At 62.9% G+C, this 111,654-nt stretch carries 109 protein-coding genes (2 of these 109 cut by a window edge); 55 read left to right on the top strand and 54 right to left on the bottom strand.

Annotated features, from left to right (window positions below; translation table 11 throughout):
• Positions 1–297 carry the start of a TonB-dependent receptor domain-containing protein gene (locus ASE26_RS01090; RefSeq protein WP_057245458.1) on the bottom strand. 1,938 nt of this gene lie to the left of the window's left edge, so only the first 297 of its 2,235 coding nucleotides appear in the window; its start codon is at positions 295–297; its stop codon lies off the left edge, out of view.
• Positions 298–449: 152 nt separating this feature from the next.
• On the opposite strand from ASE26_RS01090, the gene ASE26_RS01085 reads away from it, so the two are divergent.
• Complete coding sequence (locus ASE26_RS01085) at positions 450–2,276, top strand: DUF885 family protein (protein WP_057245457.1); 1,827 nt, start codon at positions 450–452, stop codon at positions 2,274–2,276.
• A 46-nt stretch (positions 2,277–2,322) separates the two neighbouring features.
• The gene (locus ASE26_RS01080; RefSeq protein ID WP_156409847.1) at positions 2,323–2,838 is read left to right on the top strand and encodes an energy transducer TonB; all 516 of its coding nucleotides are present in this window, start codon (positions 2,323–2,325) and stop codon (positions 2,836–2,838) included.
• On the opposite strand, the gene ftsB is transcribed toward ASE26_RS01080, so the two are convergent.
• The 4 genes from ftsB to ASE26_RS01060 form a co-directional block, all read right to left on the bottom strand.
• The gene (gene ftsB, locus ASE26_RS01075) at positions 2,835–3,143 is read right to left on the bottom strand and encodes a cell division protein FtsB (RefSeq protein WP_055930980.1); all 309 of its coding nucleotides are present in this window, start codon (positions 3,141–3,143) and stop codon (positions 2,835–2,837) included. The genes ASE26_RS01080 and ftsB overlap by 4 nt on opposite strands.
• A gap of 48 nt (positions 3,144–3,191) precedes the next feature.
• Positions 3,192–4,475, bottom strand: coding sequence for a phosphopyruvate hydratase (gene eno / locus ASE26_RS01070; RefSeq protein ID WP_055930976.1), 1,284 nt, complete (start codon positions 4,473–4,475; stop codon positions 3,192–3,194).
• Between the two features lie 105 nt (positions 4,476–4,580).
• Positions 4,581–5,435: a 3-deoxy-8-phosphooctulonate synthase gene (gene kdsA, locus ASE26_RS01065; protein ID WP_057245455.1), complete on the bottom strand. Its 855-nt coding sequence runs from the start codon at positions 5,433–5,435 to the stop codon at positions 4,581–4,583.
• Positions 5,432–7,093 carry a CTP synthase gene (locus ASE26_RS01060; RefSeq protein WP_055930970.1) on the bottom strand — a complete coding sequence of 554 codons (1,662 nt, stop codon included), beginning with the start codon at positions 7,091–7,093 and terminating at the stop codon, positions 5,432–5,434. The genes kdsA and ASE26_RS01060 overlap by 4 nt, the downstream gene beginning before the upstream one ends.
• Positions 7,094–7,229: 136 nt before the next feature.
• On the opposite strand from ASE26_RS01060, the gene ASE26_RS01055 reads away from it, so the two are divergent.
• Entirely contained in the window at positions 7,230–7,664 is a 435-nt protein-coding gene (locus ASE26_RS01055) for a PRC-barrel domain-containing protein (RefSeq protein ID WP_057245454.1), read from the top strand.
• Here the strand turns inward: ASE26_RS01055 and ASE26_RS29610 are convergent.
• From ASE26_RS29610 to ASE26_RS01035, 4 genes are all read right to left on the bottom strand, one after another.
• Positions 7,661–8,137 carry a GNAT family N-acetyltransferase gene (locus ASE26_RS29610; protein WP_229208100.1) on the bottom strand — a complete coding sequence of 159 codons (477 nt, stop codon included), beginning with the start codon at positions 8,135–8,137 and terminating at the stop codon, positions 7,661–7,663. The two genes, ASE26_RS01055 and ASE26_RS29610, sit on opposite strands and share 4 nt — an antisense overlap.
• Entirely contained in the window at positions 8,121–8,999 is an 879-nt protein-coding gene (locus ASE26_RS01045) for a hypothetical protein (protein WP_057245453.1), read from the bottom strand. Before ASE26_RS01045 ends, ASE26_RS29610 begins: the two co-directional genes overlap by 17 nt.
• Positions 8,989–9,858 carry a hypothetical protein gene (locus ASE26_RS01040; protein ID WP_156409845.1) on the bottom strand — a complete coding sequence of 290 codons (870 nt, stop codon included), beginning with the start codon at positions 9,856–9,858 and terminating at the stop codon, positions 8,989–8,991. Before ASE26_RS01040 ends, ASE26_RS01045 begins: the two co-directional genes overlap by 11 nt.
• A 68-nt stretch (positions 9,859–9,926) precedes the next feature.
• Entirely contained in the window at positions 9,927–13,079 is a 3,153-nt protein-coding gene (locus ASE26_RS01035; RefSeq protein ID WP_057245451.1) for an error-prone DNA polymerase, read from the bottom strand.
• A 215-nt stretch (positions 13,080–13,294) separates the two neighbouring features.
• Between ASE26_RS01035 and ASE26_RS01030 the strand changes: the two genes are divergently transcribed.
• Both ASE26_RS01030 and ASE26_RS01025 read left to right on the top strand, forming a co-directional pair.
• Positions 13,295–15,670: a TonB-dependent siderophore receptor gene (locus ASE26_RS01030; protein ID WP_057245450.1), complete on the top strand. Its 2,376-nt coding sequence runs from the start codon at positions 13,295–13,297 to the stop codon at positions 15,668–15,670.
• Between the two features lie 207 nt (positions 15,671–15,877).
• A complete protein-coding gene (locus ASE26_RS01025; RefSeq protein WP_055930951.1) occupies positions 15,878–16,069 on the top strand; it encodes a hypothetical protein in 192 nt (63 codons plus the stop codon).
• Here ASE26_RS01025 and coaD read toward each other — a convergent pair.
• From coaD to ASE26_RS01000, 5 genes are all read right to left on the bottom strand, one after another.
• Complete coding sequence (coaD, locus tag ASE26_RS01020; RefSeq protein WP_055930948.1) at positions 16,052–17,182, bottom strand: pantetheine-phosphate adenylyltransferase; 1,131 nt, start codon at positions 17,180–17,182, stop codon at positions 16,052–16,054. The two genes, ASE26_RS01025 and coaD, sit on opposite strands and share 18 nt — an antisense overlap.
• Positions 17,183–17,211: 29 nt before the next feature.
• Positions 17,212–18,552, bottom strand: a complete 1,341-nt coding sequence (locus ASE26_RS01015; RefSeq protein WP_082507342.1) for an ATP-binding protein — start codon at positions 18,550–18,552, stop codon at positions 17,212–17,214.
• Positions 18,552–19,211: a response regulator transcription factor gene (locus ASE26_RS01010; RefSeq protein WP_055930945.1), complete on the bottom strand. Its 660-nt coding sequence runs from the start codon at positions 19,209–19,211 to the stop codon at positions 18,552–18,554. Before ASE26_RS01010 ends, ASE26_RS01015 begins: the two co-directional genes overlap by 1 nt.
• Before the next feature lie 23 nt (positions 19,212–19,234).
• Positions 19,235–20,719: a DegQ family serine endoprotease gene (locus ASE26_RS01005; protein ID WP_055930942.1), complete on the bottom strand. Its 1,485-nt coding sequence runs from the start codon at positions 20,717–20,719 to the stop codon at positions 19,235–19,237.
• Positions 20,720–20,836: 117 nt separating this feature from the next.
• Positions 20,837–21,292 carry an Hsp20 family protein gene (locus ASE26_RS01000; protein WP_057245556.1) on the bottom strand — a complete coding sequence of 152 codons (456 nt, stop codon included), beginning with the start codon at positions 21,290–21,292 and terminating at the stop codon, positions 20,837–20,839.
• Between the two features lie 179 nt (positions 21,293–21,471).
• Between ASE26_RS01000 and ASE26_RS00995 the strand changes: the two genes are divergently transcribed.
• Together ASE26_RS00995 and ASE26_RS00990 are read left to right on the top strand one after the other, a co-directional pair.
• Positions 21,472–23,364 (top strand): M61 family metallopeptidase, encoded by a 1,893-nt coding sequence (locus tag ASE26_RS00995; protein ID WP_057245449.1) that lies wholly within the window; start codon positions 21,472–21,474, stop codon positions 23,362–23,364.
• 67 nt (positions 23,365–23,431) lie between these two features.
• Positions 23,432–24,031, top strand: coding sequence for a glutathione S-transferase family protein (locus ASE26_RS00990; protein ID WP_057245555.1), 600 nt, complete (start codon positions 23,432–23,434; stop codon positions 24,029–24,031).
• Here the strand turns inward: ASE26_RS00990 and ASE26_RS00985 are convergent.
• From ASE26_RS00985 to ASE26_RS00970, 4 genes are read right to left on the bottom strand one after another with little or no spacing between them, the layout of a single operon-like run.
• Positions 24,028–24,789 carry a S9 family peptidase gene (locus ASE26_RS00985; protein WP_055930938.1) on the bottom strand — a complete coding sequence of 254 codons (762 nt, stop codon included), beginning with the start codon at positions 24,787–24,789 and terminating at the stop codon, positions 24,028–24,030. The two genes, ASE26_RS00990 and ASE26_RS00985, sit on opposite strands and share 4 nt — an antisense overlap.
• A 29-nt stretch (positions 24,790–24,818) precedes the next feature.
• The gene (locus tag ASE26_RS00980; RefSeq protein ID WP_057245448.1) at positions 24,819–26,285 is read right to left on the bottom strand and encodes a DNA polymerase Y family protein; all 1,467 of its coding nucleotides are present in this window, start codon (positions 26,283–26,285) and stop codon (positions 24,819–24,821) included.
• Positions 26,215–26,901: a translesion DNA synthesis-associated protein ImuA gene (gene imuA, locus ASE26_RS00975; protein WP_055930934.1), complete on the bottom strand. Its 687-nt coding sequence runs from the start codon at positions 26,899–26,901 to the stop codon at positions 26,215–26,217. The genes ASE26_RS00980 and imuA overlap by 71 nt, the downstream gene beginning before the upstream one ends.
• Positions 26,902–26,935: 34 nt before the next feature.
• Positions 26,936–27,925, bottom strand: coding sequence for a DUF4351 domain-containing protein (locus ASE26_RS00970; RefSeq protein ID WP_055930931.1), 990 nt, complete (start codon positions 27,923–27,925; stop codon positions 26,936–26,938).
• Positions 27,926–28,037: 112 nt separating this feature from the next.
• Here ASE26_RS00970 and ASE26_RS00965 point away from each other — a divergent pair, with 112 nt between their 5' ends.
• From ASE26_RS00965 to ASE26_RS00950, 4 genes are all read left to right on the top strand, one after another.
• Positions 28,038–29,273, top strand: coding sequence for a putative Na+/H+ antiporter (locus tag ASE26_RS00965; protein WP_055930928.1), 1,236 nt, complete (start codon positions 28,038–28,040; stop codon positions 29,271–29,273).
• 89 nt (positions 29,274–29,362) lie between these two features.
• Positions 29,363–29,893, top strand: coding sequence for a PRC-barrel domain-containing protein (locus tag ASE26_RS00960; RefSeq protein ID WP_055930925.1), 531 nt, complete (start codon positions 29,363–29,365; stop codon positions 29,891–29,893).
• Positions 29,894–29,979: 86 nt separating this feature from the next.
• The gene (locus tag ASE26_RS00955) at positions 29,980–31,041 is read left to right on the top strand and encodes a DJ-1/PfpI family protein (RefSeq protein ID WP_055930923.1); all 1,062 of its coding nucleotides are present in this window, start codon (positions 29,980–29,982) and stop codon (positions 31,039–31,041) included.
• Between the two features lie 9 nt (positions 31,042–31,050).
• Positions 31,051–32,031, top strand: a complete 981-nt coding sequence (locus tag ASE26_RS00950) for a GlxA family transcriptional regulator (protein WP_055930920.1) — start codon at positions 31,051–31,053, stop codon at positions 32,029–32,031.
• Positions 32,032–32,036: 5 nt separating this feature from the next.
• On the opposite strand, the gene ASE26_RS00945 is transcribed toward ASE26_RS00950, so the two are convergent.
• Together ASE26_RS00945 and hrpA are read right to left on the bottom strand one after the other, a co-directional pair.
• Positions 32,037–32,894, bottom strand: coding sequence for a hypothetical protein (locus ASE26_RS00945; RefSeq protein ID WP_055930918.1), 858 nt, complete (start codon positions 32,892–32,894; stop codon positions 32,037–32,039).
• A gap of 17 nt (positions 32,895–32,911) precedes the next feature.
• The gene (gene hrpA / locus ASE26_RS00940) at positions 32,912–36,976 is read right to left on the bottom strand and encodes an ATP-dependent RNA helicase HrpA (protein WP_057245447.1); all 4,065 of its coding nucleotides are present in this window, start codon (positions 36,974–36,976) and stop codon (positions 32,912–32,914) included.
• Positions 36,977–37,032: 56 nt separating this feature from the next.
• On the opposite strand from hrpA, the gene argA reads away from it, so the two are divergent.
• Positions 37,033–38,343: an amino-acid N-acetyltransferase gene (gene argA / locus ASE26_RS00935; RefSeq protein ID WP_055930912.1), complete on the top strand. Its 1,311-nt coding sequence runs from the start codon at positions 37,033–37,035 to the stop codon at positions 38,341–38,343.
• Between the two features lie 24 nt (positions 38,344–38,367).
• A complete protein-coding gene (locus ASE26_RS00930) occupies positions 38,368–38,640 on the top strand; it encodes an oxidative damage protection protein (RefSeq protein WP_055930909.1) in 273 nt (90 codons plus the stop codon).
• A gap of 29 nt (positions 38,641–38,669) precedes the next feature.
• Here the strand turns inward: ASE26_RS00930 and ASE26_RS00925 are convergent, their stop codons facing one another.
• Both ASE26_RS00925 and rpiA read right to left on the bottom strand, forming a co-directional pair.
• The gene (locus tag ASE26_RS00925) at positions 38,670–39,032 is read right to left on the bottom strand and encodes a hypothetical protein (RefSeq protein WP_055930907.1); all 363 of its coding nucleotides are present in this window, start codon (positions 39,030–39,032) and stop codon (positions 38,670–38,672) included.
• A gap of 21 nt (positions 39,033–39,053) precedes the next feature.
• On the bottom strand, positions 39,054–39,731 hold the full coding sequence (gene rpiA, locus ASE26_RS00920; RefSeq protein WP_057245446.1) for a ribose-5-phosphate isomerase RpiA: 678 nt from the start codon (positions 39,729–39,731) through the stop codon (positions 39,054–39,056).
• A gap of 68 nt (positions 39,732–39,799) precedes the next feature.
• On the opposite strand from rpiA, the gene ASE26_RS00915 reads away from it, so the two are divergent.
• From ASE26_RS00915 to ASE26_RS00905, 3 genes are read left to right on the top strand one after another with little or no spacing between them, the layout of a single operon-like run.
• Positions 39,800–40,165: a response regulator gene (locus ASE26_RS00915; RefSeq protein ID WP_055930902.1), complete on the top strand. Its 366-nt coding sequence runs from the start codon at positions 39,800–39,802 to the stop codon at positions 40,163–40,165.
• Between the two features lie 2 nt (positions 40,166–40,167).
• Positions 40,168–40,797 carry a chemotaxis protein CheC gene (locus tag ASE26_RS00910; protein WP_057245445.1) on the top strand — a complete coding sequence of 210 codons (630 nt, stop codon included), beginning with the start codon at positions 40,168–40,170 and terminating at the stop codon, positions 40,795–40,797.
• Complete coding sequence (locus tag ASE26_RS00905) at positions 40,794–41,750, top strand: GGDEF domain-containing protein (protein ID WP_057245444.1); 957 nt, start codon at positions 40,794–40,796, stop codon at positions 41,748–41,750. The genes ASE26_RS00910 and ASE26_RS00905 overlap by 4 nt, the downstream gene beginning before the upstream one ends.
• Before the next feature lie 14 nt (positions 41,751–41,764).
• Here ASE26_RS00905 and ASE26_RS00900 read toward each other — a convergent pair whose 3' ends face one another.
• The 9 genes from ASE26_RS00900 to edd form a co-directional block, all read right to left on the bottom strand.
• The gene (locus tag ASE26_RS00900; RefSeq protein WP_055930894.1) at positions 41,765–42,115 is read right to left on the bottom strand and encodes a DUF3147 family protein; all 351 of its coding nucleotides are present in this window, start codon (positions 42,113–42,115) and stop codon (positions 41,765–41,767) included.
• A gap of 10 nt (positions 42,116–42,125) precedes the next feature.
• On the bottom strand, positions 42,126–42,506 hold the full coding sequence (locus ASE26_RS00895; RefSeq protein WP_055930891.1) for a hypothetical protein: 381 nt from the start codon (positions 42,504–42,506) through the stop codon (positions 42,126–42,128).
• The gene (locus ASE26_RS00890) at positions 42,503–43,558 is read right to left on the bottom strand and encodes an acyl-CoA dehydrogenase (RefSeq protein WP_055930888.1); all 1,056 of its coding nucleotides are present in this window, start codon (positions 43,556–43,558) and stop codon (positions 42,503–42,505) included. Before ASE26_RS00890 ends, ASE26_RS00895 begins: the two co-directional genes overlap by 4 nt.
• Before the next feature lie 81 nt (positions 43,559–43,639).
• Positions 43,640–44,896: a DUF3667 domain-containing protein gene (locus ASE26_RS00885; protein ID WP_055930885.1), complete on the bottom strand. Its 1,257-nt coding sequence runs from the start codon at positions 44,894–44,896 to the stop codon at positions 43,640–43,642.
• A 47-nt stretch (positions 44,897–44,943) separates the two neighbouring features.
• Positions 44,944–45,234: a hypothetical protein gene (locus tag ASE26_RS00880; RefSeq protein WP_055930882.1), complete on the bottom strand. Its 291-nt coding sequence runs from the start codon at positions 45,232–45,234 to the stop codon at positions 44,944–44,946.
• A 46-nt stretch (positions 45,235–45,280) separates the two neighbouring features.
• Positions 45,281–45,889 (bottom strand): RDD family protein, encoded by a 609-nt coding sequence (locus ASE26_RS00875; RefSeq protein WP_055930879.1) that lies wholly within the window; start codon positions 45,887–45,889, stop codon positions 45,281–45,283.
• Positions 45,890–45,920: 31 nt separating this feature from the next.
• Positions 45,921–46,433, bottom strand: coding sequence for a Rhs element Vgr protein (locus ASE26_RS00870; RefSeq protein ID WP_200953795.1), 513 nt, complete (start codon positions 46,431–46,433; stop codon positions 45,921–45,923).
• Positions 46,433–47,053, bottom strand: coding sequence for a bifunctional 4-hydroxy-2-oxoglutarate aldolase/2-dehydro-3-deoxy-phosphogluconate aldolase (eda, locus tag ASE26_RS00865; protein WP_082507298.1), 621 nt, complete (start codon positions 47,051–47,053; stop codon positions 46,433–46,435). Before eda ends, ASE26_RS00870 begins: the two co-directional genes overlap by 1 nt.
• 1 nt (position 47,054) lies before the next feature.
• Positions 47,055–48,977 (bottom strand): phosphogluconate dehydratase, encoded by a 1,923-nt coding sequence (edd, locus tag ASE26_RS00860; RefSeq protein ID WP_055930873.1) that lies wholly within the window; start codon positions 48,975–48,977, stop codon positions 47,055–47,057.
• Between the two features lie 187 nt (positions 48,978–49,164).
• Between edd and pgi the strand changes: the two genes are divergently transcribed.
• Genes pgi through ASE26_RS00840 form a run of 4 tightly spaced genes read left to right on the top strand, consistent with a single transcriptional unit; the run spans position 49,165 to position 54,076 of the window.
• Positions 49,165–50,814, top strand: coding sequence for a glucose-6-phosphate isomerase (pgi, locus tag ASE26_RS00855; protein ID WP_055930870.1), 1,650 nt, complete (start codon positions 49,165–49,167; stop codon positions 50,812–50,814).
• The gene (locus ASE26_RS00850; protein WP_055930867.1) at positions 50,811–51,704 is read left to right on the top strand and encodes an SMP-30/gluconolactonase/LRE family protein; all 894 of its coding nucleotides are present in this window, start codon (positions 50,811–50,813) and stop codon (positions 51,702–51,704) included. Before pgi ends, ASE26_RS00850 begins: the two co-directional genes overlap by 4 nt.
• 45 nt (positions 51,705–51,749) lie before the next feature.
• The gene (zwf, locus tag ASE26_RS00845; RefSeq protein WP_055930864.1) at positions 51,750–53,222 is read left to right on the top strand and encodes a glucose-6-phosphate dehydrogenase; all 1,473 of its coding nucleotides are present in this window, start codon (positions 51,750–51,752) and stop codon (positions 53,220–53,222) included.
• Positions 53,222–54,076, top strand: a complete 855-nt coding sequence (locus ASE26_RS00840; protein ID WP_055930861.1) for an SIS domain-containing protein — start codon at positions 53,222–53,224, stop codon at positions 54,074–54,076. Before zwf ends, ASE26_RS00840 begins: the two co-directional genes overlap by 1 nt.
• Positions 54,077–54,079: 3 nt before the next feature.
• On the opposite strand, the gene ASE26_RS00835 is transcribed toward ASE26_RS00840, so the two are convergent.
• The 3 genes from ASE26_RS00835 to ASE26_RS00825 form a co-directional block, all read right to left on the bottom strand.
• Positions 54,080–55,000, bottom strand: a complete 921-nt coding sequence (locus tag ASE26_RS00835) for a PA2778 family cysteine peptidase (protein ID WP_055930858.1) — start codon at positions 54,998–55,000, stop codon at positions 54,080–54,082.
• Complete coding sequence (locus ASE26_RS00830; protein ID WP_055930854.1) at positions 55,000–55,383, bottom strand: PA2779 family protein; 384 nt, start codon at positions 55,381–55,383, stop codon at positions 55,000–55,002. The genes ASE26_RS00835 and ASE26_RS00830 overlap by 1 nt, the downstream gene beginning before the upstream one ends.
• Before the next feature lie 73 nt (positions 55,384–55,456).
• On the bottom strand, positions 55,457–55,861 hold the full coding sequence (locus tag ASE26_RS00825; RefSeq protein ID WP_055930852.1) for a hypothetical protein: 405 nt from the start codon (positions 55,859–55,861) through the stop codon (positions 55,457–55,459).
• 81 nt (positions 55,862–55,942) lie between these two features.
• On the opposite strand from ASE26_RS00825, the gene ASE26_RS00820 reads away from it, so the two are divergent.
• Positions 55,943–56,884, top strand: coding sequence for a GGDEF domain-containing protein (locus ASE26_RS00820; RefSeq protein WP_229208099.1), 942 nt, complete (start codon positions 55,943–55,945; stop codon positions 56,882–56,884).
• On the opposite strand, the gene ASE26_RS00815 is transcribed toward ASE26_RS00820, so the two are convergent.
• The 3 genes from ASE26_RS00815 to ASE26_RS00805 form a co-directional block, all read right to left on the bottom strand.
• Positions 56,881–57,156 carry a DUF4242 domain-containing protein gene (locus ASE26_RS00815; RefSeq protein WP_055930847.1) on the bottom strand — a complete coding sequence of 92 codons (276 nt, stop codon included), beginning with the start codon at positions 57,154–57,156 and terminating at the stop codon, positions 56,881–56,883. The genes ASE26_RS00820 and ASE26_RS00815 overlap by 4 nt on opposite strands.
• A gap of 76 nt (positions 57,157–57,232) precedes the next feature.
• Positions 57,233–58,489 (bottom strand): D-amino acid dehydrogenase, encoded by a 1,257-nt coding sequence (locus tag ASE26_RS00810; RefSeq protein ID WP_055930844.1) that lies wholly within the window; start codon positions 58,487–58,489, stop codon positions 57,233–57,235.
• A 15-nt stretch (positions 58,490–58,504) separates the two neighbouring features.
• Positions 58,505–58,879 carry a hypothetical protein gene (locus ASE26_RS00805; RefSeq protein ID WP_055930841.1) on the bottom strand — a complete coding sequence of 125 codons (375 nt, stop codon included), beginning with the start codon at positions 58,877–58,879 and terminating at the stop codon, positions 58,505–58,507.
• A 118-nt stretch (positions 58,880–58,997) separates the two neighbouring features.
• Between ASE26_RS00805 and tal the strand changes: the two genes are divergently transcribed.
• The 6 genes from tal to ASE26_RS00775 all read left to right on the top strand — a co-directional run bounded on the left by tal (position 58,998) and on the right by ASE26_RS00775 (position 68,842).
• Complete coding sequence (gene tal, locus ASE26_RS00800) at positions 58,998–59,927, top strand: transaldolase (RefSeq protein WP_057245442.1); 930 nt, start codon at positions 58,998–59,000, stop codon at positions 59,925–59,927.
• Between the two features lie 132 nt (positions 59,928–60,059).
• Positions 60,060–61,253, top strand: coding sequence for an efflux RND transporter periplasmic adaptor subunit (locus ASE26_RS00795; RefSeq protein WP_055930835.1), 1,194 nt, complete (start codon positions 60,060–60,062; stop codon positions 61,251–61,253).
• A gap of 12 nt (positions 61,254–61,265) precedes the next feature.
• Positions 61,266–64,412: an efflux RND transporter permease subunit gene (locus ASE26_RS00790; protein ID WP_055930832.1), complete on the top strand. Its 3,147-nt coding sequence runs from the start codon at positions 61,266–61,268 to the stop codon at positions 64,410–64,412.
• Positions 64,409–65,884, top strand: a complete 1,476-nt coding sequence (locus tag ASE26_RS00785) for an efflux transporter outer membrane subunit (RefSeq protein ID WP_082507297.1) — start codon at positions 64,409–64,411, stop codon at positions 65,882–65,884. Before ASE26_RS00790 ends, ASE26_RS00785 begins: the two co-directional genes overlap by 4 nt.
• Entirely contained in the window at positions 65,884–66,957 is a 1,074-nt protein-coding gene (locus ASE26_RS00780) for a hypothetical protein (RefSeq protein WP_055930829.1), read from the top strand. Before ASE26_RS00785 ends, ASE26_RS00780 begins: the two co-directional genes overlap by 1 nt.
• Before the next feature lie 94 nt (positions 66,958–67,051).
• Positions 67,052–68,842, top strand: a complete 1,791-nt coding sequence (locus tag ASE26_RS00775) for a methyl-accepting chemotaxis protein (protein ID WP_082591266.1) — start codon at positions 67,052–67,054, stop codon at positions 68,840–68,842.
• Between the two features lie 427 nt (positions 68,843–69,269).
• Here ASE26_RS00775 and hemW read toward each other — a convergent pair whose 3' ends face one another.
• Genes hemW through ASE26_RS00760 form a run of 3 tightly spaced genes read right to left on the bottom strand, consistent with a single transcriptional unit; the run spans position 69,270 to position 72,125 of the window.
• Positions 69,270–70,505, bottom strand: coding sequence for a radical SAM family heme chaperone HemW (gene hemW / locus ASE26_RS00770; protein ID WP_057245441.1), 1,236 nt, complete (start codon positions 70,503–70,505; stop codon positions 69,270–69,272).
• Positions 70,502–71,089, bottom strand: coding sequence for an RdgB/HAM1 family non-canonical purine NTP pyrophosphatase (gene rdgB / locus ASE26_RS00765; RefSeq protein WP_057245440.1), 588 nt, complete (start codon positions 71,087–71,089; stop codon positions 70,502–70,504). Before rdgB ends, hemW begins: the two co-directional genes overlap by 4 nt.
• Positions 71,090–71,120: 31 nt before the next feature.
• Entirely contained in the window at positions 71,121–72,125 is a 1,005-nt protein-coding gene (locus tag ASE26_RS00760) for an NADP-dependent oxidoreductase (RefSeq protein ID WP_057245439.1), read from the bottom strand.
• A 102-nt stretch (positions 72,126–72,227) separates the two neighbouring features.
• On the opposite strand from ASE26_RS00760, the gene ASE26_RS00755 reads away from it, so the two are divergent.
• Positions 72,228–73,133: a LysR family transcriptional regulator gene (locus ASE26_RS00755; RefSeq protein ID WP_055930818.1), complete on the top strand. Its 906-nt coding sequence runs from the start codon at positions 72,228–72,230 to the stop codon at positions 73,131–73,133.
• Here ASE26_RS00755 and rph read toward each other — a convergent pair.
• Genes rph through ASE26_RS00740 form a run of 3 tightly spaced genes read right to left on the bottom strand, consistent with a single transcriptional unit; the run spans position 73,102 to position 75,772 of the window.
• A complete protein-coding gene (gene rph, locus ASE26_RS00750; RefSeq protein WP_055930814.1) occupies positions 73,102–73,830 on the bottom strand; it encodes a ribonuclease PH in 729 nt (242 codons plus the stop codon). The two genes, ASE26_RS00755 and rph, sit on opposite strands and share 32 nt — an antisense overlap.
• Before the next feature lie 7 nt (positions 73,831–73,837).
• On the bottom strand, positions 73,838–74,770 hold the full coding sequence (locus tag ASE26_RS00745; RefSeq protein ID WP_055930811.1) for a PP2C family serine/threonine-protein phosphatase: 933 nt from the start codon (positions 74,768–74,770) through the stop codon (positions 73,838–73,840).
• A gap of 12 nt (positions 74,771–74,782) precedes the next feature.
• Positions 74,783–75,772 carry a serine/threonine-protein kinase gene (locus ASE26_RS00740; RefSeq protein ID WP_055930808.1) on the bottom strand — a complete coding sequence of 330 codons (990 nt, stop codon included), beginning with the start codon at positions 75,770–75,772 and terminating at the stop codon, positions 74,783–74,785.
• A gap of 97 nt (positions 75,773–75,869) precedes the next feature.
• Here ASE26_RS00740 and ASE26_RS00735 point away from each other — a divergent pair, with 97 nt between their 5' ends.
• A complete protein-coding gene (locus ASE26_RS00735) occupies positions 75,870–76,760 on the top strand; it encodes a YicC/YloC family endoribonuclease (protein WP_055930805.1) in 891 nt (296 codons plus the stop codon).
• Positions 76,761–76,791: 31 nt separating this feature from the next.
• Here ASE26_RS00735 and ASE26_RS00730 read toward each other — a convergent pair whose 3' ends face one another.
• The gene (locus tag ASE26_RS00730; RefSeq protein WP_057245438.1) at positions 76,792–78,093 is read right to left on the bottom strand and encodes a M20/M25/M40 family metallo-hydrolase; all 1,302 of its coding nucleotides are present in this window, start codon (positions 78,091–78,093) and stop codon (positions 76,792–76,794) included.
• A gap of 54 nt (positions 78,094–78,147) precedes the next feature.
• Between ASE26_RS00730 and ASE26_RS00725 the strand changes: the two genes are divergently transcribed.
• Positions 78,148–78,897 (top strand): DUF72 domain-containing protein, encoded by a 750-nt coding sequence (locus ASE26_RS00725; protein WP_055930799.1) that lies wholly within the window; start codon positions 78,148–78,150, stop codon positions 78,895–78,897.
• Here the strand turns inward: ASE26_RS00725 and ASE26_RS00720 are convergent.
• A complete protein-coding gene (locus ASE26_RS00720) occupies positions 78,894–79,778 on the bottom strand; it encodes an alpha/beta fold hydrolase (RefSeq protein ID WP_229207141.1) in 885 nt (294 codons plus the stop codon). The genes ASE26_RS00725 and ASE26_RS00720 overlap by 4 nt on opposite strands.
• Positions 79,775–80,359, bottom strand: a complete 585-nt coding sequence (locus tag ASE26_RS00715; protein WP_055930797.1) for a TetR/AcrR family transcriptional regulator — start codon at positions 80,357–80,359, stop codon at positions 79,775–79,777. Before ASE26_RS00715 ends, ASE26_RS00720 begins: the two co-directional genes overlap by 4 nt.
• Before the next feature lie 122 nt (positions 80,360–80,481).
• On the opposite strand from ASE26_RS00715, the gene gmk reads away from it, so the two are divergent.
• Genes gmk through ASE26_RS00700 form a run of 3 tightly spaced genes read left to right on the top strand, consistent with a single transcriptional unit; the run spans position 80,482 to position 83,672 of the window.
• Positions 80,482–81,123: a guanylate kinase gene (gene gmk, locus ASE26_RS00710; RefSeq protein WP_156397989.1), complete on the top strand. Its 642-nt coding sequence runs from the start codon at positions 80,482–80,484 to the stop codon at positions 81,121–81,123.
• A gap of 41 nt (positions 81,124–81,164) precedes the next feature.
• Positions 81,165–81,368 carry a DNA-directed RNA polymerase subunit omega gene (gene rpoZ / locus ASE26_RS00705; protein ID WP_005665923.1) on the top strand — a complete coding sequence of 68 codons (204 nt, stop codon included), beginning with the start codon at positions 81,165–81,167 and terminating at the stop codon, positions 81,366–81,368.
• Positions 81,369–81,392: 24 nt separating this feature from the next.
• Positions 81,393–83,672 (top strand): bifunctional (p)ppGpp synthetase/guanosine-3',5'-bis(diphosphate) 3'-pyrophosphohydrolase, encoded by a 2,280-nt coding sequence (locus tag ASE26_RS00700; protein WP_057245437.1) that lies wholly within the window; start codon positions 81,393–81,395, stop codon positions 83,670–83,672.
• Here ASE26_RS00700 and ASE26_RS00695 read toward each other — a convergent pair.
• The 6 genes from ASE26_RS00695 to greB form a co-directional block, all read right to left on the bottom strand.
• Positions 83,669–84,316, bottom strand: a complete 648-nt coding sequence (locus ASE26_RS00695; RefSeq protein ID WP_082591265.1) for a transposase — start codon at positions 84,314–84,316, stop codon at positions 83,669–83,671. The two genes, ASE26_RS00700 and ASE26_RS00695, sit on opposite strands and share 4 nt — an antisense overlap.
• A 111-nt stretch (positions 84,317–84,427) precedes the next feature.
• Entirely contained in the window at positions 84,428–85,651 is a 1,224-nt protein-coding gene (locus ASE26_RS00690; protein WP_057245436.1) for an ABC transporter permease, read from the bottom strand.
• 3 nt (positions 85,652–85,654) lie between these two features.
• Positions 85,655–86,338 (bottom strand): ABC transporter ATP-binding protein, encoded by a 684-nt coding sequence (locus tag ASE26_RS00685; RefSeq protein WP_200953794.1) that lies wholly within the window; start codon positions 86,336–86,338, stop codon positions 85,655–85,657.
• The gene (locus ASE26_RS00680) at positions 86,335–87,552 is read right to left on the bottom strand and encodes an efflux RND transporter periplasmic adaptor subunit (protein ID WP_057245435.1); all 1,218 of its coding nucleotides are present in this window, start codon (positions 87,550–87,552) and stop codon (positions 86,335–86,337) included. The genes ASE26_RS00685 and ASE26_RS00680 overlap by 4 nt, the downstream gene beginning before the upstream one ends.
• 7 nt (positions 87,553–87,559) lie before the next feature.
• Positions 87,560–88,240, bottom strand: a complete 681-nt coding sequence (locus ASE26_RS00675) for a YIP1 family protein (RefSeq protein WP_055930782.1) — start codon at positions 88,238–88,240, stop codon at positions 87,560–87,562.
• A gap of 117 nt (positions 88,241–88,357) precedes the next feature.
• Entirely contained in the window at positions 88,358–88,921 is a 564-nt protein-coding gene (gene greB / locus ASE26_RS00670) for a transcription elongation factor GreB (RefSeq protein WP_055930779.1), read from the bottom strand.
• A gap of 39 nt (positions 88,922–88,960) precedes the next feature.
• Between greB and ASE26_RS00665 the strand changes: the two genes are divergently transcribed.
• From ASE26_RS00665 to ASE26_RS00650, 4 genes are all read left to right on the top strand, one after another.
• Positions 88,961–89,542: a hypothetical protein gene (locus ASE26_RS00665; RefSeq protein ID WP_057245434.1), complete on the top strand. Its 582-nt coding sequence runs from the start codon at positions 88,961–88,963 to the stop codon at positions 89,540–89,542.
• A gap of 27 nt (positions 89,543–89,569) precedes the next feature.
• Positions 89,570–90,649 carry a sensor histidine kinase gene (locus ASE26_RS00660; RefSeq protein ID WP_229208098.1) on the top strand — a complete coding sequence of 360 codons (1,080 nt, stop codon included), beginning with the start codon at positions 89,570–89,572 and terminating at the stop codon, positions 90,647–90,649.
• Positions 90,642–91,289, top strand: a complete 648-nt coding sequence (locus ASE26_RS00655; protein WP_055930770.1) for a response regulator transcription factor — start codon at positions 90,642–90,644, stop codon at positions 91,287–91,289. Before ASE26_RS00660 ends, ASE26_RS00655 begins: the two co-directional genes overlap by 8 nt.
• Positions 91,290–91,402: 113 nt before the next feature.
• Positions 91,403–92,980, top strand: a complete 1,578-nt coding sequence (locus ASE26_RS00650) for a GGDEF domain-containing protein (protein WP_057245432.1) — start codon at positions 91,403–91,405, stop codon at positions 92,978–92,980.
• Positions 92,981–93,029: 49 nt separating this feature from the next.
• Here the strand turns inward: ASE26_RS00650 and ASE26_RS00645 are convergent, their stop codons facing one another.
• Positions 93,030–93,653 carry a hypothetical protein gene (locus ASE26_RS00645; protein WP_156409844.1) on the bottom strand — a complete coding sequence of 208 codons (624 nt, stop codon included), beginning with the start codon at positions 93,651–93,653 and terminating at the stop codon, positions 93,030–93,032.
• Between the two features lie 344 nt (positions 93,654–93,997).
• Between ASE26_RS00645 and ASE26_RS00640 the strand changes: the two genes are divergently transcribed.
• The 8 genes from ASE26_RS00640 (at position 93,998) to ASE26_RS00605 (ending at position 101,938) form a co-directional block, all read left to right on the top strand.
• A complete protein-coding gene (locus ASE26_RS00640; RefSeq protein WP_055930762.1) occupies positions 93,998–95,458 on the top strand; it encodes a flagellin in 1,461 nt (486 codons plus the stop codon).
• Positions 95,459–95,534: 76 nt separating this feature from the next.
• Positions 95,535–95,909: a flagellar protein FlaG gene (locus ASE26_RS00635; RefSeq protein ID WP_055930759.1), complete on the top strand. Its 375-nt coding sequence runs from the start codon at positions 95,535–95,537 to the stop codon at positions 95,907–95,909.
• 177 nt (positions 95,910–96,086) lie between these two features.
• Positions 96,087–98,741, top strand: a complete 2,655-nt coding sequence (gene fliD, locus ASE26_RS00630; RefSeq protein ID WP_229207139.1) for a flagellar filament capping protein FliD — start codon at positions 96,087–96,089, stop codon at positions 98,739–98,741.
• A 21-nt stretch (positions 98,742–98,762) separates the two neighbouring features.
• On the top strand, positions 98,763–99,200 hold the full coding sequence (gene fliS / locus ASE26_RS00625; protein WP_055930756.1) for a flagellar export chaperone FliS: 438 nt from the start codon (positions 98,763–98,765) through the stop codon (positions 99,198–99,200).
• A gap of 12 nt (positions 99,201–99,212) precedes the next feature.
• Complete coding sequence (locus tag ASE26_RS00620; RefSeq protein ID WP_229207138.1) at positions 99,213–99,539, top strand: flagellar protein FliT; 327 nt, start codon at positions 99,213–99,215, stop codon at positions 99,537–99,539.
• A 14-nt stretch (positions 99,540–99,553) separates the two neighbouring features.
• Positions 99,554–100,834, top strand: a complete 1,281-nt coding sequence (locus tag ASE26_RS00615) for a flagellar hook-length control protein FliK (protein ID WP_055930753.1) — start codon at positions 99,554–99,556, stop codon at positions 100,832–100,834.
• Complete coding sequence (locus ASE26_RS00610; protein WP_055930750.1) at positions 100,821–101,177, top strand: EscU/YscU/HrcU family type III secretion system export apparatus switch protein; 357 nt, start codon at positions 100,821–100,823, stop codon at positions 101,175–101,177. Before ASE26_RS00615 ends, ASE26_RS00610 begins: the two co-directional genes overlap by 14 nt.
• 26 nt (positions 101,178–101,203) lie before the next feature.
• Positions 101,204–101,938 (top strand): flagellar brake protein, encoded by a 735-nt coding sequence (locus tag ASE26_RS00605; protein ID WP_082507339.1) that lies wholly within the window; start codon positions 101,204–101,206, stop codon positions 101,936–101,938.
• Between the two features lie 72 nt (positions 101,939–102,010).
• Here the strand turns inward: ASE26_RS00605 and fliE are convergent, their stop codons facing one another.
• Positions 102,011–102,352, bottom strand: a complete 342-nt coding sequence (fliE, locus tag ASE26_RS00600) for a flagellar hook-basal body complex protein FliE (RefSeq protein WP_055930745.1) — start codon at positions 102,350–102,352, stop codon at positions 102,011–102,013.
• Between the two features lie 169 nt (positions 102,353–102,521).
• Here fliE and fliF point away from each other — a divergent pair, with 169 nt between their 5' ends.
• The 10 genes from fliF to fliO all read left to right on the top strand — a co-directional run.
• Positions 102,522–104,258: a flagellar basal-body MS-ring/collar protein FliF gene (gene fliF, locus ASE26_RS00595; protein WP_055930743.1), complete on the top strand. Its 1,737-nt coding sequence runs from the start codon at positions 102,522–102,524 to the stop codon at positions 104,256–104,258.
• Complete coding sequence (gene fliG, locus ASE26_RS00590) at positions 104,251–105,249, top strand: flagellar motor switch protein FliG (RefSeq protein WP_055930739.1); 999 nt, start codon at positions 104,251–104,253, stop codon at positions 105,247–105,249. The genes fliF and fliG overlap by 8 nt, the downstream gene beginning before the upstream one ends.
• Positions 105,249–105,995, top strand: coding sequence for a flagellar assembly protein FliH (locus tag ASE26_RS00585; protein WP_057245430.1), 747 nt, complete (start codon positions 105,249–105,251; stop codon positions 105,993–105,995). The genes fliG and ASE26_RS00585 overlap by 1 nt, the downstream gene beginning before the upstream one ends.
• A 1-nt stretch (position 105,996) precedes the next feature.
• Positions 105,997–107,400, top strand: a complete 1,404-nt coding sequence (fliI, locus tag ASE26_RS00580) for a flagellar protein export ATPase FliI (RefSeq protein ID WP_055930733.1) — start codon at positions 105,997–105,999, stop codon at positions 107,398–107,400.
• A gap of 34 nt (positions 107,401–107,434) precedes the next feature.
• Positions 107,435–107,875 (top strand): flagellar export protein FliJ, encoded by a 441-nt coding sequence (gene fliJ / locus ASE26_RS00575; RefSeq protein WP_055931840.1) that lies wholly within the window; start codon positions 107,435–107,437, stop codon positions 107,873–107,875.
• A gap of 12 nt (positions 107,876–107,887) precedes the next feature.
• Entirely contained in the window at positions 107,888–109,393 is a 1,506-nt protein-coding gene (locus tag ASE26_RS00570; RefSeq protein ID WP_057245429.1) for a flagellar hook-length control protein FliK, read from the top strand.
• Between the two features lie 129 nt (positions 109,394–109,522).
• Positions 109,523–110,041, top strand: coding sequence for a flagellar basal body-associated protein FliL (gene fliL, locus ASE26_RS00565; RefSeq protein WP_055930727.1), 519 nt, complete (start codon positions 109,523–109,525; stop codon positions 110,039–110,041).
• 14 nt (positions 110,042–110,055) lie between these two features.
• On the top strand, positions 110,056–111,036 hold the full coding sequence (gene fliM, locus ASE26_RS00560; RefSeq protein ID WP_055930724.1) for a flagellar motor switch protein FliM: 981 nt from the start codon (positions 110,056–110,058) through the stop codon (positions 111,034–111,036).
• Between the two features lie 15 nt (positions 111,037–111,051).
• On the top strand, positions 111,052–111,471 hold the full coding sequence (fliN, locus tag ASE26_RS00555; protein ID WP_055930721.1) for a flagellar motor switch protein FliN: 420 nt from the start codon (positions 111,052–111,054) through the stop codon (positions 111,469–111,471).
• Positions 111,468–111,654, top strand: the 5' end (the start) of a protein-coding gene (fliO, locus tag ASE26_RS00550) for a flagellar biosynthetic protein FliO (protein WP_055930718.1). 431 nt of this gene lie beyond the right edge of the window; the window shows 187 of its 618 coding nt (coding positions 1–187); it begins with the start codon at positions 111,468–111,470; the stop codon falls past the right edge of the window. Before fliN ends, fliO begins: the two co-directional genes overlap by 4 nt.

The following is a 111,654-nucleotide window of genomic DNA, read 5'->3' as shown; positions in this document are numbered from 1 at the left end:
GCGGTTGCCTTCCACGCCGCGGATATTGAAACCGGTATTGCCCGCACCGTCCCAGATATTGGCGCCGCCGCTCAGCGCCGAGGGAACGGCAACCAGCGTTTCGTAGCGGGCGATCTGCGACATATCGGTCACGCCGCGCTTATCCAGCGCGCGCGCGTCGATGGTTTTGGTTTCTTCAGGCTTGGCGGTGACGAGGATTTCGCCGAGGCGAGTCGCCTCCTCGGCGTGGGCGTGCGCGCCCAAGGCGGCAGCCAGCAACAGCGCCAGGCGCTGCGGCCGCAATACGGTTGCAGTCATGATGGTCCAGTCGAGAGTCAGTCAATTGCTGGCTCAAGGCTGGCACGGAAATACCATTTTAATGCGAATAATTCTCATTCGCAAGAGCTACTCTCCTGGCGCACGAGATTTGGAGTATGCTGGGCGCCTTCTGTTTTTGCCCAGGATACCCGATGCTGCCTTCCCGTTTTTCGACCGCAGTCCTTGCCGCCAGCCTGCTGGCCTCCCCACTCGCTTTCACCCAGGCCCTGGCAGCACCGGCCGCAAAACAGCAAGCCAGCCAGGCCAGCCGCCAATTGGCGCAATTGGCCAATGATTTCCACGTTGCGCGCGCCCGTTTCGATCCGCTCCTGTTTGCAACCGCTAACGGCGACCCGCGCTACAACGACCAGATCGGCATGGCGATTTCGCCGGCAGTGCGCGCCAGGCAGTTCGCTACGTACCGCCAGATGCAAAAGCGCCTCGCCAGGATCCCGCGCGTCCAACTGGCGGACCAGGAGCAGATGACGCTGGACCTTCTGGCCTATGAGCTCGACGCAGCGCTGGCATTGGCCCCCTTCCCCGAACACCTGCTGCCGCTGAACCACTTCGATAACATTCCAAGCACCTTGGCCAATTACGCCGGCGGCACCGGCTCGCAGCCACTGGGCACGGTCAAGCAATACCAGGACTACCTGAGCCGCGTGCGCCAGCTGGCGCCGTGGATCGACCAGGCCAACGCCAATATGCGCGAAGGCATCCAGCAAGGCATCGTGCAGCCTAAGCCGATCACGCAAGCGATGCTGCCGCAGATGACTGCCCTGCGCAGCGCGACCGCTGAAGCCAGCGTCTACTACTCGCCGATCAAACGCATGCCGGCCAGCTTCAGCGACGACGACAAGCAGCGCCTGGCGCGCGACTACCGCGCCGCCGTGGAGAAACTCAATCCAGCGCTGGAGCGCCTGGTGAAATTCCTGGAAGCGGAATACCTGCCGGCCAGCCGCGACAGCACCGGCTGGAGCGCCCTGCCAAACGGCGACGCATGGTACAAGGCCCGCATCAACGACAGCACCACCCTGCCGCTCACGCCGCAGGACGTGCACGAGCTTGGCCTGAAGGAAGTGGCCCGCATCAGCGCGCAAATGCAAACCCTGATGGGCAAGCTGGGTTACGACGGCCCGGCGCAAGCCTTCCCGCAATGGGTGCGCGACCAGAAGCAGTTCAAGCCTTTCACCAGCGAAGCGGAAGTGCTGGCCGAGTACCGCAAGATCTATGACACGGTGCAGGCCAAGCTGCCGGCCTATTTCACCCTGGTTCCAAAATCCAGACTGGTGGTCGACCTGGAGCCCGAGCTGACCCGCGCCACCGCCTCCGACCATTACACCCCGCCCGCGGCCGACGGTTCGCACCCTGGCGTGTTCTGGGCCGTCGTCAACGATCCAAAAGATTACAGCCGCACCGGCATGGCCAGCCTGCTGCTGCACGAAGGCGTGCCGGGCCACCACTTCCATGCCGCGCTGCTGAAGGAAATGCCGTTGCCCGACTTCCGCATGTTCAGCACGGAGAACCAGAACAATGCCGCCTACACCGAAGGCTGGGCGCTGTATTCGGAAACCCTGGGCAAGGACTTCGGCCTGTATGAGGATCCGGTATGGTACTACGGCCACCTGAACGCGGAAATGCTGCGCGCAGTGCGCCTGGTGGTCGACACCGGCATGCATGCGCTGGGCTGGAGCCGCGAAAAGGCCATCGCCTACATGGTCGAAAAACAGGGTGTATCCGAAGCGCGCGCCAAGAACCAGATCGAGCGCTACATGGTCTGGCCGGCGCAAGCCTTGAGCTACAAGGTCGGCTCCTTGAAAATCCTGGAACTACGCGACAAGGCGCAGCGTGAGTTGGGCGACAAATTCAACTACCCGGACTTCCATGCCGTGGTGCTGGGCGACGGCACCTTGCCATTGCCGCTGCTGGAAGCTCGCGTCAACGCCTGGATCGCACGCACCAAGGGCCCGGCCATGTGAGAATTTGCGTATCTCTTGGCCAGGGGGGAATGTTATGCTCGGCGCTATGAAAACCATCATTCTTTCTCTCGCCGTTGTCCTTGGCAACGGCATCGCCGCAAGCTGCATGGCGCAAAGCGCCCAGCCGGAATACGCCATCAAGGAGGATACGCCGCGCACCGGCTCGCACATCACGCGCAATGCCATCAACACGCAAACGATCGCGCTCAACAAGCGCTACCAGGAACTGAGCGCCGAAGACAAGGCCAAGCTGCACAGCTGGTGGGAGTCCATGCCGGAGGGAGACGAGCCGCCTTTTCCGGAACGCGGGCTCAAGCCGATTCATGCGGCTATTCTGAAGGGACAGGCCAAGCTTTTGGCTCAAGGGGAGTTGTACTTGATTGTGACTGTCGACGGCAATGGGGATGTATCGCAGGTCAAGGCAATTGGCTCGCCCAGCCCGGAAATGACAAAGTTTGCCGCCTCAGTGGTCGGGCTGACGAAGTTCAAACCGGCTGTTTGCGCCGGCAAGCCATGCCAGATGGACTTCCCATTCATCTACAACTTCCAAATCACGCATTAAGGCCGGGCATCGGCGGGGGCTGGCCTGGCCTGGTCCTTGCCGAGGATCTGAACGTAGATTTCATTCTGCTTGATCATGCTTAACTCGAAGCGCGCCCGCTCTTCGACAGCACCGGTGCCGTCTTTCAGGTCGTTCACTTCAGAAGCCAGCTTGGCATTACGCTGGCGCAGGCCTTCATTCTTTTCCTGCGCAGCAGCGACTTCTTTCTCCAGCTCGGCCACGCGCAGCCAGCCGCCCTTCCCCAGCCAAAGCGGGTATTGGATCAGCAACAGCAACAGGGCAAGGGCAACGGAAATCAGGCGCATTGGGTCAAAACTGAACCGGCCGGGGAGTCCCGGCCGGTGGGATTGCAATTACTTCAGATTATAGAACGCATCGCGGCCTGGGTAGGAAGCGATATCGCCCAGGTCTTCTTCAATGCGCAGCAGCTGGTTGTACTTGGCCATGCGGTCCGAACGGGACATGGAGCCGGTCTTGATCTGCAGCGCGTTGGTGCCGACAGCGATATCGGCGATGGTCGAATCTTCGGTTTCGCCGGAACGGTGCGAAATCACGGCGGTGTAGCCGGCGCGCTTTGCCATTTCGATGGCGGCGAAGGTTTCGGTCAGGGTGCCGATCTGGTTGATCTTGATCAGGATCGAGTTGGCGATGTCCTTCTGGATGCCTTCTTTCAGGATCTTGGTGTTGGTGACGAACAGGTCGTCGCCTACCAGCTGCACTTTCTTGCCCAGCGCGCCGGTCAGGTGCGCCCAGCCGGCCCAGTCGCCCTCGTGCATCGCGTCTTCGATCGAGATGATCGGGTACTTGTCGCACCAGGTAGCCAGCAGGTTGGTGAATTCTTCGGCCGACAGCACCATGCCTTCGCCTTCCAGGTGGTACTTGCCGTCCTTGTAGAATTCAGACGCAGCGCAATCCAGGCCGATGGCGATCTGGGTGCCCGCTTCGTAGCCGGCTTCTTCGATTGCCTGCATGATCAGCTTGATCGCATCTTCGTGCGAAGCCAGCGAAGGAGCGAAGCCGCCTTCGTCGCCCACGGCGGTGTTCATGCCGTTCTTGTGCAGGATCTTCTTCAGGGTGTGGAACACTTCGGCGCCGTAGCGGATCGCTTCCTTGAAGGATGGGGCGCCCACCGGGATGATCATGAATTCCTGGATGTCCAGGTTGTTGTCGGCGTGCGCGCCGCCATTGATCACGTTCATCATCGGCACTGGCATCTGCATCGCCCCGGAGCCGCCGAGGTAGCGGTACAGCGGCAGGCCGGCTTCTTCAGCAGCGGCTTTGGCAACAGCCATCGAGACTGCCAGCATGGCGTTGGCGCCCAGGCGGGACTTGTTCTCGGTGCCGTCCAGCTCGATCAGGGTACGGTCCAGGAAAGCCTGTTCATTGGCGTCCAGGCCCATGATGGCTTCCGAAATTTCGGTATTGATGTTTTCGCAGGCTTTCAGCACGCCCTTGCCGAAGTAGCGCTTGGCATCGCCGTCGCGCAGTTCGATCGCTTCGCGCGAACCGGTGGAAGCGCCGGACGGCACTGCGGCACGGCCCATGACGCCGGACTCCAGCAGGACGTCGCATTCCACGGTCGGATTGCCGCGCGAATCAATTACTTCGCGGCCGATGATGTCAACGATTGCACTCATGTGTTTTCTCCAAAGTTAAAGCAAATATCTGGGGCAAAATTGCTGCAAGAATAACAGACGTGACCAAAAAAAGGCCGCAGATAAAGCGGCCCTTTTGGATATGACTTAGTTGAAGTTGGACTCGAGGAAGCCAGCCTTCTTGGTGACGCGATCCAGTTCGATCAGAACGGACAGCAGTTCTTTCATGCGGCCGAGCGGCACGGCATTTGGGCCGTCCGACAGCGCTTGTGCGGGAACCGGGTGGGTTTCCATGAACAGGCCGGCCACGCCTACTGCCACGGCAGCGCGCGACAGCACAGGCACCATGTCGCGCATACCGCCCGACGAGCCGCCCTGGCCGCCCGGCAGCTGCACCGAGTGGGTTGCGTCGAACACCACCGGTGCGCCGGTTTCACGCATGATGGCCAGCGAACGCATGTCCGACACCAGGTTGTTGTAGCCGAAGGAAGCGCCACGCTCGCATGCCATGAAGTTGTCTTCGTTCAGGCCCTTGGCCTTGGCGGCGGCGCGCGCCTTGTCGATCACGTTTTTCATTTCGTGCGGCGACAGGAACTGGCCCTTCTTGATATTGACCGGCAGGCCGGATTCGGCGCAGGCGGTAATGAAGTCGGTCTGGCGGCACAGGAAGGCCGGGGTCTGGATCACGTCGACCACGGACGACACGGCGGCGATTTCTTCCACGGTGTGCACGTCGGTCAGCACCGGCACTTCCAGTTCACGCTTCACGTCGCCCAGGATTTCCAGGCCTTTTTCCATGCCCGGACCGCGGTACGAGGTACCGGAGGTGCGGTTGGCCTTGTCGAAGGAGGACTTGTAGATGAACGGGATGCCCAGTTCAGCGGTCATTTCCTTCAGCGCGCCGGCGGTGTCGAACGCCATCTGGCGCGATTCGATCACGCAGGTGCCTGCGATCAGGAAGAACGGTTTGTCCAGGCCTGCTTCAAAACCAGCGAGCTTCATGCTGCATTCTCCAAACGAGTGCCGGCTGCTTTATGCGCCAGGGCTGCCTTGATGAAGGACGTGAACAGCGGGTGGCCGTCACGCGGGGTCGATTTGAACTCTGGGTGGTACTGCACGCCCATATACCATGGGTGCGAATTGGCGCCGGTGCGCGGCAGTTCCATGATTTCGCACAGGTTCTCGTTCGGGGTGCGCGCCGCCACCACCAGGCCGGCTTCTTCCACGCGGGCCAGGTAATGGTTGTTCGCTTCATAGCGGTGACGGTGACGCTCGGTCACCACGCTGCCGTAGATCTCGGAAGCCAGGGTGCCCGGCTTCACTTCGCAGGTCTGCGCGCCCAGGCGCATGGTGCCGCCCAGGTCGGAGTTGGCGTCGCGCTTCTCGACCTTGCCGTCTTCGTTCTGCCATTCGTCGATCAGCGCCACCAGCGGCTGCTCGGTGTCCGGCTCGAACTCGGTGGAGTTGGCCTTGCTGAAGCCGGCCATGTGGCGTGCGTATTCGATCAGCGCTACCTGCATGCCCAGGCAGATGCCCAGGTAAGGAACCTTGGATTCACGGGCGAATTGCGCCGCCTTGATCTTGCCTTCCACGCCGCGCTTGCCGAAGCCGCCCGGTACCAGGATGGCGTCGAACTTTTCCAGTTCGGCGGTGCCCTTGCTCTCGATCTCTTCCGAGTCGATGTATTCGATGTTCACGCGCGACTCGGTGTGCAGGCCGGCGTGGCGCAGCGCTTCGGTCAGCGACTTGTAGGATTCGGTCAGTTCAACATACTTGCCCACCATGCCGATCGACACTTCCGCTTTCGGGTTTTCCAGGTTGTGGATCAGCTTTGCCCACATGGACAGGTCGGCCGGTGCCGGGTTCAGGTCCAGCGCCTCGCAGATGATCGCGTCCAGGCCCTGGTCGTGCAGCATCTGCGGCACTTTGTAGATGGTGTCCACGTCCCATACCGAAATCACGGCGCGTTCTTCGATGTTCGAGAACAGCGAGATCTTCGCCACTTCGTCCTCCGGGATCTTGCGGTCGGCGCGGCACAGCAGCGCGTTCGGGGAAATACCGATCTCGCGCAGCTTCTGTACCGAGTGCTGGGTAGGCTTGGTTTTCAGTTCGCCGGCCGATGCGATGTACGGCACCAGGGTCAGGTGGACGAAAGCGCAGTTCTTGCGGCCTGCGCGCAGCGACAGCTGGCGCGCGGCTTCCAGGAATGGCAGCGATTCGATATCGCCGACGGTGCCGCCGATTTCGCACAGGGCGACGTCGTAGCCTTCCGCGCCGCGGCGGATGTAATCCTGGATTTCATTGGTGATGTGCGGGATCACCTGCACGGTCTTGCCCAGGTACTCGCCGCGGCGTTCCTTGCGGATCACGGATTCGTAGATCTGGCCGGTGGTGAAATTGTTCACCTTGCGCATGCGGGTGGAAATGAAACGCTCGTAGTGACCGAGGTCCAGGTCAGTCTCAGCACCATCATCGGTAACGAAAACTTCACCGTGTTGCATTGGGCTCATGGTGCCTGGGTCCACGTTGATGTACGGGTCCAGTTTGAGCATGGTGACTTTGAGGCCTCGCGATTCGAGGATCGCGGCGAGGGAGGCGGCGGCAATCCCTTTACCGAGGGACGACACAACGCCACCAGTGACGAAGACAAATTTGGTCATTGCGAGATCGGCGCCGTGAAGGCGCGCAGCGGGAAATTGAAATTATAGCTCATTTTGGAAGCAAATGCGTGCGGCACCGAACAGACCCCTGCCCCGCCAAGCAGCAACAATGACTTTATTTCAACAGGAGGCCACCATGAGTCTTGATCGCGACGAATATGGCAACTATGTCGACACCGGCCACCAGGGCCCAGGTCCCCGCCTGATGGGCGCGGACACCCTGATCGGCGACCATGTCCATAACCTGCAGAATGAACACCTGGGCACGGTCAAGGAGATCATGCTCGACATGCAGACCGGTCACATCGCCTATGTGGTGATGGCATCCGGCGGCGTGCTGGGCATCGGCGAGAAACTGTTTGCGGTGCCGTTCGAAGCGCTATCGCTCGACACATCCAACCACCGCATGACGCTGAATATCGACAAGGAGCGCATCGAACAGGCGCCCGGCTTCGATAAAAACCATTGGCCGGATATGGCCAACCAGACCTGGGCCACTGAGCTGCACAATTTCTACGGCACCAGCAGCTCGACCAGCGGCCCAAGCCACCTTGACCAGAGCGCTCGTTAAAGCTCCAGGCGCATCGGGATAAAGCGTATCCCATGCATTTCCGCCACCGGGCCGGTAGCCGTGAAGCCGAGGTGGCGGTACATTCCTTCGGCGAAGGTGGATGAATTGACGGTAAAGTTGCCCGCATTGCCGCGCGCCAGCGCGCCAGCGCGGGCGCTCTCCCACAAGCGCTTGCCGACGCCCTGCCCGTGCCACGGCGAGCCGACGTAAAGGCTGAACAGGTGCGCGTTGTCGCGCACTGCAACGACACCGGCCAGCACGTCACCGTCGAAGGCGAGCTGGTAGCGGTAGGCTTCGTCTTGCAGGTTGCGGCGGATGATATCGGGCGACAGCGATACCAGGAATTCTTCCGCTCCACTTCCATCCGGTTCAATGGTCAGGTACGGCTGCAGCGACAGGATCAGCGCGCTGATCGCCGCAGCATCATCAGCTTCTGCCGGCCGAATCTCAAATCCTTCAAACTCCCGGAACAATGTTCTCTCCTTCAACCAGCACATAGCGGCCGCCATCGAATTTGTAGCGCGCCATGCCGCTTACGTACTTGCGCTTGCGCGATTCTGTTTCCGGCGCGCTCTCGGCACGCTCCTCGTCGTAACCAGTAAAGTGCAGCACCAAGTCGTCATATGGCGCGCCTTCGCGCTTTTCGAATTTCCATTTGCCGTCGACCGACCAGCAATGCGAGGTTTCCTCCCCGCAAGCGCCCTCGTTTTCCGAAGACAGCGACAGGTCGCCAGCCAGGTCGTGCAAGGTGCCATCTGCAAGGTCAAATACGGAGATCAGGTTGATCGAATAACCCTGCCAGATGCCGCCATGCTGCACGATGAATCCCGGCTTGCCTTCCCCCAGAGTGACCCACTCCACCTCACCAAAAGTACCGCTGGAGCCAAGTGATGCAACGTTCTCGTGACGCGCATCGGTCTTCCATTGGCCTCCCTCCTTGTGGAGGATGTAGGCGCTCAGTAGACCGGTCGTGACGTGGTAAGCCATTGCCTCTCCATTCGTATCCACCATCTGCGCATTGGCGACGACGACGACCCGGCCATCCGGCAGTTCGCGCATTGCGACCGGTTCCAGGCGATAGAGGCTCAGTTCGTCGCGCTTTTCCACATCCGGCAGCTCAACGTCCAGGTAGTTTTCGTGCGCAGCCCTGTCGCCATACACGGCCCGCAGAAGCTCCATCATGCGGGCGGTCTTTGGGTCGACCACCTGCTTCGCTTCCACCGCCACCGCTGTAGCTGATGCCGACGCTGGCTCGCCAAGCGCCGGCGGCTGCGCTTTTTTGCTGCAGGCAGCGAGCATCAGCGCGGCGCCAAACATTACCCATTTATTCGCCATCTGATGTCTCCGCAGGATTTTCGCCGCTGGCGAGGCGAATTCCCTTCTCGCTCAAAGCGTAGCGCGCTGTTGATTTGACTTTGCGCTGGTCGCGCGGGCCAAGGGCGGCTAGGTATTCGTCATAGGACGGCTCGGCACCGGCGGCATCTGTCAGCGCGTCGGCTTTTTGCTTAGCGTCCTCCGACCTTTGTTCAACGACGCCGCTGAAGGCGATCTCCAGGTCCGCATAGGCCTGCCCCTGGTTCTGCACAAGGCGCCATTCGCCGCTGATATTCCAGCAATGCGGGCGTTCGCCTTCGCAGTCGCCGTCATTGTCCGAATGGACGAGGATCGGTTTGCCTGCCAGGGCGCGCATGTCTTTCGCTGTCAGGTCGAACAGCGCCAGCGACTTCACCGACTGGCCACGGTTGCCGCTCTCGTCGACGATCGCAAAGCCAGGCTTGCCGGCACCCAGCGTCACCCAGGTCAATTCTCCGGCATTGCCATTGCTGCCCATGTCGGCGATCGATTCGTGCCGCCGGGTGACAGTCCATTTCCCATCAACCTTATCCAGCAGGAAGGCGCTGATGGTCGCCTGCAGCGCCATATCGCGCATACCGGGCTCTGGACTGCCTTGAGGAATTTCGCTGATAACCAGCGCCGCCTTGCCGTGCCCCAGATCTTTAAAGCCAAGCACCTCGCGGCCGTTGACAAGCGCGGCGTTGCCGAACACGGCACGCGTCAAGGCTTTCTCAAGATCCTGTTCTTCTTCGGGAGCGGCAACTGCCACGTCTTTCTGGGCAGCCGGTCTGGTTTCGGGGGTTCGTTGGCAAGCAGCGAGCAGGCATACAGCAAGAAGTGCTATTAATTTTCCATTCATGCAAAAAATTTTATCACCACCGACCCGCACACATTGTCATCAAAACTCACGGGCGCGCCATCTTGTCCTTATTGGAAGTCGCGGCTGGCCGTTGGCAGGCGGCCGAGCAAGTGCGACAAGTCGACCAGGCGGCGCGCGACGAGGTGGCGCACGATGCCTTCCTGCTGCCACACGCCGTACACCCCGAGCAATGAAGAGCCCAGCACTTCGCGCCGGTATTTTTCCACCAGGTCGGGCCAGACGATCACGTTGACGTAGCCTGTCTCGTCTTCGATGGTGACAAACAGCACGCCCTTTGCGGTGCCGGGCCGCTGGCGGCCGGTGACGATGCCGGCGCCCCGCGCCAGCTGGTTGTTGCTGAAGGTGTTCAGCACATCGGCCGGCAGGAAGCGCTTGGCCAGGAGCGCGGGGCGCAGCAACGCCAGCGGGTGGCGTCCCAGCGTTAAGCCTTGCGAGCGGTAGTCGCCGAGGATTTCTTCGCCCTCGGTTGGCGGCACCAGTTGCGGAGTCTCCTCCTCCACTTCGGTCGGCCGCAGCAAATCCTTGTCCGGCACCGCGCCCGCTGCATCCCACAGCGCCTGCCGGCGGTTGCCCGCCAACGAGCGCAAGGCATTGCCGCCGGCCAGCACTTGCAGGTCGTGACGATCCAGGTCGGCGCGCCGCGCCAGTTCAGTCACGCTGGCAAAGGGCCTGATCGCGCGCGTCTCTTCAATGCGCAGTGCGGCTTCAGCCCGCATGCCGCGCAGCAGCGCCATGCCAAGCCGCACCGCAGGCTGCCCTTCGCCCCCACGTTCTTCCAGCGATGATTCCCAGCCGCTGGAAGTGATATCCACCGGCCGCACCTCGACGCCATGCCGCTTCGCATCCTGCACCAGTTGCGACGGCGAATAGAAGCCCATCGGCTGGCTATTCAGCAGTGCGCACAGAAAGGCGGCCGGTTCGTGGCACTTGATCCATGAGCTCACATACGTCAGCCATGCAAAACTGGCCGCGTGCGATTCGGGGAAGCCGTACTCGCCGAAGCCTTGGATTTGCTGGCATATCTGCAGCGCAAAAGCTTCGTCATAGCCGCGATCCACCATACCCGACACAATGCGCGGCTGGTATTTTTCCAGGCCGCCCTTGCGCTTCCAGGCAGCCATCGAACGCCGCAACTGGTCGGCTTCGCCCGGCGTGAAGCCGGCAGCGTCGATCACTACCTGCATCACCTGCTCCTGGAAGATCGGTACGCCCAGCGTGCGGCCAAGCGCTTTTTTAAGTCCCGGCGGGTAGTCGACCTTCGCATTGCCCATGCGCCGCTGCAGGTAGGGGTGCACCATGCCGCCCTGGATCGGTCCGGGCCGCACGATCGCGACTTCGATCACCAGGTCGTAAAACACTTGCGGCTTCAGGCGCGGCAGCATGCTCATTTGTGCCCGCGATTCGATCTGGAACACGCCGATGGTGTCGGCCTGGCAGATCATTTCGTAGGTGGCGGGATCTTCGCGCGGCACGTCCTGCATGGTGAAGATTTCACCGCGGCGCACGCTGACCAGGTCAAAGGCGCGACGCAGCGCAGACAGCATGCCCAGCGCCAGCACGTCCACCTTCAGCAAGCCCAGTTCTTCCAGGTCGTCCTTGTCCCACTGGATCACGCTGCGATCTTCCATGGCCGCGTTTTCGATTGGAACCAGGCGCGATAGCTTGTCCTGCGAAATAACGAAGCCGCCCACGTGCTGCGACAAATGGCGCGGGAAACTGAGGAATTGCAGCACCAGATGGGCCCACTGGTGCGCCACCGGCGATTCCGGGTCCAGCCCGCATTCTGCGAAGCGCTCCATCAGCTCGTGCTTGCGGTCGAACCAGCGGTGCGATTTGGCGACCTTCTCGACGATTTCCAGGTCCACGCCCAGCGCCTTGCCGCTATCGCGCAGCGCGCTCTTGGTGCGATAGCAAATGACTGTCGCCGCCAACGCCGTGCGATGGCGGCCGTATTTGCGGTAGATGTACTGGATCACCTCCTCGCGGCGCTGGTGCTCGAAATCGACGTCGATGTCGGGCGGCTCATCGCGCTCGATCGACATGAAGCGCCCTACTACGCTGTTGCCGAGCGCGGGATCGACTTCGGTAATTCCAAGGCAGTAGCAGACGGCCGAATTGGCGGCCGAGCCTCGCCCCTGGCACAGGATTTCCTGCGAGCGCGCATAGCGCACGATGTCGTACACCGTCAGGAAAAAATACTCGTACTTCAGTTGCGCCGCCAGCGCCAGCTCTTCCTCGATCTGTTTCTGCACATTGGCCGGCACACCGGCCGGATAGCGGCGGTGGGCGCCGATATAGGTTTCCTGGCGCAGGAAGCTGGACGGCGTATGCCCCGGCGGGATCAACTCGTTCGGATATTCGTAGCGCAGCTCTTCCAGCGAGAACTGGCACAGACCGGCAATACGCACCGTCTCTTCCAGCACTTGCGGCGCATAGACGTTGGCCAGGCGCAGGCGCGAACGCAAATGCTGCTCGGCGTTCTGCCCCAGTTCATAACCGCATTCGCTGACCGGCTTGCCAACCCGCACCGCCGTCAGCGTGTCATGCAGCGGCTTACGGGAACGCACGTGCATGCACACGTGGCCGGCGGCGACCATCGGCAAGGCATGCTGCAGCGAGACTTCCTCGATCGCCGTGCCGTGCGCTTCGTCGAAGGCGCGGCCCAGCATGGTTGTGGCGAGCCAGGTGCGTTCGCCAAAGGTGGCGGCCACCCAGGATGCCTGCCGGTGCAGGCGCTCCACCTCGGCCGGATACTCCGGCAGCAGGAGCAGCAGGCAATCCGGCAGGCCGCGCAAATGTTCGCGCTCAGGCGGCGGGTTGGCGAAATCGTCCGGATGCAGCTCATAACTGCCCTTGCCGGCGCGCATGCGGCCGAGGGTGATCATCTCGGACAGGTTGCCATAGCCATTGCGGTTGGTCGCCAGCGCCAGCAGCGAAAGCGCGGGACTGCCGTCGGCATGGGTCAGGTGGAAGTGGGCGCCGATCAGCAGCTTCAGGCCAGCCTGCTTGGCCTCGCCATGCGCCCGCACCACGCCGGCCAGCGAACACTCATCCGTGATGGCCAGCGCGCTATAGCCGAGTTTTACCGCGCGCTCCACCAGCTCTTCAGCATGGGAGGCGCCGAGTAAAAATGAAAAGTTTGTCAGGCAAAACAGCTCCGCATAGGCGGGCAGCCCGGCGCGCGATAACTGTATATCCATACAGTATTCTACACCGCTTCCAGCCCACCGCGCCACCCCGTTGTCATGCCCTGCTGCGCACCAGGCTCGACGGCCAGGTCCTGATCGGCGGCGCCGAATATGTATGATCCGCAACACCGGGCGTGGCGTGGTTGCAACGTAAACCTGTCATTTGTGAACGCTGCATAAATGTAGTTCGGCTAGAATCAAAGACAATTTTTCCTAGGAGCAAAAAATTGTCAAGTCATTCGATTCTGCGTAAAGCCGTCCTGACCGCGCTGTATGGCGCCGGTGCCCTGTCCGCCCTGCCTGTAGCAGCACAAACCCAATCCTCTTCCAGCGACATGACCGTGGTGAACGTGGTTGGCTCGCGCCGCGCCACCAGTTCCCTTACCGATACCGTAGCACCGGTCGATGTCATTTCCCTGAGCAAGGCCTCCGAACAAGGCGCTCAGTTCGACCTGGCCCAAACCCTGACCTTCATTTCGCCTTCGTTCAATTCGACGCGCCAGAGCGGCGCCGACGGCGCCGACCTGGTGGACTCCGCCGCACTGCGCGGCCTGAGCTCGGACCAGACCCTGGTGCTGGTGAACGGCAAGCGCCGCCACACCTCCTCGCTGGTCAACATCTTCGGCGCGCGCAACCGCGGCGCAACCGGTACCGACATGAACGCCATCCCGGTGATGGCGATCAAGGACGTGCAAGTGCTGCGCGACGGCGCCGCCGCGCAATATGGTTCCGACGCGATTGCCGGCGTGATGGACATCGGCCTGAAAAAGAACGTGGGCTGCGAATCGGCAGTCGGCTACGGCCAGTATGGCGCGGGCGACGGCAAGAACTGGCTGGCCTCGGCCTACTGCGGCTTCGCGGTCGCCGGCGGCACTGTCGGCATCACCGGCGAATTCCTGGACCGCGGCCGCTCCAACCGCGCCGAAGAAGGCAACCCGCGCATCATCGGCGACTCCAAGACCAGGAACAAGACGCTGTACGTCAACGGCGAAATCCCGGCCGGTCCGGGCCGCGTCTACTTCACCGGCGGCGTGCAGCAGCGCGACGCATCGAGCGGCGCCTTTGCCCGCAATGCCGACACCGACGTCCCGGCCAAGAACTCGCTCGCCATGTACCCGAACGGCTTCGTCCCGTTCATCAATGGCGACATGGACGACCGTTACGCGATCTTCGGCTACCGCCAGAAGGTCGGCGAATGGAATGCCGACCTGTCGCAGACCTACGGCTACAACCGCCTGAAATACGACATCAGCAACACGCTGAATGCGTCGATCGCCAACCTTGACCTGCTGAACGGCGGCAAGGGCGTGAGCGCCGACCACTTCGACGCGGGCGGTTTCTCGTTCCAGCAGTCGACCACCAACTTCGACATGAACCGCTACTTCGAAGGCGTGGCGGGCGATGGCCTGAACGTGGCGTTCGGTGCCGAGTACCGCGCCGAGAAATACAAGATCTTCGCCGGCGAGCCGGGCTCCTACATCGACGCCGACGGCGCCGGCGGCGGCAATGCCGGCAGCCAGGGCTTCCCCGGCTTCCAGCCGGCCGACGCCACCAGCGCCAAGCGCCACAGCAGCGCCGCCTACCTCGACCTGGAAGCGGACCTCAACAAGAACACCAAGCTGCAGGGCGCGCTGCGCTGGGAGAGATACAGCGACTTCGGCTCCACCGTAACCGGCAAGATCGCCGGCAGCTACCGCGTGGCCGATCCGGTGCTGCTGCGCGCCTCCGCCTCGACCGGCTTCCGCGCGCCGTCGCTGCAGCAGGCCTACTTCTCCTCGACCTACACCGACTTCGTAGCCGGTGTCGCCACCAATATCTCGATCAGCCCCGCCGTGGGCCCGGTCGGCAAGATCGCCGGCCTCGATCCGCTGAAGGAAGAGAAGTCGCGCAGCTACACGCTGGGCGCAACCTGGACCCCGAACGACGCGCTGTCGGTGACCGCCGACCTGTACCACATCAAGATCAAGGACCGCATCGTGCTGTCCGGCCAGTTCAACGAGGACAACTACCCGGCCCTGGCCGCCAAGCTGGCAACGCTGGGGGTGGGCGCCGCCCAGTTCTTCGTCAACTCGGTCGACACCAAGACCCAGGGCCTGGACCTGACCGCCTCGCACAAGGCGACCCTGTTCGGCAACAAGCTGACCACCTTCCTGGCCATGAACTTCAGCAAGACCGAGGTGACCGACATCCACACCCCGGCCGCCCTGCAAGGCTTCGAAGACGTGCTGCTGTCCGAGCGTGAACGCCTGTTCCTGGAACAGGGCGGCCCGCGCCGCAAAGCCACGCTGGGCTTCGACTACGCGACCGGCGCGCTGGAGACCAACTTCAAGATCATCCACTTCGGCCCGCAAACCCTGGGCACCTGGAGCGGCACCGCAGCAGGCGTGCCGAACCAGAAATATGAAGCGAAGACCTCGGCCGACCTGGGCTTCACCTACGCCTTCAACAAGACCACCAAGCTGAGTTTCGGCGCCGCCAACATCTTCGACGTGCACCCGACGCCGCAAGACCCGCTGGAAACCGACAACGGCTTCAAGTACGAGAGCGTGCAATTCGGCCTCAACGGCGTAGCCTACTTCGCACGCCTGCACATGAAGTTCTAAGCGCCGCCACGGCCCAGCCCGTGTCCCACCATGGGGTCACACCCGAAATGAGACACGGGCTCTGCTGCAAGACGGCCGAGCCCGTGTCTCAAAACCGGTGTGACCCCATGGCGGGACACGGGCTCTTGCGTATGGCTTGATATAGCGCAAAGTCTCGTCCGGTCAATTGATGCAATGTGGAATCACAACCCACTCGGAGGAGGTCATATGGCTGCAATGACGATTCACCTGGCTGGCGACGTTATTTCCGCAATCGCCAAATGGGCGCCGGTAGAGCAAATGTCGGCGGAAGAATTCATCCTCAGCGCCGTTTCCGAAAAGTGCGCCAAAGCCAACGCACTGGAGGAAGTGGAATGCTTCTGGCGCGACCTCGCGCTTCCTTTACCCCTTCGAAATTAGCGCCAGCTCGGCGCCCATGTTCGCAATCGCCGCGGCAGTGTAGTTTTCGGTGAAGAACGGGTCAGCGAACAGCGTGCCCGCTTCAGCCTTGCCGCGCAAATGCGCCAGGACCTGGGCGCGCTGGCTGTTGTAGCGCCCTTCCGGCACATGGGCGTATTCGGCACGGATGCCGCGCGCATAGGCCTGGTACACCTCGGCCTCCTGGCCAAGGATGGCCAGGTCCACCGACAGCATGCTGTCCTTCAGCGGGTGCACGATGGCCCCGCCCTGGAAGTGGTCGGTGGCGCGGATCAGGGTCGCCACCTCGTCGGCGCGCACTGCATCCGGCTCCAGCCCGCTGCCCAGCCACATCCGGGCGCTGGCTTCCTCATTCGATACCTCGCCGGCGCCATGGGCATACACGGCATCGTGGAACCAGAAGGCGGCTTTGACCAGGGCCACGTCGGCCGGCGCAGCGCCGGTATTGGCGGCCCAGGCGCGGATCTCGGCCAACCCGTGCACCAGGTGGTCGAGGTTGTGGTAATGGCGCCCGGCGCCGCCGTATGCCACCTCGCCGGTCACGCGCTCGAACCAGTCGGCCGCATGCGGGCGTTCGCGCCAAAGGCTGTCCCACTCCTTGCGCAGCCAGGCCAGGATCCACGCCTTGTACGCCGGCGCGGGAACAAATTTCTTCATGGTCCAGTTCCAGCCTACCGGGCCTTCCAGCGCCTTGACGAAGCTGGAGCTCACCGAACCCAGGTCGCGCGGCGGCATCACGAACAGCGTCTTGGCGCCGCCGATCACTTCCACATTGGTTTGCTGGATCAGGTTTTCGTAATCGAAATCGGCGGTGCTGCGGATGCCGCGGATCAGGTAATCGACGCCGTTGCGCTTGGCCACGCGCGCCGTGTATTCGCTCTTGACGATCTGCACGCTGACATTGCCCCAACCGCGCTCGGCGCAACTGGCCAGCACGATGGCCTTGCGCTCCTCGGCCGAGAATTTAGGCGCCTTGGTGGAGTTCTCGGACAGGAAGACCACCACTTCCTCCGCGAGGGAACGCGCTTCGCCTATCACCCACATATGGCCGTTGGTGATGGGATCCAGCGTCCCCGAGAAACCGATCTTCCGCATGCCCTGCTCCGATTGTCAAAAACGACATTCTAGCGCGGGGCAAACTCCACCGTCACTTTCAGGCCTCCCAGGCGTTCCGAGGCGTCCAGCGCCAGCCTGGCGCCGTGCCGTTCGGCGATGGCCCGGATAATGGCCAGGCCAAGGCCGCTGCCCTGGGCTTCACTGCCCGGCACGCGGTAGAAGCGGTTGAACACGCGCTGGCGTTCTTCCGGCTCGATGCCCGGGCCGCTGTCTTCCACCACCAGCCGCGGCCCGGCGCCGCCCGCCGCGCCGGCGCCAAGCACCGACACGTCGACCGTGCCGCCGGCCGGCGTGTACTTGACCGCGTTGTCCACCAGGTTGCGCAGCAGGATTACCAGGGCGTCGCCCTGGCCCTGCACTGTCGCCTCGTCGGCCTGTTCCAATCCCAGGTCGATACTGCGCCCCTGCGCGGCGCCGGCCATGTCGCCCACCGCGCGCTTGGCGAGATCGGTCAGGCTGACCGGTTCCATCTTGGTATCGGCCGCTTCGGTACGCGCCAGCACCAGCAACTGTTCGACCAGGCGCGAAGCCCGTTCCACGCCTGCCGACAGGCGGCCAATCGCCACGTCGCGCGCTTCGCTGCAATCGGCGCGGGCCAGGCTGAGGATTTGCAGCTTGAGCGCCGCCAGCGGCGTGCGCAGCTCGTGCGCCGCATCGGCCACGAAGTTCTGCTGCGCTTCGAACGCCGTCTGCACGCGCGAGAACAGCAGGTTCAATTCCTGCACCAGCGGCCGCACCTCGTCCGGCAGGTCGGCATCCGACACCTCGGACAGATCGTCGGCCTTGCGCGAAGCCAGCTGCCGCTGCACGCGCGCCACCGGTGCCAGCGAGCCGGAAACAACCCACCACACCACGATCATCAGCACCGGCGCCATCAGCGCGATCGGGCCGACCGTACGCAGCGCCAGCGTGCCCGCCATTCGCTTGCGCACGGCCAGGTCCTGGGCGATCTGGATGGTCTGGGTCGCAGTCTGCGCCGAAAATACGCGGTAAGTCGTGCCATTGGCGCGCACGTTGGAGAAGCCCAGCACCGCACGCTGCGGCAGCTCCGCGCGCGACAGCGAGCGGAAGACCTGGATGCCGTCCGGCGTCCACACCTGCACCACCATCTCGTCGTTGCCGGGGTCATTCGGGTCGCGGTTGCCGGTGGCCGCCATCGGCGCATTCGAGCGCAGCGACATGGCCATCTGCTGCATGTGGTAGTCGAAGATCTGGTCGGCGTCGCTCAGCGCCGAACTGTAGGCGATCATGGCCTGCGCCACGGCGGCCATGGTGATCGCCGCCAGCAGGAACCATAGCAGGCGCCCACGCAGCGAGTGCGTGACGTTGACCTTCGGGACCGCCATCATCATGCCTTCGGCACCATGTAGCCGAGGCCGCGCACGTTCTGGATAAGCTCGGAGCCGAGCTTCTTGCGCAAGCCGTGGATATACACTTCAACCGCATTGGAATTGACTTCATCCTTCCAGCTGTACAGCTTTTCTTCCAGCTGGGCGCGCGACAGCACGATGCCCGGGCGCGCGATCAGCGCTTCCAGCACCGCCCATTCGCGGGCCGACAGGCTGACCGGCTGGCCGTTGGCGATCACTTCGCGCGTCTGCGGGTTGATCGACACGCCCTTGTGCTCGAACACCGGTTCGGCGCGGCCGGCGGCGCGGCGCAGCAAGGCGCGGATGCGGGCCAGCAGCTCGTCCAGGTCGTAGGGCTTGAGCACATAGTCGTCGGCGCCGGCATCCAGGCCGGCGATGCGCTGCTCCACCGCGTCGCGCGCGGTGGCCACCAGCACCGGCGTCAGCTCCTTGCGCGTGCGCATCGAGCGCAAGACTTCCAGGCCGTCCTTCTTCGGCAGGCCCAGGTCCAGCAGCACCAGGTCGTAGGTCTGGGTTTGCAGGGCCGTGTCGGCCATCGCGCCATCCTTGACCCAGTCGACGGCGTAGTGCTCTGCCCTCAGCAGGTCGAGCACTACCTCGCCGATCATCGTGTCATCTTCTACCAGCAGGAGGCGCATTTCTTACTACCTTTCTTGTTATGTTAGCCGAGGCGCACCGGGATAAAGATGCGGTCCTCGCCGCGCTGGATCAACAGCGCTACGGATTTGGTCGATTTTGCCACGAGGTCGCGCACATCGTTCACGGAAGTGACAGCCCGGCCGTTCACCGACAGCAGCACGTCGCCCGGCTGCACGCCGGCGCTGGCGGCGGCGCCGCCGGCATCCTCGATCAGCAGGCCCGATGCCAGGCCGGATTCACGGCGCTCCAGCGGGTCGAGCTGGCGCAGCGACAAGCCAAGGCGCAGCTTGGCGGCAGCTTCATCGTTCTGCACCGCCGCCACATTGCGCTCGGAGGCGTTACCCAGCTTGCCTTCCAGCGTCAGGGTCTTACCCTGGCGCCAGACCTCAAGCGCTACTTTATCACCCGGCATGGCCAGTCCCACCATTGCCGGCAAATCGCCCGAGGCAACGATCTTCTGGCCGTTCATCTTGCGGATCACATCGCCCGCCTTCAGGCCAAGCTTGTCGGCCGGGCCGCCGCGTTCCACGTTCGACACCAGCGCGCCTTCCGGCGACTCCAGGTCGAAGGAGTCGGCGAAGCCCTGGTTCACTTCCTGCACCATCACGCCCAGGCGCGCATGCACCACCTTGCCGGTCTTGACCACCTGGTCGCGCACGCGGGTCGCCACGTCGATCGGGATCGAAAACGACAGGCCCTGGTAGCCGCCGCTCTGGCTGTAGATCTGCGAGTTGATGCCGATCACTTCACCCTTGGTGTTGAACAGCGGGCCGCCCGAGTTGCCGGGGTTGATCGCCACGTCGGTCTGGATGAAGGGCACGTTGGAATCGTCTGGCAGGGAACGGCCCTTGGCGCTCACCACCCCAGCGGTCACCGTGTTTTCCAAGCCGAACGGCGAGCCGATGGCCAGCACCCACTCGCCCACCTTCACGTCGCTGGAACGGCCCAGCGGCACCACGGGCAGGTTCTTGGCCTCGATCTTCAGCACGGCCACGTCGGTTTTCGGGTCGGAGCCCAGCACCTTGGCGCGGAATTCGCGGCGGTCGGTCAGCTTGACCGTCACCTCGCTGGCGTCGCGTACCACGTGGGCATTGGTCAGGATGATGCCGTCGGCGCTGACGATGAAGCCGGAGCCAACGCCGTGGGTCGGGCTGGGCGCGCCGCCGCGGCCGCGCTGGCCAGGGGCCTGGAAGCGGCGGAAGAATTCGTAGAACGGGTCGTTCTCGGCATCATCGTCCGCGCGGAATTGCGCCTTGGTGGTACCGGTGGTGCTGATGTTCACCACAGCCGGGCCGTTGCTCGTTGCGATCACGCTGAAGTCAGGCAGGGAGATCATCGGCGCGGGCACCGGCGCCGGCGCGCCCTGGGCGGCATTGGCCGGGGCGCTGGCGGTAAGCACGGGATGCGGCGATGCGAAGGCCTGGCTCTGCTGGACAGCGATGGCTGCACCGGCACCGATAACACCGGCGGTGGCCAGGGCGAGGAACATGGTGGTGGCGTTGCGCATGATTAAACTCCTGAAGAAGATTGCTTTCTCAACGGCTCTAATATGCGGCATCAAACTTAGACGCGTCTTAATGCAAAAAAGGCCGGAAATCCGGCCTTTTCATGGGGCTGCGCGCAATCAGGCGGCAGCTTGCTGCTCCAGGGCAGTGTGGTTGACCACGCCGTCAATGGCAATCTTGCGGGCCTTCAGCGCCTCCGGCACTTCGCGCACCAGTTCGATGCTGAGGATGCCGTTGTCGAAGGAAGCGCCGGTCACCTTGACGTGGTTGGCAAGCTGGAAACGCTGCTCGAAGTCGCGGAAGGCGATGCCACGGTGCAGGAAGGTCTTTTCCTGGCTGTCTTTCTGCTTGCGCCCAATCACCACCAGGGAGTCGCGCTCGGAAGTAATGTCGATTTCGCTGCGGTCAAAACCGGCCAGCGCCATCACGATACGGTACTGGTCTTCGGAAACCAGTTCAATGTTGTACGGAGGGTAGCTAGGCTGGTCGCTGCGATTCGAATCATTCAGCATCTGGGCCAGGCGATCAAAACCGATGGCGGAACGATACAGTGGGGTCAGGTCAAAAGTACGCATTTTCATATCCTTTCAATTTAAGCGATATAAGGTCAGGCGGTCCCCGGCTGGGCAACCGCTGAATCCGATATAGGTGCCGCAAAAAGGATTTCAAGGGTTTTTTTTCACGTTACGTTCCGAAACATTTTGCCTCCCCCTGCGTGCTAAACTCGCCCGTCGCACTTTCCACGTTGAAATAAATGAAACTGTTCACCAACACTGCCCTCGCCCTGCTGCTGGGCACCGCCTTCAGCGCCCACGCCGGCCAGGCCATCCCTGCCCCGGCCGACCAGCCTTACCCAGGCACCATCGTGATGAAGGTCGATGCCTCGAATACCGCGCAGAATATCTACCGCATCCAGCAGACCATCCCTGCCAGGCCGGGCAAGATGACGCTACTGTTCCCGCAGTGGGTGACGGCCCAGCACGGCCCGACCGGCGCGCTGAACCAGTTCGCCGGCTTCAAGGTATCGGTCAATGGCAAAAGCCTGCCATGGCGCCGCGACAACGTGAACGTGTACGCCTTCCACGTTGAGGTACCGGCCGGCGCCAAGTCGATCGAGGTGGAGTATCAGCACCTGGCCCCGACCGAAGCAGCGCAAGGCCGTACTTCGATCACGCCTGACATGCTGGGCATCCAGTGGCAATCGCTGACCATGTATCCGGCGGGCTACGCGACCCGCCGCATCCCGATCCAGGCCACGCTGACGCTGCCGGCCGGCTGGCAGTACGGCTCCGCGCTGGAAGAAGCGGAACGCAAAGGCGACGTGGTGACCTTCAAGGCCACCGACGTGGAAACCTTTGTCGACTCGCCGCTGTTCGCCGGCCGCCACTTCAAACGCTTCGACCTCGACCCGGGCGCCAAGGTGCCGGTGCACCTGAACGTGGTGGCCGACACCGCGGAAGCACTGGAAGCCAAGCCGGAGCACATCGAACTGCACCGCAACCTGGTCAAGCAAACCTACAAAGTGTTCGGCTCCCAGCACTACAAGCACTACGACTTCCTGTTCGCGCTGAGCGATGAATTCGGCCGCGTCGGCCGCGAGCACCACCAGTCCAGCGAGAACGCGCTGAAGACCGACTACTTCACCGAGTGGAACAAGACCGAGTCCGAACGCGGCCTGCTGCCGCACGAATTCACCCACTCCTGGAACGGCAAGTTCCGCCGCCCGAAAGGCCAGGACGTGCTGAACTTCAACCAGCCGCTGCAAAACGACCTGCTGTGGGTGTATGAAGGCCAGACCACCTACTACGGCGAAGTACTGGCTGCGCGCTCCGGCCTGATGAAGGCCGCCAGCATCAAGGACATCATGGCGTCCACCGCCGCGCGCTACAGCATCCAGAAGGGCCGTGAATGGCGCTCGGTGCAGGACACCACCTACGACCCGATCATCAACGCCCGCCGCGCCATCCCGTGGTCGAACTACCAGCGCAGCGAGGACTACTACACCGAAGGCATGCTGATCTGGCTGGACGTGGACACCAAGATCCGCGAACTGTCAGGCGACAAGCGCTCGCTGGACGATTTCTCGGCCAAATTCTTCGGCGTGGAAGACGGCCGCGTGCAGGCACTGCACTACACCTTCGAAGACGTGGTCAAGGTACTCAACAGCGTGCAGCCGCACGACTGGTCCGGCTTCCTGCGCACCCGCATTGAAGACCTGGGCCCGGTGCCGATGGACGGCATCAGCCGCGCCGGCTACAAACTGGTCTTCGCCGAAAAGCAGACCGACTTCCTGAAGGCAGCCGAAGAGCGCAGCAAGTCCGCCGACTTCACCTACTCGCTCGGCTTCAACGTTGGCAGCGAAGGCAAGATCGAAAGCATCCAGTGGGACGGCGTCGGCTTCAAGGCTGGCCTGTCCGGCAACACCACCCTGCTGGCAGTGAATGGCCGTGGCTACAAGGCCGAACTGCTGCGCAAGGCGATCACCGAAGCGAAGACCAGCAGGAAGCCGATCGAACTGCTGTTGAAGCACGGCCAGCAGTTCCGCACCGTCGCGCTGGAGTACTACGAAGGCTTGAAGTATCCGCGCCTGGAACGCATCGAAGGCACGCCTGACCGACTGGAAGCCATCCTGTCGCCGCGACAGTAGATCACTTCCGAACGGGCGCACTGCGGTGCGCCCGTTTTCTTTTGGCCGCGCTAGAGTGGTGGCCATCATGTTCACCGTCTACACCTGGACCACACCCAATGGGCGCAAGCCGCTGATCCTGCTGGAAGAACTTGATCTTCCGTATGAAGTGGCGCCGGTCAACCTGCGCGAGCATGAGCAGTTCGCCCCCGAATTCCTCGCCATCGCGCCCAACAACAAGATTCCCGCGCTAAAGGACGACTCGCTGACGCTGTTCGAAAGCGGCGCAATCCTGACTTACCTCGCTGAAAAATACGAACGTTTTCTCCCACGGCAAGGGCCGGAACGCTACCGCACCTTGCAATGGCTGTACTGGCAGGTCGGCGGCCTGGGCCCGATGCTGGGCCAACTGGGCTTTTTCTCAAAATCGGACCTGGCGCTGCCGAAAGAGCATTTCACCGCCGAGGCGGAGCGCTTGCTGAATGTGCTCGACCGCGCCCTGGCCGGCAACAGCTACGTCGCCGGGGACCACTACACGATCGCCGACATCGCCTGCTATCCATGGACGCAGGCTGCCGCCTCCCACCTGGAACTGAACCTGTCGGGCAAGCCTGCGGTACAGCGCTGGCTCGAGCAGGTCGGCGAGCGCCCTGCCGTCCAGAAGGCGATGGCCTGGACGCCTGCTTAGTCCTTGAGGTAGCGCGCGCTCCACGCAGCGATCATGTTTGCTACATAGCTTGCATCGTCCCGGCTGGTGAGCAGGTGATCCGCCGTATCGAGAGAGATGAAGCTCTTCGGGTGCTTGGCCGCCGTGAAGATTTCCAGCGCATTATTGATGCCGACCGTCGTGTCGCCCGGCGCGTGCATGATGAGCAAAGCCTTGCGCATATTGGCGATCTTGTTGCGCAAGCTGTTTTCCGCCACGTCTTCCAGGAATTGGCGCTTGATGCGGAACGGCCGCCCGGCCAGTTGCACCATGGCTTCGCCCTGGGCCGTGATCGCATCGATCTGGTCGCCGAACAAATGGGTAACGTGTACCGGATCGCTCGGCGCGGCAATGGTGACCACGGCCTGCGCTTCCGGCACGGTAGCGGCAAAGGCCAGCGTTGCCGCTCCGCCGAGGCTATGCCCGATCAGGATACGCGGCGCCTGGAACTCGCGCCGCAGGAAGTCGGCAGCGGCGTGCAAGTCGGCCACATTGGATGAGAAATTGGTGTTGGCAAAATCGCCCTCGCTGGCACCCAGTCCGGTGAAGTCGAAGCGCAGCACGGCAATACCGTGCTCTGTCAGCGCCTGCGCGATGCGGCTGGCGGCAAAAACGTCCTTGCCGCAGGTGAAACAGTGCGCAAACAGGGCGTAGGCTCGGACGCCGGTCTCCGGAGAGTCCAGCCGTGCTGCCAGCAGTTGCCCGTCTGCGCCAGGGAATTCGAGTCGTTGTGCGTACATACGTGCCCCCTTTCGCAAACAATGATACTTCAGGCGAACAAACCATGCAGGTACCAGCGCGTTTCCTCGGTGCCGGGCGTGCGTTCGCGGTAGACCCAGTAATAGGCATTGTCCTCGCCTTCGGCGATGAAATAGTCGCGGCTTTGCGTTTCGCTCCACCAGCCGGCTTCGATACGCTCGGGGGTAGACACCATGCGCAGCGGTGAGCAATAGAACGGGCGGTGGTCGCGCATTAAAAGCGGGATGGGCTTGGGCAGCAGGAAGGCGGGACGCGGCAAGGGACGCGGCGGCATCTGGGCCGCGACGTCGGCCGGGCGCACCTTCTCGTGCAGCGGCACCCAGCGGTTGGCGTGTTCAGGCCGATAGTCGGCCTTGGGATAGGGCTGCAGCACGTTCTCGGCACCGAGGCGCGCCACCAGCACTTCGAACAGGCGCTGGCGATCCTGCGGGCTGCCGCCTGGATCGGGGAAGAGCGAGTCGCTGAGCGGCGCCATCGGCTCGACCTGGGCCGCTTCCAGCACCAGCCCGATTACCGGCGCCGGCAATTCCACTTTTGCCAGGCGCTCCTTCAGCAAGCGCACGATATGCTCGTCGCGCCAGGTGGGTTCGGCCAGCATGACTTCCACAGGTGTCGGTGGGCACGCTTCGCGGCCGCGCTCATGTTCCAGCAGCAGGTGGATGCGCGAAACGGAAAACTGGCGTGCACACAGCCAGCCAGTCAGCTGTTGCAGCAAACGGCAGGCGCCGGCCAGCAGCAGGTCGGTATTTTCGATGCGGCCGAACAGTTCCAGCTTGGCCCTGAAGCTGGGCGGCGCTTCCAGCCATTCGTGCATTTCGGGCGCCAGGCCTTGCGCGGCATCGAGCATCTCCAGCACTTCGAGACCGCAGCGGCGCTGCAGGCCGGGTCGCGGCAGGCGCACCAGGTCGCCAATATTGAGGCAGCCGATGCCGTCCAGCCAGCGCTGGTGGCGCTGCAGTGGCGGCAGCAAGCCGACCGGCAGGCGGTGCAGCCGGCGCAGCAGGCTATCCAGCTTGAGCGCGCGGCCGCCGCCGGCGCGCGCCAGCAGCCAGGCACCGCGCGCAGTGGGCGCTACGCCCAGCACGCCGCTGAAGCCGAGTTTTTGCAGGCTGTCCCGCACCAGGCGGCACAGGCGGCGGATGCCGCCAAACAGGCGCAGGCTGGCGCCCACGTCCAGCAGCAGGGTGGCGCCCTCGCCTTCCGCCACTTGCGGCGTGTATTGCAGCATGGCCATGGCGACTGCGTGCAGGGCTTCCCTTTCCTGCTGCGGGGCGCGTTCGTGCATCTGCGCTTCGGGCGCCAGCATCAGGGCACCGCTGCGGCGCATGCCCGGACGCACGCCCATCACATGGGCGCGGTACGACACCGCGAGTACGCCCTCCTGCTCCAGCACGACGCTGCACAGGTCATCCGACCAGTTCGGACAGAACACTTCGAGCGGTAGCCGGGGCAGGTAAAGGCCGATCCACAGACGCATGGCGTTGCAACAGGGTTGGGGTTAATGGGAGGAACAGCGGCGTGTCGCGCTGCGGTCCCCGGCGTTTGACGAATTCGATATTGATGCCGCCGGGCGCCGGCCGCAGCGCCAGCCGCAGCGGCGCCGGCGAGGAATCCTGGGCGGCAGCAATCGGCCGCAGCAGGAAGAACAGCGTTTCGCCGCATTGGGCGGCCAGGTGCAGGCGGCGCAGCGATTCGTTGCGGATGTGCTGCTGCCATAACAACACCGCGCCGCAACTGCCGCTGCGCAGGATCTGCTCGGCCGCCCACAAGCCGTCGGCGGCCTTGCCGGTGTTGCGGATCCACAGCAGTTGCTGTGGAGGCAAGTCGAGGCCGAGCGCTTGCGGGGCGTATGGGGGCTGCAGCAAGGCCGCCGGGCGTTTCAGGCTGGCCAGGGTGGCTTTCAATAAACGCAATTCACCGATACCGGGTTGCTGGAGTAGTAACTCCGTCAGGACACCCGTGGGCCATCCGCCTCCCGGCAGTTGGTGGGAAAGCACTGGAATGCCGGTATCCACACAGGACGTGGCTCCCCTGGTGAGTTGGGAGGCCAGCCAGAGGGCCGGGTGCAGGGGTTGTGGGTCAAAAAGCGCCATGGCGGAAAATACTGTACATACATACAGTATAATCCTACAAACGCGCGGAGAAAACCTGTTTCAGCGTCTGGGCATCCAGCACTGCCTCGCCCCACTGGGCAAGCTGCTCCGGGGACGCTCTGGCAAGCCTTTTTTGCACCGTTGGCGACAACACGCCAAAGCGGCGATAGAGTAAGCGCTCAAGGACTTTCGCGGCCCCCGCTTGCAGCCCTTCTTGCAGCCCTTTTTGCAGCCCTTCTTGCCGCCCTTCTGCGAGACCAATTCGAATACCCCGCTTCTCGCGCTTTTCCAGCCGGAGCTGATCAAATTCGCTAAGCCATTCCACGCTGTACCTCCTTTCAAGCCGCCCGATGTTACGCCTTAGCCGTCGCTCCAACTCGACGGACAATGGCATCAGCCAGTGAACCACCGTGAATAAATCGATGATACGCCGCTTGTGCCATCCCCGTTCGTACAGCAGCCTGACGAGCCGCCACTTTGCAGCGTAACGCGCCTCCTGCCTGGCATGTGTCTGGCGCGCCAACAGGTGGGCAGCCGTCACCCAGGCAAACACATTCCGTTCAAGCAAAAGTTCATCAACGAGTTCAGCGTAGGCCGACAATTTTGCTACTGCAAACCTGATACCCATTTGCGTGCCAAGCACCTCATTGTGAAACGAATCCTGGCGCCAACGCTTACCTGTATCAGCCAGCACGACCAGGCTCGCGACAGGCAGCATGTAATCCTTGTACAGGCCATAGTTATAATCGAGAATGCGCTTGGCCAAGTTGGGGTCACGCTGCGCCTGCACTTCAATATGCAGCAGTATCTCGCGACCATCGAGGAGGAACACGCTAGCCAACAAATCCGCGATCAGGGAATGCGGTCGCCCATCGCGGCGCGATTGCTCCAACTCCTTGTCGCGCATGCAGGGATGCAGCAGCCAGTCGATCAGCTCACAATATTGCGGGAAGAAGAACGCGATGAAATCGCGCAAATCATGTTTGAGCGCCCTCTTCCAGGGGGAATCATAGTTATCGGCCATGAAGCCAGCCTAGCGGCCCAGACGATGTGCAGGTAGCGGTTTCCGCAAGAGTCTGGCAAGTAAGGGCTCGCCTGATAGAATCGGCAATATTGCCAACTAAAAACCAACTGCCATGCAACTGATCGGCGCCATCCTGTTTGCCCTCGCCTTAGTCCATACCTTTAGTGCCAAAGCGTTCGAGCGCATGTCGCACAAGTCCGCGCGCCACGGCGGCTTGCTGCATTTGCTGGGCGAGGTGGAGGTGGTGTTTGGTTTCTGGGCCATGGTGCTGCTGGTGGTGATGGCCTTCGTGGCCGGGCCGCAGAATGCGATTGCTTACGCGGAAACGCAGCAATACACCGAGCCGCTGTTTGTCTTCGTGGTGATGGTGGTAGCGGCCTCGCGGCCGGTGCTGGACTTCGTGCAGCGCATGATCAATGTGCTGTCCGGCGGCCGCCCGCTGCTGCAGGCGTGGCTGGGACTCGCGCTGGTGCCGCTGGTCGGCTCCCTGATCACCGAACCCGCAGCCATGACGCTGGCCGCCCTGATCCTGGCACCGCAAATCTTCCGCGATGGCGTGCCTGAATGGCAGAAGTACGCCGCGCTCGGCGTCCTGTTCGTCAACGTGTCGATCGGCGGTACGCTGACCGCTTATGCCGCGCCGCCCGTGCTGATGGTCGCCGCGACGTGGCAATGGGATAGCGCCTTCATGGCCGCCAACTTCGGCTGGAAAGCCACGCTGGCGGTGCTGGTCAATGCCAGCGCCGTGACCTGGCTGCTGCGCGAGCAACTGCGCAGTGGCATCAAAAGCGATGCACCGGCACTCACCACGCGCACGCCGGCGCCTATGCTGACCAGCATTATCCACCTGAGCTTCCTGGCGGCCGTGGTCTTGCTGGCGCACCACCCGGTGCTGTTCCTCGGCCTGTTCCTGTTCTTCATCGGTTTCACCACTGCCTATCCGCAGCACCAGTCGCCGCTGATTTTGAAGGAAGCCCTGTTGGTCGGCTTCTTCCTGGCGGGCCTGGTAGTGCTGGGCAGCATGCAGCAATGGTGGCTGCAACCAATTGTCGAAAGCCTGCAGCCACTGGCGCTCTTCTTCGGCGCACTGGGCTTGACTGCCATCACCGACAACGCCGCCCTCACCTATCTCGGTTCGCTGATCGACGGCATCTCGCCGCACGCGCAGTACATGCTGGTAGCAGGCGCCGTTGCCGGCGGCGGCCTGACTGTGATCGCCAACGCGCCAAATCCTGCCGGCGTTGCTCTGCTGCGAAAAGGGTTCCGCGATGAATCAATCAGCGCACTGGGCCTGCTCGCAGGAGCCCTTGCGCCGACTGCAGTTGCTGCCATTGCATTCTTCTTGTAGGACTACGCCGCGCTAGCGTAGCGCGCGCCTTGAGCACGCGCCTTGGGCTATTCTGGACTCACCCGTTCACACTAATGAGGAGAGGCAGAATGAGCTATCTTGACCGCGACAAATTCGGCATCTATCGCGACCGTGACGAAAACGATGGTCCAGGTCCACGCCTGATGGGCGCTGACACGCTGATGGGTGAAGACGTCTACAACCGCCAGGAGGAAGACCTCGGCGACATCAAGGAAATCATGCTCGACATGCAGACCGGCCAGATCGCTTATGCGGTGCTGTCCTTCGGCGGCGTGCTGGGCATGGGCGACAAGCTGTTTGCCGTGCCATGGCAGGCATTGCAGCTTGACACGGTGAACAAGCGCTTTGTGCTTGACTGCACCAAGGAAAAACTGGAGAACGCGCCGGGCTTCGACAAGGACCGCTGGCCGGACATGGCAAGCCCCGAATTCGGCACGCAGATCCATAATTTCTACGGCACCACCGGCACCGGCATGCGCACCTCGACCGGCAGCGTCATGGGCGCCGGCACCGGCACCATGCAAAGCGACTCGACCAGCGGCGGCAGCTATAGCGGCGGTTCGACCGGCAGCGAAAGCGGCAGCAAAGGCAATTATTGATTGGCAGGATTTGACTGTTTTCTGACAGTCCCGGGCCTGACCAGGCGCAGATAATCGGCTGCTGATCCACCAGCCGGTTATCTGCCATGCGTCTACTGCTTTCCCTCCTCCTGTTCCTGCTTTCCTGTGCCCACGCTGGCGAATTGCCAGCCTACCAGCCACGCCCCGGCCACGAACGTCCCGTGATCGCCGTTCTCGGCGACAGCGTTTCGACCGAAATCACCGACTTCATGCTGCCCTATGGCGTGCTGCAACGTGCGGATATTGCGCAAGTGCTGGCTGTCGCCACGGAGGGGGCGTCCATCACCATGAATACCGGCCTGCGCGTACAGCCCGACCTGGACACCACCGCCTTCGACCAGCGCTATCCCGACGGTGCCGACTACGTGATCGTGCCGGCCATGCGCCGCGCGCAATTGGCGCCCATGCTGGCCTGGCTGCAAGCCCAGGCGGCCAAGGGCGCCACCGTCGCCAGTATCTGCGATGGCGCTCTGGTTGTCGCCAACAGCGGCTTGCTGAAGGGCCGGCGCGGCACGGCACATTGGGCCACCCACGCTTACCGCCTCGAAAAGTATCCCGACACCGAATGGCTGCGGAACGTGCGCTACGTGGCGGACGGCAAGGTGATTTCCAGCGCCGGCATCAGCGCCGCGCTGCCGCTTTCACTGGCCCTGGTTGAAGCCATAGCCGGCCGCGAAAAGGCCGCTGCCGTCGCCGCAGGCCTGGGTGTTGAGGACTGGAGCAGCCGCCATGACAGCGCCGTCTATGCGCCGAAGTTCGGCCATAACCTGAACGTCTGGCTTACGCATTACACCGACCGATGGCTGCACGGGGTGACCGAGGTCGGCTTGCCACTGGCAGAAGGTTTCGATGAAATCGCCCTGGCGTATGCCAGCGACGCCTACACCCGCACCCATCGCAGCCGCGTGCTGGCAGTGGCTTCCAGCGCAGCGGCGCTGGCCAGCCGTCATGGCCTCAGGGTTCTGCCTGACCGCGTAAGCGGCAGCGCAAACCTGCCCGCCGCGATGCTGCCCACCCTCGACAGCTCGCTGGACCGGGTGCTGGCCGGCATCGCCGGCGCCTTCGGTGCGCGCACCGCCCACCGCATCGCGCTGGAGCTGGAGTACCCCGGTTATCCGGTGAGGTAAACTGCGGGCATGCCGCCCACTCGCCCGCTTCGCATCGTACTGATCGCGTATGAAGACATGAACCTGCTGGACCTGAGCGGTCCACTGCAGGCCTTCGCCAGCGCCTCCCGCCGACATTCCGCCGGCGGGTCGCCGCTGTATGAACTGGTCGTTGCCTCTGCCGAGGGAGGACTGGTGGCCAGCAGCGCGGGCCTGGCCTGCATGACCGTTCCAATCGGCTCGCTCGAAGGCAGCAAAATCGACACCTTGCTGGTGGCAGGCGGCTGTGCCGGCGACATCTACATCACGCCGCCGGTACTGGTGAACTGGATACGCCAGCGCGCGCCGTCGGTGCGACGCCTGGCCTCGGTGTGCACCGGCGCCTTCATGCTGGCCGCTACAGGCCTCCTGGACGGTCGCCGTGTTGCGACGCACTGGGAATGGGTGGAGCGCCTGCGCAAGCTGCATCCGCAGGTGCACGTGGACCAGGACAAGATCTATATACGCGACGGCGAGGTATGGTCATCGGCGGGCGTCAGCGCAGGTATCGACCTCGCACTGGCCCTGATCAACGACGATTATGGCCACCGCGTCGCCATCGAAACCGCACGGCAGATGGTGGTATTCATGAAGCGCGCCGGCGGCCAGTCGCAATTCAGCGCGCCGCTGGCGGCGCAGGCGCGCGACAACGGGAAATTTTCCGACCTTCACGCCTGGATCGCCATGAACCTGCAATCCGACCTGCGCGTGGAGCGCCTGGCGGAGCAGGCAAAAATGAGTCCTCGCACCTTTGCCCGCAGCTACGCCAGCGAAGTCGGATGTACACCTGCGCGCGCCGTGGAAACGATGCGCGTCGAAGCTGCACGGCGTGCATTGGAAGAGACCACGCTGCCGCTTAAGGCTATTGCCGGCAACACCGGGCATGGCACGGAACAGAACCTGCGCCGCACTTTCCAGCGCCTGCTGGGCGTCAGCCCCGGAGAGTATCGCCAGCGCTTCTCAGGACGCTAGTCCGCTCAGCAGCCAGCCTCGTTCGGCGCGAGGTAGTCAAAACTGCCGGCCATCCCCACTATCTCGCCGGGAGCTGCCAGCGACGAGAGGTAGAGCGTCAGTTTCGTTGCGACAGCGCCGGTCGCGATGATGAAATCAGGCTTGCCGTCACGATCCAGGTCGCCTGCCCAGCGCACATACGCCGAAGGCTCCAGCGTGCTGCCTTCGCCCCACATGATGTCGAATTCGAATTCGCCAATCCGCTGCTTTTTGCCGCCCGCCTGCAGCTCCAGCCAGAATTCCGGCGCGATCCCGGCCTCCGCCGCAGCCTTCGACGGCCGTTCCTGGCGCGGCACGAACAGGAATTTTTCGCCGCCAGGCAGGGTCAGCTCACCACCCATGATATGTCCGCCCCCATGCCGTATCCCCTTTTTCGGCTTGCACTCCCGGCCGGGAATCCAAGATGCCACCGGACCCGCCTTCAGCTGCAGCTTGTCCAGCGGTGCGCGGAAAGGCTTGAAGACGGCGATGACTCCGTCGGCTGACAAGCGCGGCGAGAACTGCAGCAGCTGCCCCTGCATCGGGGTGTCATCATACCGATCATGGTCTTTTGAGGTGACGCTCAAGCTCAATGGAAGCAGTTCGCAAGCGTCGTTGCAGCGTAACGCCCACCATCCGGAACCCGTGCGATACTCGCGCCCGGCCAGGTGCAGCCAGACGGCATCGCCGCCAGTGGCATCGTAGCCGGCATGGGCCGGCAGGATGATCATGGCGCCGCTGGACTTACTGTCGTAAGCGTCGTTATAAGGCCGGTCGTCGGCAACTGCGCCAAACGCGGCGATGCCGAGCAAAGAGATGGCAAAACAGCGTTTCCAGTTCAACATCAAACGAAATCCTCTCATTAGCGCTGCATCGATTCCCACACCTTGGTCAGGCGCTTGACCGAGACCGGCATCGGGGTCCGCAGCTCTTGCGCGAACAGCGACACGCGCAGTTCTTCCAGCAACCAGCGGTATTCGACCAGTTTCGGGTCGGTGTTCTTGCCGGCCGACTTGTCCCGCATCAGGCGCTGGTACGGCGCTGCGGCCTGGTTCCATTCGGACATGCTCTTGGTGTCGCGCGCGGCGTCGGCACGCAGCTTCTCCAGACGCACGTTCATCGCCTTCAGGTAGCGCGGGAAATGCGACAGCTGCGAAAACTCGTTCTCGATCAGGAAGCGCTTGTGCACCAAGCCTTGCAGTTGCTGCTGCATGTCCTGCGCCACCTGCTGGTTGATGCCTTGCAGGCGCTTGGGCAGACCGTGGTACTCGGTCAGCACTTGCGAGACCAGGCGCGCGATCTCGTTCACCAGCAGCACAATGCGCGACTTGCCTTCGTCCTTGCGTTTGTTGAAACTCGTTTCGTCGGTCGGCAGTGGGTCCTGCAGGCAGGCGATGTCGATGGCCTTGGCGACGATCTGGTCGCGCAATTCTTCCTGCGTACCCATGGACATGAACTGCATGCCCATCTGCTGCAGGTTCGGAATCGATTTCTCGACGAACTTGATCTGGTCGCGCATCTGCAGCATGAACAGGCGGCGCAGGCCGATGCGGTGGGTGCGGGCGGCGAGGTTCGGGTCGTCGAACACTTCCAGGTCGCAATGCGTGCCTTTGTCCACCAGGGCCGGGAAGCCGATCAGGCTAAGCTTGCCTTGCGTGATTTCCAGCAGCTCGGGCAGCTCACCAAAGCTCCACGTCGTGATGTTGCTGTGCTGCGCAGCAGCGCTGGCGCCGGCTGCGGCCTGGGCGGCGGACGGCAAACTTGCCGGCGCACGGGACGGGCTAGCGCTGCGCGCAGCATCGGCTGCAATGCCACCATGCTTTGGCTTGGCGCTGCCGCCGCTGCCGATGCCGCCGCCAGCAAGTTGTGCGAGCTGCGCGGCGGAGGCAGGTGCGTTGCCGCCTTCCGCCATGCGCTGGAAGCTCTGGCGCGCCTGCAGGCCGTATTCCGCCTGCAGTGTGGCCAGGTTGCGGCCCATATCAAGCTGGCGGCCATGTTCGTCCACCACCTTGAAGTTCATGAAGTGGTGCGCCGGCAATTGCTCCGGCTTGAAGTCCGAAGTCAGCACGCTGATCGTGATCTGCTTGCGGATGTCCGCAATAATCGCGTCGATCAAATCGCCGCGTGCAAACTCGGCGCGCTCGCAGAACCTGGCGGCGTAATCCGGCAGCGGCACCATGTGGCGGCGCTGCTTTTGCGGCAAGGTCTTAAGCAGCAGGTGCACCTTCTCCTTCAGCATGCCCGGCACCAGCCACTCGCAGCGTTCGCGCGCGAGCTGGTTCAGCGCGTACAGCGGCACGGTGAGAGTAACCCCATCGCGCGGCGTCCCCGGTTCGAAGTGGTAGGAGAGCTGCATCTCCAGGCCAGCGGCCATCATCTTTTTCGGGAACAGCTCGGTCGTGATGCCGGCCGCTTCGTGGCGCATCAAGTCGTCGCGAATCAGGAACAGCAGCTTCGGATCGTCGGCCGAGGCGTCCTTGTACCATTTTTCGAAACCGGCGCCGTTCACCACGTCGGCCGGAATCTCCTTATCATAGAAGGCCTCGATCAACTGGTCGTCCACCAGGACGTCCTGCCGCCGCGATTTGTGCTCGAGGTTCTCGATCTCGCGCACCAGCTTGTGGTTGTGGGCGAAAAATGGCGCACGGGTGTCATAGTCGCCGCCAACCAGCGCGTCGCGGATGAATATTTCGCGCGCCTCAACCGGGTTCTTCAGGCCGTAGTTGATGCGGCGCTGGCTATAGACCACGAGCCCGTACAGCGTGGCACGTTCGGACGCGGTGACTTGCGCCGGACGCTTTTCCCAGCGCGGTTCGCCCCAGGATTTCTTCAGCAGGTGGCCGCCGATCTTCTCGATCCACTCCGGCTCGATGCGCGCCACGCAGCGCGCATACAGGCGCGTGGTTTCCACCAGCTCGGCGGAGACGATCCACTTGCCCGGTTTCTTCGACAGGTGCGAGCCTGGCCAGATATGGAACTTGATGCCGCGCGCGCCAAGGTAGGCGCCGCCCGGCTCGTCCTCTCCCTTGAAGCCGATATTACCCAGCAGGCCGGTAAGCAGCGCCATATGCAGCTGGTCGTAGGTGGCCGGCAATTCGTTGGTGCGCCAGCCCTGCTCTTTCACGATGGTGAGCAATTGCGAGTGCACGTCGCGCCACTCCCGCAGGCGCAGCTGGTTCAGGAAGGTGGCGCGGCAGGTGTCCATCAACTGGCGGTTGGACTTCTTGTGCTCGATGGCGCCCTCAAACCACTTCCAGATTTTCAGGTAGCTGAGGAATTCGGACTTCTCGTCGGCGAACTTCTTGTGCGCTTCGTCGGCAGCCTGCTGGTGTTCGACGGGGCGGTCGCGCGGGTCCTGCACCGACAAGGCGGCCGCCACGATCAGCACTTCGGTCAGGCAGGCGAATTCCTGCGCAGCCAGGATCATGCGGCCCACGCGCGGATCGAGCGGCAGCTTGGCCAGCTTGCGTCCCAATGGCGTCAACTGGTTGTCGTCGTCCACCGCACCCAGCTCCTGCAACAGCTGGTAGCCGTCGGCGATCGCACGGCCCGGCGGCGGCTCGATGAAGGGGAAGCTCTCCACGTCCGTCAGGTGCAGGGACTTCATGCGCAGGATGACGGAAGCCAGCGAAGAACGCAGGATTTCCGGATCGGTGAACTTAGGACGCTGCAGGAAATCCTGCTCGTCGTACAGTCGGATACAAACGCCGTCGGCTACACGCCCGCAACGGCCGGCGCGCTGGTTGGCGGCCGATTGCGCCACCGCTTCGATCTGAAGTTGCTCGACCTTGTTGCGATAGCTGTAGCGCTTGACGCGCGCCAGGCCGGCGTCCACCACGTAGCGGATGCCCGGCACGGTCAGCGAAGTCTCCGCCACGTTGGTGGCCAGCACGATGCGGCGCGCGTTGGTGGTGCGGAACACGCGGTCCTGCTCTTCGACCGACAGGCGGGCGAACAGCGGCAGGATTTCCACGTGCGGCGGATGATGCTTGCGCAGCGCTTCGGCGGCGTCGCGGATTTCGCGCTCGCCGGGCAGGAACACCAGCACGTCGCCACTGCCGATGCGGCAGACTTCATCGACGCCGTCGACGATGGCTTCCATCAGGTCGCGTTTGTCGCGGGCGGCGGCGGTGCGGGCGCCCTTGGCGTCAGCGCCCTGCTGGGCGCCGGGCAGCGTGACCTGGTCGCGTTCCACCGGACGGTAGCGCACTTCAACCGCATACAGGCGGCCGGAGACCTCGATCACCGGCACCGGCGGCTTGCCTTCCTGCGTGAAGTGGCGCGCAAAGCGTTCAGCGTCGATGGTTGCGGAGGTGATGATCACCTTCAGCTCCGGGCGGCGCGGCAGGATCTGCCTCAGGTAGCCAAGCAGGAAATCGATGTTCAGGCTGCGTTCGTGGGCTTCATCGATGATGATCGTGTCGTAAGCCTTCAGCAGCGGGTCGGTCTGGGTTTCGGCCAGCAGGATACCGTCGGTCATCAGCTTGACCGAGGCGCCCTTGCTCAGGGTGTCGTTGAAGCGCACCTTGTAGCCGACATGTTCGCCCAGCGGTGAGCCCAGTTCGGCGGCGATGCGTTTCGCGGTCGACGAAGCGGCGATCCGGCGCGGCTGGGTGTGGCCGATCAGGCCTTTCTGGCCGCGTCCCAGTTCCAGGCAGATTTTCGGCAACTGGGTGGTTTTACCGGAGCCGGTTTCACCGGAGACGATCACCACCTGGTGCTTGCTCAGGGCTTCGGCGATTTCCGCGCGGCGGCCCGAGACCGGCAGCTCCTCAGGGAAGGTGATCGGCGGCAGCGGGTTGCGGAAAGCGCGTGCAGCCTCGCGCTCGGCGCGCTGCTCCGGCGTTTCCCGTTCGCGGCGCTGCCCGCCTTGCGCACGCTGGCCGGATGGTTGCTGGGGAGGATTCTTCTTGCTTGCTTCAGACATCGTTTTTTACATAGTTTGGGCGCGAAAACCGCGCAGCGCATTATAATGCGCGGATAATGGAAAACCCTATCCAATTCGTCTCCTGGCTGCGCTCCGTAGCGCCTTACGTCCACGCTTTCCGCGGCAAGACCTTCGTGGTCGCTTTCCCTGGTGAACTGGTTGCCGCCGGTGCCCTTTCGGTGCTGGCCCACGACCTGTCCCTGCTGCACGCGCTGGACATCAACGTTACCGTGGTCTACGGCTCACGGCCCCAGGTCGCCGAGCAGCTCGCCCTGCGAAACGTGGAAGGCCGCTTCCACAACGGCGTGCGCATCACCGACACGGCGGCCATGGAATGCGCCAAGGAAGCCGCCGGCGAACTGCGCCTCGACATCGAGGCCGCCTTCAGCCAGGGCTTGCCGAACACGCCGATGTCGCATGCCGCGATCCGTATCATTTCCGGCAACTTCATCACCGCCCGCCCGCTCGGCGTAATTGACGGCGTCGACTTCGAACTGACCGGCCTGACCCGCAAGGTGGACGCGGAAACCATCCACTCCATCATGGGTTCGGACGGCGTGGTGCTGCTGTCGCCGCTGGGCTTCTCCCCGACCGGCGAGACCTTCAACCTGACGATGGAAGACGTGGCCTGCACCGCCGCCATCGCCCTGCACGCCGACAAACTGGTCTTCATCACCGAAACCGACATGATGACCGACGCCGGCGGCACCGAAATCCGCGAACTGTCCTCGCACCAGGCCGAAGCCGTGCTGCAAGCGGGCTTCCTGCCCGATGCCACCGCCTATTACCTGAAGCACTGCATCAAGGCTTGCAGCAATGGCGTCGAGCGTGCCCACATCGTACCGTTCGCGATGGACGGCTCGGCCCTGCTGGAACTGTTCACCCACGATGGCGTGGGCACCATGATCTCGCATGAGAACCTGGAATCGCTGCGCCCTGCCACCATCGAAGACGTGGGCGGCATCATCAAGCTGATCGAACCGCTGGAAGCCGACGGCACCCTGGTCAAGCGCGGCCGCGAACTGATCGAACGCGAAATCGAGATGTTCTCGGTCATCGAGCACGATGGCGTGATCTTCGGCTGCGCAGCGCTATACGTCTTCCCGGAAGAAAAAATGGCCGAAATGGCATGCCTTACCGTCAACCCCGACGTGCAAACCCAGGGCGACGGCGAGCGTATCCTGAAGCACATGGAAAACCGCGCCCGGGCGCAGGGCATCAGCAAGCTGTTCGTACTGACCACCCGCACCGCGCACTGGTTCATCAAGCGCGGCTTTGCCCCTGCCACGGTCGACGCGCTGCCGAAAGACCGCCAGCGCCTCTACAACTGGCAGCGCAAGTCGCAAGTCTTGATCAAGACCTTATAATCGATTTTTTTAGGAGCACCGAAGATGGCACGTACCGTCCACTGCATCAAACTGAACAAGGAAGCCGAAGGCCTGGATTTCCCGCCATACCCGGGCGAACTGGGCAAGCGCATTTATGAATCCGTTTCCAAGGAAGCCTGGGCCGCCTGGATCAAGCACCAGACCATGCTGGTCAACGAAAACCGCCTGAACCTGGCCGATGTGCGCGCACGCAAATACCTGGCCGCGCAGATGGAAAAGCACTTCTTCGGCGAAGGCGCCGACCAGGCAACCGGCTACGTACCCCCTAGCGCCTGAAAATAAATGGGGGACGTCCCCATTTATTTTCAGCGGCTCGCTACATCCCCATTCATAGGCGCGCACTGGCGCAGCTCACAGCGCGCCATGAACACTTTCCCATTGCTGCAAGTCATCCGGTAAATTTCCACCGGACCACGTTCAGTCACCAGCCCTGCACCGCGTCCGCCGCGGCATTCTTCCGCATTGGCCAGGCGCTCCACCGTTGTCGACGAAACACCTGGGCGGAACTCCACCTTCTCTACAGGCACGCCATCGATCATGGAGCGCTTGGCAACAGCCTCCGCCTCCAGCACAGCTTTACGCTTCACAGGCGCCTGGGCCACCTGTTTTTTAGTAGCGCAAGCACTCAGCACACCAGCAGCAAGCAACAGCAGGAAAAATCGTTTCATGGGCTCTTTCTAAAGGATGAATCAGTATTTGACGGTACGCACGCCGTCCGGGGTACCCAGCAAGCACACATTGGCGCCACGCGCCGCAAACAAGCCGACGGCAACTACGCCGACGATCTGGTTAACCCGGGTTTCCAGCGCGACCGGGTCAGTGATCGACAAGCCGGACACATCGATGATATTGCCGCCATTGTCGGTCACGAAAATCTCGTCGGAACCGGCCTTGGTTCGCACTTTCGGCTGGCCGCCGAGGGCTGCCAGCTGGCGCATCACCGCATTGCGCGCCATCGGCAGCACTTCAACCGGCAGCGGGAACTTGCCCAGGGTCTCTACCAGTTTAGAACCATCTGCGATGCAGACGAATTGTTTCGACACTGAAGCCACGATCTTTTCGCGGGTCAGGGCTGCGCCGCCGCCTTTGATCATGTGACCTGCCGCGTTGATCTCATCGGCGCCGTCAATGTACACCGCGATTTCCGAAACCTCGTTAAGATCATAGACAGGAATGCCGTGACCGGCCAGGCGCGCTGCAGTCGCTTCCGACGAGGCAACAGCACCCCTGATGCGGTGCTTGATCTTGCCCAGTTCATCAATGAAGAAATTCGCAGTGGAACCGGTGCCAACGCCGATGATTTCGCCGTCGATCACGTACTCGATCGCCGAAATAGCAACAGCCTGTTTCAATTTGTCTTGCGTCATAGTTACAATGGATTCAATAAAGGTTGCCTATTTTATCCGAACTGTCAACTGACCCGGGAAAAACGCCAATGAAGCCAAGTACCGTATTGATCGTGGATGACAGCCGCGTGTCGCGTATGCTGACCCGCCAGCACATCCAGGTGCGCCACGCCGACTGGGTTGTAGAGGAAGCTGCCACCGGCGATGAAGCCATCGCCAAGGCCGAAGGATTACAGCCCGACCTGGTGCTGCTGGACGTGAACATGCCGGGCATGAATGGCGTCGATGCCGCCGCCGCGCTGCGTGCGATGCTGCCCAATGCCCACATCTCCCTGCTGACCGCCAACGTCCAGGCCGCGACCCGCCAGCGCGCCGAAGAGATCGGCGTGGGCTTCATGGAGAAACCGATCACCGCCGAGCGCATTGCGCAACTGATTGCGCCGCTGGAAGCCTGACCATGGTCCGGCTTACCGAACTGGAGCACGACGCCCTCGTCGAGCTGTTCAATATTGGCGTCGGCCAGGCGGCCTCCGCCATGAGCGAGATCGTCAACGAAACGGTCACCATGTCGGTGCCTGCCATCAGCTTCCTCACCCGTGCCACGGCCGCCAAACTGCTGACCAGCCGCAGTGGCGGCAATGGCCGCCTGTGCGGCATCAGCCAGCATTACAGCGGCGCCTTCGAAACCGAAGCCATCCTGATGTTCCCTGAGGAAAAGAGCCAGGAAATCGTACGGCTGATGGTGGGCGAAGCCATGCCGCTGGCTGAACTGTCGGCCATGGAACAGGAAGCGATGAGCGAGATCGGCAATATCCTGCTGAACAGCTGCGTCGGCTCGCTGGCCAACCTGCTCGGGCATGAGCTGCATGGCTCGCTGCCGGACTACCACCTTAGCTACAGCGAGGAGATCCTGGCCCTGGCCGGCAGCGGCGAGACCGCGGTGCTGATGCTGCATATCGAGTTCGTCATCGAGCGCCAGCAAATCGCCGGCGATATCGCCTTCATCATGGACGTGACAGCACTGCACGGCCTGAAACAGCATGTGGCCGAATTCCTCGACCGCTCCGTCGGCGGAGCGCAGCCATGACATCTTCAGTCGAATCCCTGCCGCTGCTGCAGGGCGTTATCGATTGCATTGACGTGGGCACGCTGGTGCTCGATACCAATGAACGCGTGGTATTGTGGAACCGCTGGATGGACCGCCACTCCGGCGTGCTCGGCACCGAAACGCTGGAGCGCAGCTTCTTCGACCTGTTCCCCGAACAGCGCGGCAAACGGCTGGAAGCTGCCATCGGCCAGGCGCTGCGCAGCAACCTGCCCTCCTTGCTGTCGCAGACCCTGAACCGCTGGCCGCTGCCGCTTTACGTCAGCAAGTCCGCCGCCGAAAAGGGCGAACGCATGCAGCAGCAGATCACGGTCACCCCGCTCAACCTGGGCAATAGTGAACGCTATTGCCTGATCCAGGTCAGCGACGTAACCGCCGCCGTGCAGCGCGAAAACCTGCTGCGCGAACAGGCCGTGGCCCTGCGCTCGCAAACCTTGCTGGACGACCTGACCGGTGTCGCCAACCGCCGCCACTTCGACATGGCGATCGACCGTGAAACCCGGCGCGCGCGGCGGGTCGGCACTCCGCTCTCGCTGATGATGCTCGATATCGATTACTTCAAGGCTTACAACGACCACTACGGCCACCAGCAAGGCGATGCCTGCCTGGAAGCAGTGGCGTCTGCGCTATCGACCATGCAGCAGCGCCCGGCCGACCTGTTCGCGCGCTATGGCGGCGAAGAATTCGCCGTAGTCCTGCCCGACACCCCGGCCGATGCCGCGGTGATGATGGCCAACGCCATGTGCCGCAAAGTGCGCGACTTGCGCATCCCGCACCAGGCATCGCGCACGGACGAGCGCATCGTCACCATCAGTATCGGTGTCGCCAGCAGCGACAGCAGCAATGCCGGCGAAGTATACGACCTGATTAACGCCGCCGACCGCGCCCTCTACCAGGCCAAGGCCTGCGGCCGCAACCGCGTGCACTCGATTTGAGGCTGTGCTCCTCGTCAGAGCAATTCGATCCCAAAGCGCCGCACGCACATCGCGAACAGGGCGAAACAGGCGATCGTCAGCAGCACGCAGGCGCCCAGCGTCGGCCAGAAACCCAGGCGCGGCAGCAGCCATGGAAAAAACAGGAACATCGGCAGTGTCGGTAGCACGTACCAGAAGGTGTACCAGGCGTGGTTGGCAATCTTCTGTTGCGGCTGCCGTTCAACGTAAAGCCAGATCAGCGCCAGTACCGTCACCATCGGCAGCGCGGCGATCAAGCCGCCCAGGCGGTCGCTGCGCTTGGCGAATTCCGACACCGCGACCACGACGCCGGCCGTCACCAGGTATTTGAAAATCAGCCAGGTCATCGTTTACCTCCTAGTGCGCAAAAACAAAACGAACCAGCGCCAGCGACAGCGCGAATACATAACCATAAGCGAAACGGTCGATACGCAGCACAGCGTCGCCGCGGCGCGCGCGCCATGCGCCCATCAGGCACATCATGCCCCCGGCAGCCAGCGGTGTAAGCAGCAGGTTAAGCTTGCGCAGGACTTCATTTCGCACCAGGTGATCCGGCAGCAGCCAGAGTGTAATCGCGCCCGCAACAACGCCGAAAAATGCATAGCCGACGCCCGCCACCAAAGGGTTCAGCGGCCGGCGAGGCGATTTTTCGAACGAATGAAAGCCCAGTTCCACCAGTGCTTCCACCACCACCTGGATCAGGAACTCGCCGATCAGCTCAAACAGGAATTCAATCATGGTGTGAACAAGGCATGCTGGCTGGCGGTATGAAAATCGCGCCAGACACGGTTGATCTCAGAATCTTCTTGCGCAGCGCGCAGGCCGCAGTACGGGTAAATCTCGCCCACGCTCCGGCGTGCCGCCAGCACCAATGCCATAGAAGCTTCGCGCAACTGCGCATCAAGCGCGTCGTCGACGCAACCGCCATTGCCCTCGCCCCCAGCCTGCGCCCAGGCCTGGTCGAGCAATGCGTACATGCGTTCACGCGCTCCCTCCAGCGCCACGGCAGCCCGCGCCAGCGCATCCGGTGCACTGGCAGGCGGCTGGCGGCGCGCCGCAACGATTTCCCGCGCCAACGACAGGAAGTGCCGCGCCATGCCGGACAAGTTGGCTGCCAGCGTCACCCATGCCAGCAACATGAACGGGAAGCGATACAGCGTGCCCGGCGCCGTTGCATGGGCAGGGTCAATCATGAATCCATGGCGTGCCGGCACCCACGCGCCTTCAATACGGTAGGCGTGCGACGCAGAGCCCTTCATGCCAAAGCTGCGCCAGGTCGGCTCAACCACCACCAACGCCGCCGGTACAACGAAAGCCCGAATCCTCGGTGCGCCATCCGGCCCGGCCAGCGGCTGGCCGTTCTCGCGCAGCACCGCATTGAGTGTGAAATGCGTAGCCATCGGCGCACCGCTGGCGATGTCCCAGCGGCCCGTAATCCGATATCCCTCGCCTTCCTTATCAGCGAAACCGGTCGGCGCCCCGCTGCCTGCCAGGCAAACCTGCGGCGTCGAAATGACTTCGCGCGCCGTATCCGGCGCCAGGAAACCCGCAAACCAGCCGGCGCCCGCGCACAGGGTTACAACCCACCCCATGCTGCCATCCGCCTCCGCGATAGCTTCCTCCAGCCGCACCACTTGCGGCAGCGGCAGCTCCGCCCCGCCTGCGGCACGCGGCGCCAGCATTTTCAGCCAACCCTGTTGATGGATCAGTGCCTGCTGGCCAGCGAGCAGGAAGCCCGCAGCTTCCGCGCCGGCCGCATCGGCCCGGATAGCGTTGAAGTCAACTTTCATTTGCAACCTGCTTCAGAATTGCGGGCATTCTAACCTTGGAGACTCCAATGCCGTGAACCATCCCGCTTGACTCGGCCAATCTTAAGTGGCTGACAGCGCCAGCACCGCCAGCGCGTACGTGGTCAGCACGATGATCGTCATGAACAGCAGGAAGCAGGTGCGCCACAAGGCGCCGTAGCGCGACAGGCTGTAGGTGCCGCGCAGTTGCAGGAACATGTGCACCGGCGGGATAAAGACGAACAGGAATGCAGCCAGGCCACCGTAGTCGAAGTAGCTCAGTGTCGCGACGATGGTGAACAGCAGCGACATGAACGACAGCGAATACAGCGAGAACACGGCATGGTCGTACATCGCTACACCGCGGCGCCAGAAGAACATCAGCCAAAGGAAGGGCATCGAGATCGGCACCAGCAGGAAGGAGTATTTGTAGGCCGCGTTCTTCAGCTTGTACTGCGCCAGTTCCGGGTTACTGACCGCGTGCTGGATGCCCTTGCTGATCCAGCCAACTTCGGAATGTTTTGCTTCCTTGCTGCCAGCCATGTCCTGGTCTGTCAGCCCCTCGGTGACATCATGCAGGATTTCCTGGATGATGCCCGGTTCCTTAGTCTTCGCGCTTTCCGCCGGGGTTACGGCCTCCCTGGAAGCTTCCTTGGCAGTTTCCTTGCCTGCAGCTTTGGGCGCCGGCTTGATCGTTTCGGTAAACTTGGCGGTGCCGGTCATGGCAATTTTCCCGGATGCCAGGGCGATATTGAGCCCGTCCAGCGCCTTCTTTGCTTCATCCAGCCTGTGCTGCGCTTTCGGGACTTCCGACGTGCCGGGTTCCGCATCCTTGAGGTCCGACTCCGCCTCGGCGATCGCTTTTTTCTGCTCAGCGATCTTCTCATTCATCGTTTGCTCGAAGGCGGCCTTGCCGTTCTTGCTATCGGTGACCTTGCCCGTACTCGGGCCCGAGCTGGTGCCCATCGTCAGCGAGAAGACGAAGAACATGAAGAACATCATGAAAAGGAACAGCGCCAGCGGCGAAACGAAGCGCGTGCGCTGGCCGTCGATGTAGCGGCGGGTAAGCTGGCCCGGGCGTGCCACCAGCAGCGGCAAGGTGCGCCAACCCTTGGTATCGAAGTGCAGCAGGCCGTGGACCAGCTCCTCGCCCAAGTGCAGAACCGACTTGTGCAAGTGGCCTTTCTGGCCGCAGCTGCCGCAATAATTGGCGGGGACTGGCGTGCCGCAGTTGGCGCATGAAGCGCCGTGTGCGTGTTCGCCGGGCTTGCCGGCATCGCCTTCGACCTCTTTGGCCACCAGGCTGGCTGTCACCAGGTCGCCTGCTACCTCAATCTCCATCCCCATCGCCGCTACTCCGCCAAATGCAAAGCTTGGATGTTAGCAAATTATTGATCTTTATTGCTAAGCAAGCCCACAATTCCTCCGAGGACGGCGCCAATCCCTGCCCATGGCAGTACGACCAGAGATGCCGGCGGACCTTTGCCGGACACGGATACCAAGTCGACAAAGAGAAATATTGGTGCGGACACCATGCCGAGCAGCGCAGCGGGCAAGGCCAACACACCCTCGCCCTGCTCCCAGCCGATCGTTGCGCCCTTGGCCATCGCGCCAAGCAGGATCCCCAGCAGTACGCCAACCAGGGCGCCGGCTAGAGGTGACGGACGGCGCCCAGGCATTTGGCTTCGAGCCCGGAAAATACAGCAGCGCCTTCTCGGAAAATGCTCACAGCGTTTTGCTGACATTCACGACGACGGTGCCGGCCAGGAAGTCATGCACGGCGCGGCGGCGCTTGTTAACCAGCATGACAATGACACCAACCCAGGTCCAGACATTAATCAGCAAGCTGATCGCAGACACCCAGCCTGGTCCCGACGCTGCCAGCACCGTGCTGCGCTCAAAGAAGCCGTAAGCGTGGTAAGCCGCATCATCCATGGCAAGTGCAGCCAGGCCGAGTCCGAAACTGCTCGCCGCCCCCATCAACATCATTGGCGCTTCACGAATCAGGGCCGCCATGAACGTGACTGGCGAATGGTCCTTCATCTGGACGCGCAGCTTCAACACCAGTTTGCCAGGAGTACCGCCGTAGCGGCGCACCAGGTAAACCGAATAGAACAAGGCGAACAGCACGGATGGAATGACCGACCACAGATAGAAGGAGCGGGACAGGGAACTGAGCCAATATGTCAGGCCGATAATCGGCGACATTACCAGCAGGTCAATGATTTTTGCGCCGACGCGCAGCCAGAAGCCGCCAACGTTCGGGATTGCATTGCCGTCTTCCGGCGCAGGAACATCCAGGTCGGCAACGGGGGCCTGATAAGGGTTATGCATGGGAGTTCACGAAAAATGTGCTTTAAAGCAACTACGATATCACACCATTAGCAAAAAATATACGTGGCAGGTTGGCTGGCGAGGATGGGTCGCGCAAGAAGTCGCGCAGCATATCGTTATACAGGCCGGCATCCAGCTTCTGCAGGTAGACCACCGCGAAGTAGTCGGCCAGCACTTCGGCCTGCGCTTCCATATTGAAGTCGCATAGCCGCAATTCGGGCGCAAGCTCATAGTCGTAGCTCAAGCCAAGGCGGATGGCGCCGCGCCACATCACGGGATAGCCAAGCTGATGCTGCCAGACATGGACCATCTCGTGCATGAACCAATGCTTTTCACTTTCGGTAGCGAGGGAAAAGTCCGGACGGTAGCGCGAAATGTGGAAATACAGTTCGCCGTTGGGCGTGATGCAGACGTCTTTGCGCTGCAGGAAGGGAATAAAGCGGGTGTTGTGAATGCGCACCCGCTGGTAGTCGATCGCGCCGCCGAACACCAGCCGGGCCAGCGCGATCTCACCCGACGTTAGCGGCCGGGCGATGACTTCCATCAGTGGCGCAGTGCGCTTGCCGCTTTGGCGATGGCGGTAATGCGGCCCCAGTCGCCGGCTTGCATGGCGTCTTTCGGCGTCAGCCAGGAGCCGCCCACGCAGGCCACGTTCTTCAGCGACAGGAAGGCTGGCGCGGTGTCTTGCGAGATGCCGCCGGTCGGGCAGAACACCACGTCCGACAGCGGACCGGCAATCGCGTTCAGCATGCCGACTCCGCCGGCAGGAACGGCCGGGAACAGCTTCAGCTGCTTGAAGCCCTGCTCGCGCGCCTTCATCACTTCCGATGGCGTCATGACGCCAGGCAGCAGCGGCAGGCCGCTCGACTTGGCAGCGCCGATCAGCGCATCGGTCAGGCCCGGCGACACGCCGAACACCGCACCAGCATCGCGCGCGGCAGCGAATTCCTCGGGCTGGGTCAGCGTGCCGACGCCGACGATCGCGCCCTCCACCTGGCTCATGGCGCGGATCGCGCCCAGGCCGTGCTGGGTGCGCAGGGTCACTTCCAGCACGCGGATGCCGCCTGCCACCAGGGCTTTCGCCAGTGGCACGGCGTGGTCAGGGTCGTCAATCGCGATCACAGGGATCACGGCCGAGGTACGCATAATTTCGAGCAGGGTCATTTCAAGCTTTCTTTGCGAGGAAATCTTCATCGGAACCGGGCACGGTATTGCCCACATTGTCTTCGCCGTGCAGCGGCACGGTGGTCGGGATCGGGGACGGCAATGGGAACATGGTCGCCCCCTGCTCCGCCGCGCAGACGCTGGTGCGGAACATGGAGAACAGCTCGCGGCCCATGCCGATCTGGTTTGGCGACAGGTCGGCCAGCGCCAGCGAGCGGCCATGCCATACGTCCGACGACACCAGCGCTTCCAGCGTACCGCTTGCCGCATCGAGGCGGATGATGTCGCCGTCGCGCACCAGGCCCAGCGGGCCGCCGGCCAGGATTTCCGGCGACACGTGGATCGCGGCCGGTACCTTGCCCGAGGCGCCGGACATGCGGCCATCGGTCACCAATGCCACCTTGCGGCCGGCATCCTGCAGGTTCGCCAATGCCGGGGTCAGTGCGTGCAGCTCCGGCATGCCGTTGGCTTTGGGACCCTGGAAGCGGAGCACCGCCACGAAGTCGCGGTCCAGTGTGCCGGCCTTGTAGGCAGCCATGAAGGCTTCCTGCGAATCGAACACCAGCGCCGGTGCTTCAACCATGCGGTGCTCTTCCTTCACGGCCGAGACCTTCATGATGGCGCGGCCCAGGTTACCCTGCACCAGCACCATGCCGCCGTCTTTCGAGAACGGATCGGCAGCGCCGCGCAGCACCTTCTCGTCGGCGCTCCTGAGCGGCGCTTCCTTGAAGATCACGCCGCTGGCATCGTCGCTCAGGAACGGTTCGGCGCAATGCGCGCGCAGGCCTTTGCCCAGGATGGTGTTCACGTCATCGTGCAGCAGGCCGGCATCCAGCAGTTCGCGAATCACGAAACCAGTGCCGCCGGCGGCGTGGAAGTGGTTCACGTCGGCATCGCCATTCGGATAGATGCGGCACAGCAGCGGCACCACGGCCGACAGCTCGTTGAAATCGTCCCAGTCGATCACTACGCCGGCCGCCTTGGCAATCGCCACCAGGTGCAGGGTGTGGTTGGTCGAACCGCCGGTAGCCAGCAGGCCGACCACCGCGTTGATGATGGACTTCTCGTCCACGATATGGCCAACCGGGATGTACTCATTGCCCATTTCCGTGATCTGCGCCGCGCGCTGTGCCGCAGCAGCAGTCAGCGCATCGCGCAGGGGCGTTCCCGGGTTGATGAACGCGGCGCCCGGCAGGTGCAGGCCCATGATTTCCATCAGCAGCTGGTTGGAGTTGGCGGTACCGTAGAAGGTGCAGGTACCGGCGCCGTGATAGGACTGCGACTCGCCTTCCAGCAGTTCTTCGCGGCTCGCCTTGCCTTGCGCATAGCGCTGGCGGATAGCAGCTTTGTCTTTATTCGACAGGCCGGAAGTCATCGGGCCGGCGGGCACGAACACCGCCGGCAGGTGGCCAAAGTGCAGCGCGCCGATCAGCAGGCCCGGCACGATCTTGTCGCATACGCCCAGGTACAGCACCGAGTCGAACATATTGTGGGACAGGCCGATCGCCGCCGACATCGCAATCGCGTCGCGCGAGAACAGCGACAGCTCCATGCCCGGCTGGCCCTGCGTCACGCCGTCGCACATGGCCGGCGTACCGCCCGCGTACTGCGCCACCGCGCCAACCTTGCGCACAGCATCCTTGATGATGGCCGGGAAGGTCTCGAACGGCTGGTGTGCCGACAGCATGTCGTTGTAGGCAGAGATGATCGCCACCGAAGGCTGCTTCACTTCCTTCAGGATCAGCTTATCGTTTGCCGGGAACGCGGCAAAACCGTGCGCCAGGTTCGTGCAGGACAGGGTGCCACGCTGGGTGCGGCCTTTGACGCGGGCCGCCTGGAGGTGCGCCAGGTAGGCGCCGCGGGAAACGCGGCTGCGCTGGATGACGCGTGCGGTGACTTTTTCCAGGACTGGATGCAACGGCATGATCGTTCCTTATCAATGAATTTCAGGAAATTTTACTACAAAATTTCCAATTGCGAGCGCTCCCATTGGGTCGAATTACACTGCAAAGCCCCTGGATATGCCGACGCACAAAAAGATTTGTAGTGAATTTACCTGTTTTTCCTGTATAGTTAAACACAATTCATAAATCCCTATGCCACAGGACATTATGCGCTTGCCCGCCCTGACCTCCACCGCCGCCTACCAAGCCCTCGAAATCCACGCCCACGATGCCCGCGAATGGCAAATGCGCCAGCTGTTCCAGAAGGACCCGGGCCGCTTCCCGCGCATGACGGTCGATGCGGCAGGCCTGTTCCTGGACTACTCCAAGAACCGCGCCGACGACGAGACCATCAATCTGCTGGTGCACCTGGCCCGCACGCGCGGCGTGGCAGAGCAGCGCGACGCCATGTTTGCCGGCGAAAAAATCAATATTACCGAACGCCGCGGCGTGCTGCACACCGCCCTGCGTATGCCGCGCGGCAAGGTGCAGAAAGTCGACGGCCAGGACGTGAACGGCAACGTGCACGCAGTGCTGGACCGCATCAAGGTGTTTACCGACAAGGTGCGCAATGGCGGCTGGCTGGGCCATACCGGCAAGCCGATCACCGACGTGGTGAATATCGGCATCGGCGGCTCCGACCTGGGCCCGAAGATGGCTGTATTGGCCCTGCGCTCATACTGCCATCCGCGTATGAAGATGCACTTCGTTTCCAACGTCGACGGCCATGATATGGATGCGGTGCTGGCGCAGGTCAATCCCGAGACCACCCTGTTCATCGTCGCCTCGAAAACCTTCACCACTGCCGAAACCATGCTGAACGCGCAAACGGCGCGCAGCTGGTTCCTGGCCAAGGCCAAGGAAGCCGACCTGCCGCGCCATTTTGTCGCGGTCTCCACCAATACCGACGCCGTGCGCACCTTCGGCATTGATCCCGAAAACATGTTCCCGTTCTGGGACTGGGTGGGCGGCCGTTACTCCGTCTGGTCGGCAATCGGCCTGTCGGTTGCGATAGCGATCGGCTTCGGCTACTTCCAGGCATTCCTGGAAGGCGCGCACGCCATGGATGAACACTTCCGCGAAGCGCCGCTCGAGGCGAACATGCCGGTGCTGCTGGCCCTGGTCGGCTTCTGGAACCGCCAGTTCCTGGGCGCGACTTCGCTGTCCATCGCCCCTTACCACCAGGACCTGAACCGCTTCCCGGCCTACCTGCAGCAGCTCGACATGGAAAGCAACGGCAAGCGCGTGACCAGGAACGGCCAGCCGGTCGACACGCCGACCTGCCCGATCGTCTGGGGCGAGTGCGGCACCAACGCGCAGCACGCCTACTTCCAGCTCCTGCACCAGGGCACCGACGCAACGCCGATCGACTTCATCGCCGCCCTGCGCGCAACCCACGACCTGCCGGGCCACCACGACGCCCTGCTGGCCAACTGCTTCGCCCAGTCGGAAGCCTTCATGAAGGGCAAGACCGAAGATGAAGTGCGCGCAGAACTGAAAGGCGCCAACGTGCCGCCAGCCGAAATGGAAGAACTGGTGCCGCACAAGACATTCCCAGGCAACCGTCCTTCCAACACCATCCTGATGGACCAGCTGACGCCGTCCACGCTCGGCGCGCTGATCGCGTTGTACGAGCACAAGACTTTCGTGCAAGGCGTGATCTGGAATATCGCCAGCTTCGACCAATGGGGCGTGGAACTGGGCAAGGTGCTGGCCAGGAAAATCCAGTCCGAATTGACCGGCAAAGTCGATCCGGAAGCCCATGACAGCTCGACCAACGGCCTGATCGTGATGGCCAAGTCGGCCCAGATCGAATGAACAGCTACCAGGTCGAAGTCGCCTGCAACGCCACCATGACCGTGGGCGAGAGCCCGCTGTGGGCGCCGGACGAAAATGCCCTGTACTGGGTCGATATCGAAGGCTTTGCCATCCACCGCCTGTGCCCCGCCAGCGGCCAGCACGAACAATGGAAAGTGGACAGCGAAGCGTCGTCGCTGGCGCGCGCTGCCAATGGCGGCCTGATGGTCGCCCAGCGCCGCGGCTTCTCCCGCTTCAACCCCGGCACCGGCGAATTGACACTGGTGGCGGAAGCGCCTTTCGACCAGTCCACCACCCGTTTCAACGACGGCAAATGCGACGCGGCAGGCCGTTTCTGGTGCGGCACCATCTACGAGCCGCGCGACAAACCGGCGGCGGAAATGTATGTCCTCGAACGAGGCAATGTGCGCAAGGTCTGGTCCGGCGGCATGGTCAATTCGAATGGCCTGGGATTCAGCCCTGACAACAAAACCATGTTCCATGCCGAAACAGCGAGCCACCGCGTCACGCGCTTTGCGTTCGACCTGCTGTCCGGCACCGTCAGCGATGAACGCGACGTGCGCCGCTTCAGCACCGACAAATCCGCCGCAGACTACGGCGGCCGCCCGGACGGTGCGGCAGTCGACAGCGAAGGCAACTACTGGGTCGCCATGTTCGAAGGCGGCCGCATCCTCAAGCTGTCGCCGCAGGGCGACCAGCTTGACGAGATCCGCCTGCCGGTACGCTGCCCGACCATGGTGGCTTTCGGCGGCCCGGACTTGCGCACCCTGTACATCACCACGGCCGGCAAACGCCCGGCCGAGGAACTGGCGGCCTTCCCGCTCAGCGGCAAATTGCTGTCGGTGCGCATGCCCGTGGCGGGCCGCATCGAGCCCGCTTACTTGGATTGAAGTACGTAGACCGAAGTAAACCCTGTAACTCACCTGAAAACGATTATGGCTCTCTCTGATTTCGACCTGGTTCTGTTTGGCGGCAGCGGCGACCTCGCAATGCGCAAACTGCTGCCCGCTATGTTTAGCCGCGATATTTGCGGCGACCTGCCGCCGACCGCGCGCATCGTTTGCGTCGGCCGCCAGGAGAGCACACAGGAAGAGTTCATCAATATGGTGACGACCACCTCGCGTCCCCATATCAAATCAGCCAAAGCTACCGACGAGAACTGGAGCCGCTTCACCGCGCGCATCGTCTATGTCGCACTCGATGCCACCGACTCAACCACCTACAAAGGCCTGGTCGAAGCGCTGCGCACCGATCCCGCAATTACCCGCGTCTACTACCTGGCCACCCCGCCGGCCCTGTTCTCGCGCATCTGCGACAACCTGAAGGACAACGGCCTGGCCACCGCCAACTCGCGCGTGGTGCTGGAAAAGCCGCTCGGCCGCGACCTGGCATCGGCCAAGCAGATCAACAAGGAAGTTGGCCAGGTCTTCGAGGAACAGCAGATCTACCGTATCGACCACTACCTGGGCAAGGAGACCGTGCAGAACCTGCTGGCCCTGCGCTTCGGCAACATCCTGTTCGAACCGCTGTGGCGCCGCGAGTGGATTTCCGACGTACAGATCACCATCGCCGAGAAACTGGGCGTGGGCAACCGCATCGGCTACTACGACACCTCCGGCGCGCTGCGCGACATGCTGCAGAACCACCTGCTGCAGTTGCTTTGTATCGTCGCCATGGAGCCGCCCACCTCGATCGCGCCGGACGCCGTGCGCGACTCCAAGCTGCAGGTGCTGCGCTCCCTGAAACGCTTCACCGCGACCACCCTGGCGCAGAACATCGTGCGCGGCCAGTACCGCGCCGGCCACGTCGAAGGCAAGGCGGTGCCAAGCTACCGCGACGAGCCGGAAGCGCCGCAGAATTCGAAGACCGAAACCTTCGTCGCCATGAAAGTGGAAATCGACACCTGGCGCTGGGCCGGCGTGCCGTTCTACCTGCGCACAGGCAAACGCATGGCCGACTCGCTGGCCGAGATCGTGGTGCGCTTCAAACAGATCCCGCACTCGATCTTCAACCAGCCGACCTCCAGCTTCCAGCCGAATTCCCTGGTGATCCGCCTGCAGCCGGACGAAGGCCTGCGCATGAACCTGATGGCCAAGACCCCGGGCGAAGGCATGCGCCTGAAACCGGCGGAACTGGAACTGGACTTCCGCGAAACCTTCAAGATGCCGCGCATGGACGCTTACGAGCGCCTGCTGCTGGATGTGCTGCGCGGCCAACTGACCCTGTTCATGCGCGGCGACGAGCTGGAAGCCGCCTGGGAATGGGTCGAACCGATCCTGAACAACTGGGAGCAGGACGATTCCGCGCCGCTGCCATACGCCTCCGGCACCTGGGGCCCGGCCGCCGCCAGTGCCCTGATCGGCCGCGACGGGCTACAATGGCGCGAAGAAGCACTGCCGGAAGACTAATGCTGCTCGATTCCATCCGCACCCAGCTCGACTCGCTCTCCAAATCGGAGCGCAAGGTCGCGCTGGCCGTGCTAGACAACCCAGCCCGCACCGTGGGTGCCAATATCACGGCGCTGGCCAAGAGTGCGCAAGTGTCCGAGCCGACCGTGGTGCGCTTCTGCCGCACGCTCGGCTACGACGGCTGGCATGAATTCAAACTGAAGCTGGCGCAAGGCCTGGCCCTCGCCCTGCCCGGACTGAACGACCAGCCGGCGCAGGACGACCTGGCAGCCGACCTGGTAAACAAGATTTGCAGCCGCTCCATCAACACGCTGCTGGACCTGCGCAATAACCTCAACGCAGAACCGGTGCAGAAAGCGCTCGACATCCTGTCGCGCGCACGCAAGATCGAATTCTACGGCCACGGCACCTCCGGCATCGTAGCCGCCGATGCGCAGCACAAGTTCTTCCGTTCCGGCGTGCCGACCGTGGCCTACGCCGACCCGGCCATCCACAGTATTTCGGCGGCATTGCTGCATGAAGGCGACGCGGTGGTGGCGATTTCCCAGCGCGGCAACAGCCCGGCGCTGGTGCGCTCGGCCAAGCTGGCGAAAGAAGGCGGCGCCGACGTGATCGTGCTGGCGCCCTCCGGCACCCCGCTGGCGGAAGCGGCCACGGTACTGATCCCGATCGACCTGATCTTCAACACCGACCCATACACACCGATCTCGGCGCGCCTGGCTTACCTGGTAGTGATCGACGTACTGGCCGTAGGCCTGGCCCTGAAACGCGGCCCCGAATTCCGCAAGAAAATGCAGAACGCCCAAAAGGCCCTGCAGGAATTCGACATGCAGTTCGACTCCTTCATCGGTTAACGTTTATTTCTGCAGCGAGCGCAGGGTGGCTTCGGCTTCTTCGCGCCATGGGCCGCCGAGCTTGATGGCGGTCTGCGCGGCGGTGCGCGCTTCGTCCATTTGGCCCAGCTCGCCCAGCACGACGGCCAGGTTGTTGAAGGCGGCGCCGTTGTCCGGGTGCGCTGTGGCGGCGCTGCGGAATGCTTCGGCTGCGGCCTTGCGGTCGCCGCCGGCGTACGCGCTGTTGCCGAGGCCAAGTTGCAGCGGCAGTGCGTCCGGCCAGCGCTGCAGGGCGGCGCGATACGACTTTTGCGCTGCCTGCGGCGGCGCCGACTTTTCAAAGGCCACCAGTGCAGTCTGCAGCTCCGCCAACTCGGTGGTGGCAGGCATCTGGCCTGGCGCGAGCGCCACCATGCCCCAGTAGCCGCTGCGTTTCCATGTGTGTTCGAAAGTAGAAAGCGGCATCGTCAGGCGCCGCGTAGTTCCTGAGCGCAGGATCACTTCGCCGCTGTCGATGTCATAGCCGATGACCACCGCGTAGTGCCACTTCGGGAAAATTGGAAGGCTCAGGTTTTGCAGTACCAGCACGGGATGGCCGGCGTCAAGTTCCGCCAGCAGTGCGTCCATGCGGGGCGGAATGCGTGCGGTCACAACGCCATGGCGGCGCCCGGCGGCCTGCAGTTCGATTTGCAAGCTGCCTTCACGTCCTGGCAGGTACACCTCTGGCACCAGGGCCTCGGGCGAAACCTCGGCGCCCGCTGCGCCCAGCATCATTGCCAGCGCGGCAGGCCCGCATTGATAGCGCTCCTGGGCGTGGAAGGGGGTCGAGCTGAGTTCCTGCTGGTGCGGCCCGGTGCGCGGCCCAGCGAGCAGCGCACGGGTCTGGGTGGCGCAACCTGCCAGCAGCAGGACTACTGCTGCCGTGGCAAGCAGGCGCCGTGTCATCAACGTGCGGAGCGGGTGAACGGGAAGACTTTGGTCAGGCCGAGGATGTCGGTCACCAGCAGCACCACGAAGATGAAGACCAGGGCGCCGATCAGGCCATCACCGCCGGCTGGCAGGGAATCAACCTGCTGCGCCAGGGATGCGGCTTCGGCATCGGTCAGCGCAGCCACGCGGGCTTGCGCTGCTTCCATGGTGATGCCGTTGCGCTCCAGTGCTATTTGCACGTCGGCGCGTTGCAGTTCAGCTACCAGGCGTGCGCGGACTTGCGCCGCTGCGTCTGCTGCTGCAACTTGTGCGGTGCCGATCATGGCGGCCTGGGCAGTTTGCTGGAAGCCCACGACGACGAAGGCCGACATCAGGAAATGTACGATGAATTTTTTCATTTAAATTACTCCAAGGATATAAATCTCACCAATTATATCCAAGGAGCAACTCACCTGACGCACGATTGATGAATTAGAGGCCTTCTCGCAACATTTTTTCCATGGCGACGCGCGACACGTGCGGCGTGTCCTTGCCGGATTCCACCTGCCACTGGCCGCCCTTCTGCAGAACGATGTACTCGACTTGCGCGCTACCGCCCTTCGGGTGGGGTACGGCCTGCTCCATATCGAGCCCGGTTGTCGGGGTGTAGGTGAAAGTGACGGTGGCCTTGCAGCGCGCGCCTTCGCAGCTCACGGCGTCAGTCTTCCAGCCGTCGACCAGGTGCACCTGTTCGTAATAGCCTTCGGTATCGTTGTGGAGGCGGCCGCCGTCCAGTTCGAATTTCAGGAAATGATCGAGTGCCGCTTGCGGGGTAGCTTCTGCAGCGTGCGCGGAGAAGGCGGCGCACAGCGCGGCCAGGATGGTAAGTTTTTTCATAGCGGTATTATATTTTTCTGTAGAGCAATTGCTCAACACTAAAATCCGACGCAAAACTCTAAAATCCATATAATGCCTTTCATGCAAGAATCGACACTATATGGCCGTGTTTTAGGCCTCGCCAACCTCGGCTTGATGGTGCTGGACGCCGACCAGCGCATCGTTTTCTGGAACCAATGGCTGGCCAGCCGCTCCGGCATGGCCCCACCCCGCGTGCTGGGACTGACCCTGGTTGAAGCTTTTCCCGAATTGTCGGGCAAGCGCATCGAACAGTCGCTGCACACTGCCCTGGCCAACAACCTGCCGTCCGTGCTGCCGCAAAACCAGGACCGCACGCCCTTCCCGCTGTTTGCCGCCGGCACCTGGGGCGGCGAACGTATCGAGCAGTCCGTTACGCTCACGCCCTTCAACGAAGGCAAGGAGCGCTTTTGCCTGGTTGAGGTGGCGGACGTCAGCAATACCGTCGGCCGTGAACGCCAACTGCGCGGCCAGGCCGAAGCGCTGCGCGCGCAATCCTATGTCGATGGCCTGACCGGCATCGCCAACCGCCGCCACTTCGACGTGGCATTGGATCGTGAACTGCGCCGCGCCCAGCGCCAGGGTGCCAGCCTGTCGCTGCTGCTGATGGATATCGATTCCTTCAAGGCCTATAACGACCACTTTGGCCACCAGCAAGGCGACGCCTGCCTGACCATGGTGGCGGAAGCCTTCGCCTCGCGGCTGCAACGGCCGGCCGACCTGGCTGCGCGTTACGGCGGCGAGGAATTTGCAGCCATCCTGCCGGATACCACGCCGGAACAGGCAGCACAGCATGCGGAAGTGATCCGCGCCCACGTGGAATCGCTGAACATGGCGCACGCGCCCAATGCCGTTCACCCGCACGTCACGCTGAGCATCGGTGTCGCCAGTTTCGACAAGGATCACCTGGAAGACGCCAAGGCGCTGCTGGAAGCGGCCGACCGCGCACTCTACGCCGCCAAGCGCGAAGGCCGCAACCGCGTGATCGTCGGGCAGCCCGCCTAACCTTTGTAGAAGTAAGGATCGAGCGAAGTCACCTGGGTGATCTTATCCACCGGCAGCTGGTTCATTTCCGCCGTCTCGCGGATCGCTTCCGGCGACGGGGCTTCATACAGGCAGTAAGTCTTGCGCAGGTCGTCGCTCACGTAGGAATGGATCCAGGTGACGCCGCTGCGGGCATTGGTGCCGATCACGGCGTCGCAGGCTTTGGCGCCATCGGCGTTGACAGGAATGTGCAAGCCGTCCGGGAAAGTGCGCTCAACAATATAGCGGGGCATGATGGTCTCCTTGGGTTCCCTGATTCGCGGCCGAGCCGCCAATCTTCACCATAGACCATCCTGCCGCGCTGTCCAGTCACGCTGCCAACGGTGCGCGCCCGCGCTGCGCGCCCGGCTCGAGCGCCGCCTGCACCTGCCCGGCAATGATCTCAGCAGTAGCAGCCGACATGGTCCATCCCAGGTGGCCATGGCCCGTGTTGTAAAACACGCCCGGCCGCCTGCCCGCCCCGACACGCGGCATCAGGTCCGGCATCATCGGCCGCAAGCCTGCCCACGGCACCACCTGCCGCGTGCTGACGCCGGGAAAGCACTGCTGCACCCAGTTCACCAGCGGCGCGATGCGGTCGGCGCGGATGTCGCGGTTAAAGCCGTTGAATTCCGCCGTTCCCGCCACGCGGAAGCGATTGCCGCCCAGCCGGCTGCTTACCAGCTTGGCCGCATCGTCCACCAGGCTGACAGTGGGCGCCGCAGCGCGGCTTGGCGCGTCCTCCAGCATGACCGTGATCGAATAGCCTTTTACCGGATAGACGTTGACGCGGTCGCCCAGCATGGCGGCAATCTCGCGGCTGGCCGTACCGGCGCAGACAACCAGCGCATGGAAGCAACGCTCCTCCTCCACGCCGTCCAGCGCGAACCTGAGCCGCGCACTATCGCCGCCCGCCCCTACGCTGCGCACGTCGGCGCCGTACACCATCTGCACGCCGCGCGCTTCAGCGGCTTGCGCCAGTCCCACCGTGAATTTGTGGATGTCGCCCGTACTGTCGCTCTCGGTAAAGAAACCGCCGTAGAAGCGCTCCTCCAGCGCCGGCTCGATCGCCCGCATCTCGTCCGGCGTAACGGCGCGCCGCTGCAAGCCGCCCTGCTCCAGCAAGCCGGTTACCCGCGCCGCATGGTCGAAACCGGCCTTGTCGCGGTAGACATGCAGGATGCCCTCATGCCGTGCGTCGAAATCGATGCCCTCTTCGCGCGCCCAGCCAAACAGGTGCTCGCGCGCCGCAATCGCCAGCCGCGTGCTGGTGATTGTGTTGGCTTCGTAACGGGGAATGGCGGCCAGGAATTCGGCGAACCAGGACAGCTTGTGCCAGTTCGGCTTCGGGTTGACCAGCAGCGGCGCATCGCTGCGCAGCATCCACTTCAAGCCTTTGCCTACCGTGCTCCAGCTATTCCACGCTTCGGCATGGGAGGCTGAAAGCTGGCCGCCGTTGGCGAAAGAGGTCTCCATCGCGGGATAGCGATGGCGCTCGAACAAGGTGACCTGGAGGCCGCGGCGCGCCAACGCATAAGCCGTCGTAACGCCGCTGATGCCACCGCCGATGACCGCGACTGATTTCATGAGGGTGCCAGCTACTTACTGCGCCGCCGTCCTTCCATGCGATGCGGCGCCGCTGGCGCCCAGCACGCCGGCAATCAGCAATACATACCACAGCGCACCGGTACCGCCGTGCAGCGCCATCAGAGCAGTAGCATCGGCCACCAGGGCTACAGCGCAGCCCAGCGCCAGCAGCAGCAAGGCGATCGACACGGCAAACGACAGCACGCGGAAATTGGCCACGCGTGCGCCGGTGGCAAACAACAGGTAGCCCGCTACGCTGAACAGCGGGAACATCAGCCACAGCGAAACGCCGGCCACCAGTCCACCGACGCCCAGCTGCGCCAGGACCAGCGCAGCTCCAGAAAACAGACCCAGCGCCAGCAGCAGCGCTCCAACGATTGCCAAAACCATGGCTAACTCCTCAGACCAAAATATGAAAATACTAATAGTCCCCATTGTAAACGCAACATGGCGGGCCGCGCTGATTTAGTACAATAGGTTTTTTGTCCCTCACGTATCCAGGACTGCAATGAACCAGCTCGAACAGCTCAAGCAATACACTACCGTTGTTGCCGACACCGGCGATTTCCAGTCGATCAAGGCTTATGCGCCGCAAGACGCAACCACCAATCCCTCGCTGATCCTGAAGGCGGTGCAGAAGGATGAATACAAGCCGCTGCTGGAAAAAGCCGTGCGCGACAACCCGAACGCTCCCACCGGCGAAATCATCGACAAGCTGCTGATCGCCTTCGGCACCGAGATCCTGAAGTACGTGCCAGGCCGCGTTTCGACTGAAATCGACGCCGCCCTGTCCTTCGACGTGGCGGGCAATGTGGCCAAAGGCCGTGAGCTGATCGCCCTGTATGAAAAGGCCGGCATTCCACGCGAACGAGTGCTGATCAAGATTGCCTCTACCTGGGAAGGCATCCGCGCTTCCGAGCAACTGGAGAAGGAAGGCATCCGCACCAATATGACCCTGCTGTTCTCGCTGTGCCAGGCCATCGCCTGCGCCGAAGCGGGCTCGCAGCTGATTTCCCCGTTCGTCGGCCGCATCTACGACTGGTTCAAGAAATCCACGGGCATCGACTACCTGGGCGCCGAAGATCCGGGCGTGCAGTCGGTCAAGCGCATCTACAACTACTACCGCAAATTCGGCTACAAAACCGAAGTGATGGGCGCGTCCTTCCGCAACACCAGCCAGATCCTGGAACTGGCCGGCTGCGACCTGCTGACCATTTCGCCGGACCTGCTGCAAAAACTGGCCGACACCCAGGCACCGGTCGAGCGCAAGCTGTCGCCGGCCGATACCGGCACCGCCGTCAAGATTTCGATGGACGAGAAGACCTTCCGCTTCATGCTCAACGAAGATGCGATGGCGACTGATAAGCTGGCCGAAGGCATCCGCGCCTTCGTGGCCGACTCCAATAAGCTGAAGCAGATGATCTCGGCAATTCGCTAAGCGCCGCCCGGTTCTTTGCAGGCAAAGGACGCTTCGGCGTCCTTTTTTGTTATTTTTGGCTGTACAAAACGTTACAATTGACAGTGTTATACAATTTTCGGCGCAGTCCCACCCTCCCAAAACGAGACGCCAATGAAACCTGTATTGCGCACCCTGCCGCTGGCAATTGCCCTGTCGCTTACCCTTGCGGCCTGCGGCGATAAGAAAGACGCCAACAAGGCCGCCCCGCCCCCTCCCACCGTATCCGTGATCACCGCCACCAGCGGCGCAGTCACCATCACCAATGAGCTGCCGGGCCGCGTCGAAGCTTCGCGCATTGCCCAGGTGCGAGCGCGTACGCCGGGCATCGTGCTGCAGCGCGTATTCAGGGAGGGCGGCGATGTCAAGGCCGGTGAAGTCCTGTTCCGCATCGATCCCGCGCAATTCCAGGCCAATGTGGAAAGCGCCGATGCCGCCATCGCCCGCGCTGAAGCCAACCTGGCGCAGGCCGACCTCAAGGCCAAGCGCTACAAGCCGCTGCTGGCAGCGCAGGCAGTCAGCCAGCAGGAATACGACGACGCGGTCACCGCGCAGAAGCAGGCTGGCGCCGAATTGCAGTCGGCTCGCGCCGCGCGCAAGAATGCGGGGCTGACACTGGGCTATGCCACAGTCACCGCGCCGATCTCGGGCCGCGTGGGACGCGCCCTGGTCACCGAGGGCGCACTGGTTGGGCAGAACGAAGCGACGCCAATGGCGACCGTGCAGCAACTGGACCCGATTTACGTCACCATCACGCAATCCTCCGCAGAGCTGCTGCGCCTGAAACAGGCACTGGCTGCGGGCACGCTCAAAAGCGCCGGCAAGGACCAGGCGCGCGTCACCCTGCTGACCGAAGACGGACAGGAATATTCTCGCCCCGGCAAGCTGCTGTTCTCCGATGTCGCAGTCGACGAATCCAGCGGCTCGGTATCGATGCGCGCCGAATTCCCCAACCCCGAACGCAACCTGCTGCCGGGCATGTACGTGCGCGCCCGACTGGAACAAGGCGTCAATGAATCGGCCATCACCGTGCCGCAGCAAGCCGTCGTGCGCGGCGCGGAAGGCGCCACGGTGCTGGTGGTCGGCGCCGACAACAAGGTCAGCTCGGTGCCGGTCAAGGCCGACGCCGCAGCCGGCGGCAAATGGGTGGTCAGCTCCGGCCTGAAAGGCGGCGAGCGCATCATCGTGGAAGGCTTCCAGAAAACCAAGCCAGGCGGCACCGTCAATGCGGTTCCGTGGAAAGGTCCGGCATCCGGACCGGCACCGGCAGGCGCTGCGCCTGCCGCATCCGCCCCGGCGGCCAGGTAAAGGGGCCGCCACATGGCAAAGTTCTTTATCGACCGCCCCGTATTCGCGTGGGTGATCGCCCTCTTCATCCTGCTGGGTGGAGCGCTGGCGATCACCATGCTGCCGGTGGCGCAATACCCGACCATCGCGCCGCCGTCCATCGTCGTCAGCGCCACTTATCCTGGCGCCACCGCGCAGGTGCTGGACGATGCCGTCACCTCCGTCATTGAACAGGAGATGAACGGCGCCGACGGCTTGCAGTACGTCGAGTCGCAAAGCGATTCGAACGGTTCCGTCAGCATCACAGTCACCTTCCAGCCCGGCACCAATCCCGACCTGGCGGCAGTGGACGTGCAGAACCGCATCAAGCGCGTTGAATCGCGCCTGCCGCAGGCGGTGATCCAGCAAGGCGTCCAGGTCAACAAGGCGCGTTCCAACATCCTGATGTTCGTCGGCGCCTACTCGACCGACGGCAGCATGGACCCGACTGCGATCGGCGACTACCTGGCGCGCAACGTGCTCAATGAAATCAAACGCCTGCCGGGCGTGGGCCAGGCCCAGTTGTTCGGTACCGAGCGCTCGATGCGGATCTGGGTCGACCCCGACAAGCTAACCGGCTACAAGCTCAATATGAGCGACGTGACGACCGCGATCCGCCAGCAGAATGCCCAGGTGGCAGGCGGCACGGTGGGTGACCTGCCGAACCCGCGTTCGCAGGCCTGGTTCGCGCCCGTGGTGGTAACAGGCCAATTGTCGTCGGTCGAGGAATTCGGCAAGGTCGTGCTGCGCGCCAACCGTGACGGCTCGCTGGTGCGGCTGCGCGACGTGGCCCGCATGGAACTGGGCGGCGCCAGCTACGGCATCCAGGCGCGCCTGAGCGGCCAGCCATTCGTCGCCATCGCCGTGCAGCAATCGCTGACCGGCAACGCCCTGGCCACCGCCACCATCGTGCGGGAAAAGATGGACGAGCTGCAGAAGTACTTCCCGCCGGGCCTGAAATACACCGTGCCGTATGACACCTCGCTGTTCGTCAAGATCTCCATCGAGGAAGTGGTCAAGACCCTGCTGGAAGCTGTGGCCCTGGTGTTCCTGGTGATGTACATTTTCCTGCAAAACTTCCGCTACACCCTGATCCCGACCATCGTGGTGCCGGTCGCGCTGATGGGTACTTTCGCCGCCATGCAGATATTCGGCTTCTCGATCAACGTGCTGACCATGTTCGGCATGGTGCTGGCCATCGGTATCCTGGTGGACGATGCGATCGTGGTGGTGGAGAACGTCGAGCGCATCATGAGCGAGGAAGGCTTGTCGCCGCGCGATGCGACGCGCAAGGCCATGTCGCAGATCACCGGCGCGATCATCGGCATCACGCTGGTGCTGATCGCCGTCTTCATTCCGATGGCATTCTTCGGCGGCGCCGTGGGCGCGATCTACCGCCAGTTCTCGCTGTCGATGGTATCGGCCATGGTGTTCTCCGCGCTGATGGCGCTGTCGCTGACGCCGGCGCTGTGTGCGACCATGCTGAAACCGGTCGAAGCCGGCCACCATCATGCCAAGACCGGCATTTTCGGCTGGTTCAACCGCGGCTTCGCTTCCACCGCCTCGCATTACCAAGGCTGGGTGGCCAAGATCCTGACGCGCACCGGCCGCTTCCTGCTGATCTTCGCCGCGCTGCTGGGTATCGTGGCGTGGCTGTACGTGCGCTTGCCCTCCTCCTTCCTGCCGAACGAAGACCAGGGCTATATCATCGCCAACGTGCAGCTGCCTCCCGGCGCCTCGCGCAACCGCGCCGAGGCCGTGCTGGCCGAAGTGGATTCCTACTTCCGCGCCCAGCCGGGCGTGGCGCGCACCATCGCGGTGGCAGGTTTCAGCTTCTCCGGCAGCGGCCAGAATGCCGGCCTGGTGTTCGTGCCGCTGAAAGACTGGAAAGAGCGCGGACCTGACCAGTCGGCCGATGCGATTGCCGGCCGCTCCTTCGGCGGCCTGGCGCATATCCAGGACGCGCAAGTCTTCGCACTGAGCCCGCCGCCGATCCGCGAATTGGGTAACGCCACCGGTATTACGGCCCGCCTGCAGGACCGGGGCGGCCTTGGCCACGAAGCCCTGCTGGCGGCGCGCAACCAGCTTCTCGAACTGGCGGGCAAGAGCAAGATCCTGGCCGGCATGCGTCCGGAAGGCCTGGAAGACGCACCGCAACTGCAGGTCGATATCGACCGCGAAAAGGCCAATGCGCTGGGCGTGGCCTTCTCGGATATCACGGCCACGCTGGGTACCTCCTTCGGCTCGTCCTACGTGAACGACTTTGCCGCCAGCGGGCGCCAACAGCGCGTTATCGTGCAAGCCGACCAACTGCGCCGCATGCAGCCGGAAGATATCCTGCGCCTGAACGTGCGCAGCAGCACCGGCACAATGGTTCCATTCGCCTCGTTCGCCAATACGCGCTGGGTGACCGGCCCGATCCAGCTGGTGCGCTACAACGGCTATCCGGCTTACCGCCTGAGCGCCAATGCAGCCGCAGGGCATTCTACCGGCGAGGCGATGGAGGAGCTGCTGCGCCTGGCCGAGCAATTGCCGCCGGGCTTCGGCATCGAGTGGACCGGACAATCGGCCGAAGAACGCTTGTCCGGCTCGCAGGCCCCGGCGCTGTTTGCCCTGTCCATGCTGGCCGCCTTCCTGGTCCTGGCCGCGCTGTACGAATCGGAATCGATTCCTGTGGCGGTGCTGCTGGTGGTGCCGCTGGGCGTGCTCGGTGCCCTGCTCGGTGCGCACCTTCGCGACCTGCCGAACGATGTGTACTTCAAGGTCGGCCTGATTGCGATCATCGGCTTGTCCGCCAAGAACGCGATCCTGATCATCGAATTCGCCAAGGACTTGCAGGCGCAAGGCAAAGGGCTGGTTGAAGCGACGCTGGAAGCGGTGCACCTGCGCTTCCGCCCGATCATCATGACCTCCCTCGCCTTCATCCTCGGCGTGCTGCCGCTGGTGATCGCCTCCGGCGCCGGTTCGGCCTCGCAGCGCGCCATCGGTACCGGCGTGATGGGCGGCATGATTACTGCCACCGTGCTGGCCGTATTCCTGGTGCCCGTGTTCTTTGTGGTCGTGCGCCGTATCTTCAAAGGCAGCGAACGGCAACGCCGCCTCGCCGCGCATGAACTCGATCTTCCGGAGTCGAAGCAATGATGAAGCCCTCTCTCTCCAATTCCTCGCCTGCTTCGCGCACCCGCACCCTGGCCGCCGCACTGCTGCTGGCCGGTGCGGTCTCCGGCTGTTCGATGGCGCCTGCCTACCAGCGCCCCGCTGCGCCGGTGGCTGACGCCTTCCCTGCCGTGCAGCCCTCCGCCGGCGCCTCCGGCAGCGCTGCAACGGCCGGCGCAACGCAAACCGCCGCCGAAACCGGCTGGCGCACCTTCTTCCCTGACGGACGCCTCCAGCAGCTGATCACGACAGCGCTGGAAAACAACCGCGACCTGCGCATCGCCGCCCTGCGCATCGAAGAAGCGCGCGGCGCCTACCGCATCCAGCGCGCCGATCGCCTGCCAACGCTGAACGCCACGCTCAGCGAATCGCGCAGCCGCGCGCCCGGCTTTGCCAACTCCAGCGGCCAGGCGCAAATCAACGAACGCTTTGACGCCGGCCTTGGCATTTCAGCCTTCGAGCTCGACTTCTTTGGCCGTGTAAAAAGCCTGAGCGACTCCGCCCTCGCCAGCTACCTCGCCACCGAAGAAGCCAGGCGAGCAGCACAAATCAGCCTGGTCTCCGAAGTCGCAAAGGCCTACTACACCGAACGCGCCTTCGCCGAACAGCAAACGCTGGCCGAAAGCACCTACGACGCCCGCAAGCGCACCTTCGAACTGACGAAGCAACGTGTGGAAGGCGGCGCCTCCTCCCGCCTCGACCTGCGCTCCAACGAGCAGCAGATGGAGACCGCCCGCGCCGCCGCCCTTTCGCTGGCCCGCCAGCGCGCGCAAGCCAGCAACGCGCTGGCCCTTCTGCTTGGCCAAACTCTGCCAGCCGGCATCGCGACCGGCGGCCCGGCCCCGACGGAAGATGCGCAAGCCGACGCCATGTCCGCACTGACCGCCGGCCTGCCATCCGACCTGCTGGCCAACCGCCCCGACATCCGCGCCGCCGAGCAGCGCCTGAAAGCCGCCAATGCCAACATCGGCGCCGCCCGAGCCGCCTTCTTCCCACGCATCACGCTGACCAGCGCGATCGGCAGCGCCAGCCGCGATTTCAGCGGCCTGTTCGAAAGCGGCAGCAGCACCTGGAGCTTCGCCCCGCAACTGGTGCTGCCGATCTTCGACACCGGCCGCAACCTGGCCAACCTCGACGTCAGCCACGCCCGCAAGAATATCGCCGTGGCCGACTACGAGAAGACCATCCAGCAAGCCTTCCGCGAAGTAGCGGACGCACTGGCCGCGCGCAGCTACCTCGGCGAACAGGTGGCCGCCCAGCGCGCAGTGCAGGACGCCCAGGCCGAACGCCTGCGTCTATTACAATTGCGCTTTGAAAACGGGGTCGCCAGCTCGCTCGACGTGCTCGACGCCCAACGCGAATTGTTCACCGCGGAGCAGGCCCTGGTCCAGGCACGCCTGCTGCGCACGACCAGCGCCATCGACTTGTACCGCGCGCTTGGAGGAGGTTTGAAGTAGTGGATTCACCGATCAGTATCCGGCTCGGCCAACGCGCCCGCCAACGCATCGAGCGCGAAGGCTTCCAGGCCTCCGACATCGCCATCATCCCTGCAGCGGCGGGAGGCCCCAAAGGCCTGATCCTGAACGGCATCGACCAATGGATGTTCGGCGATTGGCTGAAACAGGCGCCGCGCAAACGGCGCCTGATCGGCGCCTCGATCGGCGCCTGGCGCATGGCGGCCGGCGCCTTCCACGATCCAGTGGCTGCGCAGCAGCGCCTGGCCCACCACTATGTCCGCCAGACCTACCCAGAAAAGGTGGACGCCGCCTACGTCAGCCGCGTCATTCGCGGCCTGCTCGACTGCGTGCTCGATGGCCGCGGCAACGAAATGCTGACCAATCCCGACTACCTGCTGTCGGTGATCACGGTGCGCGGTATCGGACCGCTGGCCGGCACGCGCGGTAGCCGCTGGCGCGAAATGGCAGGCTTCCTGCGCGCCGCTGCCGGCAATGCCGTCTCGCGCAGCCGCCTGGCCGGCGCCATGGAGCGTGTGGTCTTCCACGACACGCGCGACGATGCGGCCTGGCTGCGCACCAGTTTCGATGCCTTCGCCTCGCACTATATCGGCCTGTCGGAGCAGAACCTGCACTCCGCCCTGCTGGCCTCCGGCTCGATCCCGCTGGTGCTGGAAGCGGTCAGCGACATCCTCGGCGCGCCGCCCGGCGATTACTGGGACGGCGGCCTGATCGATTATCACCTGCACCTGCCCTACCAGCGTGACGTTGGCCTGGTGCTGTATCCGCACTTCACCGACCATATCGTGCCGGGCTGGCTCGATAAATCGATGCCGTGGCGCCGCGCCCGCGACAGCGCACTGGAAAACGTGATCCTGGTTTCACCCTCGCCATCCTTCGTGGCGGGCCTGCCGAACCGCAAACTGCCCGACCGCACGGACTTCAAGCACTACGGCCAGGAGCACGCCGCCCGCATCCGCGACTGGACTTCTGCAATTGGCGAAAGCCAGCGCATGGCCGACGCGTTGGCGCAATGGGCCGAGAAACCGGACCTGAAGATAGCTCAGCAGTTCTAAATCAGGCGTTACTCCTTGTTGCAGCCTTGCAACGGGATATCTACCACGCAACTATTCAGGTGCATACTAGAACTCCAACTCATTGGAGGCTTGTATGCAATTCCTGTCCCGGCTCCGTATTGGGCCCCGCCTCGCGGCGGGCTTCGGCATCGTCCTGCTGCTGTCGGCGATCGGCACCGGCTACGCCCTTTACCATTCCAACGAAACCGCCAACGCTACGCGCGCCATGATGGACCGGCCGCTGGCCAAGGAGCGCATCGTTTCGGACTGGTATGTACTGATCTACTCGGCAGTCGCACGCACGCAGATGATCGCGCGCAGCAGCGACGGCGAACTGTCGAACACCTTCGCCACCGCGATTGCCGACAGTGCCAAGCGCGGCGCCGAGCTGTTGAAGTCCATCGAAGGCTTGCTGGAGTCGGATGAAGAACGCAAGATCTACCAGGACGCAGTCGCCATCCGAGCCAAATACCAGGATGCGAAGAACCAGGTGATGAACGCCAAGAAGGCTGGCGATGCGGCGGAAGGCGAACGCCTGTACCGCGACGTGTTCGAGCCAGCAGCCAAAGCCTACCAGGAGCGGGTCAAGGACTTGCTGGCGCAGCAGCGCAAGGCCATCGACGCCACGGCGGCCGGCATCAACGAAGCCAACGCGCGCAGCAACCGCCTGATGCTTACCCTTGGCATCCTGCTGCTGGCCTTCGGCGCCTGGGCAGCCTGGGTCATCTCGCGCAGCATCACGGCGCCGCTGAATTCCGCACTCGGCATCGCCAACACCGTGGCCGAAGGCGACCTGACCACCCATTTCGACGAACAGACCGCACGCGATGAGATCGGCGACTTGATGAAGGCGTTGCGTGGGATGAACGATGCGCTACGCCGCGTGGTGAGCCAGGTACAGACCGGTACCACCGCAATCGCCACCGCTTCCAGCGAAATCGCAGAAGGCAACCTGGACCTGTCCTCACGCACCGAACAGCAAGCCAGCTCACTGGAGGAAACCGCCTCCTCGATGGAAGAACTGACATCCACCGTGCGCCAGAACGCCGACAACGCGAACCAGGCCAACCAGCTCGCGCAAGCCGCGTCCGACGTGGCCGCACGCGGCGGCGAAATTGTCGGCCAGGTGGTGGTAACCATGGGCTCCATCGACGCCTCCTCGCGCAAGATCGTCGACATCATCGGCACCATCGACGGCATCGCCTTCCAGACCAACATCCTCGCGCTGAACGCCGCCGTGGAAGCAGCACGCGCCGGCGAACAAGGCCGCGGCTTCGCCGTGGTCGCCTCCGAAGTGCGCAACCTGGCGCAGCGCTCCGCCGCAGCAGCGAAAGAGATCAAGGAACTGATCGACAACTCCGTGGTACAGGTCAATACCGGCACCTCGCTGGTGCAGCAGGCCGGCACCACCATGGGTGAAGTGGTAACCAGCGTACGCCGCGTAACCGACATCATGGGCGAGATCACCTCGGCCAGCCGCGAACAAAGCGTCGGCATCGATGAAGTGAACCAGGCCATTGGGCAGATGGACCAGGTGACGCAGCAGAATGCCGCCCTGGTGGAAGAAGCCGCCGCCGCTGCAGCCAGCATGCAGGAACAGGCCGCCCAGCTCGCGCAAGTCGCCGCCTCGTTCAAGCTTGGGACGGAAGCAGTCGCACGCTGGAGCGCCCAGCCCCGCCCTGCCGCCCGCGTCGCAGATCAGGGAGCGGGCACCGCGTCCATCGAAGCTGCTCCGCCCAAGCGCCTGGTCGCACCCGATGCACGAGCCAAGCCACGCAACGCAAATACCACGGCCAGCGCCGCAGAGGATCGGACAACGGAACGACGCACCAAGTCGGAACGCCGCACCCCGGCTGCGGCCAATGACGAATGGGAAGAGTTTTAACGCCTGGACGATCGACGCGGGATGGATCGCCAGGTCCATCTACCGCTTAGGTTTCTTAAGGCCTTGGGCTTTCTCCAATAGCGACACTATCGAGGCAGGCGATGCGACGTTTTTTGCGTAGTCGAGCGCGTTACGCTTATGGTCGTTTGCAATGTTGGGATCGGCATGAGTCGGTGCCATGAGTCGGTGCCAGGTCTGTCATTCGGAAATGAGTCGGTGCCACGGGAAATGAGTCGGTGCCAGGTCTGTCATTCGGACAGGCGAGCCGACTCTTTGATAAATATCAATACGCGAAATCGGCCAAATTCGCACTTTGAGATTCGTCAAATGTGAGCGCTAGCTGTCCAAATGACAGACCTGGTACCGACTTGTGGCACCGACTTGGAGGAGTCCTGGGGTAGCCGTTGAAAACGGCGCCTGGCGTCCATCAAAGGAACATTTGCTGCAGGTCGTTGAGGAAGCGTTGGCCCAATTCGGTTGGCTTGATCAGCATGTGGTCACGGTAAAGCAGGCCTTTGGCTTCGGCTGCATTCAACTGCTTCTCGATGGTGTTGAGCGCGACGCCGGTACGTTCGGCGAACAGGTTCGGCTCGAAGCCGCCTTGCAGGCGCAGGGTGTTCAACATGAACTCGAAGCCCATTTCGTCGCGAGACAGTTCGCGCTCTTCCTGCACCGGATTGCCAGCTGCCACCGCGTCCATATAGGACTGGGGTTGCTTGTAGCGCGCCTGGCGCAGCACGCGGTGCGGGAAGGACAGCTTGGTGTGGGCGCCGGCGCCGATGCCGAGGTAGTCGCCGAACTGCCAGTAGTTCAGGTTGTGGCGTGCCTGGTGGCCAGGTTTGGCGTAGGCCGATACTTCATAGTGGCCGTAGCCGTTCGAGGTAGTCAGTTCGGCGATCATGTCCTGCATGTCCGCACTCAGGTCGTCGTCCGGCAGCTGCGGCGGATACTTCGCGAATACGGTGTTCGGCTCCATCGTCAGGTGGTACAGCGACAGGTGCGGCGGCTTGAATCTAATCGCGGTCTCGATATCCTGGCGTGCCTGTTCCAGCGTCTGGTTGGGCAGCGCGTACATCAGGTCAAGGTTGAAGTTGTCGAAGTTCGCCAGCGCGATTTCTACCGCGCGCTTTGCTTCGCCGTCGTCGTGGATGCGGCCCAGCGCCTTCAGGTGCTCGCTGTTGAAGCTCTGGATACCGATCGACAGGCGGTTGATGCCGCTGTCGCGGTAGGAGCGGAACTTTTCGGCCTCGAAGGTGCCGGGATTGGCCTCCATCGTGATCTCGCAGGCGCCGTCCAGCGGCAGCAGGCTGCGCAAGTCCGACATCAGGCGCTCCATGCCTGCCGCCGACATCAGGCTCGGTGTGCCGCCGCCGATGAAGATCGTGTAGATCTTGCGGCCCCAGACCAGGGGCAGCGACATTTCCAGGTCGCGCCGCAGCGCGTCCAGGTATTCCTTCTCAGGCACTTCGCCCTTCGCCTCATGCGAATTGAAGTCGCAATATGGGCACTTGCGCACGCACCACGGCCAGTGGATGTATAGCGACAGCGGCGGCAGGGCTTGCAGGTTCAGCGCGCCGGGGCGCAGGTAGGTTGCAGCGACGCCGGCGGCGCTGTCGATGGTGCGGCTTGGTACGGCATTGCCGACCGGCTTGATCGGGATCATTTCTTCAGCTTCTCTACCAATGCACGCAGGGCCTGGCCGCGATGGGACAGTCGGTTCTTCTCTTCCGGTGCCAGTTCGGCCACATGCTTGCCCAGCGCAGGAATCAGGAAGTACGGGTCGTAGCCAAAGCCGCCTTCGCCGCGCGCTTCGGCCGAGATCACGCCTTCCCAGCGACCGTCGGCGATCACCGGCTGCGGGTCGTCGGCGTGGCGCACGAACACCAGCACACAGTAATAGTAGGCCGATTTGTCGGCTTGCGCTGCCAGGTCGGCGATCAATTTCTCGCTGTTGCGCGCGTCCGATTTCGGCTCGCCTGCATAGCGTGCTGAATACACGCCAGGCGCACCGCCCAGCGCATTGACGCATACGCCCGAATCATCGGCCAGCGCCGGCAAGCCGGTCAGGCGCGCTGCGTGGCGCGCCTTGGTCAGTGCATTTTCGACAAAAGTGTGGAAAGGCTCATCCGCCTCAGGCACGTCGAATTCACCCTGCGGATGGGCAGAGAAACCAATGGTCGAGAGCAGCTCGTTGAATTCCTTGAGCTTGCCCTTGTTGTTCGATGCGAGAACGATGCGTTGTGTCATGAATATCGGCTCTTTTGAAAGAGCCGATATTTTAAACCACTTGCAGCACCAGCTTGCCCTGGTTGGCGCCGGTGAACAGCTTGGCGAAGGTCTCGGGGAAAGTGTCGAGGCCTTGCACCACATGTTCGCGGGTTTTCAGCTTGCCGGCCTGGATCCAGCCGCCCATGGTGGTGATGGCTTCCATCGCGCGGTGATAGTAGTCGCCCACCATCACGCCGCGCATGGTGGCGCGCTTGACCAGCAGCTGCAGGTAGTTCGACGGCCCGGCCACGGCATCGGTATTGTTGTACTGCGAGATCGCACCGCAGATCACCACGCGCGCACCATGTGCGAGGTTGGCCAGCGCCGCATCGAGGATGGCGCCGCCCACGTTGTCGAAGAAGACATCGATGCCCTTCGGCGCATGCCGGCGCAATGCTGCGGCCACGTCTTCGGACTTGTAGTCGATCGCCGCGTCGAAGCCCAGCTCCTCGACCAGGTAACGCACTTTATCGGCGCCGCCTGCAATGCCGATCACCCGCGCACCTTTGAGCTTGGCGATCTGCCCCACCATGGCACCGACCGCACCGGCCGCACCGGAAACTACAACTGTGTCGCCCTCTTTCGGCTGGCCGACGTCGAGCAGGCCGAAATAGGCGGTGAGGCCCGGCATGCCGAGCGCGCCGAGGAACAATGGCAGTGGCGCCAGCGACGGGTCGACTTTGTTCAGTCCAGCGCCGCTGTGGATCGCGTATTCCTGCACGCCCAGCAGGCCGGTGACATGTTCGCCTGCTGCGAAGCCGGGATTGCGCGATTCGACAACGCGGCCAACTGCAATGGCGCGCATCACCTCACCCAGCGCCACCGGCGGCATGTACGACTCGGTCGACGCGTTCATCCAGCCGCGCATGGCGGGATCCAGCGAAATGTGCGATACCTGGATCAGGATCTCACCGTCCGCCAAGGCGCGCAGCGGCGTTGCGGCAAGTTCGAAATCGGAACGCTGGATGGCGCCTTCTGGGCGGCGGGCAAGCAGGAACTGGCGGTTATTGGTCATGGTGCAGAACTCCTCGGGAGATTGAATGACGCCAGTGTACGGACCTCATTCACGCTTGATAAGTCAACGAACTGGCATTACATTGTTGACCAGGGAGGGACAATGAACCCGCAACGCCTTGCCATTTTTGCCACCATCATCCAGTCCGGCAGTATCAGTGCCGCAGCAGTCAAGCTAGGCTGCGGCAAGTCCGTCGTATCGCGCCAGCTCGCCCAATTGGAGAAAGACCTCGGCGCCCGCCTTATCCAGCGCTCAACACGGCAGCTCGCGCTGACCGAAGTGGGACAACTGGTGCTGGAGGAAGCGCGCCAGATCGAGCGCTCGCTGGACAAGATCGCCCACCTCACTGACAGCTACCAGCAACAAGTGCGCGGCCTGTTGCGCGTCTCCTGCTCGATGGCCGGACGGCGCGTGCTGGTGCCGCTGCTGGCCGATTTCACGGCGCTCCACCCGCAGGTGAAGATTTCGCTGCAGCTGGACGATGCAATGGTGGACCTGATCGCCCAGCAAATCGACGTCGCAATCCGCACTTCCGCCCTGGTCGACTCGACGCTGGTGGCGCGCAAGCTGGCCGAGAGCCCCAGCGTGGTGTGCGCAGCGCCCTCCTACCTGGCCCGCAAGGGCACGCCGCGCACGCCGCAGGAACTGCAGCAGCACGCCTGCCTGGTCTACGCAGTCGGTGCGCGGGTTTATGACGAATGGAATTTCGGAGAAGCCGGCACGGTGCGGGTCGACGGCCCATTGCAGATGAACGATGGCGGCGCCCTGGTGACAGCCGCCGCGGGCGGCGCGGGCATCATCAAGGTTCCCTTGCCGATCGTCGCCGACGAACTGGCCAGCGGCCAATTGCTGCGGATTATGGAGGATGTGGACTTGCCGCCGGGCCCCGCTACTTACGCGGTGTACCCGGCGCGCGAATTCCTGCCGTTGAAGACTGCCGCTTTCGTGGACTTCCTGCGGCAGCGCTTGGGAGCAGTTACAGACCCAGCGCCTGCTTCTGCAGCTTGACCAGGTCCTTGATGCCGCCTTCGGCCAGGTCCAGCAGGCGATTCATGGCCGCGCGGTCGAAAGCAGCGCCTTCTGCGGTGCCCTGCACCTCCACGAAGGCGCCGGCGTCGGTCATGATCACGTTCATGTCGGTGTCGCAATCCGAATCTTCCAGGTAGTCCAGGTCCAGCACCGGCACGCCCTTGTACACGCCAACCGAGATCGCGGCCACGAAGTGCTTGACCGGGATGGTTTCGATCATGCCGCGCGCCTTCAGCTTGGAGAAGGCGTCATAGGCCGCCACCATGGCGCCGGTGATCGACGCGGTGCGGGTACCGCCGTCGGCCTGGATCACGTCGCAGTCCAGTTGCAGGGTGCGTTCGCCGAAAGCTTCCAGGTCGAAGGCAGCGCGCAGCGAACGGCCGATCAGGCGCTGGATCTCCTGGGTGCGGCCGCTTTGCTTGCCTTTGGCGGCTTCGCGGTCCATGCGCGAGTGGGTGGAACGCGGCAGCATGCCGTATTCCGCCGTCATCCAGCCCTGGCCCTTGCCCTTCAGGAAACCGGGCACGCGCTCTTCAATGCTGGCGGTGCAGATTACCTTGGTGTCGCCGCACTCGATCAGCACCGAACCTTCGGCGTGCTTGGTGTAGTCGCGGGTGATGCGGATATTGCGCAGCGCATCGACGGCGCGGCCGCTCGGGCGGTTGACAGTGGTCATGGATTTCCTATTTCAGTAACTGGGTAGATTTCTCGATGGCGCCGCGGATTTCCGCAATCGCCTTTTCAATTTCGTCATCGTCGAACACGTCGGTTTCAGTCTTGGCGCCGTGAATGGTCGTGCTGACCACATCGTCCGGCAACTGCTCGGTCGAAATCACGGTCGAACCGGCGTGCGTGGTCGGTGCGCCATCGGCCACCAAAGCGCCCTGCCACATGATGGCCAGCGCCGTCACGTTGTCGCTGGTGTCGCCGGCGCGGCGCAGCGCAGTGGCCAGCATGTCCGGCACCGCCCGCACCACGGTCTGCGTGGTCAGCATCTGCACCAGCTCTTCGTCGGTGACCACCGACCACAGGCCATCGGAGCACAGCATCAGCGTATCGCCCGGCAGCAGGTTGGCGCGGCCCGAAATCTCGATGCGCGGCGCGCTGCTGGCACCCAGGCAGGCATACAGCTTGTTGCGGTCCGGGTGGGTATTGCGCGCCGACGCCGGGATCAAACCCTTCTCGATCATGTTCTCGACGTGTGAATGGTCGCGCGTGCGGCCATGCACCTGGCCGTTGCGCACCCAGTACAGGCGCGAATCGCCGCAATGGGCCCACACGGCGGTATTGTGCTGCACCAGGCAAGCCACGATGGTCGTACGCGGCGACTCCGGCATATTGTGGGTCATCGTGTACGTGTGGATGTCGTTGTGCGCAGCAGCCAGCGCCTCTTCGAGGAAGCGCTCCGCCCCCTTCACGTAAGGGGTGGCCTGTTGCTGGAACATCTGGGAAATGGTGCGGGTGGCGATGGCGGCAGCGATCTCGCCGCGCGCATGGCCCCCCATGCCGTCGGCAAGCACCAGCAACAGCGCGTCGCGCGTGAAGCTGTAGCCCATCCGGTCCTGGTTAACCTTGCGGCCCCCGATATGCGTTTCCTGGTAAACGGCGAATTGCATGGCATGGGCTCCTTATTGTTGGCGCGGGGCCGTCTCTTTTTTACGGCCAAATCCGAGCTTGCCTGCCAGCTTGCCCAGCTTTTCTAGTGCCCCCGGCGGAGGCGGCGGTTCCTTCGGTGCCGGCGCCTGGGCCAGCATTTTTTGCAGCTCAAACAGGCTTTGCGGACGGGCCAAAGGATCGATTTCCAAAGTCCATCGTACCAGTTTCACCAGCTCCGGCGAATAGAGGATTTCCAGCTTCTGGAAATGCGGCTCCATCTTGTCTTCCTTGCGGCGCTGGTCGGCCGGCTGCGGCGGCTGGCCGAGCATGCAGGCGAAAATCGACGCACCGATCGAATAAACGTCGGTCCACGGACCCAGCGCCTCGGTCTTCGAGTACAGTTCCGGCGGCGCAAAGCCGGGGGTGTACATCGGCATCAGCTTCGGGCTGTCCGTGTTCACGGTCTGGCGCGCCGCACCGAAGTCCAGCAGCATAGGCGTGCCGTCCGTGCGCAGGTAGATATTGGCCGGTTTCAGGTCCAGGTGCAGCAGCTTGTTGGTGTGCACCTCGCGCAGGCCTTTCAGCACCTGCGTGAAGATCTGGCGCACGAAGGCCTCGCTGCAATTGCGACCCCTGCTGCGTTGCCGCTGGATGTGATCCTGCAGCGAATGGCCCGATTCGTAGGCCATTACCATATAAACAGTTTCGTTAGCACGGAAGAAATTCAACACCCTTACAACATTCGGATGTGAAATCTTTGCTAATGCACGGCCTTCTTCAAAAAAGCACTTCAGCCCGATCCTGAAGACCGCCAAATTCGATTTTGTGACCACCGGTACCATCTCGCCCTCTTGACGCAATGCAAGGCTGCTTGGTAAATATTCTTTTATCGCTACCGCATTACCTTCGGCGTCGTAGGCCAGGTACACAATACTGAACCCGCCTGACGCAATTTTCTTTACAATGCGGTATCCAGCAATTTCCAGACCATCCGGTAATGGAGCGTTGTTCTGAGCTGCCATAAGTTTCCTCGCTTCAACTAAACCGGATTGTGTGGGACAAAGCAATATATTGTAAAGACAAAGACAAAATCGGGGATATCCTTTGAGCATTTCCAGCATGACTGGCTACGCCGTAGCCACCAGCGAAAGCGCGGCGGGCACGCTGACAATTGAGGTAAAAAGCGTCAATTCGCGCTTTTTGGACCTTCAATTCCGCATTAATGACGACTTACGCGCGCTCGAACCCGATTTACGATCTGCCATCATGGGCGCCATCACCCGTGGCAAAGTGGAACTGCGACTGAGCTTCGGCCGCAAAGCCGCCGCTGCTGGCACGCAGGCCCTGAATGTAACCCTGCTCAACGAGCTGGCGCGCCTGCAAGGCGAAGTCAGCAAGCACTTCAGCGGTGCCGCGCAGATGAGTGTTGCTGAACTACTTCGCTGGCCGGGTGTTGTCGAAGAGGCACAAATCGGCCAGGAATCGCTGCAGGCCGACGTTTCCGCCCTCATGAACAAGACTGTGGAAGCCTTTGTCCAGAGCCGCCAGCGTGAAGGCGCCGCACTGGAAGCGATGCTGGTTTCCCGCATCGATGCCATGGAAGCCATCGTTAAACGAATTACCCCTCTAATTCCTCAGGTAGTTGCACAATTCCAACAAAAAGCGGTGGAACGCATGCAGGAGGCGCTCGGTTTGGCCTGCACCGGATCGAATACCTCGATGTCGCGCCAGGACGCGATGGAGCGCATCCGCCAGGAAGTGATCCTGTACGGCATCCGCATCGACGTCGCCGAAGAGCTGGGCCGCCTGTCGGCGCACCTGGCCGAAACCCGCCACATCCTGAAAAAAGGCGGCCAGGTCGGCAAACGCCTGGACTTCATGATGCAGGAACTGAACCGCGAAGCGAACACCCTCGGCGCCAAAGCCTCGGTCAAGGAACTGGCCGACGCCTCGATGGAGCTCAAGCTACTGATCGAGCAGATGCGCGAACAGGTCCAGAACCTAGAATAAAGAAAGTCGGGGTCAGGTCTGACCCCGACTTTTATATTGTAAGACGGTACAGCAGCACCGCAGTCCTGATTGCTCCCAGCTCGATCGAGCGCACATCCAGATCTTCTCCCGGCGCGTGGGCGCCTTTGCCGGTGGCGCCCAGGCCGTCCAGGCTGTCGACATATGGCGCGACGAATTGCACGTCGCCGGCGCCGCGCAATCCTGGCGGTAGCGCGGCGATCTCGCCCAAGCCGGCGTCGGCGCTGGCTTTCGAATATTGCTCCAATACTTTCAGGTTGCCGTTTGTCGGCGCCATTGGCGGGTAGCCGTCGTGGAAACGAATCTGTGCGCTGGTGCCGGGCAGGCTTTGCGCGACGATGGAACGCATGCGGGTGCGTGCTTGCTCCCCCTGCTCCGGCGTCAGGAAGCGCAGGTCACCCTTCACCGTTGCGCTGTTGGCGATTACGTTGGACTTGCCGAACGCCGTGCCCTTGGCTGCCGTGGCGTCGTACGTGACTTCGGTACCGCCCAGGATCAGGCCGGGGTTAAACGTCAGGTTCGGCTCCTGCAACTGCTGGCGGAAGGTATCCAGGATGCGAGCCGTTTCGTATACCGCACCAAAACCGGCACTGGCATTGAAGATGCCGGAGGAATGGCCTTGCTTGCCTTTCACCTCGAGCTGCCATGAAGTTGATGAGCGGCGGCCAATGGTGCCGGTGGCCTTGCCGTTTTCGTCGAGTACCGTGGCTTCAAATGCCAGCGCGACGTCGCTGCGCTTGGCAAGGTTGACCATGTCGCGCCGTGAGATTTCTTTCGGGTCGCCGGCACTTTCTTCGTCGCCGGTGAAGATGACGCTGATGGTGGTGTTGTCCAGCGCGCGCGCTGCGTGCAGCGCGCGCAGCGCTTCGATGATGATGACGTCGCCGCCCTTCATGTCGTTGACGCCCTGCCCGCTGGCGCTCTCGCCTTGGCGCTCCCACTTCTGCATCGGGGCATTCGCTTCGAATACGGTGTCGAGGTGGCCGATCAGCAGCACGCGCTTGCCCTGCTTGCCCTCACGCGTGGCAACCAGGTGGCCGGCACGCTGCATTTCCTTCGGCATGTCGATCCACTGCGTCTTGAATCCCAGCTTGTCCAGTTCGGCACCGAAAATTTTGCCGACTTCGCGTATGCCTTTGTGATTCATGGTGCCGCTGTTGATGTTGACTGTCTTTTCCAGCAGCGCCAGCGCCGTGCCGGAATTCGCCTTGACCAGGCCGACGATGCGTTCTTCTTCGGGTGACAGCGATTGCGCCGCGGCGCCTCCCATCAATCCAACAGCGATCAGTGAAACGAACAGGCGGGGCATACGCATTTCTGGCATCCTCCTTGAGGTGTGTTCGCAACAACTCTACTACGGAAAATTGAAATGAACATTCGCGTTGGCATCGGCGGCTGGGACTTTGCTCCCTGGCGCGACACATTTTACCCGCCCGAAGTTCCCCTCAAGCGCGCGCTGGAATACGCCAGCAGCGTGCTGACCAGCATCGAGATCAACGGCACCTTCTACCGCAATGCCAAGCCGGAGCATTTCGCCGGCTGGGCCGAGCGCACGCCGGATAATTTCGTGTTTGCGGTGAAGGCTTCGCGCTACGCGACCAATCGCAAGGTGCTGGGCGAGGCGGGGGAATCGATCGAACGCTTCATGGATAGCGGTTTGACGGAATTGGGCGACAAGCTTGGCCCGATCCTGTGGCAATTGGCCGCCACCAAGCGCTTCGACCCCGACGACCTGGAAACTTTTTTCAAGCTGCTGCCAAAGAAGCTGGGCAAGCGCAAGCTGCAGCACGTGCTGGACGCGCGCCACGACAGCTTCATGTGCCCGGAGTACCTGAAGCTGGCGCGCAAATACAAGGTCGCGACTGTGATCACCGATACACCCAAGTTTCCCAATTTCGCGGAAGTGACAGGCGATTTCGTCTATGCGCGTTTGATGGATGCGCAAAGCGCGATTGCCACCGGCTACACCAGGCCTGCCTTGAAGAAGTGGGCGGCCCAGGCACAGGAGTGGACCGGCGACGGCAAACGCGACGTGTTTGTCTACTTCATCAATGGCGCCAAGGAGCGTGCGCCGGCGGCAGCGCAGGAGCTGCTGCGCGTGCTGGGCAAGAAGCGTTAACGCGCCAGTCCGTCGAACCATTCCAGCGTGCGTACCCACAGCGGCTGGGCATGCTGGCGGAAGTAGCCCATGTGCCCAAGCTTGCCCAGGCCTGAGGCGGCCGGGTCGATATCCACGCCATGCCATGGCGCGTTGCGGTAGCCGGACATCAGCGCATCGCGCGACAGCGGCGGCGCCCACAGGTCGTCCGTCGCGTTCAGGGCCAGGATCGGCGTGCGCACTGTCGCGAAGCCCTCCGCAATCTCCGGCACTTGCGGGTCATCCAGGAAGTAGCGCGGGAATTTGCACCAGTGTTTCCACTGGCGGTACACGCCCAGCGGCAGGTCCTCGCCCATGCCCAGCTTGCTCCAGGCCAGGCGCCCCTTCCAGCGCGTGACAAGCGGGCCGATCACGTGCCACATGGCCAGCACGCGCAGGCGTTCCAGGCGCGGCATCCAGCCATGCCACCCGGCGCCGACGCCGAACAGGTAGACGCCGGCAAATTTCGCATGGTTCGGCACCAGGCCCAGCGCATGGCCGCCGTAAGAATGACCCACCATGTACAGCGGCGTGCTGTCGGCAGGCGCGAAGAATTCGATGACGGCGTTCAGGTCCAGCCGCGCCCAGTCGAGGAAGCTGGCCTCGAAGCCGCGCAGGGTTTTCGGCGCCGAGCCGCCGACGCCGCGGTAATCGAAGGTCAGCACCGTGTAACCCTGCCCTGCCGCGAATTCGGCGAAGCGGCGGTAGAAGGCTTGCGGCACGCCGGTGGCGCCGGCCACCAGCAAGCGTGCCTTCTCCGGGCCGCGGGCGCGGTAGCGCATGGCCGACAGCGGGTAGCCGTCGACTGCGCGCAGTTCCAGTTTTTCCGCCAGCAGCAAGACGGCGGCAGGCATATGGCTCATGTTCTTTTCTCAACTTTCAACATTGGCATCAGGGCATCCATGGTTTGCACCATCGGCGCGGTGTCGCCCGCCACCCGGGCTTGCAACAGGCCGCCTTCGTAAGCGGCGAGGATCAGGGCGGCGATGCCTTCGGCGCGGTGACGCTCGTGGCCGGCCTGCTCGAGGGCGTCGGCCATGCGGCCACGCAGGGCGGCGAAACCGGTTTTCAGCGCGGTCCGGATCCCGACGTCGTCGGCAGTGGACTCCAGCGCCACGGCAGCCAACGGGCAGCCCAGTTCGAACGCGCTGTCGTCCAGGCCGCGCAGGGCGCGCAGGATCCAGGCTTGTAGCGCGGTGACGACATCGGCTTCGCGCTCCATATAGCTGTCGAGCTTATGGACCAGGAAACTGAATGTGGCTTCAATGGCGGCCACGGCCAGTTGGTCTTTACCGCCGGGGAAATGGTGGTACATCACGCCTTTCGGCGCCTTGGCGGTGGCCAGGATCTCGCTCAGGCCGGCGCCATGCAGGCCGCGGTGCTGCAACGTGGTGATCATGGCGTTGATCAGGCGTTCGCGGGTGGTGAGGGTTTGCGTGCTCATGCGGTTTACTCTATAGACCGGTCGGTCCAGTGTCAAGAACGGCCTGCACACCGGGTTTCAACTCTGCTTGCTCCTTGGTAAAATGCTTCTTTGGGCGACAGCCTAGTTTTCGAGAATTGCAAATGAGCCAACATTTTTCCGGCAGCCTGTTCATGGTTGCTGCACCATCCGGCGCCGGCAAATCTACGCTGGTCAATGCCCTGCTGGCACAGGAACCGGCCATCAAGCTGTCGATCTCGACCACCACGCGCCAGCCGCGTCCGGGCGAGCAGCATGGCCGCGAGTACTTCTTCACCACGGCCGAAGACTTCCGCAAGCGTGCTGCTGAAGGCGAGTTCCTGGAATGGGCCGAAGTGCACGGCAATTACTACGGCACTTCGCGCATCTTCGTGGAAGAGCAAATGAAGGCCGGCACCGACATCCTGCTGGAGATCGATTGGCAGGGCGCGCGCCAGGTCAAGAAGCAATTCCCGCAAGCGGCCGGCATCTTCATCCTGCCGCCATCGTTCGCGGCGCTGGAAGAACGACTGCACAAGCGCGGCCAGGACGAAGTGCATGTGATCAACCGCCGCCTGCTGGCTGCGGGGGGCGAAATCGCCCACGCGCCCGAGTTTGAGTATGTTATTATCAACGAAGAGTTCCCGGTCGCCTTGTCGGAGCTAAGCGCGATCGTCCGATCGGCCCGTTGCCGGTTTGCGCAACAAGCCGCCCGCAATGCCAGGTTGATGTCCGAGCTGGGCATCCACGCCGACCACGCAGAATAATCACTGACACATCAAGTACCGCATTTACCCAGGAGTTAAGCATGGCCCGTATTACTATTGAAGATTGCCTGAAAAATGTCCCTAACCGCTTCCAGCTGACCCTGGCAGCCACCTACCGCGCACGCCAGCTGCTGCAAGGCCACACCCCTAAGGTCGAAGCCAAGGACAAGCCAACCGTCGTCGCCCTGCGTGAAATCGCCGCCGGCAAAGTAGGCCTGGAAATGCTGAAAAAGGTCCCTATGTAAGCTGGGAACCTTTTTGTTCCCGATATGAACCAGACTTCCGCCGATCCCAACATCAGCGAACAGCCCGCACGGCGGGCACGGCGCCCGGCTAAGCAACAGCCGGGCGTTGACGTTTCTGCACCAACAGTTTCCACTTCTGCACTAGCCGCGCCAACCGTGGCCACAGGCGTTGCGACCATCACCCACCTGACCGAAAAGCTCGCCGAGTACATGGGCGAGGCCGACCTGAAAAAGGTCAAGGAAGCCTATCGCTTCTCGGACGAGATGCACCTGGGCCAGGTCCGCAAGTCGGGCGAGCCGTATATTTCCCATCCGATCGCGGTGGCCGAGATCTGCACCGAGTGGAAACTGGACGCGCAAGCCATCATGGCCGCGCTGCTGCACGATGTGATGGAAGACCAGGACGTCAAGAAGGACGAGCTGATCGAACGCTTCGGCGCCCAGGTGGCGCACCTGGTCGATGGCTTGTCCAAGCTGGAAAAGATCGAGTTCCAGAGCCAGATCGAAGCGCAGGCGGAAAACTTCCGCAAGATGCTGCTGGCCATGGCCTCGGACGTGCGCGTGATCCTGATCAAGCTGGCCGACCGCCTGCACAATATGCGCACGCTGGAAGTGATGGTGCCGGCCAAGAAGCGCCGTATCGCGGCCGAGACGATGGAAGTCTACGTGCCGATCGCGCACCGCCTTGGCCTGAACAACATCTACCGCGAACTGCAGGACCTGTCCTTCTCCCACCTGTACCCGGTGCGCTACCACGTGCTGCACAAGGCCGTGAAGGCGGCACGCGGCAACCGGCGCGAGGTGGTGTCGAAGATCCTGGACGCGGTGAAGAACACCCTGTCGATGGCAGGCATCGAGGCCGAAGTCTACGGCCGCGAAAAGACCCTGTACGGCATCTACAAGAAGATGCGCTCCAAGCACCTGTCGTTCTCGCAGGTGCTGGACGTGTATGGCTTCCGCGTGGTGGTCGACAGCTTCCCGAACTGCTATGTGGCGCTGGGCACCCTGCACTCGCTGTACAAGCCGATGCCGGGCAAATTCAAGGACTACATCGCGATCCGCAAGCTGAACGGCTACCAGTCGCTGCACACCACCTTGATCGGCCCCTACGGCACCCCGGTGGAATTCCAGATCCGCACCCAGGAAATGCACCGCACCGCCGAATCGGGCGTGGCGGCGCACTGGCTGTACAAGAGCAACGACGCCAATATCTCGGACATGCAGCAGCGCACGCACGCCTGGCTGCAATCGCTGCTCGACATCCAGCAGCAGACCGGCGACTCGGCCGAATTCCTGGAGCACGTCAAGGTCGACCTGTTCCCCGACTCGGTCTACGTGTTCACGCCGAAATCGAAGATCATCGCGCTGCCGCGCGGCGCCACGCCGATCGACTTCGCGTATTCGATCCACACCGGGATCGGCGACCATACGGTATCGGTTAACATCAACGGCGAAGCAGCCCAGTTGCGCACCGAACTGCGCAACGGCGATATCGTGGAAATCGTCACCGACCCGAGCTCGCGCCCGAGCCCGACCTGGCTGTCCTTCGTTCGTACCGGCAAGGCGCGCTCCGCCATCCGCCACCACCTGCGCACCATCAACCTGCCGGAATCGATCGGCCTCGGCAGGCAATTGCTGGCGCAGGCGCTGGATGCGATCAATGTGCCGGGCGAATTGCCGGCGCCGCTGATGGAACGCCTGCTGAACGAATCCTCGGCCAAGTCGATGGAAGAACTGTATGCCGACATCGGCATCGGCAAGCGCATGGCCGCGCTGGTGGCACGCCACATCTTCGGCCTGCTGGGCGGCGAATCGGCCAGCGCTCCGATCGAGCACACCAGCTCGAAAGAACTCGACCCGGTCACGATCTACGGCAGCGAAGGCGTGTCGGTGCAGCTGGCGCCATGCTGCCTGCCGATTCCGGGCGACCATATCGTCGGCCAGTTGCGGCGCGACCAGGGCTTGCAGGTGCACACCGGCGACTGCTCGGTGGCCAAGCGTTCGAAGCAGAAAGAACCGGAACGCTGGATCGCGGTCAAATGGGGCACCGAAATCAACCGCCGCTTCGACAGCCGCATCCGCCTGATCATCAATAATGAGAAGGGTATTCTGGCGCGCGTCGCCGCCGAAATCGGCGAAAGCGACGGCAACATCACCTTCGTCGGGATGGATGAAGACCGCGAGCACGTCCTGCACCAGCTCCGCTTCACGATCCAGGTGAAAGACCGCGTGCATTTAGCGGCCCTGATCCGCAACGTCAGAAAAGTCGCAGGCGTCAACCGCGTCACCCGCGAGCGCGCTTAGTCGGGTCTGACCCTTGGGTCAGACCCTGGTTTACCGGTTTTCCTAAGCGCAAAATCATTCTTCACTGCAAATCGGATCCGCTGCAATTCCTTCTCAGACAACGGCATATCAAACAGCGCCCGATATGCCAACTGGCGAGCAGCGTCATTCTTCCCTAGTCCTAAAAAAACCGGATGGGGTGTAAGAATGGAGCTTTCCCTGCCCTCTGCATTTGCCCGATAGCTGGACCATTTATACGCTGAAGGCAACTCTACCATTCCCGCACGCACGGGATTGAGCTCAATGTATCGCTGGCAGGCCAAGAGGTAGGCATCGCTATCGATAATAGAGGAGTGATACCTCCCATCCCACATCGTTCCCGACCCGCCTTGCCGCATATGAACCCAATGCGCTGTCTGCTGCGACAAGTCCTTCATGAATAAAGATTGGGCATTATGTTCGCGCACTGTCAGCAAAATGTGGACGTGATTGCTCATCAGGACGTAAGCATGCAGGTCGCAGCAGTACTTTTTCCCATAATGCTCCATGAGTTCGAGGTACCGTTGACGGTCTTGCTCGTCGTGGAAACAAGTGCGGCGATTGTCGCCTCTTTGAACTATGTGCAGGCAACTTCCAGCGGGGTAATTGCGGAGGGGACGGACCATTTTGCGCTCCTTTTAAACCGGTAAACCTGGGTCTGACCCAAGGGACAGACCCCGCCTGCTCAAAGGATAGCGGTACTGCGTGTAGACTCTTTGTGCAGCCTCAATTTCCGCCTACTCGTAGCGCAGGGCCTCGATCGGGTCGAGCTTGGCAGCTTTGGCGGCCGGCAGGACGCCGAAGATTACGCCTACGCCGGCGGAGAATATGACCGACAATGCCACCGCCCACCACGGCACATACGCGCCGGGGAAATCGGGAATCACGCTGGCGATCGCATGGCCCATGCCATATCCCAGCAGCACGCCTAGGGCGCCGCCGAGCATCGACAAGGTCACCGCTTCAATCAGGAACTGCATCAGGATGTCGCGGCTGCGCGCGCCGATCGCCTTGCAGATCCCGATTTCGCGCGTGCGCTCGCTGACCGACACCAGCATGATGTTCATGATCCCGATGCCGCCCACCAGCAGCGCAATGCCCACCACCCCGCCCATCACCAGCGTGACCGTGGTGGTCACCGTCTCGAAACTCTTGAGGAACTGGTCGGAAGACTGGATCTCGAAATCATCCTTCTGCTCGGCATGCAGGCGGTGCGATTGCCGCATGACCGTGGCAATGCGTTCCTTGAGTTCTTCGGTACGTCCAATGTCGTTGATCGACAGCGTGATCGACATGCTCGGCTTTTGGGTATTCCCGATCAGGCTTTGACCGGTACGGAACGGCACCAGCACCTGGTCGTCCTGCGACATGCCCAGAATCTCGCCTTTCTTCTCCAGCACGCCGACAATCTTGAACCACTCGCCGGAGAACTGGATGAACTCTCCCAGCGGGTTATCCGGCAAGTGCAGCATTTCAATGATCTTTTCGCCGACCACGCAAACGCGCCGTGCACCCGCATTATCGGGCTCGCTGAGGAAACGCCCCAGCTGCGGATAGCTGCCATTCACCTCCATGAACGCCGCAGTCACCGCCAACTGCTGGCGGCTGGAAGCAGTCTGGTTGCCGTAGCGGATCTCGCCGCCCGGGAACATGAAGGCCGGGCTCAATTCGCGAATGCCGTCCACGTGCCCGCGCAACTGCTCCACGTCTTCGAACTGCAGGTGGTTGACCTTGCCCCGCATGACGTCCTTGAAGTCGTTCTTCGCGTGCACCGTCAATGCATTGCCACCCAGGCCCTCGAACTGGCGCGTGATCGATTGCGACAAGCCCTGGATCAGTGAAATCACGGTGATCACCGAGGCCACGCCAATGATGATGCCCAGCGACGTGAGGAAGCTGCGCATGCGGTGCGCCCGGATTGCCGCCATGGCCGAACGCAGTGCTTCGATAAAGATATACATGCCCTATGCCCCCGCCGCGCGCTGGTCGGACAGGACACGTCCATCCTGCAAGCGCACGATGCGCTGGCATTGGTCGGCGATGTCCGGTTCGTGCGTCACCATCACCACGGTCTGGCCGTTGCGGTGCACGTCCTTGATCAGCGCCATGATCTCGCGCGTAGTGGCCGAATCCAGGTTGCCGGTCGGTTCGTCGGCCAGCAGGATCGACGGCTTGCCCACCAGCGCGCGCGCAATCGCCACCCGTTGCCGCTGCCCGCCCGACAGCTCGTTCGGCCGATGGTGCATGCGCTCGCCCAGCCCCACATGCTCCAGCGCTTCGCGCGCCATGCGTTTGCGTTCCGTAGGTGGAATGCCGCGATAGATCAGCGGCTGCGCCACATTGTCCAGCGCCGTATGGCGCGGCAGCAGGTGGAAGCTCTGGAAGATGAAGCCGATTTCCTCGTTGCGCACCTGGGCCAGGTCGTCGCCGGCCATGGTCGCCACATCCTTCCCGTTCAGGAAATAGGTACCGCTGCTTGGCCGATCCAGGCAGCCGACGATATTCATCATGGTCGACTTGCCGGAACCGGAAGCGCCGATAAAGGCCACCAGTTCATTGCGCTCGATATGCAGGTCGACGCCCTGCAATGCATGCACGGTCTGGTCGCCCATCTGGTACTGCTTGGTGATGCCGGTCAGCGCAATCACTGCTTGCTTCCATCGGCGACTTTGAGCGGCTTGGCTTCCACCGCCCTGGCCTTCACGGCTACGCCCTCGCGCAAGTCGCGCAGGATACGCGCCGGGCCGACAGCCACGGTCTCGCCCAGCGCCAGGCCCTTGGTGATTTCCTGGTTGCTGTCGTCCGACAGGCCCAGTTCCACGGTGCGTTTCTTCGCCACGCCGTCGACAATCGCGAACACATAGTTGCTGCGCTTGCCCTTGCCTTCCGGCGCTTCGGTCAATTGCACCGCCTGCAGCGGAACCACCGGCCGCGGCGCACCGTCGCCGGTCACGATCTCGGCGCGGCAGGTCATGCCGGAACGCAGCGACAGCTGGTGCGGCGCCAGCTTCACCTTGACCACATAGCTGCGGCCCTGGCTTGCCGCCTGGCCCAGGCCCTGCGGTTTCGGCGCCAGCGAGACAGATTCCACCGTACCAGCCAGCGGGCGGTCGGCATAGGCCGACGGGAAGATGCGGGTCTTCAGGCCTGCCGCGACGTTGGCGATATCGCCTTCGTCGACATTTACTTCCGCGATCATCGAACTGACGTCGGCAATGGTCATCAGGCTGGAGCCGGCAATGCCGGTGGCGCTGGCCACGGCCGTTTCACCGGCCTTGATCGAGACGCTGGTGGCAGTGCCCGAGATCGGCGCCCTGACCTCGGTCTTGGCCAGGCGTTCCTGCGCCAGCGCCAGCATGGCCGCAGCCTGCTGCCGGCTTTCGCGCGCACTGCGCAGCGCCACCACCGCCAGGTCCACCGCCAGCTTCGCATCGTCGAGGCGCGACACGTCGATGAATTTCGCTGCTGCCAGCTGGCGCGAGCGCTCCAGTTTGCGCTGCTGGTTATCAATGTCGATCTGCGCGCGATCGACGCTGACGGCAGCGTTGCGCACCGCGGCTTCCTGCTGCGCCACGTCGGCCTTGTAGGTGCTCGGGTCAAGGCGCAGCACGACCTGCCCTTTCTCGATCCTGTCGCCCTCCTTCACCAGTACTTCGGACACCTTGCCGATCACCTCCGGCGAAAGCTGGACCTCCTGGCGGAACACCAGGCTGCCCGATGCCAGGACCGCCGGGTAAATCGCCTTGTTCTCGACCTTGGCCAGTTCGGCCTCGATTTTTGCCGGCGGGCTGCCGAACTTGATCGCCACGGGAATGCCAATCATGGCCGCGACCACGGCCAATGCAATCAGTTTGCGCTTCATAGCCACCTCAGTTCTTGAACAGGATCCAGGCAGCCCAGCAGCCGTAGATCAGGACATACGGCAGCGCGGCGATGATGGCGCAGGTGGTAGTGCTCTTGCCGGTCCAGGTGCGCAGGCCAATCGTGCTCAGCACGATGACCCAGATATCGGTGACTTTGAGCGCGCTGGCAATACCCACCCATGGCGTATGCGGCGCGGCATGCACCAGCAGGAAGTTCAGCGACAGCATGTCGGCGTTTTCAAGGGCCAGCTGGCCCTTGCTGGTGGCGATCTGCAGCGCCATCAGCGGCACGCCGATCAGGCTTGGCAGCGAGGCCCAGGCCACCAGTGCAAAGCCGGATTTGAAGCCCAGTTCCATGCCGGCCAGTTTCCCCGCCAGCCAATAGTAGAAGCCGTACAGGCTGAAGATCACCAGCGTGCCGATCACCACGCCGGCAATGCCGAATCCCATCATCATGCCGCGCGACATGGCATGGGCGGCGGCTTCGCGCTGCTCGGCAGGCATGTCCGGCGGCAGGGAAGCCACCCGCATCCAATCCCAATCAACCGCCTGGAAGTACCAGACCACGATGCCGATCCCGGCCAGGTAAAGCAGGAACAGCGGCAGCCAGGCCCGCGGCCGCTCCTTCAGCGCGGCGAAGGCGGCCGCCGGTTCATAGAAGACTTGCGTCAGTTGAGCGAATGCCATGCGCGCACCTTGCCATAAATTTAATTAAAAATTTATTATAACAACTTGGCAAGTTTGCACTGATAGAACTTTGGCGGGCATCGCTCGCGACGCAGCGCTGTTTGGCTATCGCTTTGCTCAGGCGTCCGGGGCGGGATAGCTGACTTCGAGGATTTCCAGCTCTTCCGCGCCGTTCGGCGTATGCAGCAGCACCGTGTCGCCTTCGCGCGCCTTGGTCAATGTGCGGGCGACAGGGCTGATCCAGCTCACCTTGCCCTTCAGCGGATCGAACTCGTCGATGCCGACGATGGTGATCGTGTGCTCTTCGCCATCGCGTTTGGCATAGGTGACGGTGGCGCCGAAAAACACCTGGTCGTTGCCATGGTGGATGCTCGGGTCCACCACCTCGGCCAGGTCCATGCGCTTGGTCAGGAAACGGATACGGCGGTCGATCTCGCGCAGGCGGCGCTTGCCGTAAATATAGTCGCCGTTTTCAGAACGGTCGCCATTCGACGCGGCCCAGTGCACCACCTTCACGACTTCCGGACGCTCGACATCGATCAACTGCAGCAGCTCGTCCTTGATGCGCTGGTAGCCGGCCGGCGTAAGGTAATTCTTGGAGCCGGGAGGAATCGGCGGCGCGCCCGGCGGCAGGTCGTCGTCATCGTCCTGTTCGCCCTCTTTGACAAAAGCTTTGTTCATAACCGTTTTCTAATTATTTGGTGCAATAATGGCACTCACATGAAGCGATTGTACACACTCAGGCGGCGCCTGTTCGCCCCCCTCGTCTACCTGGCGGCCCTGTTCCTGATCTTCGAGGAATGGCTGTGGGATCTCGGTGCGCGCCTGATGCTCAAGCTCTCCGCGTTCCCGCCGCTGCGGGCGCTGGAGCGCATCATCTGCAGCCTGGGCCCGGCCGCCGCCATGGCCGTGTTCCTGCTGCCGGCACTGATGCTGTTCCCGGTCAAGCTGCTGGCCCTGTTCGCCATGGCGCGCGGCCATGCCTTCATGGGCATCAGCGTCTTCGTGCTGGCCAAAGTGGCCGGCGCCGCGGCAGTCGCGCGGCTGTATGCCCTGACCCGCCCAGCCTTGCTGCGCCTGCGCTGGTTCGCCTGGCTGCATGGCCGCTTCATGGAAGTGAAACAACGCTGGATCGCCCGCCTCAAGGCCAGCGCTGCCTGGCGCGAATGCCGCGCCCTGGTCGACAGCGCGCGCGAGCGCCTGCGCCGCTGGCGTGCCGGCTGGCGCCGCGGCCGTTTCGCGGCCCGCCCGATGCGCGTACTGCGCCGCTTCAGCGCGTTCTGGCGCATGCGCCGCCGCTGACCGTTCAACCACCTCGTGCGCCCTGCCTTGCCGACCGCCCTCCACAACATCGCCGCCAACGCTCCCGGGCTGGTCTACCAGTTCCGCCGTCATGCAGACGGCAGCGTGTCCTTTCCCTATTTAAGCGACGGCTGCCTGGCCCTGCTGGGCATCAATGCCGCAGAATTGCAGGCCGAACCGGAACGCTTCCTGTCGCTGGTACTGTCGGAAGACCGGCCCGCCTACCTGGAGTCGATGCAGTCTTCCGCCAATTCGCTGTGGAGCTGGAACTGGGAAGGCCGCATCTGGGTCGAGGCCTGGAAAGACGTGAAATGGATCAACCTGCGCAGCACCCCGCACGCCCTGCCCGATGGCGGCGTACAGTGGGAAGGGATGATGTCCAACATCACCGAGAGCAAGCAGGAGCAGCTTGAAGTGCGTGCCAGCCGCGCCCGCCTGGCCGAGCTGACCGCCCACATCGAACGGGTCAAGGAGCAGGAACGCGAACGCATCGCGCGCGAAATCCACGACGACCTGGGCGGCAACCTGACCGCCATCAAAATGGCCCTGGCGATGCTTGCTTCGCGCCTGCCGCAGGGCGATGCAACGCTGCAGCAAAAGGCCGCCTACGTCGACTCCCTGGTCGACCGCACCATCGACGCGGTGCACCGCCTGACCCTCGACTTGCGCCCTTCCGTGCTCGACTTCGGCCTGCTGCCCGCGCTCGAATGGCAGGTCAAGGAATTCGAAGCCCAGGCCGGCATTGCCTGCACCCTGCAGGCCAGCATGAAAGAGCTCGAACTCGATCCCGAGCAGGCGGCGGCCCTGTTCCGCATCGCGCAGGAAGCACTGACCAATATCGCCAAGCACGCGCAAGCCAGCGCCGTGGCAGTCAAGCTGACGCGCAGCCGCGGCATGCTGACCCTGAAGATTATCGACAACGGCCGCGGCATCCACCCGGCCGACCGCGCCAAGCCCGACTCCTTCGGCCTGCGCGGGATGGCCGAGCGTGCGCGGGCACTGGGCGGTACGCTGAACCTGGTCCACGCTGCCGGCGGCGGCACCGAAGTGGCGATCAAAATCCGCCTCCCGGCCAGCGCCCCAGACGTTACAATGGGCCATGAGTGAAAAAGCCGTCATCAAAGTTTTTATTGCCGACGACCATGCCATCGTGCGCGAAGGCTTGAAGCAAATCCTGGCCGAAACCAGGGACATTGTCGTTGCCGGCGAAGCGGAAAATGGCCTCGATGCGATCAAGCTGTTCCGCAAGTCCGGCTGCCATGTTTTACTACTCGACATTTCCTTGCCAGATCGCAACGGCATCGAAGTATTGAAGCAGGTCAAGAAGGACAAGCCTGAACTGTCCGTGCTGATGTTGTCCATGCACCGGGAAGACCAATACGCCATCCGCTCACTCAAAGCCGGCGCCTCCGGCTACCTCACCAAACAAAGTGCACCGAAAGAGTTAGTAAATGCAATCCGCCAGTGCGCAGCGGGGTTAAAATATGTTAGCCCGGCATTGGCCCAGGAATTAGCCAACCATGTCGGCGAGGACCACCAGACTGCGCCGCACGAAACGCTGTCAGACCGCGAGTACCAGACCCTGACCATGATCGCCTCCGGCAAAACCGTAGGCACCATCGCCAAGGAGCTGTCACTCTCGGTCAAGACCGTCAGTGAATACCGCTCCCGCCTGCTGGCCAAGATGAACCTGAAGAACAGCGCCGAGCTCACGCACTATGCCATCAAGAACCAGCTGATCGATTAGAAAATGATGCCAGGAAGTAAGCACATTTACTCCCGTTTATCACTAAATCGCGCAACTGGGCAGTGGCTTAATATGCTGGTAATCGGTAAACCTTAGTAAAGGCTGTACGTCAGATGTCTAGCAAACCCACCAATCCAGCCGCGGCGGACATGAATCCGGCTGATATCGCTCGCGAGGCATTCCGCCGCCTCGCTGTGCGCCGGATTGCCCCTACGCCAGACGCGTATCGCGACATCTACAATGAAATCGCCGGCATCGTGCCGGTACCGCCGGCACCTGTGGTGCAGGAAAGCCCCGCAGAATCCATGCTGGCCCAGTTCGCCGCCCGCCTGACCGACCAGCCGGGCGACCTGGCCGACTTCGGCCGTCGCTTCAACCGCGCCGTCAAGGCGCGCGACTGGGATACCTATGCCCGCACCCTGGCCGCGCTGGCCGAACGCCCGCTGGTGAAAGTGGGCGCGGGCGGCTTGGTGCCCGAAGAGAATAACGAGCAGGCACGCCTGCTGCGCGAACTGCTGAGCCGCACCCTGACCTTTGCCGTCGCCTCCCTGCTGTCGGACAGTCCCAACCTGGTGGCGGAAGCCGAATCGCTGGGCGCCGCGACCAAGGAAGCCCATACCGAAGCTTCACTGGCCGAGATCGGCACGCGCCTGAAGGAACTGTGCTACCAGATCGAGATCCGCAGCGGCGACACTGCCGAGCAGCAGGAATTGCTGCTGCGCCTGTTCCGCCTGCTGCTGGAAAACGTCAGCGAACTGCTGGACGACGACTCCTGGCTGCGCGGCCAAATCGACGCCGTGCAAAACCTGATTGCCGGCCCGATCGACCAGCGCGCGCTGGAAGAAGCCACGCGCAGCCTGAAAGACGTCATTTATAAGCAGAGCCAGCTCAAGCACTCGATCACCGACGTCAAGGCCACCGTCAAGAATATGATGATGACCTTCATCGACCGCCTTGGCGCAGTAGCGACCTCGACCGGCGACTTCCACGAAAAGATCGGTGGCTATTCCGACAAGATCCGCACTGCGCGCGATATCGGCGAGCTCAACCAGATCCTCGACGACGTGCTGAAGGAAACCCGCCAGGTGCAGAGCGAGGCGCTGAAGGCACGCGACAATATGATGGTGGCGCGGCAGGAAGTGCAGGACGCCGAAGCGCGCATCCACGCGCTGGAAGCGAAGCTGCAGCACTTGAGCGAACTGGTGCGCGAAGACCAGCTGACCGGCTCGCTGAACCGGCGCGGCCTGGACGACGTGTTCGAACGCGAAACCGCGCGCGCCGACCGCCGCGGCACCCCGCTCTGCATTGCCGTGCTGGACCTGGACGACTTCAAGAAGCTCAACGACACCATGGGCCATATCGCCGGCGACAATGCGCTCAAGCACCTGGTCAAGGTGGTCAAGGAAACCCTGCGCTCGATGGACGTGATCGCCCGCTTCGGCGGCGAGGAATTCCTGATCCTGCTGCCGGAGACCACCATTGAGGCCGCCGAGGCCACCATGACCCGCCTGCAGCGCGAACTGACCCGCCACTTCTTCATGCATGAAAACGAGAAGGTGCTGATCACCTTCTCCGCCGGCGTCGCCCTGCGCCGCCCGCACGAAGGCCAGTCCGACCTGGTGAAACGCGCCGATGAAGCCATGTACAAGGCCAAGAAGTCCGGCAAGAACCGCGTCGTTGTAGCGGGATAACAAGCCAGCGCTAAAGCTGAAGAGCCCGCACATAGCGGGCTCTTTTCATTTAGTGCAAGCGGCGCGCCGGAAAGCGCCGTGCCAGCGCCAGCATCGCCAAGCCCAGCAGTGTAAGGATGCCGGCCCCAGGAGCCGGCACATCAGCAGTCGGGTCGGTCACGGCCGGGTCCGGGATCATCCAGGTGGTGAAGGCCAGCGAGCGGCCGGTCTGACGCGAAGGAAAATCCGAAAAGTTATTCTTTTCGTACAGCGCCCCCAAGCCATGCTGCACCATGAAGGCGCTGCCACCGCCGCCCACGTCAAAGACAATATCGTCGCCGGCATTGACGTGCAAAGCAAACCCCGTCAAATCCACCAGCGAGCCGTCCAGGCTCGGGGTGATCCGGGCCAGCCAGCCATCGGTCTGCCAGTGGTCGCCGCCGCCGATCTTGATCTTGACGCTGGTCCTTTGCCAGGTATAGCCAGGCGCTGCGAAGATACCGAAACCCGACAGGAGCCCGGACTGGGTGGCCGAAAAATGCTGCTGGTAATGGTTATGGATCACATCGACCGCAGCGCCCGGCCAGCTGACCGGATTATTGACATCGACCACCGGCAGGACACCGGCGGAAGCCTGGGTACAGGCCGCCAGCCACAAGGCTGCAGCCCATTGCTGAGAAATTTTACGCATCATGGTTAATAAAGAGTTATCGAAATTGTATAATACCTAATATATTTCCCATTATAAATGTTAATTACCCACAATAAACACCTTCATTTCACGGCCCGCGAAAACTTTTTTGCGCGTGAAAAATATTTTTTTTCGGTCTAAAGTTCACCAAAAGCCCGCCGTTTAAGCGGCACTGCGTAGGCAACTTGAGGGTAAGAACAGCACGATTTAGCAGCTAAATCGCGCTAAAGGTTCCCATGCGGCAACCGTTACCCATTACAACAGCGGCTTGATCGTCACAGCACAGCGTGGCGGGCCAAAGTGAATGAGCAAATTGCCCAATCAGTAGTACCGAATGGAGAAACACCATGGCTTCCGTAATTAACACCAACATCTCGTCCCTGAACTCGCAGCGCAACCTGAACGCATCCCAGAGCAGCCTGTCGACCTCCCTGCAACGTCTGTCCTCCGGCCTGCGTATCAACAGCGCTAAGGACGATGCTGCTGGCCTGGCAATTTCGGACCGTATGAATTCCCAGATTCGCGGTATGAACCAGGCAATGCGCAACGCCAACGACGGCGTTTCGCTGGCCCAGACCGCTGAAGGCGCGCTGGCTTCTTCCGGCGACATCCTGCAGCGTATCCGTGAACTGGCGGTGCAGTCGTCCAACGCCACCAACTCGGCTTCGGACCGTCAAGCCCTGCAGACTGAAGTTGGCGAACTGGCATCGGAACTGAACCGCGTTGCCCAGACCACCAACTTCAACGGCAAAAACCTGCTGGACGGCTCGATGGGCACCGCGACCTTCCAGGTCGGTGCTGACGCGAACCAGACCATCCAGGCTGTTGGCGCCAACTTCCTGACCAGCACCTACGGCGACAACCGTATTGAAGGCGCTCCAGCTGCTGTGACCGCTGCCAACACCTCGGCTGCTACCACCGCTACCATCAACGGTTCCCGCGGTTCGGCAACCATCACCACCTTGGCCGCTACCAGCACCGCCAAGTCGGTCGCTGCCAGCATCAATGCACAGACCGCCAACACCGGCGTCACTGCTTCGGCCAAAACCGACGCGGCACTGACCCTGGGCGCTGAGTCCTACACCATGACCGTCGAAGGCGACAACGCTGGCTCCCCAGTGACCGTGTCCTTCACCGTCGGCACCGGTGCCAACTCGGCTGACGACTACGCTTCGGCGATCAATGCCTTCAATGCGCAATCGTCCAAGACCGGCGTTACCGCCCAGTACGACGAGACCAACAACAAGCTGAAGCTGTCGCACTCGACCGGCTCCGACATCAAGCTGACCAACACCAAAGTTGGCGGTAACACGGTGGCCAGCGCACAGAACTACACCGCTACCGGTACCCTGAACGGTGCTGCCAACGCGATGACCGCTGCTGCTGCTGTCTCGACCGTGATGGGCCGCGTGACGATGGACTCCGAGAACTCGTTCTCGGTGACTGAAGCCGCTGCAACCGGCTTCAGCCTGGCGGGCGGTTCGACCCTGAAGTCGGTCGCAACCCTGGACGTGACCACCTTCGACAACGCCCAGCTGGCAATCAAGATCGCTGACGCCGCCCTGGCATCGGTGAACAGCCAGCGCGCTTCGTTCGGTGCACTGCAGTCCCGCTTCTCCTCGACGATCTCGAACCTGAGCGCGACGACTGAGAACCTGTCTGCATCGCGTAGCCGTATCGTGGACACCGACTTTGCTGCAGAAACCGCAAGCCTGACCCGCGGCCAGATCCTGCAACAAGCTGGTACCGCCATGTTGGCCCAGGCTAACTCGCTGCCTAACGGCGTACTGAGCCTGCTGCGCGGCTAATCGCCAGACAGCTAGCTAAAAAAGCGGTTCCCCGCTCCGGTTCGCCGGACCGGGGAATTTTCCGTAGGAGGTCTGTATGACTATCGATTCAATTACTGCTACTGCGCCGCGGGCTGAGCGTGGCATCGCGGTCCCGGATTTCGTGGCCCTCCCGGTGGCAGGCCGCAGCCCAGCTGCCGCGGTGGAAACCGTCGATGCCGTCAAGGCCAAGGAGGCGACGCCTTCCAAGCAGGATGTGGAAGACGCGGTCGCCAAGCTGAACAAGTCGGTGCAGGAGCGCGGCCAAGGCCTGGAATTCTCCATCGACGACGACAGCAAGCGCACCATCGTGAAAGTGATCGACCAGCGCACCAAGGAAGTACTGCGACAGATTCCGACCCCGGAAGCGTTGCAGATCGCCAAGTCGATCGATGCCCGCAAGGGCGGCCTGCTGGTCGACCAGCAAGCCTGACCCGGCAGCTTCGCGAAGGCCCGGCCTGCCCATGCGGCAGCCCGGGCTTTTTTACGTTATGCTTTCCTGGCCAGATTGTCATTTCGGACAGGAATAAACAGGTATTTCCCCCTCTCAAGTCCCCTTTGAATCTGCCGTAAACAAGTTAGACTTATCTTGTTTCCTCAGGAGTTTGCCGTGGCCCTTTCCAGCACCCCAGCACTGTCATCCCCCGGTATCGGATCCGGTTTGCAGGTCAACGACATCGTCGACAAACTGATGGCAGCCGAAGCGGCGCCGTTGGCGGGCTACGACCGCAAGGCCGCGTCCTACCAGGCCAAGGTCAGCGCCTTCGGTTCGCTGACCGCCGCCGTCGGCGTGTTCCAGAGCGCATTGGGCGGCCTGACCTCGGCCAACGCCTTCAAAGGCTTCTCGACCACGGTAGGCAACAAGGACCTGCTGACTGCCAGCGCTTCGGGCAAGGCGGTGGCGGGCAACTACAAGATCAATGTCAGCCAGCTGGCCCAGGCGCAGACCCTGATGACCACCGGCCTGGCGAGCAAGACGTCGACCATCGGCCTGGGCGGCTCGACCACCCTGTCTTTCCAGTTCGGTTCGGCCAGCGGCAGCTTCGGCCTGCAAGGCACGGGTTTGAGCTCATCAATGCTGAGCAACGGGCTGGCCAACGGCTCGCTCAGCATCAACGGCACCGCCATTGCAACCTCAAGCGGGACCAATAGCGCCACCGCGCTGGCCAATGCCATCAATGACAAGACCAGCACCACCGGCGTCACCGCCAGCGTGGCGAATATTTTCTCGACCTTTGGCGACGTGGCCACCGATGGCAGCGGCTCCTACGCGCTGAAAGTAGGCAACGTCACAATCGCCAGCCAGGGTGCTGGCGTCGCCGCCGGTGCCGGCGTCACGGCCGCGTCCCTCGATGCCGACCTGGCCAATGCCGGCGGCGCCACCGCGACCGCCCTCGCAGCCGCAGGCATCACCTTTACCGGCACTGCCGCTGCCGGCACCCTGGAATTCCGCAGCGCCAGCGGCGCCAGCGTGGGCATCACCGAAACGGCAAGCGGTACCACCGGCGGCGCCAAGACCGCGGCCGGCGCCGCGAATGCCGGTGCCACGTACGCGTCGGCCAGCAGCGTCACCCTGACCTCGGCCAACGGCAGCCCGATTACCATCGCCGGCAACAATCCGGCCGCAGCCGGCCTGACTGCCGGCACCGGCGGCAGCATGCTGGGCGGCGGCTTCAGCCAGGATGCCAGCCAGCCATCGGGCTCGGTCGTCATCGACAGCACCAACAACACCCTGCAAGGCGTGGCCGACGCCATCAACAAAGCCAGCATGGGTGTGACCGCCACCATCGTCTCCGATGGCAGCGCGAGCCCGTACCGCCTGGTGCTGACCTCGAACAAGACCGGCGAAAACGCGGCCATGAAGATCAGCCTCAGCGGTGACGGCAGCAACCCGCCGGACTCCGCCCTGAGCAGCCTGCTCAGCTATGACCCGGCCGGCACCCAGTCGATGCAGCAGACCAGTGCCGCCCAAGATACCAAGTTGACCGTCAACGGCATTGCCGTCAGCAGCCACTCCAACACCGTCAACGAATCAATCCAGGGCGTAGGCCTGACGGTCAACCAGGTCGGCAGCACGACGCTCAATGTTGCGCGCGATACCAATAGCGTCAAGACCAACCTGACGGCCTTCGTCAAGGCATACAACGAACTCAACGGTGCGCTGAAGAAACTCACCGCCTACGACCCGGAAACCAAGAAAGCCGGCGCGCTGCAGGGCGACCCGACCGCCCAATCGATGCAGGCGCAACTGCGCCGCATGATGAGCGGGCAGGTCACCGGCCTGTCCGGCAGCCTGACCAATATGGGCCAGGTGGGCATTTCCTTTGCCAAAGATGGCACGCTGAGCCTGGACGACGCCAAGCTGAACAAGGCAATCGAGAAGAATTTCGGCGACATCGCCGGCCTGTTTACCGCCATCGGCAATGCGACCGACCCGAACGTCAGCTTTGTCAGTTCGACCGCGAAAACCAAGCCGGGCAGCTACCCCCTGAACATCACGGCGCTGGCCAGCCAGGGTGCACTGACCAGCTCGGCAGCGCTGGGCAGCACGACGATTGCCGCCAACACCACCTGGGCGGTGACCTTGAATGACACGACGCCCAGCAACTCGAAGAATATCGCCACTGTCACCATCCCGGCCGGCACTTACGCGCCGGCCGAACTGGCCAAGATCGTGCAGTCGTCGATCAACGGCACGGCAGCCTTCTCGGATACCGGCTCCAGCGTCACCGCCGCCATCGACGGCAGCGGCAAACTGGTGCTGTCGTCCAGCAAATACGGCTCGGCCTCGAATATCGCCCTGACCAGTGTCACCGGCAGCAGCGTCGACAGCGTGTTCGGCGGCGCCGCGGCGGTGGCCGGCACCGACGTCGCGGGCACCCTGGGCGGCAAGGCCGTGGTCGGCACCGGCCAGTCGCTGACCGGCGCCGAAGGTACCGACGCGGAAGGCTTGAAGATCGATATTACCGGCGGTGCCCTGGGCGACCGCGGCACCGTCTCGTTCTCCCAAGGCTATGCCTACCAGCTCAACAACCTGGCCACTTCCTTCCTCGGCAGCAAGGGCTTGCTGACCACCGTGACCGACGGTTTGAACAAGAGCATCAAGGACGTGACCAAGCAGCGCGACGCTTTCTCTTCCAAGCTGGACGACATCGAAAAACGCTACCGCACGCAGTTCACCCGGCTCGATGCCACCCTGGCGAAAATGCAAAGCACGCAAGCGTATTTGACTCAGCAACTGGCGGCCATCGCCTCCAACGGCTGAGCGCAGGAATAAGGAGAGATTATGTTTGGAACTACTTCACGCGGCGTCAACGCCTACGCGAAAGTCGGCCTGGAAACCGGCGTCAGCTCCGCCTCGCCGCACAAGCTGATCGTCATGCTGTATGACGGTGCCCTGGCTGCGATCATGACTGCGGCGACCCAGATGAATGCCGGGAATGTGCAGGAAAAAGGCAAGGCGATCTCGAAAGCCATCCGCATCATCGACGACGGCCTGCGCGCCAGCCTGGACAAGGAAGCCGGCGGCGAGATCGCACGCAACCTGGACGCCCTGTACGACTACATGAGCCGCCGCCTGCTGGAAGCGAACATCCAGAACAGCCCGGAACTCCTGGAAGAAGTGCGCAGCCTGCTGGCCGACCTGCGCGACACCTGGAACCAGATCGGCGGCAACCCGGCCGCAACCAATAATACCCAGACTGCTGCCTTGGCCAGCATGTAATAGAGGACGACAATGACGAACGTGGAAGTATTGACCGCCTACGGCGCCATGGCAGCACTGACCCACAAGATGGTGGCGGCAGCAACGATGTCCGACTGGGACGGACTGGAAGTGCTGGAAAGCCAGGTAGCGGCCCAGGTCGCCCTGCTGCGTGGCAATGAAGAAACCGTGGTGCTGGACGCCGGCGAGCGCCAGCAAAAGCTGGGCCTGATCAAGCAGATGCTGGACGACGACCGCCAGATCCGCGACCTGACCATGCCATGGATGGCGCAGCTGTCCAAACTGATCAACAACACCGGCACTGAACGGCGCCTGGCCGCCGCCTACGGCGCCGTCTGAGCGGGGCGGCTGCCATGCTGCCCCCGCGCCTGGATGTCCGCGGTGTCGGTGCAACGACTGCGGCATCGGCCGCGCCGGCCGTTGCCGCACCGCGCCAGGAAGCCTTCCAGCGCGCCCTCTCGCAAATGGTCGGGCAAACCCTGCCCGCCCAGGTCCTCAGCAAATTTTCAGATGGCAGCTTCCTGGTGCGCGTGGCTGACACCAATGCGCGCATGCTGCTGCCGAACGGCATCAGCAGCGGCGATGAACTGCCGCTGACCGTTGTCAGCGGCCAGCCGCGCGCCACCCTGCAGGTGGGCGCCGGCAATCCGCAGGCAGGCCAGATGGCCACTTTTGTCAGCGGCGACCTGATGCCCGACATGCCGGCCGAGAACGCCCGCCTGCCCTCGCAGGAAGCGGCCATCCTCAACCTGAGCGGCAAGCAGCCGCAGGCAGCGGGCGGGGCCGAGGCCGGCCAGGCCGGCGCCGCGCAAGCCCAGGGCCGTGCGCTGAGTCCGGGTGCCGCCCTGCTCAGCAAAGCCCCGCTGGTGCCGGCCGACCAGCTGCCTTCGCTCGGCAAGGACACCCCGCAAGCCGCACTCAGCCCGGCCGCGCGCGCCATCGCCAGCGCATTGGCCTCGGCCTACACCACGCCCGGCGTGCCGGTCACCATCAACGGCAAGACGGCGCTGAGCGCAGGCGGCCCGCCTGACACCGGCAAGCTCAGCCAGGGCTTGCAGCGCGCCCTCGGCGACAGTGGCCTGTTTTACGAATCGCACGTCGCCGAATGGGCTGAAGGCAAGCGACCGCTGCAGGACTTGCAGCGCGAACCGCAGATGCAGCGCCATGCCGCCGCACAGGGCGCGGCCCAAGGCCAGGCCGATGCGGTAGCGAAGGCATTGGCCGGCCCCGACCTGTCCGCCGCACAGATGATCAACCAGCAGTTGCACACCCACGAACAGGGCAAGGTCATGTGGCAAGGCGAAGCCTGGCCCGGCCAGCAGATGCAATGGCTGGTGGAACGCGAGCAGCAAGGCGAAGCCGGCGGCAAAGGCGGTCGCGGCGAAGGCCGCGAGGGTGAAGCCGACCCGGTCTGGCGCAGCGGTGTGCGCTTCCGCTTCCCAATGCTGGGCAAGGTCGCCGCCAACGTCACCCTGGTCGGCGACCAGGTGCACATCGCGGTACAGTCCGGCTCGGAAGACACGGCCGCCACGCTGCGCGCCTGGGCCAGCGCCTTGCAGCAAGCCATGGACGCCGCCGGTGCACCGCTGGCCTCGCTTGCCATCAATGCGGAGAACAAAGATGGCGCCGAGTGACAATAGCGAGCAGCCGCGCAAGCCGTTGCAAAGCGCGGTGGCCCTGGCCTACAAGAGCGGCGAGGCGGCGCCGAAAGTCGTCGCCAAAGGACGCGGCCTGGTAGCGGAGCAAATCATCGCGGTTGCCGCCGAGCACGGCGTGCACATCCACGAGTCGAAGGAGCTGGTATCGCTGCTGATGGAAGTGGACCTGGACCACCAGATCCCGCCACTGCTCTACCGTGTAATTGCGGAACTGTTAGCGTGGCTTTATCATATTGAAGCAGCGCAAAAGACTGGCCAGCCCGCGCCCGCGGCACCCGATCTCAGCGTACCGACTGAAGCGCCCAAAAACGGACTTTGATGCACAGCTATATTTCGGAATCGGACATGGAAAACTGGCATGATTTCGAGGTTGCTTCGCGCCGCGAGATCGCCGCGCTATTGCGCAGTATCGGCGAGAAGAACCAGTTGATTCGCATGCTCATCAAAGGCGAGTCCGATGTGTGCGTCACGTCCATCCTGGACGTCGATGCCGAGGGCGGCAACGTGATCCTCGACTGCTCCATCAGCCCCGACCAGAACCGCCGCATCCTTGGCGCCAAGCGGCTTTCCTTCGAAACCACGCTGGACAAGATCCGCATCATGTTCAGCGGCGAGCAGATCGAATCGACCACCTTTGAAGGCAGCCCGGCCTTCAGGATGCCGCTGCCGGCCAGCCTGGTGCGGCTGCAGCGGCGCGAGTACTACCGCATTGCCACACCGGTCACCAATCCGGTGCGCGTGCTGATTCCGCAGCCGGCGGAACTGGGTGGCGGCAGCAAGCCGTTCCCGCTGTCCGACATCAGTTGCGGCGGCATAGCGATCCTCGACAACAGCCTGGAATTGGGCGACACGATCGGCAAGGTCTACAGCGACTGCCGCATTGAATTACCTGAAGTGGCCACGATTACCACTGGCCTGCAGATCCGCAACTCGCTGGACCTGACGCTTTTAAACAACAAAACCAACCGCCGCCTCGGCTGCCAGTTCGTCGACATGCCGCGCTCCTCGCTGACCGCCGTGCAGCGCTACATCACCAAGCTCGAGCGCGAACGCAACGCCCGCATCGCCGGCCTCGAATAAAGTCGGTGCCAAGTCTGTCATTTGGACATTTCGCAAGCGAAATGTCCAAATGACAGACCTGGCACCGACTTTTTACACCTGCATGTTCATGATGTCGTGGTAGGCCTGCACCAGCTTGTTGCGCACCTGCACCGTGGCCTGGAAGTTGATGCTGGCTTTTTGCATCGAAATCATCACGTCCGACAGGTTGACTGAATCGTCCCCCATCTGGAAGCGCTTGGTCAGGCCTTCGGCCTTGTCCTGGCTGGCCTGCACCGCGTCCAGCGCCCCTTTCAGCGCATTGGTGAAGTCGGGCTTCTCTGCCACCTTCTCGGTCTGGACCGCCGGCGGCGTCGCTGCCGGCCGTGTCGCCGCCGCATGAAGCTGGGCGATCATGGCCTGGATTTGGCTAGAATCAATTCCGCCTGTTCTCATTAGTTGACTCCAAGATACAATATTCCTGTTTTCAGGCTTCCAGAATACCCGTGTGAAAGCAAGGGGATAGCCTTGAGCAGGATGGCAAACGACCGCCTGTTCAGGCATTTAAAGGGCGCAACATCGCCTGATAATGTGCAACAGGCCCATTAACCCACAGTGATAACCCATGGCTGCAGCCGCCGAACAAATCGATATTGACGATCCCGAAGCCCAGCAGGCCCCCAAGGGCCGCTTCGCCTTCTTCCGCACCCCAATGGGCAAGATGGTGGTCCGCGGCGCCGCTGTGGCGGGCATCCTGGCGCTGATCCTGATCCTGTGGATGTGGAACAAGGAGCCGGACTACAAGGTCCTGTTCGCCAATTACACCGACAAGGATGGCGGCGCCATCACCGCTGCGCTGGACCAGATGCAGGTCAAGTACAAGCTGGCCGAAGGCGGCCAGGCCATCCTGGTGCCGGCCGAGCAAGTGCACAATGTGCGCCTGCGCCTGGCCCAGCAGGGCTTGCCGAAGGGCGGCAATGTCGGCTTTGAAGTCATGGAAAACCAGAAGCTGGGCGTGTCGCAATTCCTGGAACAGGTCAATTACCAGCGCGCGCTGGAAGGCGAGCTGGCGCGCTCCATCCAATCCATCGGCGCCGTCGAGTCGGCGCGCGTGCACCTGGCCCTGCCCAAGCCATCCGTTTTCGTGCGCGACCAGCAGAAGCCAACCGCTTCGGTCATCCTGCAACTGCATGCCAACCGCATGATCGATCCAGCCCAGGTCAGCGCCATCGTGCACCTGGTCGCCTCTTCCGTACCGGAACTGTCGCCGGCCAATGTGACCGTGGTCGACCAGGCCGGCAACCTGGTGTCCGACGTCAACAAGAACGGCAACGCGGCCAACAACGCCAAGAACCTCGATGCATCCCAGCTCAAATACGTGCAGGAGATGCAGAAGCAAGTCATCAAGCAGGTCGAATCGATCATCACGCCGATCGTGGGCGAAGGCAATGTGCGCGCGGAAGCGGTGGCCGACGTCGACTTCTCCGCCATCGAACAGGCCGCTGAAACGTACAAGCCGAATTCGCCGCCAGCCGCTTCCGCCATCCGCAGCCAGCAGAGCAGCGAGACCAGTGGCAATGCCAACGCCAATCCGGGTGGCATTCCCGGTGCGTTGTCGAACCAGCCGCCCGGCGTCGCCACCGCCCCGCTGACCACCACCCCGCCCGGCGCTGCCGGTGCGCCGGGCCAGCCGGGCACGGGTGCGGCGAGCACCGCGACCGGCCCCAGCCATAAGGAATCGACAACCAATTACGAAGTCGACAAGACCGTGCGCTATGAACAGAAGGCAATGGCCGGACTGAAGCGCATGACCGTCGGCGTCGTAGTAAACTATCGTCGGACCATCGATAAAAACGGCAAGGTCGTGGTCAAGCCGCTGAGTGCTGACGAAATGGCCAAGATCAACAGCCTGGTCAAGGAAGCCATGGGCTTCAACCAGGACCGCGGCGATTCCGTCAGCGTGGCCAATGCGCCATTCGACGGCGTCGACAGGGAGCCGGAAGCAGCGCTGGAATGGTGGCGCGACCCGGCCAACCTGCCGCTGGCCAAGGAATTGGCGAAGTTCCTGATCACGGCCTTGATCCTGCTCTACATCTTGCTGCGTATCGTGCGTCCAATGATGCGTCCGGTGTTCAAGAAGATCGATGCGATCAACGAGCCGGAACCGGAACCGGAACCAGCGCCGATCGTCGAGCCGCTGGGCCCGACGCCGGAAGAAATGCTGGCGGAGGAGATCGCCAAGATGGAAGAAAATACTGCCCGCACCTACCGCGACAACCTGGCGCTGGCGAAGAAACTGGCCGCGGAAGATCCGCGCATCGTCGCCAACGTCATCAAGGAATGGATAGGCAACAATGACTGAGAATACCGGACTGCAAAAGGCCGCCATCCTGATGCTGGCGATGGGCGAAGGCGAAGCGGCCGAGGTGATGAAATACCTCGGCCCGCGCGAAGTGCTGAAACTGGGCGCCTCGATGGCAACCATGAAGAACATCCCGCATGAGATGGTGGTCGACGTGCTGGACGATTTCCGCGACCAGTACGCGGCCGCCTCCACCGTGGGCATCGATTCGGACGAATACATCCGCCAGGTGCTGACCAAGGCGCTGGGCGACGACAAGGCCTCGGTGCTGCTGTCGCGCATCCTGGGCGGCAAGGATGCCTCCGGCATCGAGTCCTTGAAGTGGATGGATTCGCAATCGGTGGCCGAACTGATCCGCAACGAACACCCGCAGATCATCGCCACCATCCTGGTCCACCTTGAGCGCGACCAGGCTTGCGAAATCCTGGGCCACTTCACCGACCGCCTGCGCAACGATGCGGTGCTGCGTATCGCCACGCTGGACGGCGTGCAGCCGCAGGCCTTGCGCGAACTGAACGACGTGCTGACCAAGCTCCTGTCCGGTAATGAAAATATCAAGAAATCGACGCTGGGCGGCGTGCGCGCCGCGGCCGAGATCCTGAACTTCATGTCCGGCGAGCAGGAACAGAACGTGATGGACAACATCAAGAACTACGACAACGACATGGCGCAGAAGATCATGGACGAGATGTTCGTGTTCGACAACCTGATCGACGTCGACGACCGCGGCATCCAGCTGCTGCTGCGCGAAGTGCAGTCCGAAATGCTGATCATCGCGCTGAAAGGCGCGTCGCCGGACTTGCGCGACAAGGTCTTCAAGAACATGTCGGCGCGTGCCTCGGAAATGATGCGCGAAGACCTGGAGAACAAAGGCCCGGTACGCCTGTCCGAAGTGGAGACGCAGCAGAAGCAGATCCTGCAGATCGTGCGGCGCCTGGCCGATGAAGGCCAGATCGTACTGGGCGGCAAGGGCGAGGATTCCTTCGTTTGATGGCGAATATTCCAAAAGAACAGCAGACCGCGTACCAGCGCTGGGAATTGCAATCCTTCGGCGACACGCGCCCAAGCGCACTGGCGCAGCGCGAACGCGAGGAAGAGGAAGCACGCGCCATTGCCGCTGAAGAAGCCGCGGCACAGGCAGAAGTAGCGCAGGCAGAATACGCGGCGGAGCAGCCCCGCGCCCCCGACTATCCGAGCGAAGAAGAACTGGCCGCCATCCGCGAGGAAGCGCGCCAGCAGGGCTATGAGGCCGGCTTCAAGGCCGGCCACGACGACGGCGCCGCACAGGCGCTGGATGAGGCGCGCGCTGCCACCGAGCAGGCTATCGCGCCGGTGCGCGACATTGCCGGCAACTTCAGCGCCGCGCTGCGCGACGCCGACCAGGCCATCAGCAACGAAGTGCTGGAACTGGCGCTGCACCTGGCCAAGGGCATGATCAAGACCGCCCTGCGCGTGAAGCCGGAGCTGATCCTGCCGATCGTGCGCGAAGCCATCGAATACCTGCCGGTGCTGCAACAGCCGGCGCTGCTGATCCTGAACCCGGAGGATGCTGCCGTGGTGCGTGAAGGCATTGCCGAAGAACTCGACAAAGGCGGCTGGCGCGTGATCGACGACCCGACCATCGAGCGCGGCGGCTGCAAGGTCGATACCGCCTCCAACCAGATCGATGCCACGGTGCAGTCGCGCTGGCAACGCCTGAGCCTTGCGCTGGGCAAGGACCTGGACTGGATCGACTGAGATGGGCGCCGCCGACCCACAAGTGCACGCAGGCCGCTGGCGTTCTTACCTGAACGATTGCGCCACCCTGATCGACTTCGTCGAACCGATGCAGGTGTCGGGCCGCGTCACGCGCGTGGCCGGCCTGGTGATGGAGGCGGTCGGCCTGCGCCTGGCCGTCGGCGCCGCCTGCACCGTGCCCCTGCCCTCCGGCGGCAAGGTCGAGGCCGAAGTGGTCGGCTTTGAAGGCGACAAACTGTTCCTGATGCCGCAAAGCGATGTCGAAGGCATCATTCCCGGCACCCGCGTGTTCCCGGTGGAACAGAGCGTGCCCAAGCCGGGCAGCGTCAACCACCCGCGCCGCCGCCCCAGCGACCGCGCGCGCCACCTGCCGGTCGGCCCCGAACTGCTGGGCCGGGTGGTCGATGGCGCCGGCCGCCCGCTGGACGGCCTGGGCCCGATCCAGACCAGCGATTCGGCGCCGATCAATGTGCGCCCCGCCAACCCGCTGGGCCGTGCGCCGATCGTGGAAACGCTGGACGTGGGCGTGCGCTGCATCAACGCCATGCTGACCGTCGGGCGCGGCCAGCGCATGGGCCTGTTCGCCGGTTCCGGCGTCGGCAAATCCGTCTTGCTCGGCATGATGGCACGCTACACCGAAGCGGACGTCATCGTGGTCGGCCTGATCGGCGAGCGTGGCCGCGAGGTCAAGGAATTCATCGAACAGATCCTGGGCGAGGAAGGCTTGCGCCGTTCCGTGGTCGTGGCCGCGCCGGCCGATACGCCGCCGCTGATGCGCATGCAGGGCGCAGCCTATTCCACCGCGATTGCCGAGCACTTCCGCGACAAGGGGCAGAACGTGCTGCTGATCATGGACTCCCTGACCCGCTACGCGATGGCGCAGCGCGAAATCGCGCTGGCCATCGGCGAACCGCCGGCCACCAAGGGTTATCCGCCGTCCGTGTTTGCAAAATTGCCAGTGCTGGTGGAGCGTGCCGGCAACGGCGAACTGGGCGGCGGTTCGATCACCGCTTTCTATACCGTACTGACCGAGGGCGACGACCAGCAGGACCCGATTGCCGACTCGGCCCGAGCGATCCTGGATGGCCACATCGTGCTGAACCGCCGCCTGGCCGAAGCCGGCCATTACCCGGCGATTGATATCGAACAGTCAATCAGCCGCGCCATGCACTCGATTACCTCGCACGGCCACCAGAACCAGGCGCGCAAGCTGAAACAGTTGTTTTCCCGCTACGAACGCAGCCGCGACCTGATTGCCGTAGGGGCGTACACACCGGGCACCGATCCGGTGCTTGACCAGGCCATCAACCTGCACGATAAGATTGAACAATTCCTGCAGCAGCAAATTACCGAGCAGGTCAACATGCCCGAGAGCTTGGGCCAGTTAACCACTCTATTCGACTGATTGGCGCGTTTGGCCTTGCATATAATTGACCATCATGGCCTCTACCCAGCAACTTGAAACCCTGATCGACCTGGCGCAGCGGGAAACCGACGATGCCGCCAAGCGCCTCGGCGCGGCCCTGAAGGCCGTGGCCGAGGCGGAAGAGAAGCTGAACATGCTGGTTGGCTACCGCGACGAATATGGCCGCCGCTTCGATGCTTCGCAGCAGCAAGGCATCACACCCATGGCGTATCGCAATTTCCAGGCTTTCATGGAGAAACTGGACACTGCGATCCAGGGCCAGCAGGAAGTGCTGCGCCATAGCAAGGTGCGCGGCGACCAGGAGAAGCAAATGTGGCAAGACGCTGAACGCAAGCGCATGTCGTATTCCACCTTGCGCGACCGGGCCGAAGCCCAGGAGCTCAAGAAGGAAGCCAAGCGCGACCAGAAGGCCATGGACGAACACGCCTCCCGCCAGGCATTTTTCAAACGCTAGACCGATTCGATCATGCAAACCCAGACTGTACAGAACTCCCCTCTTCTTTCCGGCAACACGGCTGCTGGCCGTTCGTCCAATGCTGCGCAGGAAGACAATCAGTTTGCACAGGCCCTGAACAACCAGATCGAACGCCAGGCCAAGGCCCTGCCGCCTTCGCTGCAAGCGCAAGCCAATGGCGCGGCACGCCGTGCCGAGGCGCCAAAACCGGCCGCACAGCAACCGCACGCACAGGCAAGCCAGCAGCCGAAGCCGGCCTCCAGCACAACGGCCCAGGGCAACAAGCCAGCCGCGCCAGCGCCGCCAAAGGCCCCGCCAAGCAACCAGGCCAACAATACCGCGGCAAGCGCGGAGGCGCAGTCCGCCGCCAATGCTGCGGGCGCCGACGCGCCCGCAGCGCCCGCAGCGCCCGCAGCGCCCAACGCTGCCCCTGCAGCCGGCGCCGCCACCGGCGCCGATGCAGCCACCGAACAGGCCGATAGCCAGCAAGCCGCCAGCGACGCGGTGGCCGACATGCTGGCCATGATCCAGGGCCTGGCCCAGCCCACCTCCGCCGACGCCGCCAGCGCTGCTGCTGCGGCTGCCGCGGCGGCTGCCGCAGCAGCAGCGCTAGCCGCAGGCAAAGACGGCCGCGCAAGCGATGCCGGACTGGCCGGCGACGCCATGCTGTCCAGCAGCGGCGGCACGACTGCCAGCGCCGAGCGCTTGCCTGAAGAAGGCATGGCCCTCGACCAGGCCGCGCTGCAGGCAGCGAAAGCCAGCGCACAGGAACAGGATCCGGCCGGGGCGGACGCCCTGGCCAAGGCGCGCCACGGCGCAGCCAGCGAAGCCGGCGACGCCGGTGCAGCCTCCGCCACTACTGCCGCCAGCGACAAGGCGGCGACCCAGCCGCGCAGCGACTTCCAGGCCGTCCTGCAGCAAGCCAGCGCCGACGCCGGCAAGGCCGCCGACGCAGCTGCACAAGATGCCAGGCACACAATCCAGCCGCAGGCAAATCCCCTGCAAGCGGCCGCTACCGCCCTCGCCCCAGCCGGCGCCGCGAATGCGCAAGCCGCCCAGGCCCTGGCCAGCAACCAGCTGCACGCCCGCGTCGGCAGCCAGGGCTGGGACCACCAGCTGGGCCAGAAAGTGGTGTGGATGGCCAACGGCGGCGAACAGAGCGCCACCCTGACCTTGAACCCGCCCGACCTCGGCCCACTGCAAGTGGTGCTGAGCATCTCCAATGACCAGGCCAGCGTCGCCTTCACAGCGGCCCAGCCGGAAGTGCGTGAGGCGCTCGAACAGGCGCTGCCGAAGCTGCGCGAAACCATGGGCGAAGCCGGCATCATGCTGGGCGACACCAGCGTGTCCTCCGGCAGCCAGGACCAGCAGAAGGCCTTCGCCGAAATGGAAGCCGCCGCCGGCCGTGGCCGTGGTCGCGGCGTCGCCAATGGCCAGAATGACAATGCCGAGAACACGGCGCAGGCCGCCCCCCAGCTGCGCCGCAGCGTACTGGGCGCCGTCGACACCTTCGCCTAAGGCAGAGATAGCCCTGCTTCCTGCCTCTTTTCGGCGCATCGCTCCCCGAAAGCTTTCGCGATAATGACATAATGGCGTCATGATCCAACTCTTGCATCCAAGGCAGCAGAATTGAAAGCGAATCCAAAAATGAAGGCTGATGCTAAGGCAGAAGCAGCACCGCCGGCCGGTGGCGGAAAGAAAAAGCTGATCATCATCCTGGCTGGCGTGTTGGTACTCGCGCTGGCCGGCGGCGGCGGCGCATGGTTCATGCTGAAGAGCGATAGCGGCGAAGAACATTCGGAAGAAGCCAAGCCGAACAAGAAGGCCAAGAAGCCGGCCAAGAAAGCCGGTCCGCCAGTGTACGTTCCGGTGGACCAGTTCACGGTCAACCTGCAGCCGGAAAATGGCGACCAGTACCTGCAACTGGCGATCACGCTGCAGGCCGGCAGCCTGGAAGAGTCGGAAGTCATCAAGACCAATATGCCCAAGGTGCGCAGCCGTATCCTGCTGCTGCTGTCGAGCAAGCATGCGTCCGAGATCAATACCCCGGAGGGCAAGCAGCAACTGAGCAAGGACATCATGGAAGCGGTCAACCTGCCGTTTGAAAGCGGCGGCGAGGCGCAGGAAGTTTCCGAAGTATTGTTCACCGCATTCATCATCCAGTAAGGCGCGGGTGAAGCATGGCTGATAATTTTCTCTCCCAGGAAGAAGTCGATGCCCTCTTGAAGGGCGTCAACGGCGACCAGGACGACGTCGCAACGCCCGAGGAGACCACGGGTGTCCGCACCTACAACCTGGCGACGCAGGAACGCATCGTCCGGGGCCGGATGCCGACCCTGGAAATTATCAACGAGCGTTTCGCGCGCCTGCTGCGCGTGGGCCTGTTCAACTTCCTGCGCCGCAGCGCGGAAGTGTCGGTCGGTTCGGTGCGCGTGTCCAAGTATTCCGAGTTCATCCGCAACCTGGTGGTGCCCACCAACCTCAACCTGGTGCACATGAAGCCGCTGCGCGGCACGGCCCTGATGGTATTCGACCCGGGCCTGGTGTTCTTGCTGGTTGACAACCTGTTCGGTGGCGACGGCCGCTTCCACACCCGCGTCGAAGGGCGCGACTTTACCCAGACCGAGCAGCGCATCATCCTGCGCATCCTCGACATCGTGTTCGAGGCCTATACCAAATCGTGGGAACCAGTGTACCCGGTGGAGTTCGAGTACATCCGTTCCGAAATGAATACGCAGTTTGCCAACATCGCCACTCCGAACGAGGTGGTGGTGGCGTCGACCTTCACCATCGAACTCGGTTCGGTGTCGGGCCAGATCCACTTCTGCATGCCCTACTCGATGATCGAGCCGATCCGCGACGCGCTGACCTCCTCGCTGCAGGGCGAAGCGCTGGAAGTGGACAAGCGCTGGATCCGCCTGATGACGCAGCAGATCCAGATCGCCGAGGTGGAACTGGTGGCCAAGCTCGGCACCGCCAAGGTCAGCTTCGACGAGATCCTGAACATGAAAGCCGGCGACGTGATCCCGCTGACCATCCCGGAAACCATCGAGGCGACCGTGGATGGCGTGCCTGTGCTCGACTGCACCTACGGGGTGTTGAACGGGCAATACGCATTGAAGGTGGAGAAACTGCTGGCAAACGCGGATAATATGAAATAAAGCTAGGAGAGAAACATGGCGGATAATCAAGACGACGATACAAGCATGGATGACGATTGGGGCGCCGCGATTGCCGAGCAGGCCGCTGCCGAAGCGGCTGCCATGCAGAACCAGGCCGCCACTGCCGCCGTGTTCAAGGACTTTTCCAAGCAGCCCAACAAGACCGAAACCCATAACGATATCGACTTCATCCTCGATATCCCGGTCCAGCTGACGGTGGAACTGGGCCGCACCAAGATCGCCATCAAGAACCTGCTGCAACTGGCGCAGGGCTCGGTGGTGGAACTGGACGGCCTGGCCGGCGAACCGATGGACGTGCTGGTCAATGGCTGCCTGATCGCACAGGGCGAGGTGGTGGTGGTGAACGACAAGTTCGGTATCCGCCTGACTGATATCATCACGCCTTCCGAACGCATCCGAAAACTGAATAAATGAAGCAGAGCACAACTGCCTTGCACTTGCTGCGGCCGCTGACCATCGCGGCTGCCCTCTGCCTCACTGGCGCACCCGTGCTGGCGCAGCAAGCCCCCGCCCCCGAGACCATTTCCAGCAGCACGCAAGCAGCCCCGGCCAACGCCGCCAATCCGGCCGCTCCGGTCGCTGGCGCCGCGGCCGCGA

Origin of the sequence: Duganella sp. Root198D2, from assembly GCF_001428585.1 — a bacterium.
Classification (GTDB): Bacteria; Pseudomonadota; Gammaproteobacteria; order Burkholderiales; family Burkholderiaceae_D; genus Rugamonas.
The sequence above is the reverse complement of the archived record's forward strand: the minus strand, read 5'-3'. Positions and strand labels throughout refer to the sequence as shown.

Excerpts from the sequence above, each read along its gene's own strand:
- ASE26_RS01060 (WP_055930970.1), bottom strand. The coding sequence starts at position 7,093 with ATGACCAAATTTGTCTTCGTCACTGGTGGCGTTGTGTCGTCCCTCGGT.
- ASE26_RS01080 (WP_156409847.1), top strand. The coding sequence starts at position 2,323 with ATGAAAACCATCATTCTTTCTCTCGCCGTTGTCCTTGGCAACGGCATC.
- ASE26_RS00965 (WP_055930928.1), top strand. The coding sequence starts at position 28,038 with ATGCAACTGATCGGCGCCATCCTGTTTGCCCTCGCCTTAGTCCATACC.
- greB (WP_055930779.1), bottom strand. The coding sequence starts at position 88,921 with ATGAACAAAGCTTTTGTCAAAGAGGGCGAACAGGACGATGACGACGAC.
- ASE26_RS00955 (WP_055930923.1), top strand. The coding sequence starts at position 29,980 with ATGCGTCTACTGCTTTCCCTCCTCCTGTTCCTGCTTTCCTGTGCCCAC.
- ASE26_RS00605 (WP_082507339.1), top strand. The coding sequence starts at position 101,204 with ATGGAAAACTGGCATGATTTCGAGGTTGCTTCGCGCCGCGAGATCGCC.
- ASE26_RS00810 (WP_055930844.1), bottom strand. The coding sequence starts at position 58,489 with ATGAAATCAGTCGCGGTCATCGGCGGTGGCATCAGCGGCGTTACGACG.
- hemW (WP_057245441.1), bottom strand. The coding sequence starts at position 70,505 with ATGATCCCGATCAAGCCGGTCGGCAATGCCGTACCAAGCCGCACCATC.
- ASE26_RS01035 (WP_057245451.1), bottom strand. The coding sequence starts at position 13,079 with ATGGATATACAGTTATCGCGCGCCGGGCTGCCCGCCTATGCGGAGCTG.
- ASE26_RS00830 (WP_055930854.1), bottom strand. The coding sequence starts at position 55,383 with ATGAAAAAATTCATCGTACATTTCCTGATGTCGGCCTTCGTCGTCGTG.
- ASE26_RS01010 (WP_055930945.1), bottom strand. The coding sequence starts at position 19,211 with ATGCGCCTCCTGCTGGTAGAAGATGACACGATGATCGGCGAGGTAGTG.
- pgi (WP_055930870.1), top strand. The coding sequence starts at position 49,165 with ATGCGCTTGCCCGCCCTGACCTCCACCGCCGCCTACCAAGCCCTCGAA.
- fliM (WP_055930724.1), top strand. The coding sequence starts at position 110,056 with ATGGCTGATAATTTTCTCTCCCAGGAAGAAGTCGATGCCCTCTTGAAG.
- ASE26_RS00620 (WP_229207138.1), top strand. The coding sequence starts at position 99,213 with ATGACGAACGTGGAAGTATTGACCGCCTACGGCGCCATGGCAGCACTG.
- ASE26_RS00730 (WP_057245438.1), bottom strand. The coding sequence starts at position 78,093 with ATGCGTATGCCCCGCCTGTTCGTTTCACTGATCGCTGTTGGATTGATG.
- ASE26_RS01025 (WP_055930951.1), top strand. The coding sequence starts at position 15,878 with ATGGCTGCAATGACGATTCACCTGGCTGGCGACGTTATTTCCGCAATC.
- fliI (WP_055930733.1), top strand. The coding sequence starts at position 105,997 with ATGGGCGCCGCCGACCCACAAGTGCACGCAGGCCGCTGGCGTTCTTAC.
- ASE26_RS00785 (WP_082507297.1), top strand. The coding sequence starts at position 64,409 with ATGATGAAGCCCTCTCTCTCCAATTCCTCGCCTGCTTCGCGCACCCGC.
- ASE26_RS00815 (WP_055930847.1), bottom strand. The coding sequence starts at position 57,156 with ATGCCCCGCTATATTGTTGAGCGCACTTTCCCGGACGGCTTGCACATT.
- ASE26_RS00995 (WP_057245449.1), top strand. The coding sequence starts at position 21,472 with ATGAAACTGTTCACCAACACTGCCCTCGCCCTGCTGCTGGGCACCGCC.
- ASE26_RS00990 (WP_057245555.1), top strand. The coding sequence starts at position 23,432 with ATGTTCACCGTCTACACCTGGACCACACCCAATGGGCGCAAGCCGCTG.
- ASE26_RS00910 (WP_057245445.1), top strand. The coding sequence starts at position 40,168 with ATGGTCCGGCTTACCGAACTGGAGCACGACGCCCTCGTCGAGCTGTTC.
- ASE26_RS00790 (WP_055930832.1), top strand. The coding sequence starts at position 61,266 with ATGGCAAAGTTCTTTATCGACCGCCCCGTATTCGCGTGGGTGATCGCC.
- ASE26_RS01005 (WP_055930942.1), bottom strand. The coding sequence starts at position 20,719 with ATGCGCAACGCCACCACCATGTTCCTCGCCCTGGCCACCGCCGGTGTT.
- ASE26_RS01085 (WP_057245457.1), top strand. The coding sequence starts at position 450 with ATGCTGCCTTCCCGTTTTTCGACCGCAGTCCTTGCCGCCAGCCTGCTG.
- ASE26_RS00675 (WP_055930782.1), bottom strand. The coding sequence starts at position 88,240 with ATGGCATTCGCTCAACTGACGCAAGTCTTCTATGAACCGGCGGCCGCC.
- tal (WP_057245442.1), top strand. The coding sequence starts at position 58,998 with ATGAACCAGCTCGAACAGCTCAAGCAATACACTACCGTTGTTGCCGAC.
- ASE26_RS00695 (WP_082591265.1), bottom strand. The coding sequence starts at position 84,316 with ATGGTCCGTCCCCTCCGCAATTACCCCGCTGGAAGTTGCCTGCACATA.
- ASE26_RS00850 (WP_055930867.1), top strand. The coding sequence starts at position 50,811 with ATGAACAGCTACCAGGTCGAAGTCGCCTGCAACGCCACCATGACCGTG.
- fliF (WP_055930743.1), top strand. The coding sequence starts at position 102,522 with ATGGCTGCAGCCGCCGAACAAATCGATATTGACGATCCCGAAGCCCAG.
- fliE (WP_055930745.1), bottom strand. The coding sequence starts at position 102,352 with ATGAGAACAGGCGGAATTGATTCTAGCCAAATCCAGGCCATGATCGCC.
- ASE26_RS00680 (WP_057245435.1), bottom strand. The coding sequence starts at position 87,552 with ATGAAGCGCAAACTGATTGCATTGGCCGTGGTCGCGGCCATGATTGGC.
- ASE26_RS00650 (WP_057245432.1), top strand. The coding sequence starts at position 91,403 with ATGTCTAGCAAACCCACCAATCCAGCCGCGGCGGACATGAATCCGGCT.
- ASE26_RS00890 (WP_055930888.1), bottom strand. The coding sequence starts at position 43,558 with ATGAAAGTTGACTTCAACGCTATCCGGGCCGATGCGGCCGGCGCGGAA.
- fliG (WP_055930739.1), top strand. The coding sequence starts at position 104,251 with ATGACTGAGAATACCGGACTGCAAAAGGCCGCCATCCTGATGCTGGCG.
- ASE26_RS01040 (WP_156409845.1), bottom strand. The coding sequence starts at position 9,858 with ATGAATGGAAAATTAATAGCACTTCTTGCTGTATGCCTGCTCGCTGCT.
- ASE26_RS00985 (WP_055930938.1), bottom strand. The coding sequence starts at position 24,789 with ATGTACGCACAACGACTCGAATTCCCTGGCGCAGACGGGCAACTGCTG.
- ASE26_RS00570 (WP_057245429.1), top strand. The coding sequence starts at position 107,888 with ATGCAAACCCAGACTGTACAGAACTCCCCTCTTCTTTCCGGCAACACG.
- fliJ (WP_055931840.1), top strand. The coding sequence starts at position 107,435 with ATGGCCTCTACCCAGCAACTTGAAACCCTGATCGACCTGGCGCAGCGG.
- ASE26_RS00615 (WP_055930753.1), top strand. The coding sequence starts at position 99,554 with ATGCTGCCCCCGCGCCTGGATGTCCGCGGTGTCGGTGCAACGACTGCG.
- ASE26_RS01015 (WP_082507342.1), bottom strand. The coding sequence starts at position 18,552 with ATGATGGCGGTCCCGAAGGTCAACGTCACGCACTCGCTGCGTGGGCGC.
- ASE26_RS00805 (WP_055930841.1), bottom strand. The coding sequence starts at position 58,879 with ATGGTTTTGGCAATCGTTGGAGCGCTGCTGCTGGCGCTGGGTCTGTTT.
- ASE26_RS00870 (WP_200953795.1), bottom strand. The coding sequence starts at position 46,433 with ATGGAAGTCATCGCCCGGCCGCTAACGTCGGGTGAGATCGCGCTGGCC.
- fliS (WP_055930756.1), top strand. The coding sequence starts at position 98,763 with ATGTTTGGAACTACTTCACGCGGCGTCAACGCCTACGCGAAAGTCGGC.
- fliN (WP_055930721.1), top strand. The coding sequence starts at position 111,052 with ATGGCGGATAATCAAGACGACGATACAAGCATGGATGACGATTGGGGC.
- ASE26_RS00835 (WP_055930858.1), bottom strand. The coding sequence starts at position 55,000 with ATGACACGGCGCCTGCTTGCCACGGCAGCAGTAGTCCTGCTGCTGGCA.
- ASE26_RS00645 (WP_156409844.1), bottom strand. The coding sequence starts at position 93,653 with ATGATGCGTAAAATTTCTCAGCAATGGGCTGCAGCCTTGTGGCTGGCG.
- ASE26_RS00655 (WP_055930770.1), top strand. The coding sequence starts at position 90,642 with ATGAGTGAAAAAGCCGTCATCAAAGTTTTTATTGCCGACGACCATGCC.
- ASE26_RS00840 (WP_055930861.1), top strand. The coding sequence starts at position 53,222 with ATGCTGCTCGATTCCATCCGCACCCAGCTCGACTCGCTCTCCAAATCG.
- ASE26_RS00960 (WP_055930925.1), top strand. The coding sequence starts at position 29,363 with ATGAGCTATCTTGACCGCGACAAATTCGGCATCTATCGCGACCGTGAC.
- rph (WP_055930814.1), bottom strand. The coding sequence starts at position 73,830 with ATGACCACTGTCAACCGCCCGAGCGGCCGCGCCGTCGATGCGCTGCGC.
- ASE26_RS00885 (WP_055930885.1), bottom strand. The coding sequence starts at position 44,896 with ATGGAGATTGAGGTAGCAGGCGACCTGGTGACAGCCAGCCTGGTGGCC.
- ASE26_RS00735 (WP_055930805.1), top strand. The coding sequence starts at position 75,870 with ATGACTGGCTACGCCGTAGCCACCAGCGAAAGCGCGGCGGGCACGCTG.
- ASE26_RS00980 (WP_057245448.1), bottom strand. The coding sequence starts at position 26,285 with ATGCGTCTGTGGATCGGCCTTTACCTGCCCCGGCTACCGCTCGAAGTG.
- ASE26_RS00720 (WP_229207141.1), bottom strand. The coding sequence starts at position 79,778 with ATGAGCCATATGCCTGCCGCCGTCTTGCTGCTGGCGGAAAAACTGGAA.
- ASE26_RS00775 (WP_082591266.1), top strand. The coding sequence starts at position 67,052 with ATGCAATTCCTGTCCCGGCTCCGTATTGGGCCCCGCCTCGCGGCGGGC.
- coaD (WP_055930948.1), bottom strand. The coding sequence starts at position 17,182 with ATGCGGAAGATCGGTTTCTCGGGGACGCTGGATCCCATCACCAACGGC.
- ASE26_RS00875 (WP_055930879.1), bottom strand. The coding sequence starts at position 45,889 with ATGCATAACCCTTATCAGGCCCCCGTTGCCGACCTGGATGTTCCTGCG.
- rdgB (WP_057245440.1), bottom strand. The coding sequence starts at position 71,089 with ATGACACAACGCATCGTTCTCGCATCGAACAACAAGGGCAAGCTCAAG.
- ASE26_RS00895 (WP_055930891.1), bottom strand. The coding sequence starts at position 42,506 with ATGATTGAATTCCTGTTTGAGCTGATCGGCGAGTTCCTGATCCAGGTG.
- ASE26_RS01055 (WP_057245454.1), top strand. The coding sequence starts at position 7,230 with ATGAGTCTTGATCGCGACGAATATGGCAACTATGTCGACACCGGCCAC.
- ftsB (WP_055930980.1), bottom strand. The coding sequence starts at position 3,143 with ATGCGCCTGATTTCCGTTGCCCTTGCCCTGTTGCTGTTGCTGATCCAA.
- ASE26_RS00665 (WP_057245434.1), top strand. The coding sequence starts at position 88,961 with ATGAAGCGATTGTACACACTCAGGCGGCGCCTGTTCGCCCCCCTCGTC.
- ASE26_RS00900 (WP_055930894.1), bottom strand. The coding sequence starts at position 42,115 with ATGACCTGGCTGATTTTCAAATACCTGGTGACGGCCGGCGTCGTGGTC.
- ASE26_RS00755 (WP_055930818.1), top strand. The coding sequence starts at position 72,228 with ATGAACCCGCAACGCCTTGCCATTTTTGCCACCATCATCCAGTCCGGC.
- ASE26_RS00905 (WP_057245444.1), top strand. The coding sequence starts at position 40,794 with ATGACATCTTCAGTCGAATCCCTGCCGCTGCTGCAGGGCGTTATCGAT.
- rpoZ (WP_005665923.1), top strand. The coding sequence starts at position 81,165 with ATGGCCCGTATTACTATTGAAGATTGCCTGAAAAATGTCCCTAACCGC.
- imuA (WP_055930934.1), bottom strand. The coding sequence starts at position 26,901 with ATGGCGCTTTTTGACCCACAACCCCTGCACCCGGCCCTCTGGCTGGCC.
- ASE26_RS00635 (WP_055930759.1), top strand. The coding sequence starts at position 95,535 with ATGACTATCGATTCAATTACTGCTACTGCGCCGCGGGCTGAGCGTGGC.
- ASE26_RS00925 (WP_055930907.1), bottom strand. The coding sequence starts at position 39,032 with ATGAAACGATTTTTCCTGCTGTTGCTTGCTGCTGGTGTGCTGAGTGCT.
- ASE26_RS00745 (WP_055930811.1), bottom strand. The coding sequence starts at position 74,770 with ATGCAATTCGCCGTTTACCAGGAAACGCATATCGGGGGCCGCAAGGTT.
- eno (WP_055930976.1), bottom strand. The coding sequence starts at position 4,475 with ATGAGTGCAATCGTTGACATCATCGGCCGCGAAGTAATTGATTCGCGC.
- ASE26_RS00930 (WP_055930909.1), top strand. The coding sequence starts at position 38,368 with ATGGCACGTACCGTCCACTGCATCAAACTGAACAAGGAAGCCGAAGGC.
- ASE26_RS00690 (WP_057245436.1), bottom strand. The coding sequence starts at position 85,651 with ATGTATATCTTTATCGAAGCACTGCGTTCGGCCATGGCGGCAATCCGG.
- ASE26_RS00610 (WP_055930750.1), top strand. The coding sequence starts at position 100,821 with ATGGCGCCGAGTGACAATAGCGAGCAGCCGCGCAAGCCGTTGCAAAGC.
- gmk (WP_156397989.1), top strand. The coding sequence starts at position 80,482 with ATGAGCCAACATTTTTCCGGCAGCCTGTTCATGGTTGCTGCACCATCC.
- hrpA (WP_057245447.1), bottom strand. The coding sequence starts at position 36,976 with ATGTCTGAAGCAAGCAAGAAGAATCCTCCCCAGCAACCATCCGGCCAG.
- ASE26_RS00950 (WP_055930920.1), top strand. The coding sequence starts at position 31,051 with ATGCCGCCCACTCGCCCGCTTCGCATCGTACTGATCGCGTATGAAGAC.
- rpiA (WP_057245446.1), bottom strand. The coding sequence starts at position 39,731 with ATGACGCAAGACAAATTGAAACAGGCTGTTGCTATTTCGGCGATCGAG.
- ASE26_RS00700 (WP_057245437.1), top strand. The coding sequence starts at position 81,393 with ATGAACCAGACTTCCGCCGATCCCAACATCAGCGAACAGCCCGCACGG.
- edd (WP_055930873.1), bottom strand. The coding sequence starts at position 48,977 with ATGCCGTTGCATCCAGTCCTGGAAAAAGTCACCGCACGCGTCATCCAG.
- argA (WP_055930912.1), top strand. The coding sequence starts at position 37,033 with ATGGAAAACCCTATCCAATTCGTCTCCTGGCTGCGCTCCGTAGCGCCT.
- ASE26_RS00945 (WP_055930918.1), bottom strand. The coding sequence starts at position 32,894 with ATGTTGAACTGGAAACGCTGTTTTGCCATCTCTTTGCTCGGCATCGCC.
- ASE26_RS00825 (WP_055930852.1), bottom strand. The coding sequence starts at position 55,861 with ATGAAAAAACTTACCATCCTGGCCGCGCTGTGCGCCGCCTTCTCCGCG.
- ASE26_RS00715 (WP_055930797.1), bottom strand. The coding sequence starts at position 80,359 with ATGAGCACGCAAACCCTCACCACCCGCGAACGCCTGATCAACGCCATG.
- ASE26_RS00970 (WP_055930931.1), bottom strand. The coding sequence starts at position 27,925 with ATGGCCGATAACTATGATTCCCCCTGGAAGAGGGCGCTCAAACATGAT.
- eda (WP_082507298.1), bottom strand. The coding sequence starts at position 47,053 with ATGACCCTGCTCGAAATTATGCGTACCTCGGCCGTGATCCCTGTGATC.
- ASE26_RS00915 (WP_055930902.1), top strand. The coding sequence starts at position 39,800 with ATGAAGCCAAGTACCGTATTGATCGTGGATGACAGCCGCGTGTCGCGT.
- zwf (WP_055930864.1), top strand. The coding sequence starts at position 51,750 with ATGGCTCTCTCTGATTTCGACCTGGTTCTGTTTGGCGGCAGCGGCGAC.
- ASE26_RS00585 (WP_057245430.1), top strand. The coding sequence starts at position 105,249 with ATGGCGAATATTCCAAAAGAACAGCAGACCGCGTACCAGCGCTGGGAA.
- ASE26_RS00725 (WP_055930799.1), top strand. The coding sequence starts at position 78,148 with ATGAACATTCGCGTTGGCATCGGCGGCTGGGACTTTGCTCCCTGGCGC.
- ASE26_RS01045 (WP_057245453.1), bottom strand. The coding sequence starts at position 8,999 with ATGGCGAATAAATGGGTAATGTTTGGCGCCGCGCTGATGCTCGCTGCC.
- ASE26_RS00820 (WP_229208099.1), top strand. The coding sequence starts at position 55,943 with ATGCAAGAATCGACACTATATGGCCGTGTTTTAGGCCTCGCCAACCTC.
- ASE26_RS00640 (WP_055930762.1), top strand. The coding sequence starts at position 93,998 with ATGGCTTCCGTAATTAACACCAACATCTCGTCCCTGAACTCGCAGCGC.
- fliL (WP_055930727.1), top strand. The coding sequence starts at position 109,523 with ATGAAGGCTGATGCTAAGGCAGAAGCAGCACCGCCGGCCGGTGGCGGA.
- ASE26_RS01000 (WP_057245556.1), bottom strand. The coding sequence starts at position 21,292 with ATGCGTACTTTTGACCTGACCCCACTGTATCGTTCCGCCATCGGTTTT.
- ASE26_RS00740 (WP_055930808.1), bottom strand. The coding sequence starts at position 75,772 with ATGGCAGCTCAGAACAACGCTCCATTACCGGATGGTCTGGAAATTGCT.
- ASE26_RS00760 (WP_057245439.1), bottom strand. The coding sequence starts at position 72,125 with ATGACCAATAACCGCCAGTTCCTGCTTGCCCGCCGCCCAGAAGGCGCC.
- ASE26_RS00795 (WP_055930835.1), top strand. The coding sequence starts at position 60,060 with ATGAAACCTGTATTGCGCACCCTGCCGCTGGCAATTGCCCTGTCGCTT.
- kdsA (WP_057245455.1), bottom strand. The coding sequence starts at position 5,435 with ATGAAGCTCGCTGGTTTTGAAGCAGGCCTGGACAAACCGTTCTTCCTG.
- ASE26_RS00880 (WP_055930882.1), bottom strand. The coding sequence starts at position 45,234 with ATGCCTGGGCGCCGTCCGTCACCTCTAGCCGGCGCCCTGGTTGGCGTA.